General features: G+C 69.7%; 77 protein-coding genes and 7 pseudogenes (1 of these 84 running past the window's edge). 40 read left to right on the forward strand and 44 right to left on the reverse strand.

The window, feature by feature from the left end; translation table 11 throughout:
- Window positions 1-123 carry the start of a lamin tail domain-containing protein gene (locus STSP_RS41225; protein WP_408646320.1) on the reverse strand. The gene continues 513 nt to the left of window position 1, outside the view, so only the first 123 of its 636 coding nucleotides appear in the window; its start codon is at window positions 121-123; its stop codon lies beyond the left edge, outside the window.
- Between the two features lie 538 nt (window positions 124-661).
- On the opposite strand from STSP_RS41225, the pseudogene STSP_RS37200 reads away from it, so the two are divergent.
- Window positions 662-1205: pseudogene (locus STSP_RS37200) on the forward strand (TetR/AcrR family transcriptional regulator); the annotation flags it as partial.
- 102 nt (window positions 1206-1307) lie between these two features.
- On the opposite strand, the gene STSP_RS17970 reads toward STSP_RS37200, so the two are convergent.
- Window positions 1308-2297, reverse strand: a complete 990-nt coding sequence (locus tag STSP_RS17970) for an extracellular catalytic domain type 1 short-chain-length polyhydroxyalkanoate depolymerase (RefSeq protein WP_067278813.1) — start codon at window positions 2295-2297, stop codon at window positions 1308-1310.
- Window positions 2298-2496: 199 nt separating this feature from the next.
- On the opposite strand from STSP_RS17970, the gene STSP_RS17975 reads away from it, so the two are divergent.
- The 8 genes and pseudogenes from STSP_RS17975 to STSP_RS18010 all read left to right on the forward strand — a co-directional run bounded on the left by STSP_RS17975 (window position 2497) and on the right by STSP_RS18010 (window position 10448).
- Window positions 2497-3495, forward strand: a complete 999-nt coding sequence (locus STSP_RS17975; RefSeq protein WP_067278828.1) for a TauD/TfdA dioxygenase family protein — start codon at window positions 2497-2499, stop codon at window positions 3493-3495.
- 115 nt (window positions 3496-3610) lie between these two features.
- Complete coding sequence (locus STSP_RS17980; protein WP_067278831.1) at window positions 3611-4369, forward strand: 2-phosphosulfolactate phosphatase; 759 nt, start codon at window positions 3611-3613, stop codon at window positions 4367-4369.
- Window positions 4370-4616: 247 nt separating this feature from the next.
- A complete protein-coding gene (locus STSP_RS17985) occupies window positions 4617-5189 on the forward strand; it encodes a TetR/AcrR family transcriptional regulator (RefSeq protein ID WP_067278834.1) in 573 nt (190 codons plus the stop codon).
- A 198-nt stretch (window positions 5190-5387) separates the two neighbouring features.
- The gene (locus STSP_RS17990) at window positions 5388-6569 is read left to right on the forward strand and encodes an acyl-CoA dehydrogenase family protein (protein ID WP_067278836.1); all 1182 of its coding nucleotides are present in this window, start codon (window positions 5388-5390) and stop codon (window positions 6567-6569) included.
- 500 nt (window positions 6570-7069) lie between these two features.
- Window positions 7070-8068 (forward strand): BtrH N-terminal domain-containing protein, encoded by a 999-nt coding sequence (locus STSP_RS17995; protein WP_067278840.1) that lies wholly within the window; start codon window positions 7070-7072, stop codon window positions 8066-8068.
- A gap of 116 nt (window positions 8069-8184) precedes the next feature.
- Window positions 8185-8859 (forward strand): HAD family hydrolase, encoded by a 675-nt coding sequence (locus STSP_RS18000; RefSeq protein WP_232789692.1) that lies wholly within the window; start codon window positions 8185-8187, stop codon window positions 8857-8859.
- A gap of 155 nt (window positions 8860-9014) precedes the next feature.
- Window positions 9015-9872, forward strand: a pseudogene (locus STSP_RS18005) (DNA glycosylase AlkZ-like family protein); the annotation flags it as partial.
- A 372-nt stretch (window positions 9873-10244) separates the two neighbouring features.
- On the forward strand, window positions 10245-10448 hold the full coding sequence (locus tag STSP_RS18010; protein WP_067278842.1) for a cold-shock protein: 204 nt from the start codon (window positions 10245-10247) through the stop codon (window positions 10446-10448).
- Between the two features lie 23 nt (window positions 10449-10471).
- Here the strand turns inward: STSP_RS18010 and STSP_RS18015 are convergent, their stop codons facing one another.
- Together STSP_RS18015 and STSP_RS18020 are read right to left on the reverse strand one after the other, a co-directional pair.
- The gene (locus STSP_RS18015; RefSeq protein WP_067278844.1) at window positions 10472-11497 is read right to left on the reverse strand and encodes an alcohol dehydrogenase; all 1026 of its coding nucleotides are present in this window, start codon (window positions 11495-11497) and stop codon (window positions 10472-10474) included.
- Window positions 11498-11727: 230 nt separating this feature from the next.
- Complete coding sequence (locus STSP_RS18020) at window positions 11728-12333, reverse strand: GOLPH3/VPS74 family protein (protein ID WP_067278846.1); 606 nt, start codon at window positions 12331-12333, stop codon at window positions 11728-11730.
- Window positions 12334-12945: 612 nt separating this feature from the next.
- Here STSP_RS18020 and STSP_RS18025 point away from each other — a divergent pair.
- On the forward strand, window positions 12946-13890 hold the full coding sequence (locus tag STSP_RS18025; protein ID WP_067278849.1) for a ribose-phosphate diphosphokinase: 945 nt from the start codon (window positions 12946-12948) through the stop codon (window positions 13888-13890).
- Between the two features lie 209 nt (window positions 13891-14099).
- Window positions 14100-14528, forward strand: a complete 429-nt coding sequence (locus STSP_RS18030) for a VOC family protein (RefSeq protein WP_067278852.1) — start codon at window positions 14100-14102, stop codon at window positions 14526-14528.
- A gap of 55 nt (window positions 14529-14583) precedes the next feature.
- Here STSP_RS18030 and STSP_RS18035 read toward each other — a convergent pair whose 3' ends face one another.
- Entirely contained in the window at window positions 14584-15045 is a 462-nt protein-coding gene (locus STSP_RS18035; protein ID WP_067278855.1) for a MarR family winged helix-turn-helix transcriptional regulator, read from the reverse strand.
- Window positions 15046-15236: 191 nt separating this feature from the next.
- On the opposite strand from STSP_RS18035, the gene STSP_RS18040 reads away from it, so the two are divergent.
- Window positions 15237-17438 (forward strand): ATP-binding protein, encoded by a 2202-nt coding sequence (locus tag STSP_RS18040; RefSeq protein ID WP_107441328.1) that lies wholly within the window; start codon window positions 15237-15239, stop codon window positions 17436-17438.
- Window positions 17439-17549: 111 nt separating this feature from the next.
- On the opposite strand, the gene STSP_RS18045 is transcribed toward STSP_RS18040, so the two are convergent.
- The 6 genes from STSP_RS18045 to STSP_RS18070 all read right to left on the reverse strand — a co-directional run bounded on the left by STSP_RS18045 (window position 17550) and on the right by STSP_RS18070 (window position 22178).
- The gene (locus STSP_RS18045) at window positions 17550-18431 is read right to left on the reverse strand and encodes a metal ABC transporter permease (RefSeq protein WP_067278856.1); all 882 of its coding nucleotides are present in this window, start codon (window positions 18429-18431) and stop codon (window positions 17550-17552) included.
- Window positions 18428-19300 carry a metal ABC transporter ATP-binding protein gene (locus STSP_RS18050; RefSeq protein ID WP_067279030.1) on the reverse strand — a complete coding sequence of 291 codons (873 nt, stop codon included), beginning with the start codon at window positions 19298-19300 and terminating at the stop codon, window positions 18428-18430. The genes STSP_RS18045 and STSP_RS18050 overlap by 4 nt, the downstream gene beginning before the upstream one ends.
- A 47-nt stretch (window positions 19301-19347) precedes the next feature.
- Window positions 19348-20292, reverse strand: coding sequence for a metal ABC transporter solute-binding protein, Zn/Mn family (locus tag STSP_RS18055; protein ID WP_067278859.1), 945 nt, complete (start codon window positions 20290-20292; stop codon window positions 19348-19350).
- Between the two features lie 324 nt (window positions 20293-20616).
- Entirely contained in the window at window positions 20617-21009 is a 393-nt protein-coding gene (locus STSP_RS18060) for an SCO5389 family protein (RefSeq protein WP_067278860.1), read from the reverse strand.
- Window positions 21010-21087: 78 nt separating this feature from the next.
- Window positions 21088-21555, reverse strand: coding sequence for a Fur family transcriptional regulator (locus STSP_RS18065; RefSeq protein WP_078067283.1), 468 nt, complete (start codon window positions 21553-21555; stop codon window positions 21088-21090).
- A gap of 236 nt (window positions 21556-21791) precedes the next feature.
- Window positions 21792-22178, reverse strand: coding sequence for an ArsR/SmtB family transcription factor (locus STSP_RS18070; protein WP_067278863.1), 387 nt, complete (start codon window positions 22176-22178; stop codon window positions 21792-21794).
- 144 nt (window positions 22179-22322) lie between these two features.
- Here STSP_RS18070 and STSP_RS18075 point away from each other — a divergent pair, with 144 nt between their 5' ends.
- From STSP_RS18075 to STSP_RS18090, 4 genes are all read left to right on the forward strand, one after another.
- On the forward strand, window positions 22323-24329 hold the full coding sequence (locus STSP_RS18075; RefSeq protein WP_078067290.1) for a heavy metal translocating P-type ATPase: 2007 nt from the start codon (window positions 22323-22325) through the stop codon (window positions 24327-24329).
- 233 nt (window positions 24330-24562) lie between these two features.
- Window positions 24563-25339, forward strand: coding sequence for a DinB family protein (locus STSP_RS18080; protein WP_067278866.1), 777 nt, complete (start codon window positions 24563-24565; stop codon window positions 25337-25339).
- Between the two features lie 4 nt (window positions 25340-25343).
- Window positions 25344-25640: a DUF1905 domain-containing protein gene (locus STSP_RS18085; RefSeq protein WP_067278876.1), complete on the forward strand. Its 297-nt coding sequence runs from the start codon at window positions 25344-25346 to the stop codon at window positions 25638-25640.
- 526 nt (window positions 25641-26166) lie between these two features.
- Entirely contained in the window at window positions 26167-26397 is a 231-nt protein-coding gene (locus tag STSP_RS18090; RefSeq protein ID WP_067278879.1) for a hypothetical protein, read from the forward strand.
- Window positions 26398-26586: 189 nt separating this feature from the next.
- On the opposite strand, the gene STSP_RS18095 is transcribed toward STSP_RS18090, so the two are convergent.
- From STSP_RS18095 to STSP_RS18105, 3 genes are all read right to left on the reverse strand, one after another.
- Window positions 26587-27762 carry an alanine--tRNA ligase-related protein gene (locus STSP_RS18095; protein ID WP_067278885.1) on the reverse strand — a complete coding sequence of 392 codons (1176 nt, stop codon included), beginning with the start codon at window positions 27760-27762 and terminating at the stop codon, window positions 26587-26589.
- Window positions 27763-28051: 289 nt separating this feature from the next.
- Window positions 28052-28819 (reverse strand): type I methionyl aminopeptidase, encoded by a 768-nt coding sequence (gene map, locus STSP_RS18100; protein WP_067278887.1) that lies wholly within the window; start codon window positions 28817-28819, stop codon window positions 28052-28054.
- Window positions 28820-29045: 226 nt separating this feature from the next.
- The gene (locus STSP_RS18105; protein WP_232789693.1) at window positions 29046-29681 is read right to left on the reverse strand and encodes an HAD-IA family hydrolase; all 636 of its coding nucleotides are present in this window, start codon (window positions 29679-29681) and stop codon (window positions 29046-29048) included.
- 17 nt (window positions 29682-29698) lie between these two features.
- On the opposite strand from STSP_RS18105, the pseudogene STSP_RS40275 reads away from it, so the two are divergent.
- The 4 genes and pseudogenes from STSP_RS40275 to STSP_RS18120 form a co-directional block, all read left to right on the forward strand.
- Window positions 29699-29964, forward strand: a pseudogene (locus tag STSP_RS40275) (transposase); the annotation flags it as partial.
- An 82-nt stretch (window positions 29965-30046) separates the two neighbouring features.
- A complete protein-coding gene (locus STSP_RS18110; RefSeq protein WP_067278891.1) occupies window positions 30047-30757 on the forward strand; it encodes a hypothetical protein in 711 nt (236 codons plus the stop codon).
- 266 nt (window positions 30758-31023) lie between these two features.
- Complete coding sequence (locus STSP_RS18115; protein WP_067278893.1) at window positions 31024-31497, forward strand: carboxymuconolactone decarboxylase family protein; 474 nt, start codon at window positions 31024-31026, stop codon at window positions 31495-31497.
- A 300-nt stretch (window positions 31498-31797) separates the two neighbouring features.
- On the forward strand, window positions 31798-32028 hold the full coding sequence (locus tag STSP_RS18120; RefSeq protein ID WP_067278895.1) for a response regulator transcription factor: 231 nt from the start codon (window positions 31798-31800) through the stop codon (window positions 32026-32028).
- Window positions 32029-32504: 476 nt separating this feature from the next.
- Here STSP_RS18120 and STSP_RS18125 read toward each other — a convergent pair whose 3' ends face one another.
- Window positions 32505-33431: a UTP--glucose-1-phosphate uridylyltransferase gene (locus STSP_RS18125; protein ID WP_067278897.1), complete on the reverse strand. Its 927-nt coding sequence runs from the start codon at window positions 33429-33431 to the stop codon at window positions 32505-32507.
- A 360-nt stretch (window positions 33432-33791) separates the two neighbouring features.
- On the opposite strand from STSP_RS18125, the gene STSP_RS18130 reads away from it, so the two are divergent.
- Together STSP_RS18130 and STSP_RS18135 are read left to right on the forward strand one after the other, a co-directional pair.
- Window positions 33792-34211, forward strand: a complete 420-nt coding sequence (locus STSP_RS18130) for a helix-turn-helix domain-containing protein (protein WP_067278899.1) — start codon at window positions 33792-33794, stop codon at window positions 34209-34211.
- A 9-nt stretch (window positions 34212-34220) separates the two neighbouring features.
- Window positions 34221-34637 carry a VOC family protein gene (locus STSP_RS18135; RefSeq protein ID WP_067278902.1) on the forward strand — a complete coding sequence of 139 codons (417 nt, stop codon included), beginning with the start codon at window positions 34221-34223 and terminating at the stop codon, window positions 34635-34637.
- Between the two features lie 53 nt (window positions 34638-34690).
- Here the strand turns inward: STSP_RS18135 and STSP_RS39200 are convergent, their stop codons facing one another.
- On the reverse strand, window positions 34691-34906 hold the full coding sequence (locus STSP_RS39200) for a hypothetical protein (RefSeq protein WP_157902856.1): 216 nt from the start codon (window positions 34904-34906) through the stop codon (window positions 34691-34693).
- A gap of 292 nt (window positions 34907-35198) precedes the next feature.
- Between STSP_RS39200 and STSP_RS18140 the strand changes: the two genes are divergently transcribed.
- Window positions 35199-37592, forward strand: a complete 2394-nt coding sequence (locus STSP_RS18140) for an ATP-binding cassette domain-containing protein (protein WP_067278904.1) — start codon at window positions 35199-35201, stop codon at window positions 37590-37592.
- A 99-nt stretch (window positions 37593-37691) separates the two neighbouring features.
- On the opposite strand, the gene STSP_RS18145 is transcribed toward STSP_RS18140, so the two are convergent.
- Entirely contained in the window at window positions 37692-38183 is a 492-nt protein-coding gene (locus STSP_RS18145; RefSeq protein WP_198547375.1) for a nucleotidyltransferase domain-containing protein, read from the reverse strand.
- A 117-nt stretch (window positions 38184-38300) separates the two neighbouring features.
- Window positions 38301-38678, reverse strand: coding sequence for a hypothetical protein (locus STSP_RS18150; RefSeq protein WP_067278908.1), 378 nt, complete (start codon window positions 38676-38678; stop codon window positions 38301-38303).
- 118 nt (window positions 38679-38796) lie between these two features.
- Between STSP_RS18150 and STSP_RS18155 the strand changes: the two genes are divergently transcribed.
- From STSP_RS18155 to STSP_RS18170, 4 genes are all read left to right on the forward strand, one after another.
- A complete protein-coding gene (locus tag STSP_RS18155; protein ID WP_067278912.1) occupies window positions 38797-39282 on the forward strand; it encodes a MarR family winged helix-turn-helix transcriptional regulator in 486 nt (161 codons plus the stop codon).
- Window positions 39283-39784: 502 nt separating this feature from the next.
- The gene (gene efeU, locus STSP_RS18160) at window positions 39785-41857 is read left to right on the forward strand and encodes an iron uptake transporter permease EfeU (RefSeq protein ID WP_067278915.1); all 2073 of its coding nucleotides are present in this window, start codon (window positions 39785-39787) and stop codon (window positions 41855-41857) included.
- A 128-nt stretch (window positions 41858-41985) separates the two neighbouring features.
- Entirely contained in the window at window positions 41986-43257 is a 1272-nt protein-coding gene (gene efeB / locus STSP_RS18165) for an iron uptake transporter deferrochelatase/peroxidase subunit (RefSeq protein ID WP_067279036.1), read from the forward strand.
- A gap of 140 nt (window positions 43258-43397) precedes the next feature.
- Complete coding sequence (locus STSP_RS18170) at window positions 43398-44519, forward strand: amidinotransferase (RefSeq protein WP_067278918.1); 1122 nt, start codon at window positions 43398-43400, stop codon at window positions 44517-44519.
- 55 nt (window positions 44520-44574) lie between these two features.
- Here STSP_RS18170 and STSP_RS18175 read toward each other — a convergent pair whose 3' ends face one another.
- The 8 genes from STSP_RS18175 to STSP_RS18210 form a co-directional block, all read right to left on the reverse strand.
- Entirely contained in the window at window positions 44575-45687 is a 1113-nt protein-coding gene (locus STSP_RS18175; protein WP_067278921.1) for a lytic transglycosylase domain-containing protein, read from the reverse strand.
- Window positions 45648-47063 (reverse strand): ABC transporter substrate-binding protein, encoded by a 1416-nt coding sequence (locus STSP_RS18180; protein WP_157902857.1) that lies wholly within the window; start codon window positions 47061-47063, stop codon window positions 45648-45650. The genes STSP_RS18175 and STSP_RS18180 overlap by 40 nt, the downstream gene beginning before the upstream one ends.
- 77 nt (window positions 47064-47140) lie before the next feature.
- Window positions 47141-47836, reverse strand: a complete 696-nt coding sequence (locus STSP_RS18185; RefSeq protein ID WP_067278927.1) for an ABC transporter ATP-binding protein — start codon at window positions 47834-47836, stop codon at window positions 47141-47143.
- Window positions 47836-48669 (reverse strand): ABC transporter ATP-binding protein, encoded by an 834-nt coding sequence (locus STSP_RS18190; RefSeq protein ID WP_067278929.1) that lies wholly within the window; start codon window positions 48667-48669, stop codon window positions 47836-47838. Before STSP_RS18190 ends, STSP_RS18185 begins: the two co-directional genes overlap by 1 nt.
- A 133-nt stretch (window positions 48670-48802) precedes the next feature.
- Window positions 48803-50782 carry a branched-chain amino acid ABC transporter permease gene (locus STSP_RS18195; RefSeq protein ID WP_157902858.1) on the reverse strand — a complete coding sequence of 660 codons (1980 nt, stop codon included), beginning with the start codon at window positions 50780-50782 and terminating at the stop codon, window positions 48803-48805.
- On the reverse strand, window positions 50779-51240 hold the full coding sequence (locus tag STSP_RS18200; protein ID WP_067278933.1) for a hypothetical protein: 462 nt from the start codon (window positions 51238-51240) through the stop codon (window positions 50779-50781). The genes STSP_RS18195 and STSP_RS18200 overlap by 4 nt, the downstream gene beginning before the upstream one ends.
- Window positions 51237-51716, reverse strand: coding sequence for a hypothetical protein (locus STSP_RS39660; RefSeq protein ID WP_198547376.1), 480 nt, complete (start codon window positions 51714-51716; stop codon window positions 51237-51239). The genes STSP_RS18200 and STSP_RS39660 overlap by 4 nt, the downstream gene beginning before the upstream one ends.
- Complete coding sequence (locus tag STSP_RS18210) at window positions 51713-53038, reverse strand: hypothetical protein (protein ID WP_067278939.1); 1326 nt, start codon at window positions 53036-53038, stop codon at window positions 51713-51715. The genes STSP_RS39660 and STSP_RS18210 overlap by 4 nt, the downstream gene beginning before the upstream one ends.
- Before the next feature lie 437 nt (window positions 53039-53475).
- Here STSP_RS18210 and STSP_RS18215 point away from each other — a divergent pair, with 437 nt between their 5' ends.
- Entirely contained in the window at window positions 53476-54342 is an 867-nt protein-coding gene (locus STSP_RS18215) for an IclR family transcriptional regulator (protein ID WP_078067285.1), read from the forward strand.
- Between the two features lie 83 nt (window positions 54343-54425).
- On the opposite strand, the gene STSP_RS18220 is transcribed toward STSP_RS18215, so the two are convergent.
- The 3 genes from STSP_RS18220 to STSP_RS18230 form a co-directional block, all read right to left on the reverse strand.
- Entirely contained in the window at window positions 54426-55826 is a 1401-nt protein-coding gene (locus STSP_RS18220; RefSeq protein WP_067279041.1) for a hypothetical protein, read from the reverse strand.
- Between the two features lie 70 nt (window positions 55827-55896).
- Window positions 55897-58278, reverse strand: a complete 2382-nt coding sequence (locus STSP_RS18225) for a bifunctional glycosyltransferase/CDP-glycerol:glycerophosphate glycerophosphotransferase (protein WP_067278940.1) — start codon at window positions 58276-58278, stop codon at window positions 55897-55899.
- Between the two features lie 140 nt (window positions 58279-58418).
- Window positions 58419-58643, reverse strand: a complete 225-nt coding sequence (locus STSP_RS18230; protein ID WP_067278943.1) for a hypothetical protein — start codon at window positions 58641-58643, stop codon at window positions 58419-58421.
- A gap of 194 nt (window positions 58644-58837) precedes the next feature.
- On the opposite strand from STSP_RS18230, the gene STSP_RS18235 reads away from it, so the two are divergent.
- Window positions 58838-59671 carry a COG4705 family protein gene (locus STSP_RS18235; RefSeq protein ID WP_067278945.1) on the forward strand — a complete coding sequence of 278 codons (834 nt, stop codon included), beginning with the start codon at window positions 58838-58840 and terminating at the stop codon, window positions 59669-59671.
- 162 nt (window positions 59672-59833) lie between these two features.
- Here the strand turns inward: STSP_RS18235 and STSP_RS18240 are convergent, their stop codons facing one another.
- From STSP_RS18240 to STSP_RS18260, 5 genes are read right to left on the reverse strand one after another with little or no spacing between them, the layout of a single operon-like run.
- Window positions 59834-61195: a sensor histidine kinase gene (locus STSP_RS18240; RefSeq protein WP_067278946.1), complete on the reverse strand. Its 1362-nt coding sequence runs from the start codon at window positions 61193-61195 to the stop codon at window positions 59834-59836.
- Window positions 61192-61854 (reverse strand): response regulator transcription factor, encoded by a 663-nt coding sequence (locus STSP_RS18245; RefSeq protein WP_067278951.1) that lies wholly within the window; start codon window positions 61852-61854, stop codon window positions 61192-61194. Before STSP_RS18245 ends, STSP_RS18240 begins: the two co-directional genes overlap by 4 nt.
- A gap of 17 nt (window positions 61855-61871) precedes the next feature.
- Window positions 61872-62600 (reverse strand): phosphatase PAP2 family protein, encoded by a 729-nt coding sequence (locus STSP_RS18250; RefSeq protein ID WP_067278954.1) that lies wholly within the window; start codon window positions 62598-62600, stop codon window positions 61872-61874.
- The gene (locus STSP_RS18255; protein WP_067278955.1) at window positions 62597-63202 is read right to left on the reverse strand and encodes a phosphatase PAP2 family protein; all 606 of its coding nucleotides are present in this window, start codon (window positions 63200-63202) and stop codon (window positions 62597-62599) included. The genes STSP_RS18250 and STSP_RS18255 overlap by 4 nt, the downstream gene beginning before the upstream one ends.
- Entirely contained in the window at window positions 63199-63885 is a 687-nt protein-coding gene (locus STSP_RS18260; protein ID WP_067278959.1) for a DedA family protein, read from the reverse strand. Before STSP_RS18260 ends, STSP_RS18255 begins: the two co-directional genes overlap by 4 nt.
- Window positions 63886-64002: 117 nt before the next feature.
- On the opposite strand from STSP_RS18260, the gene STSP_RS18265 reads away from it, so the two are divergent.
- Window positions 64003-64374 (forward strand): BlaI/MecI/CopY family transcriptional regulator, encoded by a 372-nt coding sequence (locus STSP_RS18265; RefSeq protein ID WP_067278962.1) that lies wholly within the window; start codon window positions 64003-64005, stop codon window positions 64372-64374.
- Entirely contained in the window at window positions 64371-65300 is a 930-nt protein-coding gene (locus STSP_RS18270; RefSeq protein ID WP_067278964.1) for a M48 family metalloprotease, read from the forward strand. The genes STSP_RS18265 and STSP_RS18270 overlap by 4 nt, the downstream gene beginning before the upstream one ends.
- Before the next feature lie 178 nt (window positions 65301-65478).
- Here the strand turns inward: STSP_RS18270 and STSP_RS18275 are convergent, their stop codons facing one another.
- The 7 genes and pseudogenes from STSP_RS18275 to STSP_RS37215 all read right to left on the reverse strand — a co-directional run bounded on the left by STSP_RS18275 (window position 65479) and on the right by STSP_RS37215 (window position 74154).
- On the reverse strand, window positions 65479-68952 hold the full coding sequence (locus tag STSP_RS18275; RefSeq protein ID WP_067279043.1) for a S8/S53 family peptidase: 3474 nt from the start codon (window positions 68950-68952) through the stop codon (window positions 65479-65481).
- Entirely contained in the window at window positions 68952-71057 is a 2106-nt protein-coding gene (locus STSP_RS18280) for a M14 family metallopeptidase (protein ID WP_067278966.1), read from the reverse strand. Before STSP_RS18280 ends, STSP_RS18275 begins: the two co-directional genes overlap by 1 nt.
- 332 nt (window positions 71058-71389) lie before the next feature.
- Window positions 71390-71983, reverse strand: a pseudogene (locus tag STSP_RS18285) (aldehyde dehydrogenase family protein); the annotation flags it as partial.
- 87 nt (window positions 71984-72070) lie between these two features.
- A pseudogene (locus STSP_RS37210) lies at window positions 72071-72196 on the reverse strand (IS630 family transposase); the annotation flags it as partial.
- Window positions 72197-72232: 36 nt separating this feature from the next.
- Window positions 72233-72565, reverse strand: a complete 333-nt coding sequence (locus tag STSP_RS18290; RefSeq protein WP_067278967.1) for a glyoxalase superfamily protein — start codon at window positions 72563-72565, stop codon at window positions 72233-72235.
- A gap of 488 nt (window positions 72566-73053) precedes the next feature.
- Entirely contained in the window at window positions 73054-73497 is a 444-nt protein-coding gene (locus STSP_RS18295) for an ATP-binding protein (protein ID WP_067279046.1), read from the reverse strand.
- A 240-nt stretch (window positions 73498-73737) separates the two neighbouring features.
- Entirely contained in the window at window positions 73738-74154 is a 417-nt protein-coding gene (locus tag STSP_RS37215; RefSeq protein WP_157902859.1) for an FhaA domain-containing protein, read from the reverse strand.
- Window positions 74155-74520: 366 nt separating this feature from the next.
- Here STSP_RS37215 and STSP_RS18300 point away from each other — a divergent pair, with 366 nt between their 5' ends.
- The 6 genes and pseudogenes from STSP_RS18300 to STSP_RS37220 form a co-directional block, all read left to right on the forward strand.
- A complete protein-coding gene (locus tag STSP_RS18300) occupies window positions 74521-75534 on the forward strand; it encodes a SigB/SigF/SigG family RNA polymerase sigma factor (RefSeq protein WP_067278970.1) in 1014 nt (337 codons plus the stop codon).
- A gap of 16 nt (window positions 75535-75550) precedes the next feature.
- Complete coding sequence (locus STSP_RS18305; RefSeq protein WP_232789695.1) at window positions 75551-76012, forward strand: DUF2267 domain-containing protein; 462 nt, start codon at window positions 75551-75553, stop codon at window positions 76010-76012.
- A gap of 492 nt (window positions 76013-76504) precedes the next feature.
- Window positions 76505-76672, forward strand: a complete 168-nt coding sequence (locus STSP_RS39665; protein ID WP_198547377.1) for a hypothetical protein — start codon at window positions 76505-76507, stop codon at window positions 76670-76672.
- A gap of 54 nt (window positions 76673-76726) precedes the next feature.
- Window positions 76727-77487: pseudogene (locus STSP_RS18310) on the forward strand (transposase).
- Between the two features lie 73 nt (window positions 77488-77560).
- Window positions 77561-77902, forward strand: coding sequence for a hypothetical protein (locus STSP_RS18315; protein ID WP_067278976.1), 342 nt, complete (start codon window positions 77561-77563; stop codon window positions 77900-77902).
- Window positions 77902-78348, forward strand: a pseudogene (locus STSP_RS37220) (GH12 family glycosyl hydrolase domain-containing protein); the annotation flags it as partial. The gene STSP_RS18315 and the pseudogene STSP_RS37220, both read left to right, overlap by 1 nt.
- On the opposite strand, the gene STSP_RS39205 reads toward STSP_RS37220, so the two are convergent.
- Window positions 78331-78486 carry a hypothetical protein gene (locus STSP_RS39205; RefSeq protein WP_157902860.1) on the reverse strand — a complete coding sequence of 52 codons (156 nt, stop codon included), beginning with the start codon at window positions 78484-78486 and terminating at the stop codon, window positions 78331-78333. The pseudogene STSP_RS37220 and the gene STSP_RS39205 overlap by 18 nt on opposite strands.
- A 5-nt stretch (window positions 78487-78491) precedes the next feature.
- Window positions 78492-80048 carry an RICIN domain-containing protein gene (locus STSP_RS41415; protein ID WP_456300506.1) on the reverse strand — a complete coding sequence of 519 codons (1557 nt, stop codon included), beginning with the start codon at window positions 80046-80048 and terminating at the stop codon, window positions 78492-78494.
- Between the two features lie 360 nt (window positions 80049-80408).
- Here STSP_RS41415 and STSP_RS18325 point away from each other — a divergent pair, with 360 nt between their 5' ends.
- The 3 genes from STSP_RS18325 (at window position 80409) to STSP_RS18335 (ending at window position 84296) form a co-directional block, all read left to right on the forward strand.
- Window positions 80409-81275, forward strand: coding sequence for a GNAT family N-acetyltransferase (locus tag STSP_RS18325; protein ID WP_067278979.1), 867 nt, complete (start codon window positions 80409-80411; stop codon window positions 81273-81275).
- Between the two features lie 102 nt (window positions 81276-81377).
- Window positions 81378-82937, forward strand: coding sequence for an MFS transporter (locus STSP_RS18330; protein WP_067278982.1), 1560 nt, complete (start codon window positions 81378-81380; stop codon window positions 82935-82937).
- Window positions 82938-83528: 591 nt separating this feature from the next.
- Window positions 83529-84296: a dienelactone hydrolase family protein gene (locus tag STSP_RS18335; RefSeq protein ID WP_067278985.1), complete on the forward strand. Its 768-nt coding sequence runs from the start codon at window positions 83529-83531 to the stop codon at window positions 84294-84296.
- 70 nt (window positions 84297-84366) lie between these two features.
- On the opposite strand, the gene STSP_RS18340 is transcribed toward STSP_RS18335, so the two are convergent.
- Window positions 84367-85008, reverse strand: a complete 642-nt coding sequence (locus STSP_RS18340; RefSeq protein ID WP_067279052.1) for a class I SAM-dependent methyltransferase — start codon at window positions 85006-85008, stop codon at window positions 84367-84369.
- Window positions 85009-85083: the final 75 nt, after the last annotated feature.

An 85083-nucleotide genomic window follows, 5' to 3' on the forward strand; every position in this document is an offset into this window, starting at 1 on the left:
CTGTGCGCGGTGGTGACGGCCGGGGCCGTCGGCGGCGGCGGCGGAGACCGTGGCGGCGCCGACCAGGCAGCCGGCGGCGAGCGCGGCGGCCGTGAACCGGCGGGCGATGACAGAAGCAGACAACTGATGCTCCCTCAAGTCGTGCAGGCTGACCCGTTCTCGAGTCGGCCGTGCGGTTCGGCGTCTCGACCCCGGTGGGGCCGAGGACCATCACTGTGGAGCCGCGCGTCTGCTGAACACCGGAATGACGTTTCATGTTTCTAAAAGCGGACATTTCCGTAACCGTCTGTTTCATGGGGCACCTAGGTTCCCGCCACATGGCCCTGACAATCACTGACGGCTACACCGACCCGTGCGGCAGCGACGACAAGCCCTTGCCGGCTCCGCCATGCACACGTCCGGCCTTCCAGCGCACATCTCCCCTGCGCAAACCCGGACTTGTAACAGCAGCACCAGATCGGCATTCGCACGCACGCACAACAAGACGGCATGTGCTCGATTGGAGGGCCTGTCAGAGCGCCAGGCGGCGAAGGCCGGTGCCTGCGCGAGCTTACGGTCGTTCCGGCTTGCGAGCGAGGAGAGAAGCGACCGTCCGCTTCGCCCCTTCGCCGGGCTGTTGCACCAGTCGGGCAGTCACCATGAGTCCCGCCTGGCCCAACAATTCAGCGATGTGTCGGTGGCTCAGGTGGCCGAGGGGGCCGAGGTGTCCAAACGCACGCTCTTCGCGTACTTCCCGACAAAGGAAGACCTCCTGGTCCATCGCCTCGCCGACCACGAGACGGAGATCGCGCGCGTCGTACGGGCCCGCCCGCCCGGCACCGCGCCGCTGGCCGCGGTGCGGCGAGCACTTCCGCACAGGGCTGCGCGAACGGGACCCGATCACGGGGCTCAACGACCATCCCCAGGTGCGCAGGCTGCACCGCATGATCCTCGAGGCGCCCTCGCTGGTGGCCCGGATGGAACGGTTCAAGACCGGCGCCGAACGCGCACTCGCCCAGGCGCTGCAGGAAACGGCGGACACTCCGGAACTCACCGCGCGGCTTGCAGCCGTCCAGATCGTCGGGGCCCAGTGGGCGCTGGCACAGGACAACGCCGACCGCCTGGCGTACGGGGAGTCGGCCGACGAGCGCTATGCCGGTGCGGTGGCTGACGCGGAACACGCGTTCGCGCTGCTGGAGAACGGATTGCGGCAACTGGCCCCGCGCAGTGACTCTTGGCATCCGGCAGCAGCGAGGGGCCTGGTTCGCAACTGCGTCCGATCTTCGCCGCGTGCGCGCGGCGAAGATCGGACGCGCGCGTGGCCCGTCTCAGCCGAGGCCCCACCCGTGCCCCAGCCAGTAGGCCGCGCACATGTCGACGTCCAGGATGTACGCGCCTGCGGTGCCGCACTGCTGAGCACCGCTGCCCGGATCGACGGGCTGTCCGTGGCCCATGCCGGTGATGCTGTACGTCTCCACGACAGCCTTCCCGGCGGGGTCCCGGAAGACCTGGTGCGGGTAGCCCGCCACGGTGTCGCTGAGGTCAGCGGTCTGGTCCGCACCCTGCACGTTCGTCCACTGCTTCATCAGATCCGTCATGTTGACCGGCTTCACGGTGTAGTCGGCCGTCCCCTGAAAGACCGTCAGCGTGGGCCAAGGCCCGGTGTATCCGGGCCGGGCGGCCCGTACCCGGTCGCCCCACTGCTGGGCGGTCTGTGTGGCGCCGACGTACATGCACACGTACGGGGAGCCGGCGGCCTGCGCGCATCCGTACGGCAGTCCGGCGACGACGCCGCCGGCGGTGAACTTCTCCGGGTACGTCGCCATCATCACGGCCGTCATGCCTCCGCCCGCGGAGAGGCCGGTGACATAGACGCGGGAGGCGTCGCCTGAGACGTCGGAGAGCTGCCGGTCGACCATCTGCGCGATCGAGGCGGCCTCTCCCTGACCGCGCTGGATGTCGCCGGTCTGGAACCAGTTGAAGCAGGAGGACGCGTTGTTGGCGGTCTGCTGGTGCGGCAGGACGACGGAGAAGCCCCAGCGGTCGGCGAGCTCGGTCCAGCCGCTGCCGGTGCCGTATCCGGCGGCGTTCTGGGTACAGCCGTGCAGGGCCACGACGACGGGCCGGCCGGCGGGCAGGCCGTCGGGGACGTAGCGGAACATCTTCAGGGCACCCGGGTTGGTGCCGAAGCCGGTGACCTCCTCGACGGACGCGGCGGAGGCCTGCGGCGCGGGGAGGAAGAGGACGCAGAGGACGGCGGCCAGCACGGCCATCAGTCGCCCGCGGGGACGGGGTGTTGCGGCTCTTGTGGGGGTCATGCCGCGGGACTGTAGAAGCAGGACCGGGCCGCCGATATGGAGCCGGACCCCACAACCGGCTTGGCCGAGCTGTGGGTCACGCGACCCCTGCCGACGGGGGCGACACGCGGGACGCGGAGGCGAGACCCCGTCGCGGTGTCCGGCAAATGCTGACACGCTCTCTCAGAAGCAGGCGGCAGGCAAGGAGATCGGAGCGCGCATGACGACGGACCGGCGTACGGCGAGGGAGGCGTCACCGGCCGCCACGGGGGAGACGACGCGGGTGCCCGGAGTCGAGGTGAAGCCGGTCGCGGGTCATATCGGTGCGGAGATCACGGGAGTCGACCTGGCGGAGCACCTGGATGAGGCGGTGGTCTCGGTGATCCGGGAGGCGGTCCTGCGCTGGAAGGTCGTCTTCTTTCGCGGGCAGCGTCTGGACCACACCGGGCATGTGGCCTTCGCGCGCCGGTTCGGTGAACCCGTCGTCCTCAGGAAGCGCGGCAGCGCGTCGCCGCCGGACGTCCCGGAGATCGAGACGACGGCCGACCGGCTGGAGCTGGGCGGGCGTTACGGCATGGAGCACTCCGAGTGGCTGCAGCGGCGCCGCCACACCCCGCTACGGGGCTGGCACTGCGACCACGGAGCCCGTATCGACCCGCCGGCCGCCACGATCCTGCGTGCCGAGACCGTCCCGCCGTACGGCGGTGACACGACCTGGTCCAACCTGGCGTCCGCGTACGCAGGGCTGTCCAAGCCGGTACGCGACTTCGTGGACGGGTTGCGAGCCGAACACCGGCTGGGCGTCGGCTATCAGGCGCGGCCGGGTGACGACGCCTACGTGCGTCATCTGCTCGACCATCAGGTCGCGTCGGTGCATCCGCTGGTGCGGGTGCACCCCGAGACGGGTGAGCGGGTGCTGTTCGTCAACGGCTACTACCTCGAGCAGATCCAGGACGTCTCGCGTGCGGAGAGCCGGCTCCTGCTGGAGATGCTGCTTGAACAGGCGACCCGGCCCGAGTACACGGTCCGCTTCCGCTGGGAGCCGGGCAGCGTGGCCTTCTGGGACAACCGCTCCACCATCCATCTGGCCCCCGGCGACACCGCCCACCTCGACCATCCGCGGGTCATGCACCGGGTGATGCTGGCCGGTGACGTACCGGTCGGGGTGGACGGAAAGCCTTCGGAGGCGGTCGTCGGCAGTGAACCGGGGCGCTGGTGAGGCCGGTCTGCCGCCGCAGAACGGGTCCCGCACGAACCTGATCGCGGATGCAGCCGTGACGGCGGAGCCTTCGATGACCCTCCTCCGCCGACGGTGGCTGGGATGATCGTCGGCCATGGATGACAACTGTTTTCTGCAGGCAGGACATGGGGCGCGTTTCGACTGGGGTCCCGTGGGAGCGGAGCGTCTCGCACCAGATGTCGCGTGTCTGGTGGTCGTCGATGTGCTGTCGTTCACCACCGCGGTGACGGTCGCGGTCGAGTCCGGGATACGGGTCTTCCCGTACCGCTGGCGTGATGACAGCGCTGCGTCCTTCGCCGACCGGATGGACGCCGTCTTGGCCGTGGGCCGCCGGAAGACCACCACAACGGAGCCCTGGTCGCTCTCTCCGGCCGCTTTGCGACGCGCCCCCTTCACCCCTCGTCTGGTCCTCCCGTCGCCCAACGGATCAGCCATAGCAGCAGCGGCCGACGGGGCCGTCGTGGTGGCGGGTTCGCTGCGGAACGCAACTGCCGTCGGCCGGTGGCTCGCCACGCACGGTTATGGGACAGCCGAGCGCCCTGTCGGGGTGATCGCCGCGGGTGAGCGGTGGCCCGACGGCAGCCTCCGGCCGGCGCTCGAGGACCTGCTCGGTGCGGGAGCGGTGCTCGCCGCACTGCGGGAGCATGGAGGCGGCACCCCGTCGCCGGAGGCCGCCGTGGCGGCTGCGGCCTTCGCGGGGACTACGGATGTGAGTGCCGCGGTCGCAGCCAGCGCCTCCGGACGGGAACTCGCCGACGCGGGTTTCGCCGACGATGTCGCTGTCTCGACGGAGCTGGACGCCTGCACGGTGGTTCCGGTACTCACTGGCGGGGCCTTCGCAGCCGCTGAATGACGTCAGCCGGGGCGGCCAGACACCAGATGGGCTGGACCTGAGCCCCCATCAGCCGGACAGCCATGACGCGTGGGTGCCGCTCGTCGCAGCCCAACGGGGACTGCGCCGACCGTGCGGGGTTCGCCCCCTCCGGTGGCCGAGCGGCCGGCCATGCGCCGCGGCCGGACCTGGAGCGGCCCGCCGGGCTGCGGGCCGGGGCGCCGAGCTGCGGGCCAAGGGCGCAGAGCCGAGCCGATAAGCTGACGCCATGCCGTCCGCCCGCCGTACCGCCCGACAGACTGACCTACTGGAGCGCCTGGTGGCGCTGCTGGCGGCGGAGGGGTTCGCCTCATTCACTCTCGACGACCTGGCCGAGCGGTTGCACTGCTCGAAGACCACGCTGTACCAGCTCGCCGGGAGCAAGCAGGATCTGGTGAGGGAAGCGGTCAAGCACTACTTCCGTACCGCGGCCGAGGCCGTCGAGAAGAAGGTCGCGGACACCACCGCCCCGTCGGACCGCGTACTGGCCTATCTCAACGCGGTGGCCGAACAGCTCAGGCCGCTGTCCCGGCAGTTCCTCGACGACATGGCGGGCTTCCGGCCCGCCCGCGACGTGTACGAGGCGAACACGAGGCTCGCCGCCGACCGGGTACGGCAGCTGATCACCGAGGGCGTGACCGAAGGCGTCTTCCGGGATGTGCACGCGGCGTTCGTGGGCGAGGTCGCGGCCGCCACCATGCAGCAGATCCAGCGGGGCGAGGTGGCCGCACGGACGGGTCTCAGTGACTCCGAGGCATACGCGGAACTGGCGTCGCTGATCGTGCACGCCGTCTCGTCCTGACCTGCGCCAAGCCAGGGAATTCACCCACCGGCGGAGACCGACCTTCCTCGAACCGGCGCCCACGGCCGTACCTGTCGCGGTCGCGGGTTCTTCGGTCCCGGACGGTTTCGGGCTCCTTCGGGCTGCTTCAGACCCCCGCAGCGAGTACGCATAATGATACTCTCGTACTCACCACAGTATCATTTCGCGGAGGCCCCGATGCCCGCCACCCGCACACTGCCGACCCCTGAGGCCGCCGACCTCATCGACCTCACCCGCTCGCTGGCCGCGAAGGAACTCGCGCCCAGGGCGGCCGATGCGGAGGCCGACGAGAGGTTCCCGCGTGAGGTCTTCCGGACACTCGGCCGCGCGGGACTGCTCGGCCTGCCCTACCCCGAGGAGTACGGCGGCGGCGGTCAGCCGTACGAGGTCTACCTCCAGGTAGTCGAAGAGCTCGCGGCCGTCTGGTCGAGTGTCGCGGTCGGGGTCTCCGTGCACGCGCTCTCCTGCTTCGGCCTCGCGACGTACGGCACGACGGCGCAGAAGAAGGAGTGGCTGCCCGACATGCTCGGCGGCGAGCTGCTCGGCGCGTACTGCCTGTCGGAGCCGCACGCCGGCTCCGACCCCGCGGCCATGCGCACCCGCGCCGTCCGCGAAGGCGACCACTATGTGCTGCACGGCGCCAAAGCCTGGACCACACATGGCGGTCACGCGGACTTCTACACCGTCATGGCCCGTACCTCGAACGACCGCTCACACGGGATCTCGTGCTTCCTGATACCGGCGGACACTCCCGGCCTGACCGCCGACCCACCCGAGCACAAGATGGGCCTGACCGGATCGGCCACCGCCACCATGCACCTGGACGGCGTCCGCGTCCCCGTCCACCGCCGCATCGGCGAGGAGGGGGAGGGGCTGCGGATCGCCCTCGCCTCACTGGACTCCGGCAGGCTCGGCATCGCCGCCGTCGCCACGGGACTGGCCCAGGGCGCCTTCGACCACGCCGTCCGCTACGCCCAAGAGCGCGAGACCTTCGGCAAACCGATCATCGACCATCAAGGCCTGGGATTCGTCCTGGCCGACATGGCCGCCGCGATCGAGTCCGCCCGGGCCACCACGTTGTCCGCCGCGCGGCTGAAGGACCACGGCCTGCCCTTCACCCGTGAGGCCTCCATAGCCAAACTCCTCGCCACGGACAACGCGATGAAGGTCACCACCGATGCGGTGCAGGTGCTCGGCGGCTACGGCTACACCCGTGACTTCCCCGTGGAGCGCCATATGCGCGAGGCCAAGGTCATGCAGATCTTCGAAGGCACCAACCAGATCCAGCGCATGGTCATCAGCCGCGCCCTCAAGCAGCCCGCGAAAGGAACCATCACCGTGCTCGGCAAGGAGAACTGAGGCAGCTCGACAACACGGCGGCTCTCGCCAACTGCCGTGTGTCCTCATCGGCGGCAGCTCCTCGGCGTCGCGACCGTGGTTCTCCCCCTGGGGTGTCGTGTGCCCCCAGGGTCGGGCGGACCCGCGGCCGATTGGATACGCGAGCGGTGCCTCGCCTCTGGGCGCTCGCCGTCACCGACGCGGGCGAACAATAGTTAGCGCGGCGGTTACGGCCGGTGCCGGAGCGCTGCGGCAAGTGGGCGGACAGCACCTGGCCCAGCGCCAGCACGCTCAGGCCGAACATCAGGATGCCCAGGGGGACATGGAGCGACGGCATGTGCGCGATGCCTAGCACCACCTGCACCGAAGCGAGTCCGTGGGCCGAGAACGGACAGAGCTGACCCGGCGCCATACATCTGCCTTGCCCCGGTTGGCCCCGGCCCTCCCGCGCGCCGCCGAACAACCTACGGACAATTGATGACCCGGCTGATCATCCCGTCCCCGCGCAGGGAGAGCATGGCATGACCACAGTGAGAGACATCGATGCCCGCGGTATGCAGCACTGCGAGACGACAGCTCTGGGGGTGCTGCTGCGGCACCAAGGACTCGATCTGTCCGAGCCCATGCTCTTCGGGCTAGGCTCCGGTCTGTCCTTCATCTACTGGGACACCAAGAACATGGGCTTCCCCTTCCTCGGGGGACGGGTCAAGCCCTTCGACCTCACGAGAAACCTGGACACCAGACTCAAGCTGGAGCTCCTGGTCCAGGAGACCACCTCGCCCCGCAAGGCGTGGGAGAACGTGGTGGCCTCCATCAACGCCGGCCGCCCCGTCGGACTACAGCTCGACAGTTACTACCTGGACTACTTCGGGTCGAAGGTGCACTTCGGCGGTCATGTCGTCGCCATGTACGGCTATGACGACCACGACGCCTACCTGGTGGACACCGACCAGCAAGGCGGAGCGGTATCCACCAGCCTCACCAGCCTCGCCCAGGCCAGGGCCGCGCGCGGCCCGATGACCGCCAAACACCGGTCCTTCACGCTCACCGCTCCGAAGAACCTGCCCTCCCCACAGGGCCACATCATTCCCGCCATCACCGCCTGCGCCGACGCCTTCCTCAACCCGCCCATCGCCAACCTCGGCCACCGAGGCATCGAGAAGGCCGGCAAGCTGGTACGCACATGGCTCCAGCGGACCGACAACCCGCAGCGGGACCTGCCGCAGGCTGCCCTCTTGATGGAGAAGGCCGGCACGGGCGGCGCCCTGTTCCGTAACCTCTACCGCGACTTCCTCGCCGAATGCACCCAACTGCTCGACAACAGCCACCTGCGCACCGGACACAGGTTGTACGCCGAGGCAGCCACCCTGTGGACGGAAACCGCGGCACTGATCGCAGAAGCCGGTGAATCAGGCGATGCGCAGCGCCTCGTACAGGCAGGCACCGTCCTCAGCGATCTTTCACGCATAGAGCGCGAGGCCATGCAGGCGCTGAGCTGCCTGCGGAGCGAGGCCGTCTGACGCTGCTCACTGGGCACTCGATCGACCTCACCCAGGCCTAACGAGTACTGGAGGAGACACACGTAGTCGGGTTGGCCATCCTGTCGGGAAACCCAAGTGCCCGGAGGCTGTCGCTCGTGATCTACTCCCTCGGTGTGCCGTTGCTGATGCTGGATCTCGACAACACTCTGGTCGATCGCGATGCGGCCTTCCGCGCCGCCGTCCAGGCGTTCCTGGCGGACCACGGTCTGCCTGACAGCGACCTTGCGTGGGTGATGACGGTCGACGCGAGCGGCTATACCGCCCGCCATGATGTGGGCGCGGCCATGGCCGACCGGTACGGAGCTGCGGTGTCCACCACCGCGATCGATGCCCTTCTGGACACCGGTGCCGCCGACCGCGTCGTGCTTGCGGGGGCGACGCGTGAGGCCCTGGAGCGCGCACGGGCCGGCGGCTGGACCTGTGTGATCGTCACCAACGGCCGTATCGCGCAGCAGGAAGCGAAGATCCGCAACACCGGACTCGACCGGCTCGTCGACGGCTGGGTGGTCTCCGAGGCAGTCGGCCGTAAGAAGCCGGAACCGGAGATCTTCCATGCCGCCGCGCACGCCGTCGGAGTCGCCCTTCCCGGCGCCTGGGTCATCGGCGATTCACCGCACGCCGACATCGCGGGCGCGAACGCACTCGGTCTCCGAAGCGTCTGGGTCTCGGACGGCCGCTCCTGGACTCAGCCCCGCTATCGGCCCACCCTTGTCGCCGACGATGTCGGTTCCGCGATCGACTGCGTCGTCGATGCCCCGAGCCGTGGCTGAGGTTGTGAAACGGTGCCCGGGGTGGAGGACTGGCAGGCACTCCTCTGCAGGCCAGACCCGGTCGTAACGGCACTCAGGGCGCTGGCGGCCGTGGGCCGGTCCACGACACAATCCTGGGTCGTGGAGATCACCGCGCGCGAACTCCCACGCCGGCGGACTACCAGGTCTTCCGAGAGGCGATGCAGCCGACGCTGTATGCCTCACGGCTCGGCTACCGCTTCGCGGAGGCCGGGCTTACCCCTGCGGACGCCGGCGAACTGGTGCCGGAGCTGCTGAAGTTCGCCGACCAGCCGAGGACGGCCACGGAGATGGAGGCCTGGCTCGAACAGCGGCTCGGCGCCGGAAGGAAGGCCGGGCGTGGTGGGGACTGCGGTCGTACGCCACGCTGCTGCACGCCCCGGTCGGCGGACCGTGGTCCTTCGCCACCCTGCCGTCGTACGTCGCTGCGCAGACCGGGCCCGTGCCCACGGGCCGCGTGGCCAGGCCGGAGGCGCTGCAGGCCCTCGTCATGCGCTATCTGGAAGGGTTCCGGCCGCGTCGGTGGCAGACGTGGCGCAGTTCGCCATGGTCCAGCGGGCACCGGTCCGCGACGCGCTGCGTGCGCCGAGCGGCGTCGTCGAGGAGATGCGGGGACCCGACGGCACGACGCTGTTCGACGTTCCCGGCGCCCCGCGCCCGCCTGCGGACACACCGGCCCCATCTCGGCTCATGGCCATGTGGGACAGCGTCCTGCTGGCATACGCCGACCGAGGCCGCGTGATCCCCCGGACTACCGTGCGTTGGTGACCCGCAACAACGGCGACGTGCTGCCGACGCTGCTCGTCGATGGCTACGTCGCCGGCGTGTGGCGCCCGGTCGACGGCGGCATCGAGGCGACGGCCTTCCACGACCTTTCACCCGAGACCTGGGACGGACTCGCCGCGGAGGCAGAGTCCCTGACGATGCTGCTGACTGATCACGATCCCCGGGTCTACAGCCGCTACGACCACTGGTGGGCCAAGCTCTCCGGCGCTCAGGGCTGCTCAGGTGCGGATACTCCCGCGCACGCGCCAGAACTCCAGCACCGACACCGAACCACAACCGGAGTAAAAGGCGGCGCGGCCATCACACCTCAGGGAACTGATGGGGATTGGTCCAACCGGCCGCCGCCACCTGGCCGATCAGCGGGGGTGAACCCCATGGCACAGGAGACCTGCCCAACACCACCTCAGCCCATATGCCCGCGGCCACCAGCCTCTATCGGTCGTCGCCACACCGGGCGACTTGGCCGGTGCGTTCACCGATGGGACCCCGACTCAGATGGCAAAGTTCAGAAGCCGCAGCCGCAATGGGGCTGCGGGGTGCGGCGGCGAGGTCGCGCCGCGGTGTGAGACGAGGGTGGACTGATGGCAACAGGCACTGTGAAGTGGTTCAACGCCGACAAGGGCTTCGGCTTCATCCAACCGGACAACGGCGGCCCAGACGTGTTCGTGCACTTCTCCGCCATCCAGGCCACAGGCTTCAAGGAGCTGCAGGAGGGCGACAAGGTCGAATACGACGTCACCCAGGGGCCCAAGGGACCGCAGGCGGAGAACGTCTACCGCAGGTAGGTCCCCTCGGGAGTGTGGGCAGGTCAGCCGGTGGTGAGCACCATGCGGAAACGTGCGGCGCCGGAGAGCATCTTCCGGTACGCCTCATCGGTCTGCTCCAGCGGCATGATCTCCGTCATCGGGCGGATGCCGTGCAGGGTGCTGAATGCCATGGTGTCCTCCACGTCCAACGCCGTTCCGGACGGGTGGCCGCGCACGATCTTGCCGTGCAGGAGCAGCTGGACGGGGCTGACACCCAACGGCTCGGCATCCGCACCGATGACCACCAGTTCGCCGCGGTGGGACAGCCCGTCGACGGTCGCCGTGATGGCGTCGGAATTGGCGGCGGTGGCCAGGACCACTGTGGCGCCGCCCAGGGACCGCAGCGCGTCTGCGACGCTGGTGTCCGCCGTACTGTCGATGTAGTGATGCGCGCCGAGCTGCTTGGCGAAGTCGGCCTTGTCGGACCCGCGGGCGATGGCCACGGTCTCGAAGCCCATGGCGGCGGCATACCTCACTCCCAGGTGGCCGAGGCCACCGATGCCGAGGACGGCGACCAGATCGCCCGGCCGTGCGGAGCTGCGCCGAAGCCCGTTGTACGTGGTCACCCCCGCGCAGGCCAGGGGCGCCGCATCGGTCGCCGCAAGCGCGTCGGGGATCCGGGCCAGCGCGTCGACCGGTGCGATCACCACGTCGGCATAACCTCCGTCGTACGCCCATCCGGGAACCTTCAGGTTCTCGCACACGACGAAGTCGCCCTGTCTGCAGGCCGTGCAGTAGCCGCAGCTGCCGCCGAACCAGCCCACCGCCACCCGGTCACCCACCTGCCAGCCACGGCTCTCCGTCCCCTCGCCGAGCTCTTCGATGCGACCGGCGACCTCATGACCGGGGACCAGAGGAAAACGGACGCCCGGAAACACGGCGTCGACGAATCCAGCGTCGCTGTGGCAGATCCCGCACGCGTCCACGGCGATCCGAACATGGCCGGGGCCCGGCTTCGGTGTCTCACGCTCGACGATCTCGAAAGGCCCGCCGGCGGCGGCCACCTGAGCAGCTCGATACGTGCTCATCTGGACCTCTCCCGGGTCTGGCTGGGAACTGCCCTTGAAACCATCAGACCATGTCCGGTTCTGTCGCGCGCGTGGGCACGGTTCAGGTCGTGTTCTGCGGATCGTGTTCTGCGGATCAGCCGCGGTGGCCACCTGCTGCGACGGGATCAGCAGCAGCACCTCCGCGGCTTGCGGACCTGCTGCCGCGAGACGCGCCTCGGGAACGGCGCGCCATACCGCGCGTGCCTTCGTCAATCACCACGCCAAATGTTGTCGAAGGCCGCCTCGTCGAGGGTTCGCCGTTGCCGTACGCCCCCCAGTTCCCTCAACGCGTCATGGACGGCGGCCAGCACTGTCGCCACCGGGTCGTCGACCACAGTCGGGGAGTCCTCCGTCGGCTGGCCGCCGATGCCGATGGCGGCCGCAAGCGCGGCGAGGACGGGCTCACCCGATGTCCAGCGGTGCACCGCCAGGCGGCGAGCGGGCGAATCGACCAGCACCATCTGGGCGGTCCGGAAGGGCGTCCAACGGCGGCGCTGCCGCGTGAGCAGCCCCTCCCCTTCGAGGGCGCCCAGATAGGCCGAGGACAGTCCGCGGCCTCTGCGCCACAGCCAGTCGCCCACCGATTCGTACGGTTCCTGGCGGGCGAGCGACGACGCGGCCTCGTCCAGCAGACGATCAGCGATTGCCGACGGTTCGCCCGGCACGATGCGATCCCCGTCCAGTCTGATGGCCTGTGCTCTCAGCAGGTCGATCACCTCGGCTCCCGCGAGCGCCAGCGACAGGTCACCTTGCTCCAGAGGCCGCTCGGATGCCGCATCCATGGCAATGATCAACAGGTCTCGCGGTGTGGTCATGATTCGCTCCACGTCAGCAGGCATCAGTGGCGACGCGTCGCTGAGCAGATGGTCTTCCGGCAACCGGCGCGACACCGAGCCGCAAGATCACAGGTGGGAGAGCTGGGTCTGGTTTCGGTGGAGAAGTACGCAGTCTGGGCGAGGCTCCGCGTGGTCTCCGGCGCCCAGCCGTCAAGACCACTCCACACGAGCTTACGAAGGGAGCGCGGCAGCTGCATCCCGCGCCGGGCCTGCCTGCCGGGAGCGCGCATCCGGCCGCCATCGAGACCGGCGCCTGTCGCATCGTCCTGAGACGGCGACTGGGTAGTCAGCTTGCCCGTTGAGGCCGGGCGGACGTCAATTCGTGGATCAGCTTTGTGGCGTCACGGAGAAAGATGCGGTTCGCTTTCGTTCATGGCCGGGTCGGCTGCTCGCATGTCTCCGGCCTCTGCGGCGAAACGTCCGCGCTGCGGCCCGAGCCGAGTAACTCACCGGTCTGCATGTCCGGACGCTATCCACCCATCAGCGGGTTCAGCCGCTTCCCCCCTGCCGAGCCACTGCATCCCTGCCGCGCCGCAGGCCCAGGGGCCAGTAGCATGCGGATGCATCGCACTGGATCAAGTGAGGAGCGTCGTGCGGGAGATCGCCGTATTCAGTGGCAGTGCCCATCCCGAGCTGGCGGCCGAGATGTGCGCGCACCTGGGAGTTCCGCTGAGCCCGGTGAAGGTCGACCGGTTCGCGAACGACTGCCTCGAGGTGCAGCTGCAGGCCAACTGCCGTGAACGGGATGTCTTCCTGGTCCAGCCCTTGGTGGCTCCCGTTCAGGAGAACCTCGTCGAGCTGCTGCTGATGTGCGACGCCGCCCGCGGCGCCTCGGCCAGCCGGATCACCGTGGTGATGCCGCACTACGCCTATGCCCGCTCCGACAAGAAGGACGCGCCGAGGATCTCCATCGGAGGGCGCCTGGTGGCGGACCTGCTGGTCACGTCGGGAGCCAGTCGTGTTCTGGCGCTGACACTGCACTCGCCGCAGGTGCACGGATTCTTCTCCGTCCCGGTGGACCACCTGCATGCGCTGCAGGAGCTGGCGCAGTACTTCCGACGCTATGACCTGTCCAACACCACGGTCGTTTCTCCCGACTTGGGCAACGCCAAGGAGGCGGCGGCCTTCGCCCGGCTGCTGGGCACGAAGGTGGCCGCCGGAGCCAAGCAGCGCTTCGCCGACGACCGGGTGAGCATCAGTTCTGTCATCGGGGACATCGCCGACCGCGACGTCATCGTGCTGGACGACGAGATCGCCAAGGGCAGCACCGTCCTGGAGCTCTTGGAGCGTCTGCGCGAGCTGGGACCCCGCTCGATCCGCGTCGCCTGCACGCACGGACTGTTCTCCGCGGGAGCACTGGGGCGCCTGTCCGACCAGCCTGACGTGCTGGAGATCGTGTGCACCAACACCGTGCCCATCCCGATCGAGCACCGCACCGACAAGCTGCGGGTGCTGTCGATCGCCCCGGCCCTGGCCGAGGCTGTGCGGCGCATCCACAACGGCGAGTCCGTCAGCGCCCTGTTCGACGCCCACTGATCTGACGGCTTTGCCCATATGCCATGGCTGTTTCCACGTCGGTTGCGACCCGCGACTGCGCCACCGTCCTTGTCGAGGGCCCCGCATCGTCCCCGTGGTCATCAGCAGCGGAGGCCGGCCGTGAACGCGTCCCACCTGGTCGCTCTCCTCCGGGCCGGAGCCCGCTTCGGACGCGGGCACCTCCTCGAGCGCGCCAAGGCGGCGAACGCGTGAGCCGACCGGTGCATGGCGCGCTTCACCACGTCGAGTTGTGGGTGCCGGACCTCCACCGCGCGCTTGCCTCGTTCGGGTGGCTGCTGGAGGCCCTGGGCTACACCCTGTTCCAGAGCTGGGAGGGCGGCCGCAGTTGGCGGCTCGGGCCCACTTATCTGGTCATCGAGCAGTCCCCGGCCCTCACTGCCGGACAGCACGACCGCTGCCGCCCGGGACTGAACCACCTGGCCTTCCACGTCGAAGACGCTGCCACCGTCGAGAAGCTGGCCGCCAACGCCGCTCAGCACGGCTGGCACCTGATGTTCCCCGAGCGGCATCCCTATGCCGGCGGCGCACAGCATTACGCCGCTTACCTGGAGAACGGCGACGGCTTCGAGGTCGAACTCGTCGCGATCAAGCCACCCGAACGACCCGAACGACACTGAGATCAACCGATGCACAGCTCGTCCTGAGGAACCGCGCGGCGGCGGATCGTCGTGGTCAGGGCACGAAGTCGGTGTTGCCCCCGACATTGCCGATCATCCGGCGCAGCACCTTGATGGTGAGTACGAACTCCTCGTCGCTGACGCCTTCCCGTACCCGGGCCAGAGCCCCGGGAATGACGTCGTCCCGAATCTGCACCAAGGCAGTGGACCCTGCACCGGTGAGCGTCAGCCGACCGTCGAAGTCCGCTTCGAGCCAGCCTCGTTCGAGAAGGTCGTCGATGGCGGACCCCACGACCGAGGCGTCGACGTACGGCCGCACCTCGACGATCTTCTTCGCCACATCCTCGCGGGTGAGCCCGTGCTCGCTCTCGCTCACCCGGTACAGGGACCACCAGTGGCGTTGTGCGATGCCCAGTTGGTGCAGGGAGGCGTTGATGTGCCCGACGATGGCCTGGTTCGCCGCTCCGGTCCAGTAGCCCATCGGTTGCGTGAGCAGTTCCGCGTCGGTGAATTCCATCCTCAGAACCTCACTATGCGCAGATTCGGTTGACGAGGAGACGCTAAGACCTCGATCAAGGTTGAGGTCAACACCTCGCCCCCGCAGCGACCACCAAGTCTTCGCCGACATAACCTCGACGGAACGTCAGTGGTGTACGTACCGGCGGTAATTGTGCGTTTTGCCGCACACCCGAGTAGGGTGACTCTGCCATGCGACGCTCAGACGGCTCGAGTCACGGCCCGAGCAACCCCCCCTGCCGGCCGCCGAAGCCCGGCAACCTGGCCCTCGAACGCAACGCCTTCGTGGGCCGCTCGGCCGAACTCGCGGTTTTGACGGGTGTGCTGGAGGCGGGACGACTGGTCACGGTCACCGGGGTGGGCGGGGTCGGAAAGTCGCGGCTTGCAGCGCGGGCCGCGTCGCTGGCCGAACCACACGACGGCGTCTGGCTGGTGGAGCTCGCGTCGGTGAGCCGGCCGCACCTCGTCGAGTACGCGGTTGCCGAGGCGCTGGAGCTGACAGACCACACGTCCCGGCCGCCACGCCAGGTGCTGCTCGAGCATCTTGCGGAGCGCCGGCTCCTGCTCGTCCTGGACGGGTTCGAGCACCTCCTGGACGCCAGCCGGTCACTGGTGCGGGACCTGCTGAGACGGGCGCCGGGCCTGCGGGTGCTGGCTGTGGGACGCAGGCCGCTGGGCGTCGAAGGCGAACGGCTGTTCCCGCTCTGCCCGATGCCCGCGCAGGAGGCCGCCGAGCTGTTCGCAGACCGTGCCACCGCGGCACGGCCGGACTTCGCGCTGCACGACGGCAATCTCCCCGACGTACTGGAGGTCTGCCGGCGCCTGGACGGCATTCCGCTCGCGGTCGAGCTGGCCGCGGGCAGGTTGCGGGGGCTGTCTCCGGCGCAGCTGCTGTTGCGGCTGGACGACCGGTTCACGTTGCTGACGGGCGGCGTGAGTGGTGCTCTGCCGCGACACCAGACGCTGCGTACGGCCATCGGCTGGAGCCATGAGCTATGCACGCCCGATGAGCGGCTGCTGTGGGCGCGGCTCTCGGTGTTCTCGGGGCGCTTCGATCTCGAGGCCGCCGAATACATCTGCGGCGGGTTCGGGCTGGCCGACGATGCCGTGCTGGACGTGCTGGGCGAGCTGCTCGCGCAGTCGGTGGTGATCCGCGAGGAGACCCCGGCCGGCGTGCGCTACCGGATGCTGGACACCGTCAGGGCGTACGGCGCCGACTGGCTGGAGGCGATGGGCGACGGCCCCCGGCTGCGGCGCCGTCACCGCGACTGGTACGTGGGGCTCGCCACCTCCTGCGAGGTGGAGTGGTTCTCCGCCCGGCAGCCGGACGTCGCGGCGCGCGTCGATGCGGATCTGCCGAATCTGCGGATCGCCCTGGACCACTGTCTGTCAGAGCCGGGCGAGGTGCACCTCGGCCAGTATCTGACGGGCACTCTGTGGTTCTACTGGGTCGGCTGCGGGCGGCTTGCGGAGGGCCGGCACTGGCTGGAGCGGAGCCTGGAGCAGGCCTGCGACAACGAGGACGCGCGGCTGAAGGCGCTGCGGGCGCTCGGCTATGTGGCGATCCTGCAGGGCGACATGGTGCCCGCCCTGGCCGCACTGCAGGAGTGCCAGGCAGAGGCGAAACGTATCGGCAACATCACGGCGGCCACCGGCGCGGTGCACCTCATCGGGTTCCTCGAGCTGGTCACGGGCGACGTGCCACGTGGTGAGCAGCTGTTGCGGTCAGCCCTCGACCAGTACCACGAGATCGGCGAGCTCAACAGCAGTGTGCTGATCTGCCAGGTCGGCCTGGCGATGGCGATGGCCTTGCAGGGCGATCTGCCGGGCGCCGTCATGCTCTGCGAGGACGTGCGGACGGTATGCGACGACCACGGCGAGCGCTGGGCCCTGGCGTACGCGCTGTACGTCCTTGCCTTCGCCTCCTGGGCGGACCGCGATCTGGCGGCGGCACGGGAGCTGCTGGAGGAGTTCCTCGTCATCTGCCACGGATTTCACGATCTCCTCGGCACGGTGCTCGCGATCGAGACCTTGGCGCTGGTCACGGCGGAGGACGGAGACTTCGCGGAGGCCGCCCTGTTGCAGGGCGTGGCAGGCCGGATCTGGCCTTCGGTCGGGCTGCCCCGCTTCGGCTCCAGCCAGTTCAACGCGTCGCACGAGTTGTGCGAGGCGCTGGTGCGCGACCACCTGGGCGACGAGAAGTACGACGAGTGGCTGACCACCGGGGCGCAGCTCGGCACGGATGCGGCGGTGGCCCGGGTGCTGGACAGAAAGCACCGCGAGCAGGCGGGCCCGGTGCCGCCACAGTGTGGGCCCGGGCCGGATGCCTCCCAGGCCCCGAACCGGAGAGAGCCCGCCTCCTGTCCCACGGAGGGTGGGAAGGCGGCGGGCTGAAGCCCGGTGCTACCGAGGCACCCCGACAAGGTCGCCGATCGGTACGGCGTGGTCCGGGCGGCGATCCACCCGGACATTCACGACCGCCTCAGGGTGCTTGGCGCTCACCGGTCAGGCAGGCTGTGAGGCTGTCTTTCCGGCCCCCCACCGCCGGGTGCGGTACGTGCCCGCCAGGCGGCAGGCGGCGTACACGGTGAAGGAGATCGTTGTCACGTAGGGGCTGATGGGGATGCTGCTGCCCAGGGCGAGCAGGATGCCGCCCTCGATCGAGAGTACGGCGAAGACCACGCTGAGCACTGGCAGCAGCACTGGTGAGGCGGTGATGCGGGCGGCGGCCGCAGCGGGGGTGACGACGAGGCTGAGGACCAGCAGCGCGCCGACGATCTGCACCGACAGGGCGACCGCGAGTCCGAGCACGATCATGAAGGCGAAGGACAGTGCGCGCACCGGCACGCCGCGGGCCTCGGCGACGTCGGGGTCGGCGCTGGCGAAGGCCAGGGGGCGCCACATGGCCGCCAGGGCGATCAGTACCAGGGCGGAGGTGCCGAGCAGCCAGGTCGTCTGCGGGGTGTCGACGGCGACGATCTGCCCGGTGAGGAGGCCGAACTTGTTCGCGGCCCGGCCCTTGTAGAGGGCGAGGAACAGCACGCCGAGTCCGAGGCCGAACGGCATGATGATGCCGATGACCGAGTTGCGGTCGCGGGCGCGCGCGCCCAGGATCCCGATCGCACCGGCCGCGAGGAGTGAGCCGGCGATAGAGCCCGCGACGATGTTCGTCTCCAGCAGCAGTGCCGCCGACGCGCCCGCGAACGACAGTTCACTGATGCCGTGCACCGCGAAGGGCAGGTCGCGCATGACGACGAAGACTCCGGCCAGGCCGCCGACGAGGCCTAGCGCGGCGCCGACGATGAGGGAGTTGCGGACCAGTGCCAGGAGTTCGCCGTAGTTGTCGAAGCTGAAGATCTGTTGCCAGACCCCGTCGGCGAGCGTCATGGGCGCACTCCGTCCGTCTCGTGGAGTGCGTGGGCTCTGTCGGCGTCGTGGGGGTGGTGCGGCGGCGCGGCCGTGCCGTCGGGGGCTCCGACGACCACGACGCGGCCGTGGACGCGGACGACGTCGACCTGCGTGCCGTACAGCTGCGACAGCGCATGGGAGGTCAGGACCTCTTCCGGGGTCCCGACCCGGTGACCGCCCCGCGCCAGATACAGCACCCGGTCCACCAGGCCGAGCACCGGGTTGATCTCGTGCGTCACAAAGACCACGGCCGTGCCGTGGGAGCGGCGCCGGGCGTCCACCAGTTCGGTGACGGCCTGCTGGTGGTGCAGGTCGAGGGACAGCAGCGGCTCGTCGCACAGCAGGATGCGCGGGTCGGTCGCCAGGGCTTGTCCGATGCGTACGCGCTGCCGTTCGCCTCCCGACAGCAGCCCGAGGGGGACATCGGCGTACGCCGAGGCCCCGACCGATGCGAGGATCTCGTCCACCCGGCGGCGGACGGCGCCTGTGCGCACCCGTGGTCCAAAGCGGTGCCCGTCGATCCCGAAGCGCACGAGATCGCGGGCGCGCACCATCGCCTGTGCGGACAGTTCCGCCTGCTGGGGGACATAGCCGAGGTGCCGGGCGGCGTCGCGCGGAGGCCTGCCGAGGACGGTCAGCTCTCCGGCGGACAGCGGCTGCCGGCCCAGCAGCGCCCGTACGAAGCTGGTCTTGCCCGCTCCGTTCGGTCCGAGCACGGCCAGGAACTCCCCGGGCCGTACGTCGAGGTCGAGATCGCGCCACACCACGCGCTCGCCGTAGGACAGGGCGGCCCCGCGCAGACTGATCACCGCCGCGGTGTCGCTGCCGCCCGTACCTGCTCCGGACATGGTCCCGCCGTGGCGGGCCCGTGGCACAAAGGCCATGCCGGGCCGCCTCACTTGCCCAGCGCGCTCGCGAGCGCGTCGACGTTGGCGGTCATCCAGCCGAGGTAGTCCTCGCCCTTCGGCAGAGTCTCGGTCACGGGTACGACGGGAATGCCGGCCGCCTTGGCCGCGGCCTCGGCCTTCTCCGTCTGCGGGCCGGAGGTCTGCTCGTTGTAGACCAGTGCCTTGACCTGCTTGCCGGTGAACAGGCCCAGCGTGGCCTGCAGGGTCTTGGGGGAGACGTCGTCGCCTTCCTCGATGGCCTCGCTGAACGCCTCGGGCGTCTTGTTGACCAGACCGCACGCGTCGAGCATGTACAGCGGCACGGGTTCGGTGATGGCCACCGCCTCGCCTTCGTGGTCCTTCTTGATCTGGGCCTCCTTCGTCTCCAGCGGCTCCAGCTTCGCCTTGAAGGATTCCGCGTTCCCGGTGAAGGCGGCGGCGTCGTCGGGGTCGGCTTTGCCCAGGGCAGCGGCTATGCGGTCGGCGAGCTTGGCGACGGTGGGGACGTCGTACCAGACGTGCTCGTTGAGTTCGCCGCCCTTCGGGGCGGTCCTGCCGGACACCTTGACGGCGTTGATCACCTCGGCGGAAGAGCGGCTGCTCTTCAGCATCCGGTCGACGAAGTCGTCGTACCCGCCGCCGTTCTCGATGACGACCTTGGCCTTGGACAGCGCCAGCTGGTTCTGGGTGCTGGCCTCGTAGGAGTGGGGGTCCTGGGCGGGATCGCTGATGATCGAGGTGACGTCGACCTTCCCGGCGCCTATCTGCTTCGCGATGTCGCCGTAGACGTTCGTCGAGGCGACCACCGTGACTGCGGACGAGGAGGCCGGGCTCTGTGAGGTGCTCCCGTCGCTCCCGCCACTGCCGGAGTTCGATGAGCTGCCACAGCCGGTCAGGAGGACCAGGGCGGCTCCGGTGATGAGCGCCAGGCGCCGGGACGGGAACGTGGGCATGGGTCCTCCACGACAGGTGGGAACAGGGGCGTTGACGAGAGCTCGGTGAGCCGGTGCGAGCCGAGCCCGCATCACGCTAGATGGAAACGGATGTCAAAAACATGACCGAATCCGATCGATGTGACAATCATTGCCAAGGCTTGACGCTATGTGCCGCGGTCGATGACGGCGGTGCGGCTTTTCAGTACCGGCAGGTCCAGGGCGTGCGCGGTGCGGTCGGGCCTGCGCGCGTCACGCCCTCTCGGCGAGCCGGCGGGGGCGCGGCCAAACCGCGGCTCCGCCGCTCCACCCGGCGAAGTGAGGACGTGACGCGCTCCCGCGGGGTCAGCAGTCGCGGAGCTCGGGGGACTGGTTGAGGATCTGGGCGCGCAGGGAGGTGAAGCGGCTGTGGGTCTCGCCGCCGCGGCCCTCGGGGTGGAATACGGCCACGCGGTGGCAGTTCTGGAAGGCGAGAGCGACGCCGAAGTGCCGTTCCAGGCTGCCGCGGATCGCGTCGCTGGACAGTGCCCGCAACAGCTGACCGCGTTCCTTCTCGGAGGGCGGCGGGGTCTGGTTGTCGGCGAACTCGGCGTCGCCGTCCCCTAGTTGGGCGACCAGGCGGGCGATGAGGTCGTAGGCGTACGGCAGGGACGTGCGGACCGCTTCCATGAAGTCCTCCTCCCGCACCTCGCCGTTCTCGGCTTCGGCGAGCAACTGCGGGGAGACGTCGAGCGACATGAACTTGCCCTTTCCGGTGGTTCTGTGTGGTTTGGTATTGGGGGCGACCCACGCGGGTGGAACGGCGGCGTGCCGCCTTCAGTTCGCGCAGCTACGAGGCTCGCCCCGGTTGTCCTGGTGTGCCGGCTCCCAACGGCACGGCGGCTCTCCTTCTCCCGTGGTGGTGTGGCAGCCGGCGCACAGGCCGGTGAGTTCGACGGTGTGCTGCACCGCGGCGAACCCGGTCTCGGCGGCGATCCGGTCCGCCCACTGCTCGACGACCTCGGAGTCCACCGGGCGGCTGCTGCCGCAGCAGCGGCAGATCAGGTAGTGGCGGTGCCCCTCGGCGGGACGCTGACGATAAAGCCGTCCGCCGGCATCATCGCGTACGACGTCCACGCCGCCGGCCGCCTCCAGCTCGCGCAGCGCGCGGTAGACGGTGGTCAGGCCGATCGACTGGGCGTCTGCGACGAGCCGGGCGTACAACTCCTGGGCCGACACGAAGTCCTGACAGCTCGCGAGCACACGCATGACCGCCTTCCGCTGCCGGGTCGTGCGGCCGCCCACGGCAGATCACCCCCGTCAGCGCTCGCCGGTTCGATACATGGAACACCGTAGATGGAAATGAAATCCATGTCCATGTATGCGCGCGGGGCGGCGGGGATCATGTGTTGTGGGATTCGGATCCCAGTATTCGGCGTGCGGGCGTGCGGGCCTGCGGGCGAGCGGCGTGCGCAAGCCTGGGCCTGGCGTGGTGCCAGGCCCAGGGGAGATGTCTGTGTGCGGCGGCGTGATCCCGCTGGTCAGTCGACGGCTGTCGCCGTGACGGCGGTGGCCGGCATGTCGCGCAGGCCCAGGCGCAGGTGTTCCACGTGGTAGAGGGCCTGCTCCAGAAGTTCCGCGACGTGGTTGTCGTACAGCGCGTAGATGACCGAGCGGCCCCGGCGCTCACCGGTGACCAGGCCGAGGTTGCGCAGCAGGCGCAGCTGGTGGGAGCAGGCGGACTGCTCCATGCCGACGGCATCGGCGAGTTCGGTCGCCGCGCACGGGCCCTCCTGGAGGCGGGCCAGGATGCGCAGTCGGGATGGGGTCGCCAGGGCCTGGAGTGTGGCGGCCACGTCGGCGGCGCCCACGGTCTCGAGGCGCTCGCGTGCCGTCGCGGCGGTTCTGGTGTCAGCTCCGTGGCCCATGCCCCTCATTCTACGGAGCTGGAGCGGCCCGGCATGAAGAGATGAATCAGTCTTCATGTGTTCCTGTATGGTGGGGGTCGCAGCCGCCGGTGCGGCCGCTTGCCCGTATGCCCTGACGTGTCCCTCGTGAAGGACCCGACGCTGATGACCTCCACCCTTACTCCGCCCTCGGCCGGTGTGTCCGCGCATGCGCGTGACGCGGGCGTGCCCCGGCGGCGCACCCGGATCTTCGCGCTGCCCGAGGTGCGCTGGGCCACCGCGGCCACCGTCTTCTTCCTGCTCGCGCTGCCGTTGCAGCTCACCGACACCCCGGTCTCGCTGTGGGGGCCGCTGTACGCACTGGCGTACGTCACCGGCGGGTGGGAGCCGGGCTGGGAGGGGCTCAAGGCGCTGAAGGACAAGACGCTGGATGTCGACCTGCTGATGGTCGTCGCGGCGCTGGGTGCGGCCGCGATCGGGCAGGTGATGGACGGTGCCCTCCTGATCGTCATCTTCGCGACCTCTGGTGCGCTGGAGGCGCTGGCCACGGCCCGGACCGCCGACTCCGTGCGCGGACTGCTCGATCTGGCGCCGGCCACGGCCACCCGGCTGGGCAGGGATGGCACCGAACAGACCGTCCCTGTCGAGGAGCTGGCTGTCGGCGACCTGATCCTCGTACGGCCGGGGGAGCGCGTCGGCGCCGACGGCCGGGTGCTGGACGGGGCCAGCGAGGTGGACCAGGCGACCATCACCGGCGAACCGCTCCCGGTGGCGAAGGAACCCGGCGACGAGGTGTTCGCGGGCACCCTCAACGGCACGGGCGCGCTGCGCGTCCAGGTCGAACGTGACGCCTCCGACTCGGTGATCGCCCGGATCGTACGGATGGTCGAGGAGGCATCGGAGACCAAGGCGCCCACCCAGCTGTTCATCGAGAAGGTCGAACAGCGCTACTCACTGGGCATGGTGGCGGCGACGCTCGCCGTGTTCGCTGTGCCGCTCGCGTTCGGCGAGGAGCTGACCGAGGCACTGCTGCGGGCCATGACCTTCATGATCGTGGCATCCCCGTGCGCCGTGGTACTGGCCACGATGCCGCCGCTGCTGTCGGCCATCGCCAACGCAGGACGGCACGGTGTTCTGGTGAAGTCGGCGGTGGTGATGGAGCGTCTGGGGCAGGTTGACGCGGTCGCGCTGGACAAGACCGGCACGCTGACCGAGGGCGTGCCGCGGGTGGCAGACGTGCGGCCGCTGCCCTCGTCATGCCTGGGGGAGCGGGAGTTGCTTCGGCTTGCGGCCTCGGCTGAGCACCCCAGCGAGCATCCGCTGGCGCGGGCCATCGTGGACGCGGCGCGGGAGCGCGGTCTGTCGCTGTCCCCCGCGGAGGACTTCGAATCCACGCCCGGTGTGGGAGTGACCGCCATCGTCGACGGGCGACCCGTCGCTGTGGGGGCGCCGGGCCGGCTGCTCGACGGAGCGACCGACGCGACGGCCGCACACGCGACAGCCGCACATGCGGCCGCCATCGCCGCCGAGCTGGAGGAGGGCGGGCGTACCGCCGTCCTGGTCGAAGTCGACGGTATCCCGGTCGGCGTCCTCGGGCTGGCCGACCGGCTGCGTCCGGACGCCGCCGCCACCGTCGCGTCTCTCACCGCCCTCACCGGCGCCGCGCCCGCGCTGCTGACCGGCGACAACCCGCGCGCTGCCGCACGGCTGGCCTCTGAGGTCGGCATCGGGGACGTACGGGCCGGACTGCTGCCGCAGGACAAGGTGAGCGCGGTCAAGGAGTTCGAGGGCGCGGGCCGCAAGGTCCTGGTCGTAGGCGACGGCGTCAACGACGCCCCGGCGCTGGCCGCCGCCCACACCGGCGTCGCCATGGGCCGGGCCGGCTCCGACCTCGCCCTGGAGACCGCCGACGCGGTGATCGTCCGCGACGAACTCGCCACGGTGCCCGCCGTGATCGCCCTCTCCCGCCGCGCCCGGCGGCTGGTCGTGCAGAACCTCGTGATCGCAGGGACGTTCATCGCCGCGCTCGTCGTCTGGGACCTTGCAGGCACATTGCCCCTGCCGCTCGGCGTCGCAGGCCACGAAGGCTCCACCGTCATCGTCGGCCTCAACGGACTGCGGCTGTTGAGGGAAGCGGCCTGGCAGCGGGCCGCCTCGGAGAGCGGGCGGTGAGGCTTCAGCGGCCCTTCCCGCGGCAGGCGGCCGCGTTCCTCGGGCAACGCTGAACCGCCGCCCCAAGAGTCAGGCTCGCTTGCCGCACTGATTCTGACGGCGGGCCCGATTCTGACGGTAAGCCCGATTCTGACGGCGGGGCGGGCTGATTGCGGGTGGGCTGATTGCGGCGCTTGGGACGGTGCGCTCGATCTGCCGACGTCGGGCAGCGCTCCAGCCCTAGTCTGGCCGCCATGAGCGACAGTGACGTCACCGACCTCCGGGGCAGGGAGTTCGAGCGCGCAGACATGACGGGGGCGCGGTTCACCACGGTCAGCCTGAAAGGGGCGACGTTCCGGGCATGTGAGCTCCACCAGGTCGTGATGCGTGGCGTCGAGATGGTCGACGCCACCATCGACGGCGATATCCATGGCCTCGTCATCAACGGGGTTGACGTCGCGCCCTTGGTGGAGGCCGAGCTGGACCGTCGGCACCCCGACCGACCCAAGTTCCGGACGACCAGCCCCGAGGGGTTCCGGGAGGCCTGGGGCCTCAACGAGCGGCTGTGGGAGTCGACCGTCGCGCGGGCGCGCCGGCTGCCTCCGGAGATGCTGCACGCGTCGGTCGACGGCGAGTGGTCCTTCATCCAGACCCTGCGCCACCTCGCGTTCGCGACGGAGTCGTGGGTCGGCCGCTGCATCCTGGGAGATCCCAGCCCGTGGCATCCGCTGTCCCTGCCGTGGGACCAAATGGGCCCGCGGCCGGGAGTGCCGCACGACCGTGACGCGCGCCCGTCGCTCGACGAGGCGCTCGCCGTACGGCTCGAGGCGATGGCCATGATGCGGCGGGTGGTCGACGGCCTGACCGACGAGCAGCTCGACCGCCGGACCGAGCCGCTCGTGGGTCCCGGCTGGCCGGACGAGGGCGAGACCTTCCCCGTCCGCGAGTGCCTGCTGGTCGTCCTCAACGCGGAGTGGTGGCACCGCATGTACGCCGAACGCGATCTGGCGGTCCTCGAGGAAGGGGACTGAGCTCGTGGAGCCGGAGCTCGTCTTCGCCGGCCAGGTGATCGAATGGCGCGGGCTGTCGCCGTACTACTTCGTCCCCGTGCCGGACGAGGAGTCCGCCGACCTCCGGGAGGTGGCCGCGATGGCCACGTACGGCTGGGGCATGATCCCGGTCCTCGCCCGGATCGGCGAGGTCGCCTTCGAGACGTCGCTCTTTCCCAAGGACGGTGGCTACCTGCTGCCGGTCAAGGACGCGGTGCGCAGGCCGCAGGGCCTCTCGGCAGGAGACGACGTGACCGTCGCGATGACCGTGCGCCTCTCGTGATCTGAGTCGGCGATTCGTCGCCGGTGGTCGCTGGTGCCACTGGCGCGCGGATGCGGCGTCACTGGCACGCGGATGCGGCGGGCACTGGCACGCGGCGCGGCGGCCGGGTCGGCCTGCCATCGCGCCTGCCGCCTGCGGCCCGGGCTGCGACTGTGTCTGCCGCCTGCGGCCCGGCACCGGTCGGCATCGGCGGGCGGAGAGGTCGGCTCGGGGGGATCGAAGGCTCCAGCCGTTCGGCGCGCCCTCGGTCGACTGCGATCCGGTCGATCCGGGCCCGCCGCCGTCCTGCACGACTTCGACGGCCCACACCCAGCGGCGTAGGTACCACTGCCGGCTGCGTACGGACCACTGCCGCCCGGCCGCGGCCGCGAGGGCCGTCAGGAGCTGGCGGGTCGCGGGGCTGGACCGGACAGTACTCCGGACAGCCCCGAGAGCTGTAGGCCAGGAGGGCCCTGGTCGGCGGACATATCGACGCTGGACGCTGTTGGTCTTTGCTTCTGCGGCGGCGCCGCGCGAGGCTGGACGTATGCCCGAAGAGGCGCCTGTGATTGTTTCCCCGCCGCAGCAAGACGGCGGACGCCGAGTGGTGATCCGTGGCGAGCAAGCAGGGACGGCCTACACGCTGTTCGATCTGCTGGAGTTCCTGCGCGGCGCCGATCTGCCTGAGACCGATACGGCGGTCGACGACCCCGAACTGATCGATTGGCGTGGAGGCGGGCCTGACGTGTGGAACGCCGAGCCGCCCGCTCACGGATGACGGCAGACGGCCCACAGAACGCCCGCGGCCGCGAAGACGATCAGCAGCCCACGCGGCAGCCCGCCCGCTCGCGATGTGGTGCGGATGCCAGCGGCTGGGCGAGGGCGCCGAGACGCCCGCCACACCGAGCGGGTGTCGGCGCCGCCGAGGTGCGCTGGCCGGCGGCACCGACGCTGATGCGCGAGGACCTCATCGGGTGTTGAGGAGATGGACGACGAGTTCGCGGGGCAGACCGTGGGTGTCGTGCAGGTAGCCGTAGTCCCCTTCGCTCAGCGGCCCTTCGAACTCCGGCCGGGAGAGCACGCGGCGCCCGCGTTCGAGGAGTGTGTTGAACCGCCGCTCCTCATCCAGGAGCACGTCGCGGACGGGGTCGGCGCCGCCGGTCTGGCGGAAGTGGTCCAGAGTGTGCTGGAGGAGCTCCACGGGCAGGTCGGACAGGGTGCGCGAGGGGTCGTCGCGCCACAGCGTGGTCAGCAGGCGGCGGGTCAGCCGGCGCAGTACGTAGCCGCGGCCGGTGGGCGACGGCCGCACTCCGTCGCCGATGACGACGATGCTTGAGCGCAGGTGATCGCAGACGAGGCGGATCGACGGCTCGTCCAGGTCCCACAGCGGCGGTAGAAGCCTCATCCACGGCTCGAACAGGTCGGTGTCGTACACCGAGCGGTGGCCCTGCAGGACGGCCACGAGCCGTTCCAGTCCCATGCCGGTGTCGATGCCGGGTTGCTGGAGGGGGGTGAGGCTGCCGTCGTCGTAACGGCGGTAGCGCAGGTGCACGTGGTTCCATACCTCGACCCAGCGCGGGTCGGTGGTGGGGCTGCCCTGGGGCGGGGTGCCGGCATCGCCGGTCCACACGAAGATCTCCGAATCGGGGCCGCACGGTCCGACGGGTCCGTTGGACCACCAGTTCTCCTCACCGGTGAGCTCCACGGGCAGGCCGAGCTCCTGCCAGGTGCGGAGCGATTCGGTGTCGGGGCCGACCTGCTCGTATCCACCGAAAACGGTGGCGTGCATCCGCTGTTGGGGGATGCCGAATCCGTCGCGCAGCAGCTCGTATCCCCAACGAAGGCTCTGTGAGTGGCCGTAGTCGCCGAGCGACCACGAGCCGAGCATCTCGAACACCGTCAGGTGGGTGGGGTCGCCGATCTCGTCGAGGTCGGTGGTGCGCAGACAGCGCTGGAGGTTGACCAGGCGCCGTCCTTGTGGGTGGGGACGGCCCTGCAGGAAGGGCGTGAGCGGGTGCATGCCGGAGGTGGTGAACAGCACCGGGTCTGAGGGCGGCGGCAGGAGCGAGCTTCCGGTGATGAGCCGGTGTCCGCGCTCGCGGAAGAAGTCGGTGAACGTGCGCACGGCCTGATCTGTGTTCATGGCGGTATTCCTTCGGGTCAGGGGGACCGGAAAGAACCGCGGAGCAGACTGCGACAGGCGTGGGAACGATGCACCGGCGATCCGTTTCCGGCCGCCGGGGAAAGAGGGTGAGGTCAGGCGTCGGCAGCCGGCGAGCTGGTCGCTCGCGCGTCTGCGGTGGTGGGGCGAATGATGACCTCCATGGAAGCGAACGCTAACAGCGGGCGGCCCCGGCGTCACTGGGATTTCTCGCTGCTGGTCTTTTGCCCGCGGGACGTCCGGACTTCGTGACGGGGCGCTTTGGTTCAGATCAGGGCAGGGTCAGGATGCGTGGGCCCTCTTCGGTGACCGCGACGGTGTGCTCGATGTGGGCCGCTCGGCTGCCGTCGGTGGTGCGGAGGGTCCAGCCGTCGAGTGCGGTGTAGTAGTCGTCGTGGCCGCCGGCCATGAGCATGGGTTCGATGGCGAGGGCCAGGCCGTGGCGGAGGGGGAAGCCGCGGCCGGGGCGTCCTCGGTTGGGGACGTGGGGATCCTCGTGCATGCGGCGGCCGATGCCGTGGCCGCCGAAGTCGGCGGGCATGCCGCAGCGGGCCGCTCCGGCGATGGTACCGATGGCGTGGGAGATGTCGCCGATGCGGTTGCCGGGAACGGCGGCGGCGATGCCGGCGTCGAGGGCCTGCTGCGTGGCGTTGATCAGGTCCAGGTCGCCGGAGCGAGGGGTGCCGACGGTGAAGGTGATGGCGGCGTCGCCGGTCCAGCCGTCGAGTTCGGCGCCGCAGTCGATGCTGACCAGGTCGCCGTCGCGCAGGCGGTAGCCGGTGGGGATGCCGTGGACGATGGCGTCGTTGACGGAGGTGCAGATCACTGCCGGGAAGGGGGTGGGGGCGAAGGAGGGCCGGTAGCCGAGGAAGGGCGAGCGGGCCCCGGCCTCGGTCAGGACCGTGCGGGCCGCTTCGTCCAGTTCTTGCAGGGATACCCCGACGCCTCCCGCTTCCCGGGCGGCGGCGAGGGCCTGGGCCACGATGCGCCCGGCCTCCCGCATCGCGTCCAGTGCCGCGTTGGTTTTGATCTCCACCATGTCCTGCGACTCCTCGCCTCATGTCTCACGCTTCGTGCTCCAATTTTTATACCGGTATTAGTATCACGGTCGCGCCGAGGACTCCTGCGACTTCGTGGGAACGGCAGGCTGCGGATGGCTTCCAACCGCCTTTTGGGGGCGTCACCTCGCCGAACAGTTCGGCGGCCCTGCGATGGACGCACGTACGGTCTCCAGCTCGGCGATGCGCCTGCGGACGTCGAGGCGCTCAGCGGTCGACGAACAGCCCTGACTTTGCGAGGTAATCGGCCGTCTCGGCGAGCGAGGTGAAGACCAGGTCAGCAGGCTGCAGATCGGCCGCGGCATGGGTCGTGGTCAACCCGGCTACCTGGCAACCGGCTGCCTTCCCCGCTGCCACTCCGGCCGGCGAATCCTCGACGACCAGGCACATTGACGGTTCGACACCCAGCGCGGCCGCTGCGAGCACGTAGCACTCCGGTGCCGGCTTGGCTTCGGTCACATCACTGCCGAAGATCTGCACCGTCGGCAGCGGCAAGCCCACCACCGCGAACCGGGCATGTACGGAGGTCCTGTCCCCCGAGGTGACGATGGCCCAGGCATTCCGAGGCAGCCCGGCAAGAAGCCACGCCGCATTCTCCACCGCAGGGAAGGCATCGAGTTCCTGATGCAGGAGCTGGTCCAGCACCAGCCGCTCCGCGGCCGGGTCCAGATGCGGCGCCGCAAGGCCAACGGTGTCCTCCGGCCGACGGCCGTGGGTCAGCGACCAGACCTTCTCTGCATCCAGCCCCCGCGACTGCGACCAGGCGTTCCAGATCCGCCGGTGCGCGGCGGTGGAGTCCAGCAGAACGCCGTCGACGTCGAACAGTACTGCGCTCACGGTCATGATCCGCATGGTCGCAGCAAGCCGGGGACGACAGCACCCGATTCGCCGATGCCCGAGGCCTGAAGGCTTACGTCGGCTCCTCCCCGGTCACCCGAACCTCCAGCAAGTAGTCGGCCATCTCACGGCGGTGGGTGAAGGACGACCGGCTCAACCACGCTGGATATCTCTGGGCCTTCGCCTCACTCCGCGCGTTCGCCAAGCCAACTCCCCCTACCGGCGCCGACGCGAGCGCGGCGACTGGCACGCAGCCGCTCAGAGAAACCTCTTCAACCGCATGATCGGAGCCTCCGTGAGGCGTCCGCCCTGCAGAAGGGCGGCGTATAAACGCTCGACTGGACGGGTTGGGGCGGCCATGATCCGCACTTGTGACGACGCCGAAGCAGTTCCTGGTCCAGGCCGCCGCCCGTAACAACGCCGTATGGTGCGCGACGATGAGCCGATCGCACGGCGTGGTGGGCGAGTTCGGGGTGCAGGCGTGGGCTGCGCCGACCCGTACGCCGCCGTTGTACCCCGATGCGGTGACGCTGGTGCCGGGCGCCGACCTGTCCGCGCTGGTGGCCAGGATCGACACCGCGGCGTCCGGCGCCTCCGTCAAGGACAGCTTCGCCGACCTCGACCTGACCGAGGCCGGCTTCCAGGTGCTGTTCGAGGCGCAGTGGATCCACCGCCCGGCGAGTGCGCCCGCCGTCGCGCCGGATCTCGCCTGGGATGTCGCAGCCGACCCGGAGATGCTGCGCTCATGGGCCCTGGCCTGGGACGACGGGGACGGCAACATCGATCTCTTCCGGCCTGAACTGCTCGACGACCCGGCCGTCTGCGTGCTCGCCGGACGGTCCGCCGACGGTCGGATAGGCGCCGGAGCGGTGGCGTGCCGCAGCGACCAGGTGGTCGGAGTCTCCAACGTTTTCGCACGGGACGGCGGCGCTGACGTGGCCTGGCCGGGCGTACTCGATGCGGTGCACCGGCTGTTCCCCACCCTGCCGGTGGTCGGCTACGAGTACGGCGATGCACTGGCCGCTGCCGTGCGCCATGGGTTCGAGCCAGTCGGTCCGCTGCGGATCTGGGTGCACGGCTGAGAGGTTCATCGATCACCGTCGCGGGAGCGGCGGTGAAGACGTGCGGAAGACGGGTGCCCGGCGCCGTCCCGGTGCCTGGCGGCATCGTCGTGCTCCTGCCATGAGCCGTGCACCAGTGAATCGCGCCTTCCGTGTGCCTGACGACCACCCTGCCGTCGCCGCGTTGCGAGAAGGGAGACGTACGTCACATTCGTAGGTGTCACATCTTTCCCGAGCTGATCCGTCAAGGATGTGTATCCACCAACAACGGCGCATGGGAGTTCACGATGGACGCTCGTTTGAACCTCTTCGGCAACCCGGTCGGAGGCAAGGTCCTGAGGTACATCAACTCGGCAGGGAAGGAGGTCTCGGGCTCGACGCTGCCGGCCGCGACGCAGGAACTGGTGAAGATCCGCGCCAGCCAGATCAACGGCTGCGGATTCTGCACCGACATGCACACCAAGGACGCCGCGCACGCGGGAGAGACCTCGACGCGCCTCAACCTGATCGCGGCCTGGCGCGAGGCCACGGTGTTCACCGATGCCGAGCGCGCTGCCCTGGAGCTGACGGAGCAGGGGACCCGCATCGCCGACGCAGCCGGTGGTGTCACCGACGAGGCCTGGGCGAATGCCGCCAAGCACTACGACGAGGACCAGCTCACCGCCCTGGTGTCCCTCATCGCCCTGATCAACGCCTACAACCGGCTGAACGTCATCGTCCAGCAGCCCGCAGGCGACTATCAGCCCGGTCAGTTCGGATAACGAGGAGCACCTGGCCGGGACCGCCGGTGCCGCCTCGCACCAGCAGCACACGCCCCGGGCCTCTCTCGCGGGGGCCCGGGGCGTTGTTCTGGTACGCCCGGCGGGCCGGCTGAGTGGCAGAGGTGCCGACCTCCAGTCGTGCTCTGTGACGCGCCTGTGACAGTCGGCGGACACCGTCGTGAAGTCGGGCGGGCAGGATTTTTGAAACGGGACAAACAGCCACATTCAGGCATATGTCTCCCGCTTCCGAGGGTGTGAGCAGGGATGACCGAGCCGATCCGATCTGTCGCAGGAGATCCCATGAGCCTCGCCCTCGCCACGCCGCACGCCGAAGCCGCCGCGCCTGCGCTGGCTCCGCGTGAGCAGGAGACGCTGCGGCACATCGCCGCAGGTCGCACCTACCTGCAAGCGGCCCGTCATATGGGGCTCTCCAAGCACACGGTCGACGCCTATCTCCGCCGTATCCGGGCCAAGCTCAACATCAACAGCACGGCGGAGCTCACCCGGCTGGCCATCTCTCTGGGGCTGTGACGCCCGGCCGCCCGCGGACTCCGTCTCTAAGATCCCGTGCGAGGTGGGCACGGAAGCGGAAACAAACGGTCATTAAATCGGGCGTATCAGGTGCATTCGGGAGTGAACCGGGCTAATGTGGGCATGCAGCGGTGCGTGGTCTGCGCTGTCGCCACGACTTTGACCCGAGGAGAGCTTCATGGGACATGGGGTAGCTGCCGCCCCCGACTCGACCCCCCGTGCCAATGCTGTTCTGGCCGCTGGTTGTGACGTATGCAGCGGCTGGGGCAGCGTGATCACCCCCCGTGGGCTTCATGAGCTGTGCCCCGACTGCCAACCCCATAGCGATCAGAGCCACTCCGGCAGCGGCATCGCCTCGCGGGAGGTGTGAGGCCGGACAGGGCGGCCCCACACTCGAGGCGGGCGGGCACATCGGGCGGGCGCGTCATGAGGTTCTGCCGCGCATCGACGCGGAAGATCCGCCCGGAGGCAGCAGATCAGACGGAGGGGTCCGCGACGGGTGTGGGGCGGGCGGCGTCGAGCTCGCTGACCAGGTCGCGCAGGATGGGGCCGTACTCGGGGTGGGCGAGGGCGTGAGCCATCTGGGCGACGAGGTAGTCGGCCGGGTTGCCCGTGTCGTACCAGCGGCCCTGGATGACCTGTCCGTACACCGCCCGGTCCCGGGCGTAGGCGTTGATGGCGTCCGTCAGGTAGATCTCGCCCTCGCGGTGCTCGTACCAGCGGCGAGTCTGCTCCCGCAGTTCGTCGACGATGCCGGGGGTGATGACGTAGCCGCCGATCGCCGCGTACGGGGACGGCGCGTCAGCCGGCTTCGGCTTCTCGACGAGGCCGGTGATGCGCAGCTGGCCGTCGCCGAGGTCTTCCTTGACGATGGGGACGCCATAGCGCTGGGAGTCGGTGGGATTCATCGGCATCAGGGCCAGCACCGGGCAGCCGGTCTGCTCGTAGGCGCGGATCAGTTGCTGGGCGCGCGGTATCTCGGCCACGAACACGTCGTCCGGCCACAGCACGAGAACCGGTTCGTCGCCGAATGAGCGGGCGGCGTTCAGTACCGGCGTGCCGTTGCCGTACGGGCCGTGCTGGTCGAGATAGGTGATGTGGCCCCGGCGGGCCAGCTCGGCCACCTCCTCCACCGCGTCCGCGTACGCCGTCTTGCCGTCTTCGCGCAGCTGGGCGACGAGGCCCGGGTTGGGGCGGAAATGGTCCTGAATCAGGCTCTTGCCGCCGGAGACGACGATGGTGATGTCGGTGATGCCCGAGTCCACCAGCTCGCGCACGGTGTGCTCGATCACCGGCTTGTCGCCGACCGGGAGCATCTCCTTCGGGGTCGCCTTGGTCAGGGGCAGCAGACGGGAGCCCAGTCCGGCGGCGGGGATCACTGCCCTGCGGATCGTCGGGGACATCAGGTCTCTCTCGGTCGAGCGGCACACCGTACCGGCCGGCACGGCACACGCCGACGCTACCAAGGCACACCCCCCGCCCTCGGCGATGCACGGCCTTGCCGGTCCTGCGGGCGCTCATCGGCATGGCGCAGGAAACGGCACGTGTATTCCAGTCACCGTGAAGAGGAACGGCAACGGGAGATTCGACCGTGGGCCGGCCACTGCGCGCGCCTCCGCCCCCGTCGAGGCGCTGCCCGTCGCAGTGCACCTGACTGCGGAGGCGCTACCGCGCCGCGTCCAGTGATCCGCGCCGGGTGGCTTCACCGGTGCCACACAGAGAACCGGCGCCGCACGGCGCGCACGCCATGCCATGCTGGGCAGGTGACGCTCTCCGACCTGGTTCGGCTTCGCCGCGCCCGTGACCTGATGGACCGCGCCTACGCCGAGCCGCTCGACGTCCCGGCGCTGGCGCGGGCCGCCCACATGTCGCCCGGCCACTTCTCGCGCAGCTTCCGTGCCGCCTTCGGCGAGACGCCGTACAGCTACCTGATGACCCGCCGGATCGAGCGGGCCAAGGCGCTGCTGCGGCGCGGCGACCTGTCGGTGACGGAGGTCTGCTTCGCGGTCGGGTGTACGTCGCTGGGGTCGTTCAGCTCGCGGTTCACCGAGCTGGTGGGCGAGAGCCCGAGCGCCTACCGAGCACGCGATCACGACCAGGGCGCGGCCGTTCCGCCGTGCGTCTCCAAGATCATCACCCGACCGGTCAGGAACGGAGAAGCGAAGCACGATGCCCGGCCGTAGCGTGACGGCATGGACATCAAGCTGCAACAGTGCTTCATCTCCGTCGACGACCACGACAAGGCGCTCGCCTTCTACCGCGACGCGCTCGGGCTCCAGGTCCGCAACGACGTCGGGTACGAGGGCATGCGCTGGGTGACCGTCGGCTCGCCGTCGCAGCCCGACACGGAGATCGTCCTCGAGCCGCCGCTCGCGGACCCGAACGCCTCGCCGGCGGACAAGCAGGCCATGGTGGAACTGCTGGCCAAGGGCATGCTGCGCGGGGTGAACTTCTCGACCGACGACGTCGACGCCACCTTCGAGCGGATCCGCGCCGCGGGCGGCGAGGTCCTGCAGGAGCCGATCGACCAGCCGTACGGGGTCCGCGACTGCGCCTTCCGTGACCCCGCGGGCAACATGGTGCGCTTCCTGCAACGCATGAGCGGGTGAGCCCGCCGGTCGAGCCCGCCGGCCGCCGCATCAGCCGGCGGGCTCGACCGGCGTCAGAGGCCGGTGCCGTAGCCCGCCGCCCCCTCCGCGCCTACGGCCTCGGGGCAGCCCGGAGGGGCGTCGACGAGGTTGTGGGTGGCCCGGTCGGCGGCGCGCGATGGGGTGGCGGCCGGGGCGGCCCGGCGCACACCGACGACGTCCGCGTACTCGATCCGCCCGGGACGGGCAGGCCGAGGGCGGCGAGCGCGGCACGCAGCCGGACCTCGCACGGTGCTGGATCGTCGTACCCGGGGCGCCGTTGACGAGCAGCCGACCAAGCGACGAGTAACGGCCACGGGAAGTGCCGGGCGCCCGCGCCAGGAGCGCCCGCCGGACCGGCGTCCCGCCACCGCGGCCGCCACCCACCGCGGCCGCCACCACCGCCGATCACGCAGACAGCGACCGTTGCCGCGATCGCGCCAACGACGGAAAACCAGCCGCTACGCTCGGAGCCGGTCAGATCGACCCTGGCGACGCCGACGGAGACCGCGCAGGCGGTCCCGCCCGACAGATGGAGACACGATGAGCATGGCCACGACGACGGACACGCAGTCGCCTGCGCTGCACGTTGCCGACAGCCACGATCTGATCCGCGTGCACGGCGCGCGTGAGAACAACCTCAAGGACGTCAGCGTCGAGATCCCGAAGCGCCGCCTGACGGTGTTCACCGGCGTCTCCGGCTCGGGCAAGAGCTCGCTGGTGTTCGACACGATCGCCGCGGAGTCGCAGCGGCTGATCAACGAGACCTACAGCGCCTTCGTGCAGGGCTTCATGCCGACGCTGGCCCGACCCGAGGTCGACGTACTCGACGGGCTGACCACCGCGATCACCGTCGACCAGCAGCGGATGGGCTCCGACCCCCGCTCCACCGTCGGCACCGCCACCGACGCCAACGCCATGCTGCGCATCCTCTTCAGCCGCCTCGGCAAGCCGCACATCGGCCCGCCCGGCGCGTACTCCTTCAACGTCGCCTCGGTCTCGGCGAGCGGTGGGATCACGGTCGACCGCGGTACCGACAAGACCAAGACCGAGAAGGTGACCTTCAGCCGCACCGGCGGCATGTGCACGCACTGCGAAGGCCGGGGCACGGTCTCCGACATCGACCTCACCCAGCTCTACGACGACTCCAAGTCACTCTCCGAGGACCCGTTCACCATCCCCACCTACACCGGGGGCGGCTGGGTGGTGCGGGTCATCACCGAGTCGGGCTTCTTCGACCCCGACAAGCCGATCCGCGAGTACACCAAGAAGGAGCGGCACGACTTCCTCTACCGCGAGCCGACCAAAGTCAAGATCAACGGCGTCAACCTCACCTACGAGGGCCTGATCCCGAAGATCCAGAAGACGTTCCTTTCCAAGGACCGCGAGTCGATGCAGCCGCACATCCGGGCGTTCGTGGACCGGGCGGTCACCTTCACCGAGTGTCCCGAGTGCGACGGCACCCGGCTCAGCGAGCTGGCACGGTCGTCGCGGATCGGCAAGGTCAACATCGCCGACGCCTGCGTGATGGAGATCCGCGACCTGGCCGAGTGGATCCGCGGACTCGAGGAGCCGTCGGTAGCGCCACTGCTCACCGCGCTGCAGCACACCCTCGACTCGTTCGTGGAGATCGGCCTCGGCTACCTCTCGCTCGACCGGCCCTCGGGCACGCTCTCCGGCGGCGAGGCGCAGCGCGTCAAGATGATCCGCCACCTCGGCTCCTCGCTCACCGACGTCACCTACGTCTTCGACGAGCCCACCATCGGCCTGCACCCGCACGACATCCAGCGGATGAACGACCTGCTGCTGCGGCTGCGGGACAAGGGCAACACAGTGCTCGTCGTCGAGCACAAGCCGGAGACCATCGCGATCGCCGACCATGTCGTCGACCTCGGCCCCGGGGCCGGCACGGCGGGCGGCACCGTCTGCTTCGAGGGCACCCTCGAGGGGCTGCGGGCCAGCGACACCGTCACCGGCCGCCACCTCGACGACCGGGCCTCGGTGAAGGAGACGGTGCGCAAGCCCACCGGCACGCTGGAGATCCGCGGCGCGACGGCGAACAACCTGCAGAACGTCGACGTCGACATCCCCCTCGGAGTGCTCACCGTCGTCACCGGCGTCGCCGGCTCCGGCAAGAGCTCGCTCATCCACGGGTCCATCCCGGCCCGCGAGGGCGTGGTGTCGGTCGACCAGACCGCGATCCGCGGCTCGCGCCGGAGCAACCCGGCGACGTACACGGGACTTCTCGAGCCGATCCGCAAGGCGTTCGCCAAGGCCAACGGCGTCAAACCCGCGCTGTTCAGCGCCAACTCCGAGGGCGCCTGCCCCACCTGCAACGGCGCAGGCGTCGTCTACACCGACCTGGGGATGATGGCCGGCGTCTCCACCACCTGCGAGGAGTGCGAGGGCAAGCGGTTCGAGGCATCGGTCCTCGAGCACCACCTCGGCGGCCGTGACATCAGCGAGGTGCTCGCGATGTCGGTGACCGAGGCCGAGGAGTTCTTCGGTGCCGGTGAGGCGCGCACACCGGCCGCGCACAAGATCCTCGGGCACCTCGCCGACGTCGGGCTCGGCTACCTCACCCTCGGCCAGCCGCTCACCACACTCTCCGGCGGCGAGCGGCAGCGGCTCAAGCTGGCCACGCACATGGGCGACAAGGGCGGCATCTACGTCCTCGACGAGCCGACCACCGGCCTCCACCTCGCCGACGTCGAGCAGCTTCTCGGCCTGCTCGACCGGCTCGTCGACACCGGCAAGTCGGTCATCGTCATCGAGCACCACCAGGCGGTCATGGCCCACGCCGACTGGATCATCGACCTCGGCCCAGGCGCCGGTCACGACGGCGGCCGGATCGTCTTCGAGGGCACGCCGGCCGACCTCGTGGCGGCCCGCTCCACGCTCACCGGCGAGCACCTGGCGACCTACGTCGGCGCCTGACCGAGGCATTCCTGATCGAGGCACTCCTGATCGAGGCACTCAAGGCGCTGCCGGAACGGCACGGGTTCGACGACGGGATGGTGCCCGTCGTCGAACCCGTCAGAAGTGGGTGGCGATTCCGAATACTCGTCGGAGCTGGGCCATGTCGTGACGGTCGTGATCGGCCGGATCGTAGCCCCGGTGGAAGTACACCTGCTGCTCGGGCGACAGGCACGGGACGGTGGTGCCCAGAATCGTGCCGGTGACGAAACACGAGGGGGGATAGACGAACGGCTGCTGCGGGTCGGGCGAGGACTGCACGGCGGATCCGTCCGCGGCGAAGGCCAGAGGGTGCAGATCGATCTCTCGACCGGCCGGGTCGGTGACGACGAACCGCACAGGGCGCCAGTCGAGGGTCTCGACGAACCCAGCGTCCGCCAGAGCCGCCACGACGGATGGTTCCTGGTCTTGCCGATGCAACAAGTCCAAGTCACGGTGCCGGCGCGTTTGCTCACCGACCAGAGCGTCGATGCCCCAGCCGCCGCCGATCCAGATGTCGACGTCCGCGTCCCGCAGCACGGTGAGGATGGACAACACGTCGTCAGCCGTCATCACCCCTGGCACGTTAGCGGTGATGGTCTGGGCGGGCGAGTGGATTTGTTGCCCCGTGGGAGACCGACTGGGCCGGCGTACGACGGCGCATCACCGGGGCCCCCGAGGCGGCATCCGTCAGGGCGACAGGTCGGCTGGAGAAGCCGTACGAGAAGCGACGACGGCAGGCTCAGGCGCGGGTGCGGCGCCCGTGTGCAGGGGAACGCCGCGGCGTCCGGCCAGCCGGCATCCGAGGCAGCCCGCGTGCCCCTCGCGCGCGGAGCGGTCCCGGACCCGCATGGCCCACTGGTCGGCGGGCCGCGGACCAGGCGGTTTGCCCCAGCCCGCGAGGTGCAGGCCCCAGGTGACCAGCACTGCCGACGCCATGACCCCGAGCCCCAACCAGATCCCCGGCTGCCAGCCGCATAACCCGATGCCGGTGACCGCGGCCCCTGCCGTGGCAAAGGCGCAACCGGCCCATCCGGCGACGGTGTGGCCCTCGTCGTGCTGGCTCATGTGGCTGTCTCCTCGCCCGCCGGGGCGTACCGCGGCGTTGCCGCGGCCAGGCCACCGACGTCGGACCTATGATGCCTTAGTAAGTGAGGAATTTAACTTAGGCACTAAGGGAATTTCAATGGAGGGTACGCCCCGCGCCGGTACCGCCTCGGACGCGCTCAACGCGATGGACGACCTCATCGCGACGAATGTCGTGGCCCAGCAGGAGTTCGCCCGGAATCTGGGTCTGAGCGTCACGGACCTCATCTGCTTCGCGTACGTCCTTCAGAGTCCCGACTCCCCGGTTACCGCGGGCGACTTGGCCGCGCGCGCACACGTCACGACGGGGGCCGTGACCGGCGTCCTCAACCGCCTGGAACGCGGCGGGTTCGTGACCCGGCGGCAGGACCCCGCCGACCGGCGCCGGGTACGCGTCAGCGCCGTCCCGGAGGCCGCGGAGCGAGTGCGGGCCGTCTACGAGCCGTACTACGCGCGGCTCGCGGAGCTCCTCGCCACCTACACGCCGGACGAAGTCGCCGTGCTCGCCGACTGGTTCACGCGCGCCGGTGCGCTGGCGCGCTCGTACCTGGAGGACTCGTGCGAGAGCGGATCTTCCAGCCGCTGAGGATGAAGGCAGCGGCGCTGGGCCTCGCCCGTATCAGGGAACGAAAGAGGGCCGACCGCCCGTACGTCAGGAAGGGTGGTACGGGCGGTCCGTGGGGTGCCGGCCGCGATCGGGCTCACGCATCGCGCCGCTTGAGCAGGGCTGCCGCGCCGGCCAGGAGCACGACGAGGTACCCGGCGAACACCGCGAGCCCGGACCCGGGTGACAGCGAGTCGGCGGCTGTCTGTCTGCACCGGTCATGAACGCGTTCGCCGCGTTCGACGGTGGTGGTGGGGGCGCAGGCGGTGCGGTGGCGCCCTGCCCTCCCGAGAGCGTCGTCCAGAGCGAATGCGGCTGACGGCCGCTCAACTTTGTCGTACCCGGACGCACCTTTGCCGCGGCATTGCCTCCGTATGACCGGACACCGACAGGCATGTGGTCATCATGGTCGAGGCAAGTAAGGCATGGCTTCACTTACCCGGGCCATGCTGGGCCGGGCCGGAGGCGGGAAGGGGCGCGGCACATGTGGGACGACGCGTTTCCGAGCTTTCTCATCGGACTGAGGGAGGGGCTCGAGGCCGGGCTCATCGTCTCGCTTCTCGTCGCCACACTGGTGCGGGCCGGCGCCAGGAACCGGCTGCCGATGGTCTGGACGGGCGTCCTGGCCGCGATCGCGCTGGCCATGAGTTTCGGCGCTGTGCTCACCTTCACCGTGGCCTCCCTCTCCACGGCCGCGCAGGAGGCGTTCGGCGGCACACTCAGCATCGTCGCCGTCGCGTTCGTCACCGTGATGGTGTTCTGGATGCGCCGTTCGGCGCGCAGTCTCTCCGGCCAGATCAGGGAGAAGGTCACCGGAGCCCTCTCCATGGGCGCGGGCATGCTGGTGGTCACGTCTTTCCTGGCCGTGGGCCGCGAGGGCCTGGAGACCGCGCTGTTCCTGTGGACCACGGCCCGCGCGGCCGGCGAGTCCACGGGTCCGCTGACCGGCGCAGGCATCGGCCTCGTCCTGGCGGCGGGGTTGTGCTGGGGCCTGTACCGCCGCGTCCTGAAGATCAACCTGACGCGCTTCTTCACCGCCACCGGCGCCGTCCTCGTCGTCATCGCCGCCGGTGTCCTCGGCTACGGCCTGCGCGACCTCCAGGAGGGCGGGGTGCTGCCCGGCGGGACGGCGTACGCCGTCGACCTCTCCCGCAGCGTGGACGCCGGCTCCTGGTACAGCGCCCTGGCGCAGGGCGTGTTCAACCTGACCCCGACCATGACGTGGCTGCAGGTGGTGGGGTACACGGGCTACTTCGCCGTCGTCATGACCCTGTTCATACGTGGCGTCCACGATGTGCGGCGGCCTGCCGTCACCGGGGCCGGGACCGCCGCTGCACCGCGCGAGCCGCAGGGGAAGCGCGACCCGCTGGGGAAGGCGGTGCCGCCCGTACGGCGTCGCCCCGCCTGGGTCATCCCGGTTGCGGTGGTCGCCGTACCCGCACTCCTGGCGGGCCTCGCCGTCGCGTTCGGCCGCCCCGAACCCGCCGGGGCCCAGACCGTGGCCGTCTCCGAGACCGACTGCGGCAAGGGGTTCACCGCGCCGGAACCGGGTCGCCAGACCTTTCGGATGCGCAACACCGGTGACCAGACCTCCGAGGTGTACCTCATCGACCCGGCCACCGACGCCGTCTACGGCGAGATCGAGGGACTGGCGCCCGGCACCACCCGCGACCTGGCCGCTACGGTCACGGCCGGCACGTACGCCTGGCGCTGCGTCCCCTCCAGCGGCAGGACCGTCACCTCCCGGGCGGTCCGCGTCAGCGGCGGCGGAGGGGCGGGAGCGAAGGCCGTCGTACCGGTCACGGAACACGACCTCGCCGCGCCTCTCACCGCGTACAAGGCCTACGTCCGCCGGGGCCTGGCCAGCTTCGTCACCCAGACGCGCAGGCTCAGCGACGACATCGCCCACGGCCGCCTCGCCCGGGCCCGCACCGACTGGCTGACCGCGCACCTCACCTACGCCTCGCTCGGCGCCGCCTACGGCACCTTCCAGGACTACGACCAGAAGATCAACGGCAGGCCGGACGGGCTGCCGGGCGGAGTACACGACAAGAACTTCACCGGGTTCCACCGCATCGAATACGGGCTGTGGCACGGCCAGTCGGCCCGTGATCTGAAGGGCCCGGCCCGACACCTCGCCGACGATGCCGTCAGCCTCCAAAAGGCCTTCCCCACCCAGGACTTCGACCCCGGCGACCTGCCGCTGCGTACCCACGAGATCCTGGAGAACACCCTCCAGTTCGAGCTCACCGGCGACGCCGACCAGGGCAGCGGCACCGAGCTGGCCACCGCCGACGCCAACCTCGCCGGCACCCGCGAACTGCTCACCGTACTCAAGCCGTTGCTGACCACCCGCGCACCGCACCTGCTCACGACAGCCGACGCCGAGATCGCGCGACTGCGGCACCTGCTCGACGCCGCGCACCACGGCAGGACCTGGACTCCGGTCGACCGGCTCGACGCGACCGCGCGGGCCCGGCTGAACGGGGTCACCGGGCAGCTGCTGGAGGACCTCGCGCCGGTGCCGGACCTGCTGGAGATCAGGAAGTCCGCGTGATGACCGCACAGCACGACTCGACCGCCCGAAACGAACAGCTCACGACGTCCGTACGCAGTGATCCGTTTGCCACGGCTGCACGCAGCGATCAGCTCGCCACGACCATACGCAGTGAAGGGATTCACGCCATGGCATCCGCCGAAACGACGGGCTGCCCCGCCGGTGCCGACCGGCGCTCCTTCGTGAAGACGGCCCTGGGCGCGGGTGCCGCGGGCGCCGTGCTGGCCGGAGGCGGATTCGCGCTGAGCCAGAGCGGCGGCACGGCCGAGGCACAGGCCGCGGAGACGACGAGCACCGCCAAGGTGCCCTTCCACGGCACCCACCAGGCCGGCATCGTCACCCCGGCACCGGCCGCGGCGGCCTTCGTCTCCTTCGACGTCATCGCCGACGACCGCGACGGACTGGCCGACCTGCTGCGCACGATCACCGAGCGGGCCCGCTTCCTCACCTCCGGCGGCACCCCCGCCGACCTGGGTGTCGGCGCGCCACCTGCGGACAACGGCATCCTTGGCCCGGTCGTCCCCACCGACGCGCTCACCGTCACGGTAGGCGTCGGCGCCTCGCTCTTCGACGACCGCTACGGACTGGCCAAGGCCAAGCCTCGACGGCTGACGGCGATGCGCACCTTCCCCAACGACAACCTGCGCCCGGCCGAGTGCCACGGAGACCTCTCCCTGCAGATATGCGCGGCCCGTCAGGATGTGGTGCTGCACGCGCTGCGCGACATCGCCAAGCACACCCGGGGCGGTATGCAGATCAAGTGGCGCATCGACGGGTTCCAGAACGTGCCGCGCCCGAGCGGCACCCAGCGCAACCTGCTCGGATTCAAGGACGGCATCGCCAACCCGGACGTGACATCGGCCCGCGAGATGAACCACCTTGTGTGGGTGGGCGAAGGCCTAGGCGAGCCGACCTGGGCCGTGGGCGGCAGCTACCAGGTCATCCGCGTCATCCGGATGCTGGTGGAGTTCTGGGACCGGGTCTCGCTGACCGAGCAGGAGAAGATGTTCGGCCGCCGCAAGGACACCGGCGCCCCGCTGGACGGAGCCAAGGAGACCGACAACCCCGACTACGCCAAGGACCCGCGCGGCACCGCCATCCCGCTCGACGCCCACATCCGGCTCGCCAACCCGCGCACCACCGCCACCGACGACTCCCGTGTCCTGCGCCGGGGCTACAACTACGACCGGGGTATCGACGACGTCGGCAACCTCGACATGGGGCTGGTCTTCTGCTGCTACCAGCAGGACGTCCGCCGCCAGTTCGAGGCCACGCAGACCCGCCTGATCGACGAGCCCCTCGTCGACTACATCTCCCCGACCGGCGGCGGCTACTTCTTCGCTCTGCCCGGCGTCAGGAACGCCTCGGACTGGCTCGGCCGCGGCCTGCTCGCCACCTGAATCTCCCGGCCGTCCTCGACGGCAGGCCAGTCGTGCGAGTTTGCTGGTCCCTCCCGTGGTAACCAGAAGCCAGGTAAACGTTCTGCGGCGAATTGGGTACGGTGAATGACTGGCTTCTGCGATCGAATGGACAGTGCGTGATGTCGGCGCCCTCGGCCCCGACCGGCCCCGCTGCGGAACCTCTCGTTTCGCCGGTGAATTCACACAACGAGTGGGACCCGCTGGAGGAGATCATCGTCGGGCGTCTCGATGGCGCGACGATCCCCTCCAAGCATCCGGTTGTGGCCTGCAACATGCCCCCGTGGGCGGCGCGGCTGCAGGGGCTGGCCGCCGGCTTCCGGTATCCGCGGGTGCTGATCGAGCGGGCGCAGCAGGAGCTCGAGGAGTTCGTTGCTCTCCTCCAGTCGCTCGGCATCACGGTCAGGCGCCCGGACGCGGTCGACCACGCGCGACGCTTCGGCACCCCCGACTGGTCGTCGCGCGGCTTCTGCAACACCTGTCCGCGTGACAGCATGCTCGTGATCGGTGACGAGATCATCGAGACCCCGATGGCCTGGCCGTGCCGCTACTTCGAGACCCACTCCTACCGTGCGGTCCTCAAGGACTACTTCCGGCGCGGCGCGCGCTGGACGGCGGCTCCGAAGCCGCAGCTCACTGACGACCTGTTCGAGGCGGACTTCCGTACCCCCGGACCCGGCGAGCCCATGCGGTACATCCTCACCGAGTTCGAGCCGGTGTTCGATGCGGCGGACTTCGTGCGCGCCGGACGCGACCTGTTCGTCACGCGGAGCAACGTCACCAACCGCATGGGCATCGAGTGGTTGCGCCGCCATCTCGGACCCGGCTACCGCATCCACGAGATCGAGAGCCGCTGCCGCACGCCCATGCACATCGACACGACGTTCGTCCTGCTCGCGCCCGGCAAGGTGATGGTCAATCCCGAGTACATCGACGTCGACCGCCTGCCCGACGTCCTGAGCTCGTGGGACATTCTGATCGCCCCCGAGCCCACCCCGATCCACGAGCGCATGCTCAAGATCACCTCGATGTGCGGCAAATGGCTCAGCATGAACGTACTCATGATCGACGAGAAACGCGTGATCGCGGAGCGACACCACACCGGCATGCTGCGCGCGCTGGAGCAGTGGGGTTTTGAGCCGATCCCGTGCGACCTCATGCACTACGCGCCGTTCGGCGGTTCCTTCCACTGCGCGACGCTCGATGTGCGGCGCCGCAGCACGCTCGAGTCGTACTGTCCCTGAGCGGCCCACCGAGCGGCCCACCGATCGTCAGGACCAGGGTCGCTGTCCTACCGGCTTACCGGCCTACGGGCAGGGACCGGTTCAGGGAGTCCGGCAGGTCGGCGAGTGGTGACGGGCTCGGCGGGGTGCCGGGCCGCGTAGGTGTGGGCTGGTCGTCGTCCCACGGCGGGAGGTGGGACGAACCGTCCTTCGGCGGTGAGCTCGGCTGCCCGGACGGACTGGACGGTCCTGGCTCCCGGGGCCCGCTCGATCGCTCCGGCTCCGGCTCCGGGCGAGGCGAGGGCGCGGTGCTCTGGGAACTGGTGTTCGGGACGGCGGCGCCGGGGACGATGTTCGCCGTGTATACGCGCATCCAGCTCAGCACGAGCCGCAGGTACGCCTCGGAGTGGTTGTAGGCGAGCACCGCCCGCCGTACTCCCTCGGCCTGCCGCAGATCGCCGCCTGCCGCGCAGAGGTAGCGCCCCGCGGCCAGCCACGCGTCGTCGACCTGGTGCGGATCGGTCGCCCCGTCACTGTTGCCGTCGGATCCCCAGCGGCGCCACGTGGAGGGGATGAACTGCGCGGGGCCGACAGCCCGGTCCCAGACGGTGTCGCCGTCATAGGCGCCGCCGTCGGTGTCCCGGATGGCCATGACGCCGGGGCTGCCGTCGAGCCGCGGACCGAGAATCGGACTGCGGGTCCGGCCGCCGGCGTCCAGGTCCCCGCCGCGGGCGTGGCCGGACTCCACGCGGCCGATCGCCGCCAGCAGGGGGAGTTCCAGACCGCACTCCGGCTGCGACCCGGCCAGCATCGACACCGCGTTGCGGTAGGCGGCCAGGACCCGGCCGGGAATCCCGTGCATGGCGGGCAGGGGCGTGCCGGCCGCCTTCGGGCTGTCACCGTCCCCGTCGTCCGTCTTCCACGGCACCGGGCGCGTCTCGGGCACCTCCACCGGAGGCTCGGGGTACAGCGGCGGGCTGCCGCCTCCCCGGTCCCATGCCGCCGACGGCTCCGAAGCGGCCAGCGCGGGGGTCTGCCCGGCCAGTTGCCAGACGCAGGCCGTTGCCATCCCGCCCGTCGCGCCGACCGCCACCACTCCGGCGATCACCTGGTTCCACAGCAGCGACCTGCGCTGCGTACCCGGGCGGCTCACCAGCACACCGGCTTTCCGCTCGACGGCGCCGTCCACTTTCCTCCTGACCCGCGCATGAAGAAGGTGCACTTGGAGTCGGTGGTTCCCTTACCGGCGACGTAGCCCAACGGGACGGTCAGGCCGCCGAAGCGTTCTCCGCGGAACGTGTAGAGCTCCTTGACCAGTCCGGCCCGGCTGATGTCGTCCGCGCCGCGGGCCGCCTTCTCGAACACCTTCGCCGACGCCCATCCCTGTGCGGCCGCCGGCCCGGCTGCCCTGCCGCCTCCGTATTTCTTCCACGCGGCGTCGAACTCGCTGATGGCCGACGACGAGGCACCCGCGAAGGGGAACACGGGCATCGACGCCAGCGCATCGGACAGACCGGGCTTGGCCGCGGTGTCGGCCGCCACCGTGGCACCCGGCTGCAGGAACTGGGGGGTGAAGTTCTGCCGGCGGCACGACGAGGCGACCCTGGCCACCGTATTCGGGTCGCCCGTGACCATCAGCAACTCCACGCCCGCGTTGCGCGCCTGGATGCACTCGGCGGTGTAGTCGGGCTGCGTGAGCGAGATCTTCGCCTGATAGACCGGATCGAGGCCGAAACGCTCCGCCGCCCTCCCGTCGCCGAACACGTGGTTCCCGGCATGCGAGCACGCATCGCTCTCGGTACAGATCAGGCCGCCGATCTTCTTGCCCTTTCCGTACTTCGCGCCGATGTTCACCAGGCCGTCCATCGCGGTCGCCGAGGCGGGGCACTGACTGAACATCATCGGGCTGTTGCTCCACAAGGTCGTCGAGCAGTCGCCGCCCACGACGGGCACCTTCTTCTTCTCGACGTAGCTCTTCCATGCGGCGAGCGTGTGGGTGGTGGTGAAGGAGGCGACGATGGCGACCGCCTTGCGCTCCTCGACCAACTCCTGCACCTGGCTGCGGCCCTTGGCGGCGTCGGCGCCGTCGTCCATGACGATCACCTGCACCCTGCGGCCGTCGATGCCGCCCTTGGCGTTGACGGCCGCCGCCCAGGCCTGCAACGCACGTGGCCCCTGCGCGAAGGCAACCCCTCCGGGGCCGGAGTAGGTTCCGACGCTGCCGATGACGATGGTGGAACCGCCCTTGGTCTTACCGCCGTTGGATTCGCCGCCTGACGTGCCGGAACCCCCTGACCGCCCGCCGTTCTCGTCCGACTCGCCGCCTCGCCCTCCGGTCGACCCGGATCCGCCGGAGTCGCCTGCCGCGGCCTCACCGGACGATCCGTCGGCCGCACCGTCCGCACCCGGCAGGGTCTCGCCGGTGCCCTCTCCGGTCCCGGCCTGCCCGTTGCCGGCGGCGGCGCGGACGATGGTGTCGTGGTCCAGGCGCGTACCGCAGGCGGTGAGCACCAGGCTCAACACCGCCACGGCCGCGAGCGTGCTGTGGGTTCGGAGTGGGGTCATGGTCTCCTCCACGTGCGGTTGTCGGTGGTACGGGTGCAGGTGCGGCTGCAGGTGCGGATCAGACGCCACTGTGGGCGTCACGCCCGTGCGCCCAGGTACTGCTCCATGAGCCGGGCGCCGTCGAGCTCGCCGGGCTCTCCCGCGAAGTCGATGCGTCCCCTGTTCATGAGATAGACGTAGTCCGCCAGCTCCAGTGCCCGGGTGACGTACTGCTCGACGAGCAGCAGGGCGCACCCCGAGGTGGCCAGCCTGCCGAGGAACTCGAAGATCTCGTCCACGACCACCGGGGCCAGGCCCATGGAGACCTCGTCGAGCAGGACGTAGGCGGGGTCGGTGACGTAAGCGCGCGCCACCGCGAGCATCTGCTGCTGACCGCCGCTCAGCGAACCGGCGGGCTGGCGGAGTTTCCGGCCCAGGATCGGGAAGGCGGAGACGGCCTTCTCGATCGCCTCGTCGACAGGGGTGCCGGCCGCCTGGATCAGGATGTTGTCCCGTACCGTCAGGTTGGGAAACACCCCGCGCCCCTCGGGCACATGGCAGACACCGGCCCGGGCCAGGACGTGCGGGGGCTTGCCCGTAAGGTCGTGGCCGTCCAGGCGGAGCTCCCCGGTGGTGGGCGTGAGCAGCCCGGAGGCGACGCGCAGCAGTGTGGTCTTGCCTGCGCCGTTGGTGCCCAGCAGTGCCACCACCGACCGCGGCGGCACCCACAGCGCCACCTCGCGCAGGACGGGCGTGTCGCCGTAGCCGGCGCTGATGTCCAGCAGTTCGAGCATCACGCGGCCTCCGATCCCAGGTATGCGGCGCGTACGGTCTCGCTGGCGCGTACGTCCGCCGGGGTGCCCTCGAAGATCATCTGGCCGAAGTCCAGGACGTAGAGGAAGTCGCAGACGGACATGACCAGCGCCATGTCGTGCTCCACCAGCAGCACTCCGCAACCCCGTTCGGCCACCACCTGGGTCACGATCGCGCCGAACCGTTCAGTCTCCGCGGTGTCCAGACCGGACGACGGCTCGTCGAGCAGCAGCATCGAGAACCCGCCGGCCAGCACCCGGCCGAGGTCGACCAGGCGCCGCTGGCCGGTCGACAACGAGCCCGCCACGGCGCGGCGCAGGTCCCCGAGGCCGCACACCTCGAGCACCTCCTCGGTGGCCTGCCGCACCGCCTTCCGTTCGGCCGGGGGGCAGAGAAGCTGCCTGAGGGGGTTGCTGCGCGCCAGGCGCGCTTCGAGTCCGAGAGCGAGGTTCTGTTCCACGGTCAGTGAGTCGAACAGGTCCATCTGCTGGAAGGTCCGGCCGAGACCCGCCTGCGCGCGTGCCGAGGGCGGGCGGCCCGTTATGTCCTCCCCGAAGAGGTGGATCTCGCCCTCAGAGGGCCGCAGCAAGCCGGAGCAGGCATTGAACGTGGTCGTCTTTCCCGCCCCGTTGGGGCCGATCAGGCCGGTGATCCGCCCGAGCGGCGCCTCGAAGGCCACCGAGTCCACAGCGGTGTTGCCGCCGAACCGGATCGTCAGGCCCTGGACCCGCAGACCGGGGGCTCCGCCGTGGCTCTTCGTGGTGCTTGCCTCACCGTGGTTGGCCGTGGTGCTTGTCTCGCCATGGCTCTTCACGGCACCTTCCTCGCCACGGCCTTCTGCGAAGCTCCCCTCGCCGCGGCCCTCTACGACGCTCCCCTCACCATCGCTCACCGCGAAGCTCCCCTCACCACCGCTCATCGCGAAGTCACCTCACCCTGCATATCGCTCATCGCGAAGCCCCCCTCGTCAGGCCCGCGCCCAGCCGGACCCGCGCCGGCCCTGGCTCGGCGCGGCGCGCGCCTGTGGCGGCGGCGACCCTGAGCCGCTGGGCGGCCGGACCTTCCGAGCCGAGGCGCTCGCCGGCCCGGGACGCCGCCGGGGTCGCGGTGCCCGCTTCTCCGCCGCGCCGCCCCGCCGCCTGCGCTTCGCGGATGGCCACGGCGAGCGCACCGAGCCCGAACAGCACCGGCTGCCACGCCACGACCGTCGCGTTGGTGATGTACGCCGGTACGACCACCAGCCCCACCGCTGCGGCCACCGGGGCCGCCGAGCGCAGGCCGGAGCAGAGCACCAGGATCGCCAGCCAGGTCAGCGAGGCGTACGACGTGAACGGCACGCTGGTCGCGGACTGCCCCTGGGAGGCGTGGAGGGCTCCGGCGATCCCGGCGATGAACGCCGAGATGGCGAAGACGGTGACCCTGGTGACGTTCACGCCGAGCCCGAGCGTGGACAGCGTGGTCGGCGAGTCGGCCATGGCGCGCAGCAGCCGCCCCAGCCGACTGCGGCCGATGGTCGCGGCCAGCAGTGATCCGGCGACGGCGGCGGCGAGCAGCACGTAGTAGAAGGCGGTGTCGCCGGCGAGCAGGGCGGGCCGAGTCGCGGGTAGCGTGCCGGTCGCCCCGAACATCCACGTCGAGCCGTAGACGACCTTCTCGAGCAGCAACCCGAGACCGAAGGTGGCCAGGGCCAGATACAGCCCGGAGAGCCGGATCGCGGGTACGGCCACCAGCACACCGACCGGCACCGCGACCGCGCCCGCCAGCACCACCGCGACCGCCCACGGCAGCCCAGCCCCGACCGCAAGGTGCGAGAAGGCCGAGGCGCCCACCGCGACCAGGGCGGCATGGGCCAGCGACACCTGGCCCGAGGTGCGTACCAGCAGGTGCAGCGAGGAGAAGACCAGCACGAACACCAACGCCGTCGAATACACCGGCAGTTTGGTGCCGGCCAGGAACGGGACCGCCACCGCCACCGCAACGGCGGCGACCGCCACCACACGCGCGGCGGTACGGGACATCAGCGGCGGCGACGGCGGCGCGGAGCGGTGTTCACCGACCTCCAGGAGCCTGCCGCGGCCCGCAAGCAGCAGCACGGCGAACAGGACCAGGAACGGCAGCGCCGGCGGCAGCCCGGACAGCACCTCCGACTGCGACACCACCTTGGTGGCGAGGGCGGCCAGCACCCCGATGAGCAGTCCGCCCGCGTACGTGAGCGGGAGGCTGGAGAAGAAACCCACCGCCGCGGCGCCGTAGGCCTGCACGACCAGCAGCGTCAACAGCAGGGCGTCAAGACCGATTTGAGGGGCCAGCAACACGCCGGAGACCGCGGCGAACCAGCATCCGATCAGCCAGGCCCAGGCCCGTACCGTGAACGCACTGGTGCCGCACAGCGCCAGCAGCGCCGGATCGTCCACGACGGCCCGCATCTTCACGCCCATGGGCGAGATCCGGAAGAACAGGAAGAACCCGAGCGCTCCCGCGGCGGCGACGGACGCGGAGATCAGCTGGTCGACACCCACGTTGATGCCGGCCAGCTCGACGGTGTCGGTGGGCAGGAAGGCGGGGAAGTCCAGGCCGGAGCCGCCGTAGTGGGCGACCAGGGCCATGGTGAGGGCGAGTTGCAGACCGACCGTCGCCACGATCTTCGTGGTCGGCGTGGAGCCCGCCAGGCCCCGGGTGACGCGTTCCATGACCAGCGCGATCACCGGCGGCACCACGACCACGGCGACGGCCAGCGCGACGGGCCGGGGCAGCCCGCGCACGACGTGCAGCTCGTAGTACGCGAACGCGGCCACCGCGGCGATCGCACCGTGCGCGAAATTGAAGATGCCGGAGGTCTTGTACGTCAGCACCAGGCCCATCGCAGCCAGCCCGTACACCGAGCCGGTGGTGATACCGATGACGACGAAGGACAGCACATCGTTCACGCCGCACACACCCCGCACGGCTCACCGTCGTCGAGACCGGCCGGCGTCACGTCCTTGCCGGCCACCAGCGGGCAGTCCGGATGGTGCACCCGCGTCATCCCGGCTGCCCGCACCAGCGGCAACGGGACGGTCGTGTCCGTCGGTCTGGTACACCGCGGTGGTCTCGCCGTACGCATCGGCTCCTGCGCATCCTCCTGCGGCGCGAGGGAGATCAGCGCGACACGGCGCTCGCCCACCGCACGACGCAGCCTCAGCAGCCACAGGCACAGGCCGCCCGCCTCGATGGCGAACCCGGCGGCCCCGGCGTTCAGCCAGGCCGCCTGCCGGGTCGCCGACACCGTTCCACTGACGCCGAACCAGGCACCCGCGATCACGGCGAGCCCGATCAGGGTGGTGGCGCAGACCGTCAGGGCGTCGCCGTCGCGCCACGGTTCGGTGCGGCGGTCCGTGGCGTTCACCGCGTGTCCTCGGCTGAGGGAGCGGGCTTGGGTGCGGTCGCGGGCACGGCACCGGCAGGGGCAGCGGTCGCGATGGCGGTGCGGCCGTGCTCGGCGGGTGCGGGTGCGGGTGCTGCGTAGGCTGCGGGAACAGGGGTACCAGCGGGAGCCCCGGTGGGCCCGAAAGCCCCGGGAGCTCCAGAGGCCCCGACGACCCGCCCGGCCTCGAACGTACCGAGCCCGTCCGCAGCGCGGAGCGCCTGCTCGATGCGGTCGAGTTTGCGCCACTCGTCACGCAGGTCGGCCGACAGCCACAGGGCGGTCGAGACGCCGAGCAGGAACAGCCCGCCGAAGCCGGCGCTGGCCAGATAGGGCAGTTGCTCGGCCGGGTACGGCGTGCCGCTCACCCCGTGCCAGCCGACGATCAGCGCTACGGCACCGCCCACACCGGTCGCCGCCGCGGTCAGCCGATCCCACTGGCTGCGTACTCGGGTCATGAGGTCCATCGAGTCTTCACTCCCAACAGGCGCAGCAGGTTTCCGAAGGCGAACGTGGCCGCGGCGCCGAACGCGAGCACGAGGAAGACGCCGGTCACCCCCATGTCGGCCGGGTTTCCGGCCAGACGCCATGCCGTCCGCGCATCGGGTGCGGGGGAGGCCTCGTCGGCGGCTTGGTCCGGCGGTGCGTCGGATCCCGTCGCCGGCTCTTCCTCCGGCGCGGGCGCCGAGTCGGCGGGCGCGTCATCGCCGCTCGTGGGCGGAGGTACCGCTGCGGGCGGCAGCGGCATCTCCACGTCGCCCGGCGGTGATTCGACCCGGTCGGCGGCGGCGAACGCCCGGCCGAAGACGTAGTGCAGCGTGTAGACAGCCCCCGACTGAGGGTCCTTCTGCCGGGCGAGGACCTCGAGGCCGGCCGAGATCACGCCGTGTTCCGTGCGTTCCTCGCTGAGGTAGCGCACCCGTACTCCGGCAGCCGCGAGAGCCTCGGCCGGATCGGCCGGATCGGCCGGATCGCCGGGATCGGCCGGATTGCCCGCGTCAGGCAGGGGCACCGCCTGACCCGCCGCCCGTATCCCCTTCCGGGTGATCTCCACGACCTGCCCTGCGACTTCCGTGCGGCCGATGGTCAGCCGCGCATCGCGCACCAGCTTGCCGTCCGCGTCGACCGTGGCCGTAGCGGCGCTGAGGACCCGGCCGAGCCGCAGCACGCCGTTGACGGTGATCGGCTGGGTGTCCGCGGTGGCCGAGGCCTTGCCCACCCGCTTGGCCGGATCGACGTCGGCCTGAGCGAGCGCGGTGGTGGACGCCGAAGCGGCGTCCTGCCCCAGGCGTGTCTGCGCCTTCGCCCGCGTGGAGTTCTTCGTGCTGTGCGAGGTGAGAGTGAGGCCCTGCTGCCCGGCGTCGGACTTCTCCTCGGACGGGTACCGGGAGGACGCGTACGCCGGGTATCCGGGGAACTTCTGACCGGTCTGGCTGCCGAGCAGTGCGGGCGCGGAGACGATCGTCTCGCCGGGATACGGGTTGCCGGCGAACCCGGACGACTCCCCGACACCGGAGTTGACGCAGGCCTGTGCGGCTGGGATCGCCGCGCCCGACGGGGCCTGCAGCGCCGTGTTGTCGCTGGCGCTCACCATCACCTGCAGGCCCTGCGCGCTCGCCACCACCGGGCAGTCCGACTCGCCTGACTCGGCCGGCTCCGCCGCCGTGGCCGCTCCGGGCAGGCACGTCAGCAGGGCGGCCGTGCCCATCCCGGCGAACGCGGAGGCACGCGAGGAGAAGGAACGGGCCGGCTTCTTGACCGGCTTCTTGGACAGGGACATGGACATGCTCCACCCCGGGATCGACGACGTCATCGAGGACGTCGTTCAGACGGTGACGCGACCTTGGGGGGAGGCATGTCCCACCCTCGTCTGACGCATCGTCAGACGGAAGCCCGGATCCCGGTGAATCCCGGTGAGCGGTCTCCCCGTTCCCACTCACCGGGACACGCTCTGGACGCCGAACCGACCAGGGCCGGCGCAGAGCGGCTTCGGGTCGCGACGCAAGGTCGCCGGACGCAAGGTCGCCGGGGCGCGGTTATGCGCGGTTACCTCTGGTATTGCTACGAATCGTGAGGCCTCTGACGCGTGACAGCGTCTGCCACTTCAGCCCGGGAGGGCCGCCGGGCTGTCCTGGCTCTTCCCCTCTCGGCCGAAGCCTGACATACCGGCAGACAGGCGCAGGGTTCTCGGCGTCAGTGACCAGGCGGAGGTGGAACATGACGTCCCCGTTGATCGTCGATGACCACGTGGGGACCTCTCTCCCCGGGCAGGACGGCCGCGCGTCGGCGGCGGCCGACACCGCGCAGGCCCGGCACCGTTCCTCGCCGCCGAACTCCATGATCGAGCGGATGACGCTCATACTCGACGCGTTCGATCCGGGCACGCCCACGCTGTCCCTGCTGGAGCTGGCGGAGCGCACCGGCCTGCCGCGCTCCACCGTCCACCGCATACTCGACCAGATGATCCGGCTGCGCTGGCTCGCGCACTCCGCCGGTGGCTACCGTCTCGGCATGCGCCCGCTGGAACTCGGCGGGCTCGCGGCGGATCACAGCGAGGTCCGGGACGTCGTCAACCCACTGCTGTACGAGCTGTGCCAGAGAACGGGCTTCGTCAGCCACCTCGCCGTGCTGGACGGACGCGATGTCGTCTACCTGGACAAGGTGGGCGGGCGGTTCGCCGCCAACCTGCCCACCCGGCTCGGAGGCCGCCTGCCCGCGCACACCACTGCGGTGGGCAAGGCCATCCTCGCGTCGCTGGACCCGGCCCACGTCGATGCCACCTACCGCTCGTACCGGGGGCGGCTTCCGGTCAGAACCACGCACACGATCCGCACCATCGCGGACCTGCTGCGCGAGCTGGAACAGGTCCGGCTGCGGCACGGAGTCGCCCTGGACAACGAGGAGTCCATGACCGGCATCTCCTGCGTCGCGGCCCCGCTGCGCGGCCGCGGCCCGGCCACCGCGGCGCTCTCCCTCTGCGGCGACACACGGGCGATGGACCCACGACGGCTGGCGCCGATGGTGCTGGAGGTCGCCCGGGAGGCGGGCCACCTTCTGTTCCCTTGCCGGCGCCGATGGCAGTAACTGCCTGACGATGCCGCGACGGCTCGGGAGCCTACGGCGAGGCGGTTCCCCCGGGCCATGGTCCACACGGGCGGAGTCCCGGATCAGCGGCGTGGCAGGAAGACCGACCAGGTGGTGCCGGCAAGGCGATGGGGCGTCCAGCTGTGGGCGTAGTGCGGGCGAGGGCTGCTGCGGCGGGTGAGGAGGCCGGCGGGGATCCGGGTGCGTGTCTGCGGTGAGCTGCAGCCGGCGTCGTATGCAGGGGCCAGTGCGAAGGTGCCCGCGACCACGCAGGGCGGGCGTATACCGAGACCACTCAGGTCGTGACCCACCGTCTGGTAGAGGGTGGCGGTCTTCGCGGTCTGCGTGGTGGCGCGCTGTAGGACGAGGCCCTGGCCGGTGAGGTGCAGGGCGACGGCGGTGGCGAGGAGGCCGCCGGCCAGGGCAGGGGTGCGGGACGTGCGCACTGCCTGGCATGCGAGCTCGGCCAGGGGCAGCGACAGCAGGGCGTAGGCGGGGAGGAGGAAGCGGGGTGCGGAGTAGGTGATGAGGAAGAGGTAGGGGAAGGCGGTGGCTGCCGCGCAGGCGATGGGCACGGCGGCGGGTTCGATGCGCCCGCGACGTGCGGCGGCGGCCAGCGCGGTGGCGGCGAGCAACGGCAATGCGAGCCACCAGAGGGTGAGTTCAGGGTGGACCAGGTGGGCGTGGCAGGGGCGGCACAGCTGCGGGCCGTCCAGGCTGCGCCACGCGTTGGCAAGGTTGAGGTGCAGGCCGAGGCCGCCCTCGTTGACGGACGACTGCTGCAGCCGTGCGCTGACGCCGCCGAAGCGTACGTAGGCCTCGACGATCCACTCCGCGGCGCCCGCCGCCAGGCCGCCGACGATCCACGGCAGCATCGGCCGCCGACGGCGTACCAGCGCGGCGGTGGCCAGCAGTGGCAGGGCCAGCCAGAGGCCATCGGAGAAGCGGAAGAGCGTAGCGGCAGCAAGGCAGCCGGCCAGCCATCCGCGGGCCCGGCGCTCGACGGGGGCGCGCAGGAACCATCCAGCGGCGGCGACCGCACTCAGTGCCACCCAGAGGTTGGGCATGGCCTGCGTGCCGTTCGCCAGGGTCACCCACAGCCCGGCGAACAGCAGCGCGGCGAGCGCCGTGGCGCGCCGTCCTGGCAGCGGCTCCCAGATGCGGAAAGCCGCCCAGAGCCCGGTCGAGGAGAACAGGGCCAGCGCCACCCGCAGCGCGGTGACGGAGCCGGTGAACGCGACGACCGGGGCGACCAGGAGGCTGGTGCCGCGGGAGCGGGGGGCACTGAAGTAGGCGGCGGGGTGGCGGGGATCAACCTGCGAGACGTAGACGGTCTCGTCCCAGCCGAGGGCGTGTCCCAGGCGCGGGATGACGAACAGCAGCTGCACGGCGAAATAGCCGGCCGCGACCAGGATCAGCCAGGGAACACGGTGAGCGGTCCGGCCCCGCGTCGGTTGGAACGCGGGGACAGCGAGGGCGGTCATGGTGTCGTAGTCCTGCACGTGAGGCGCTTGCGGATATCACGGACGCGAAAGGATGCTCGGCGGCGGCCGGTCAGGGCTGGGGCACCATCCGCCTGTCGGCATCCTCGCCGTGCGGGCTCGTTTCCCCACGGTGCAGCCCGGCGGCTGCGGGCCGCGGGGAGGTGTGCTCGCGATGCGGGCCGGCTGCGCCGGTCACGGCCGGACGTGCGGCCGTGACCGGCTGGGGTGCGGGCATCGGAAGGCGGGCACCGCCTGCGGGCGGTGTGATCTCCTGCCCGAGCAGCACGCGGCGTACCACCCGCTCGGAGGCGTGCCCGTCGTCGTAGGCGCAAAAGCGCCGGCGGAACGCGGCGCGCAGCGCGGTGGTCTGCTCGGTGTCCCAGTCGCCGTCACGCAACAGCGCGACCAGTTCCTCCTCGGTGGTGACGACGGCGCCCGGCGTATCACCCTCCTTGCCGGAGAGCAGGTCGAACGTGACGCCGCGGGACCTGACGTAGGTCTCCCAGTCGGCGGCGTAGATGATGATGGGCCGGTCCAGGCAGGCGAAGTCGAACTGGATCGAGGAGTAGTCGGTGATCAGGGCGTCTGCGGCGAGGCAGAGTTCCTCCACGCTTGGGTGGCGGGAGACGTCCAGCAGCAGTCCCTGCTGCTGGAGCTCGGCCAGCCGGGGGTCCTGCGCGTAGGAGTAGTGCGTGCGGACCATCAGCAGGAAGTCTGGGCCCAGGGCGCGGGCGACGTTCGCCAGGTCCATGGCGGGCGCATAGCCGGCCTGGTAGTCGCGCAGGGTGGGGGCATAGAGCAGCGCCGTCCGGCCGGGGGCGATACCGAGCCGCTCTCGAGCCCTGGCGACATCGTGCGCGGTGGAGGTGTAGTACACGTCGTTGCGCGGATAGCCGTAGTCGAGGGATGTGAAGCCGCACGGATAGACGCGTTCCCAGTGCTCGGTGGAGAGTTGGTTGGACGACAGGCTGTAGTCCCAGCGGTCGGCGCGCTGCAGAAGCCGGCGAAAGCTCATCCCCTTGGCGGCCGCCGGGAAACGCTGCTGGTCCACACCCATGCGCTTCAGCGGCGTGCCGTGATGCGTCATCAGGTGTATCTGTCCTGGCCGCTTCGCGACGGAATCGGGGAAGTTGACGTTGTTGACGCAGAACTTGGCCCGGGCCATCACCCGCCAGTAGCGGCGGCTGCCCAGAACGACATGATCCATGCCCTCAGGCACATCCCCCACCGCATCCGGCCTGACCACCCACACACCGTGCACCTCGGGCGCAAGTTCCTGCGCCGCACGGTAGACAGCCAGCGGATTACAGGCCGGTCCGCGGCTCCAGTAGGCCGAATAGACGGCCAGCTGCTCGTCGATCGGGAGCTGCCGCTGTATCCAGTAGTGAGCCGCCTGCAGGCGCCTGGCCACGGCACGTCTGTTCTTCCTGATCGCCTTCCTGGCCGATACCCGGGTGAAGTTGACCGTCTTGGCACACCGGAAAGCGGTGTATGACCCCAGATGCAGCGCCCTGAACTTCGCGCCGAGCAGGCCCGACGGCACCCGGAAGCCGGCCGGTACATGCGCCTTGTACATCGCTGAAGCCCGGCTGAAGAACTCCCTGCGGTCCGCGGGCACGACCCGGGAGGTACGGGCCAGAGTGAACAGGAAGTGACTGGCCATCCGCTGGAAAAGGACCGGCCGCAATGCGTCCAGTTCACGATGGGCGTCCAGGAAGTCGAACAGCCGCTGATACTGCTGGAAGATGGTGAAATGCTCACGGCCTGGCGTCTTCATCGAGTTGCCCTGCCTGCGCTGCCGGTACTCCACACACACTCGGTCCAGACAGGCCCCGGTATCGGCCGTGAGCATCGCCAGATACACCACCAGCGCATCCTCATACAGCCCGTCGGTGAACGTCAGATCGCTGCTGATGAAGAACTCTCGCCGAAACAGCCGGTTCCACACCACCGCGAACAAGTGGAACAGGTCGGGGCGCTCGGCGGGACGGAAAATCTCATCCCCGGTTTGCTCCAGCAGATGCGAGGTCGCACTCGGCTGGGCCATGTCCCACCAATACGTACGCACATGGTCGAAGAACAGCAGGTCGGGGTCGCGTGACTCCACCAGGCGCTGCTGCATGGAATGCAACGCATGCGCGGTCAGGGTGTCATCGCTGTCCAGGAACAGGAGATAGTCGCCCCTGGCCAGCTTGACGCCCACATTACGGGCGTTGCCGATACCGCCGTTACGTTCCAGATGTACGGGCATCACCCGAGAATCACGGGCCGCATACTCGTCCAGGATCGCACCGCAGGCATCCGGTGAGCAGTCGTTGACAGCGATGACCTCGAAGTCCGTGAAGCCTTGCCCCAGTACCGAATCGAGGCACTCGCGCAAATAACCCTGCACCTTGTAGACAGGTATCACAATGCTGAACCGCGGCTTGCTCGAGGCGCTGTTCCAGACCATGCGTCGTCTTCTCCAAATGTGATGAGGTAACTCTCGCCGTCAGCGGTCCAATAGCCGACAGGGCAGGTGGTGCAGGTGGTGCCCTAGCGTGGGCAGGTCATCCGGGCGCTGGGACGGGGCGTCCTGGTGCCGGGAGCGGTTCACTCGAAATAGCCGCGCAGCATCTCGCGAAGCGAGGTCACGTCGCTGTCTTCGGCGAAGTCCAGGACACAGCAACCCGCGTCCTCGCCTCCACCCACGTCCATGTCGTCGCCCTCGTTCTCGGGCAGCGTGTCGGTGAGATCACTCAAAGCGTCGTCGGAGCCTTCCCGGACTCCGTACGTCCCGCTGCCGGATGCCCTGGACAGCCAACGGAGCGCGCTCATATCAGCTCTCTCTCGCCCCCGCCCTTGCCGCAGCCCCGCCAGCCGGGGTGCGCCACACACGATGGCCCAACCGGGTAAAGCACCGCGATGACAGAGGTAAGAGCCGAGTGTGACTCCACGCGGTGCGGTCGGCCACAGCCACCGAGCCCTGTGGTCAGGATCTGTTCAGGCAACGGCTGGCACCGTCGGGTCTCATGACATCTGAGACTTCTGAGACGTCCGCGGCCTACAGCCGCGTCGGTGCCGCACCAGGCCACCGCCTTCGGTGGAACAAGGTTCCCGAAGTCACCGTGTACTTCTGGGTGATCAAGGTGCTGTGCACGACGGTCGGCGAGACCGCGGCCGATCTCCTGAACGAGAAGCTGGGACTGGGCCTGACGGGCGTGTCGCTGCTGATGAGCGTGCTGCTGGTCGCGGTGCTCATTGCCCAGTTCCGGACGACCGCCTACCGCGCCGGCGTCTACTGGCTCGCCGTCGCCCTGATCAGCGTCGTCGGCACCCTGATCAGCGACAATCTCACCGACAACCTGGGCGTACCACTGGAGACGAGTACGACGGTGTTCGCGGTCGTCCTCGCGGTGGTGTTCGTCGTCTGGTATAGCCGTGAGCGGACCCTGTCCATCCACAGCATCGACACCCTGCCCCGCGAGACCTTCTACTGGCTCGCGGTCCTGTTCACCTTCGCGCTGGGCACCGCAGCCGGTGACCTGGTCGCCGAGCGCATGGCACTCGGATACTGGGTGTCCGCAGTCCTCTTCGCTCTCGCGATCGCCGCGGTCGCGGTGGGGCACTTCGCGCTCGGCCTGGACGCGGTGTGGAGCTTCTGGATCGCGTACGTCCTCACCCGGCCGCTCGGCGCGTCGGTGGGCGACTACCTGTCCCAGCCGACCGCGGACGGCGGCCTCGGCCTGGGCACCGTGGTCACCAGCGTGCTGTTCCTGGTGGTCATTCTTGGGCTGGTCGTGTTCCTGACGGTGACGCGAAAGGACGTCGGCGAGCCCGGGCGGGTCACGCGGGAGGCAGCGTGACCACGAACCGTGCACCAGCGGTGCGCCGTTGGCCGTAGCGCACGTCATGGCCGAAGGAGTGGGAGCGAGCCGCGGCCTCGCCTGGACGAGGCCGCGGCCCGCTCCGCGGTACGCGGCCCGGCCTTCTGCGACAGCTCCGGACTCGGTACACGCCTGCGGCGTTCACCCCGCAGGCAGGCTCACCGCGAACCCCGCCCCGGGCGTGTGCTGGGGGTCGTAGTTGACCTCCCCGCCGGCGGATCGGGCCAGGCGTCGCGCGAGCGGTAGCCCCAGGCCCGCTCCGCCGTGCCCGTCCCCGGGAGCGGTACGCCGGCCCGGGTGGAAGAGCTGGCCGGCGAACGAGGGCGGTACGCCGGGGCCGTCGTCGGTGACGTCGATGCGTACGCCGTCCGGCTGTCGGCCTGCCAGGACGGTGACGCGTGAGCGCGCGTACCGCACGGCGTTCTCGAGGAGAGGGCTGATGATGCGTTCGAGGAGCGCGGGTGGTACTCCGGCCTCCAGATGCGGTTCCGTCCCGCTGATGAGTACCTTCACGTGGCCCGGGAGATCGAGGTGTTCGGTGAGCCGGCGCAGCGTGGGCAGAACCTCGGCCGTGCCGGGCACGGCGGACGCACTGTCGCGGGCGTCGTCCAGCAGGGTGTCGCAGATCGTGCGCATGCACTGGGCGGCGTCCGCTATCGCCGCGTGGGTTGTCTGGGTGTCGGCTTCGGAGCGCGGGCGAGCTCGCCACCAGTCGAGCTCGGCGATGATCCGGCTGAGCGGGGTGCGCAGTTCGTGCGACAGCTCCCTGGTGAGCTGCTGCTCGTGGCGCAGCACCGCGCGTATGCGGTCCAGGAGCGCGTCCAACGACGCACCCAGCCGAGCGAGTTCCGTGGGCCGTTCCCCGCGGCCGAAACGCTCGGTGGAGGCGACGGCGCTCCACTGGGTGGCCTGGTCGGTCATGGTGCGTACGGGACGCAACGCACGGCCCACCGCGAGACGCGTGAGCGCGTAGGTGCAGGCGAGCATGACGGCGTCGAGTGTGAGGGACGCCAGGAGCATGGTGTCGGCGGAGCTGCGATAGGGGGACAGGTCCAGGGCGGCGACGACCGTCGCGTCGCTCGTTCCGCCGCTCACGGGCTGTGAGCACAGCCGGACGGGGGCGCGGCTGTCGAGGGTGGCGCAGTGCGGCCCGCCGCGTGCGGCGAGCCTGCCGGCGGCGCGCGTGACGGGGCTGCTGGCGGGGGCGGACGGCGGCCGTTCGAGCAGGCGCGTACCTGCGTAGATCCACACGTTGGTGTCGAGGAGAGCGTCGTTCGACGTCTCCAGGACCCGCACTCCGTGGGGGCCGGTGTCGACGGTGGTGGCGACGGCGGCGGCCCGGGTGCGCAGTTCGTCGTCCGCCTGGTGCTGAAGATGCTGACGGACCACGGCGTTGAACACGACGGTGAGGATGACCATCAGGAACGCGGCGGTGGTGAGTGCCACCAGGGAGAGCCGGCCGCGCAGCGTGCGGGGCGTGAGACGGGATACGAACACGATCATGACAGGCGGTGGCCGATTCCACGCGCAGTGGTGACGGTCAGCTCACTGCCGCTGTCGCGGAGCTTACGGCGCAGCCGGGTCAGATACTGGTCGAGGGTGTTGTCGCTGACCTGGGCGCCCTCGGGCCAGGCCGCTCTGATCAGCTCGCGGCGGCGCACGATGTTCCCGGACGCGGCCATGAGCGCGGCCAGGAGGCGGAACTCCGTCGGGGTGAGGGCGACCTCGGCGCCACGGACGGTGAAGCTGTGGCGGACGGCGTCCAGCACCAGGTCTCCGGTCGCGGTGGCCGGATGAGGGCCGGAGCGTTTGAGTGCGGCCCGCAGCCGGGCGGCGAGTTCGGCCAGGTGGAAGGGCTTTGGCAGGTAGTCGTCTCCGCCGGCGGAGAACCCGCTGAGTCGGTCCGTGAGCCGGTGGTGAGCCGTCAGGAAGATGACGGGGGAGGGGAAGCCGTTTGCTCGCATCGCCTGGCAGACGTCCCGTCCGTCCGCATCGGGCAGCCCGACATCGAGTACGACGGCGACGACGTCGTCACAGGCCAGGCGCAGGGCGGTCGCACCGTCCCGCGCGGGCACGGTCTCGAAGCCTTCGTCGCGCAGGCCGCGCAGCAGTACGTCACGCAGGGCGTGATCGTCCTCGACGACCAGGATCTTGTGGCGCATGCGTCCTCCGCGTGTTCTTATGTCCGGTCTTTGGCAGCGGCTTGCTCGCGTGTCCCCTTCGCCGCAACGGCTGGCTCCCGGGTCATTCCGGCGGTGCCGACGACGAAGTGCTCCGGCAGCCACCTGGCCGCGGCGCCGAGGCACAGCCCCAGCCAGCCGACGGCGAACAGCCAGCCGCCCATGACGTCGGTGAACCAGTGCACCCCGAGATAGACGCGGGTGAGTCCGACCAGCGCGCCCCAGCAGCCGATGACGAAGGTGAGCACCGTTCTGCCGCGAGGAGCGCGCACGACCACCGCGATGACGAGCATTCCGGCGGTGACGACCGCGGTGGTGGCGTGGCCGGAGGGGAACGACCAGCCCGATGCGTGCGACGCCCAGTCCGCCTGAGGCGGGCGGGGCCGGGTGATCAGATGCATCACGGTGTACCGGGCGGCCTGCCCGGCCCCGAGGCACGCGACGCAGAGGGCCACCGCGAGCAGACGGTGCCGCACGGTGCGCCCGAGAAGAATTCCCGCCAGCACGGCCAGCGTATAGGGGACGACACCAGTGCCGGTGGCGGTGAGACCACGGGCCAGGGCCACCACGACGTCCGGGCGGTGCGCGAGGGACCATGAGTGGAGGTCATCGTCCGTGAACAGTGTGTCTCCGTTGGCGCCGACCACGACGATGGCCAGTACGCCGAACGCGGCCAGCGCGCCGAGGCCCGTGCAGACGGCCGTGTCGGCGACGTCCCTGCGGATCATGGCGCCACCAGCAGCGGCCTCAGCCGCGTCGCGGTGAGCCGTCGCGCCAGGGCGTCGGGACGGCTGCGCACTCCCGCCGTCAGGAGCAGCGCGACCAGGGCACCGACCGCGGCACCGGCCACGACGTCGTGGGGGTAGTGCGCGCCGACCCACACCCGGGCGGCGGCCATCGCGCAGGCGGCCACCACCGCGACCGCACCGAGGCGGCGGGAGACGAAGAGGAGTGCGACGGCGGCCGCGGCGGCGATGGCCGCATGGTTGCTGGGAAACGACCAGTCGCCCGGTGCCGGACACGCCTCCAGCGTCGTCACACGCAGGCTCTGACAGGGACGGTCCTCTCGCACCACCAGCTTGAGCGCGTCGTTCACCGCGTACGCCACGACGACCGTCACCGGCGCGGCCATCGCGACCACCGCCGCCGAGGCGCTCACGCGCCGCGCCCGCCACCAGCCCACGACCATGAGCACGGCGAACAGAGCCAGCCCGTACGTGGACCAGGCAGACACGAGGCTGTCCAGCCAGGCGGGGGAGCGGCGGGCGAGGTCCACCACCCCTGTGTAGGCGGAGCCGTCGATCGCGGACCCGTCGAAGGCGAGCATCATCCCGCGCTTCCCTTCTCCTCGGCTGTCTCATGGCGGGAGCGGTACAACTCGGCGGCGAGGGGAACCAACGACAGGGTGACGATCACCGCGACCATCGGGAGCAGATAGCGGTCCACGTTCGGGACGGACGAACCGAGGAAGTATCCGGCGAGGGTGAGGCCCAGGCTCCAGGCCAGTCCGCCGATCACCTGCCACACGGTGAACGTGCCTACGGGCACCCGCAGTGCGCCTGCCATGGGGTTCAGCACCGTGCGCACCACCGGCACGAACCGGGCCAGCACGACCGCCTTTGCGTATCCGTACCGCTCCAGCAACTCCTCGGCGCGCCGAGCTCCCGCATGCAGGCGGGCCGAGCGACTGCGGGCGATCAGCGTTCCTCCCGCCTTCCGCCCGATCAGATAGCCGCACTGCGAGCCGGCCAGCGCCCCCGCGGCAGCGACGAGCAAGAGGGGCATCAGCGACGGCCGCAGGCCGCCGTGAGCCGACCCGCTGCTCAGCAGGCCCGCCGTGAAAAGCAGAGAATCACCGGGCAGGAAGAAGCCGATCAACAGCCCCGTCTCGGCGAACAGCACCGCGCCGACACCCAGCACGCCGAAAGCGGACAGCAGGGACGGTGCGCTGAGGACATTCACCGCCAGTTGTGACAGTGCCGGTTGTGATGCTGTGAACAAGGGTGCGGCCATCGTCGCGAGCCCTCTCATACTTGACGGGCGGGAGCACGTGGACACGGCACCCGATCGACTACAATCCTGTAGACGGTCTACTGCACTGTAGACGATGACGTGGTGAGGATCGTTCCCATGACCGACGCGAAGGACGAACGCCGACCGGCGGGCGAGCTCGAAGCCACCGTCATGGCCGCCCTGTGGGCCGCCGGCAGACCGCGCACACCCGCGCAGGTACAGGCCGACCTCGCCTCGGACCTCGCCCGCACCACCGTTACGACCATCCTGTCCCGCCTGTACGAGAAGGGCATCGTCGACCGTCACCGGCAGGGGCGCGGCTATGCGTACTTCCCCGTCCAGGACGCCCCCGGCCTCACCGCCCGCCGCATGCACAGCGAGCTCGACCGGGACGCCGACCGCGAGACGGTCCTGGCCCGCTTCGTCGCGCAGCTCAGCTCCGACGACGAGCGGCTCCTGCGGGAGCTCCTGGAATCGGGTGAGCAATGACCGCTCTGCTGCTGGTGCCCTTGCTCCTGCCCTTCGCGGTGCAGCCGCTGGCCGGGCGCGCGCTCGACCGCCTCGGTCCCGTCGCCGCGCTGTGGGCACTGACCCTCACCGCGATCGTGCTGGCCGGAGCCTCCGTGTCCGCGCTCGGGGCGCTGGTCCTGACGGGCTTGCTGAAGCTGCCCCTCTTTGCCGCGCTCGGCGAGCTCGTCCGGCCCCTGCCTACGCCGTCGGACCTCCTCGTCCTGCCCGCGGCCGCGGCGGCCACCGGCGTACTCACCGTCAGCGTCCTGACGATTCTGCGATCGGCCCTGCGTCAGCTCCGTGCCTTCCGCTCGGCCCGCGTGCAGGCCGAGCGCAGTCCCACCGCAGGAGACCTGTGCGTCATCGACTCGCCCCATCCGGATGCGTACGCCCTGCCGGGCCGGCCGAACCGCATCGTCGTCACCACAGCGATGCTCCGGACGCTCGGCCCGGCTGAGAGAGAGGCGCTGTTCGCCCATGAACGCGCCCACAACGCCGGCAGCCACCACCGCTTCCTCGTCGCCGCAGAACTGGCGGCACACTGCCACCCCGGCCTGCGTCGTGTCCGCGGCGCCATCCAGCTCGCCGCGGAAAGAGCCGCTGACGAGGCCGCTGCCGCCGCCGTCGGCGATCGGCGCCTGACCGCGCGTGCCATCGCCCGCGCCGCTCTCGCGGCCCAGGCCTCGCGCTCCACCCGGCCCGACTTCGCCTCCGCGGCGACCACCGGCCCGGTCCCTCAGCGGGTCGCGGCCCTCCTCGCGTCGCCGGAGGCCCGTCCGCGCACCGCCTCCTGGATCGCCCTGCTCCTCGCCGCCTGCACGGCCGTCTCGGCCTGCGCCGCGGTGACCGGCGTGATCACCTTCCACCACGAAGTCGAGGTCGCCCAGGGCGAGGCACCACGCTGACCGCCCCGAGCGCCAAGCGAAAGGGCGGCCCAAAGCGGCCCCAGCCGCGTCGGTGAGGCGGCTCTTCAAGCAGCGCCTGAAACGGAGGTGCGACGGGACGTCTGGCTGTCCCGTCGCCCCTCCGATCACCGCCTCCGCCTCCGACTGCCGTGCTCAACAGCGGTTGAGGACCGGCCGATCAGCGGAACCGGGCCCGCACCGTGTCCCGTGCCGTCTCGGTGCCGCCTTCCACGAGCCGTACCACGATCGTCCGGTGGCCGTTGCCGTACGAGGACGTGGTCAGCGGGAACGACCATGCGCCCAGGCCGGCGGCGCGACGCCAGGCCTCCCCATCCACGGGAGCGTTGCGGCTGACGACCTGCCATTCGACGTGGGCGTCCGGCGTGACGCGGAACGTCGTCTTGGCGACGTCCGAGGGCGTCCCGTCCCGGACCGCGCGTGCGTACAGCACGTGCTCGCCCACGTCGAGCCGGCCCGCCTCGGCCCGCCAGGTGCCGGTGGCCTCGTCGAGCCTCGCGGAGACGGGTGAGGCGAAGGTCTCGTCGTCCACCGACAGTTGCACCCGCCGGGTCTCCGGCCGGCCGCCGACGCCTTCCGGGTCGGTGCCGAGGTCGGGGAAGGCGTACCGGCCGCCCGCGATGACGGTCTCGCCCTCGGCGACCTGGGCGCCGTCCGACGGAGCAGCGATCGTGACGCCGAACTCAAGGCCGCTCGGGGGCAGTGGCGCCGGGTCGATCGACAGCTGCGTGGCGTGGCCGTCCTCGTAGCCCACGATGGCCAACGCGGTGGTGTCGGAGAGCAGTTGTACGGTCAGCTGCTCTCCGGTGAAGGCGTGCCGGTCGGTGTCGAACTCGATGGTGAACCTGGTCCAGGCGCCCGTGACCGGCTGTGCCGCGGCCTTGGCGCGACCGATCTCCCGGTCGGTGGCGAGGAGGACGACGGTGGGGCCCACCAGTGCCGCCGGGGCGCGGGTACGCACGTACAGTTCGGCCCGTACCTGCGATCCCGCGGCGAGTGGCGCGTCCAGGGTGTCGGTCGCGGGGTGGGCGGCGGTGGGCAGATACGGCGCCGCGGACGACAGGGTGTCGCCGACGGCGCAGCCGTCCGCGTCGTCGTCGCGGTCGGTGCGGTCCATCGTCCGTTCACCCGCACAGTCCGGGCCCTGGTGCAGGTAGTAGCGATACGCCTGTGCGGAGTGCGGGCCTTGGGCCTGCCCGCCCTCGTCCTTCTGTGCGCCGTTCTGCGCCTCCAGCGTTCTGCGCAGCACGGCGAGCGAGCCGTCGAGTGTCGCCACGTCGTCCAGACCGGCCGACAGCCCGGTGGGCAGCGATGCCTGGTCCTCCGTGCCGTCGCCGTCCCGGTCGTAGCCGCCCCAGATCGTGTCCCTGATGGCACGGTCGGCGGCGAAGAAGTCGTCCTCGACGGGCCGTTCGGGCAGCAGCGCCCGGCCGAGCAGCACGTCCACGGCCCGTCGTGCCGTCTCCGGTGTCGCGGCTCCGTAGCCCTCGAAGAGGACGTTGCCGGCCGAGTACGGCGAGGCGAGCGGCCAACTGGCGGAGGGCAGGTCGTCCTCGCCGAGCGGGAAGGCGTTCTTCAGGACCGCCTCACGCAGTTCGCCCCGCGTGAGCCTGCCGTCGTCCAGGTACACGCTCTCGGGCAGCGCCGTGCCTTCGGCGACCACCTGGCCGCTCTTCTGACCTGCCCTAGCGTCACCGATCGTGTCGCGGACCCGTTGCAGCGTCGTGCCGAAGACACCTGCCGTGTACGGGGTGGCGGCGGAGGTGCCGCTGAACTGGTCCTGGCACAGTACGCCGGTGTGGCAGGGGGACGGCAGGCTGCCGATGCCCCACGACGACAGATGCACGGGGATTCCGTCGCCGACGACGGCGCGCTGGTCGTCGCGGCGCAGCGCTCCGACGGTGATGTTCCAGTCGGGTCCCGTCTGGTCGGAGTGCCAGGTGCTGACCGGTACGTCGAAGGCGTTGCCGACGCCGTTGCCGGCGGCGAACAGCACGGTCTGGCCGCGTTCGGCGGCGTCCTTGGTCACCTCCTCGCCGCTGAGCACAGGGCCCACCGGGGCGCCTCCGATGTAGCCGAAGGAGTGCGACGTGATGTCGACCCAGGGGTACTTGGTGGCGACCGTCTCGTCGAGTCCTTCGACCATGACGAGCAGGCAACTCGGGCAGTAGCCGTAGCGGTTCCCGGCCGCGACGGAGGCGGAGCCGGTGCCGTGCCCGTTGTCGTCGAGGACCGGATGATCACCGTCCATGCTCGACGAGTACGCGCCGATGATCTTGGTGCCGGGGATCCAGTGCAGCGTGCCGCCGGGCACCCGCCCGCTCCTCCACAAGTCCTTGTCCTCCTCCGGCAGATAGCCCTTGCCGAGGGTCACCGGGAGGGCGGGCGCGGAGGCGGGATAGCCGGGGATGTACTCCGACGGGTGGCGGGTGAAGTTCCTCGTCAGCGCCAGGACGTCCGGATCCGGATAGGTGCGGGCCGAGAACTCCAGGTGGTACGGGTTGATGCCGGTGTCGGCGATGCCGATGACCGTGACCGGCGGCCCGGCAGCGAGCCGGTCCGCGCTGCCCACCAGCACGGAGGTGGTCTCGCGGCGTTCCAGACCGTTCGCGTCGGTCGCCTTGAGGGTGACCAGGTGCCTGCCCTCGGGCAGCTCGGGTGTGGCCGTCGTGCCCGTACCGTCGTCGAACCGCCCATCGGCGTCGAGGTCCCAGGCCGCTTCGACGGGCCCGGTGCCTCCGGAGACCGTGCCGCTGAGCCGCTGCTCGGCGCCGGTCTCGAACTCGTACGGTCCTCCTGCGTCCACCACCGGCCGCGGGTCGGCGGGGCGCTGGCTGGCGACGACCCGGGCCGTCACCTCGTCGGTCACTGTGGCCCACTTGACGGCGACGACCTTCCAGGTGCCCGCGCGCGGGGAGGAGACCGAGGTCCGCTCCGGGTGGTCGGCCGACTCGGACCGCGCCACGATCTCGCCCGATGGATCGGTGACCCGCAGATCGTAGTCCTGGGCGGTCGTCGTCCACGACAACGTGACGTCGAGGGAAGCGACGCCGGACGGGACGTCGAAGGGGAACTCCACGGCCTGGCCGGTGGGGAAGACGCCCGGCGTCGGGTCCGCCTTGGTCTCGTTGAGCAGTTCGTCGGTGGTCTCCTGGACCACGACGACCTTGACGGTGTCGCTCGCCGTGCCGCCCGCGGCGTCGGTGACGGTGAGCCGCACCTCGTACGTGCCTGCGTCGAGCCCGGTGGTGTCGAAGGAGGTGCTCGCCGAGTCCGCGCCGGTGATGGTGCCGCGCTCTGCGGTCCAGGCCCAGGTGTACGGCGCGGTGCCGCCGTAGGCGCTGCCGAGCAGCACGGCCTTCTGACCCACGGCCACGAAGGAGCTGTCGCCCGCGTCGGCGTGCAACGGGGCGGGGGCGGGCGCTGCGCCCGGGGATCCTGTGCGTGCTGTGCCTGTCACGTCGACCGGGCCGCTGACCGGCTGCGGCACCGCGCCGTCGACGACCTCCTGGCCGTCGACCGTGGTGACGGCGACATCGGATCCGTCCGCCGCGGCGGCCGCGGCAGGAAGCAGTGACGCGGCCAGCACCAGCGAGGCGGTGGCGGCGAGGCGTCTCAACCATGCGCGCGCCATCAGCTCGTGCCCCACTTCTTCGCGCAGGTCTTCAGATCCGCCTTGACCCGCTGTCCGCGGTCGACGACGACCGGCACCTGCTCGAGGACCTTTCCGTCCTTCTCGCAGGACAGCGTCCAGTTCTCGATGACGCCGCCCACCTCGTCCGCGGTCGCGTCGTAGAGCGATGCCGTGAGGGTCCAGGAGGGCGCGACGGAGGCCCAGTTCTCCACCCGCAGCACGTACGTGCCCTGCTCCGGGTCGTCGCGGAGGACCCGTTCCTTCTCCCCGACGGAGCCGGTGGAACTGCCGACCTGGCTGAGGCTGCCGTCGGCGTTCTTGCGGAACACGTAGAGGTCGAGGTCGTCCGGGGTAGCCCAGTCGAGTTTCACTTCGAGGACGTCGGCTGCCCGGTCGACGGTGAACTCCTGATCCGAGGGCTGCGTCGGAGTGGTCGTGCCCGTGTACGTCTGCCGCTTCAGGGGCTCGGAGGAGATGACCTCGATCTGGCGGGCCTTGACGACCGGCCGGGTCGAGGGGTTCACGTGCCACGTGTAGCTGCCGCCCTCGCCGACAGTCATGGTGGTGTCGAGGGTGTCCTTGATCGTGCCCGACCAGGTGGGCGTGGCGAAGGTCTTCTTCAGCCGCAGCGTGGCCCCTTCGGGAGCCTTGCCGCTGATCACGGAGTGGGACTCGGGATCGACTGCGCTTTCCAGCGCGAGCAGGAACGCCTCGCGGTTGCCCTTCCCGGCGTACTGGCCGGAGCCGAGGTACTCGTCGACGACCTCCGGGAACGGCGGATGGAACTCGTCGGGCCCGATCTCGAAGGTGTAGCCGAAGCCGCCCGTCGCGTTGTACGACCAGTCCTCGGTGGTGCCGGTGGTGTCGTACAGCTCCCAACTGTGCTGGCTCGTATAGCCGTTCTGCTGAGCCATGCGATCGCCGAGCTCCTTCAGCGCGGCCTCGTCCGGCGGGTTGCCGACGGGCAGTCCGTCGGGGCCGACCGTGTCGGGCGCGACGCCGTTCGGGCGCAGCACCAGGTTGGAGAAGGTGTGGTTGGTGATCAGGCCGGTGACCTGGCGGGTGCTGATCAGCTCGCGGATGTTCTGCGTCTCGGGCTCGGAGAACGGTGCGGGGCCGCGGTAGGTGGCGTCGGCGGGCTCAGCGGCGGCGCCCGGACCGCCCCAGAAGCCGCCGTAGTTGCGGTTGAGGTCGATGCCGGCGCCGAAGCCGCCGGGGCTGCTCGCGAGGGCGCATTCGTTCGCCAGCGGAGTGAGGCCGTCGACGATCCGGCAGTTCTTGCGCTTGTACGCGTTGCCGGGCGTGGCCAGGATCGAGCCGGTGCCACCGCCGTCGATCGCGCGCAGGTCGATCAACTGGCCGTCGTTGACGGACTTCTCGAAGCCGTCGACGTTGACCACGGGCACAACCAGAACGCGGGCCTTCTTCAGCAGGGCGGTGATGCGCTCATCGGTGCCGTAGTTCTCGACCAGGTCGTAGGCGAACTCGATGGCGTGCTCGCCGGAGGGCCACTCGCGCGCGTGGTGCAGGCCCATCATGAGGAAGACGGGACGGCCGTCCTCGGCGGCCGTCACGTCGTGCGCTATCTCCACCCCGTACACCGGCTTGCCCTCGAGGCTCCTGTGGTTGAGGGCGAACTTCTTCACCAGACCAGGACGCAGCGACGCCAGTCGGTCCAGGTCGTCGTTGTAGTCGGAGAGCCGGCGGTAGCTGTCGCGTCCTGACGGGAGCGGTGAGGTCGCGGTGGCGGCGGCATAGGCGCGGTTCGCGGCGTTGACCTCGGACTCCCGCTCGACGAGGTCGGGTATGCGGACCTCCCAGCTGAGACCCGCCATCTGCAGCGCGATGGCGTCGGCCGGGCGGTGCAGGACGACTTCGGTGAAGTCGTGTCCGGCGTGCTCGGTGAGGTCCAGGCCGAGGGCTGCGAGCTTTTCCTTGGCGGCGCGGCTGGGGGTGTCGACCGTCACGAGCTGGGGCCGGAAATCGTCCGCCGCCTTGGCGGACGGCGCCGTGGCGATCGGCAGCAGCAGTCCGCTCGCCGCGGCGGTGACCACGGCGCAGGCGATGGCCATGCGTCTGCCAGGTCGTCGAAGTGAAATCACCACATGAACTCCTGTCGAAAGGAGCTCCGCCCGGTGAAGGGGGCATGCCCGTGGCAACCACTTCAACCGGGCGTTGCCCGAGTGCCCATGGGGGGAGGCGGTCGGGAAGGTACCCAGGAGAAGTGGCATGTACACGAGGCGCGGCTCGGGGCATGGCTGACGTACGGTCCGGCGGCATGGACTGGACCGCCGAGACCCCGGCCTGCCTGCTTACCGGACTATCCGGTACGGGACCGCACCTGGCGCAGGCCGTGGAGTTGTGTCCGCTGGCCCTTGCCCGGCCGAGGGGCGGGCAAGGGCCAGCGCAATTCATGCACGTGATGCCCAGCGCGAGGTCAGAGGAAGCTGACGTTCTGAGCGAGCGCGAGCCGGCTTGAGTAGTTGATGGTGTTGGTGGCCGGGCGCATGTAGGCCTTCCACGAGTCCGAGCCGGACTCGCGGCCGCCGCCGGTCTCCTTCTCGCCACCGAAGGCACCGCCGATCTCCGCACCGGAGGTGCCGATGTTGACGTTGGCGATGCCGCAGTCGGAACCCTCGGAGGAGAGGAAGATCTCGGCCTCCTGCTGGTCGCGGGTGAAGATGCTGGAGGACAGGCCCTGGGGTACGTCGTTGTGCAGGGCGATCGCCTCGTCGAGGGTGTCGTACGTCAGGACGTACAGGATCGGGGCGAACGTCTCTTCCCGTACGACGTCGAGCTGTTCGTCGACGCGGACGATGACCGGCTCGACGTATGCGGCCCGGGGAGCGTTGGCGGACAGGCGCCGGTTGCCGCCCGCCAGGATCTTGCTGCCTTGGGCCTGGGCGCGGGTGAGGGCGTTCTGCATGCCGTCGAGGGCCTGGGTGGAGATGAGCGGGCCGACGAGGGTGTTCTCGTGGAAGGGGTCGCCGATGGGCAGCTTCTGGTAGGCGCTGGTCAGGCGCGCGATGAGGTGGAGCAGCAGCGGGCGGGCGTGTGGGGGCGGGACCGGGGCCGCGGTCGCTCAGGTCCCGTTCCGCTCCCCGCCGGTCCATGAGTGCGCGGACAGCAGCACCATCTGGGCGCGCCGCCAGGTCACCACTGACCCCGTGCCTCTGCGGATGATCCGCAGCAGGCGCTTCACTTCGTCGTCATCGATCTCGCGGACGCGTACTCGCTCAGCCACCAGCACAGCTGCCCTGCCGCGGGCTGCCGACGGGTGTCATTCCGTCGGCGTGCCGATCCGCAGCCGGTTGCCGTCAGGGTCGCGCAGCTCAATCTCACGCGCCCACGGAGCGTCCTTCGCCTGCACACCGAACTCGGAGGCGATGGCCTCCACATCGCGAATGCGGAGGTAGACCAACGTGTCGGGCCGGGCATCGCCCTTGTGCTCCGACAAGAACAACCGCATCCCACCCCGGGCGACCTCGACGAACGCGGGAAGTCCCGGTTCGAAGCGGTGTTCCCACTGCTTGGCGAAGCCAAGTCGCTGGTACCAAGCGACCGCGGCCGCAGCGTCCTCGACGCGAAGAATGGGAATTACTTCCTCGTCCATGGAGTCATGGTCGCAGACCGCCCAGGGCGAACGCGCTGGATGTGTCGATCACGGCGTCCAGGGGCCGCGCTGAGCCAAGTTCAGTAGGTCGGCCCTGCGCACCCGGTCCGCCGCCTGGCGGGTGCCGCCGGCTCCCAGCACGGTCGGACGGCCCGAGGACGATTCGTCGCTCCTCGTCTACGTCTCCCCCTCCACGAGGAGCGCCCACTGGTGTTCGGCGAGTGGGCCGTGCACTTCTACGGCACATACGTGCGGGCATGCCGGAAGGGCGCCGAGGCATGCTCGTACGTACCGGACCGCCCAGTCCATGTGGACCGTCCTGTGGATGTCCAGCGTTCAGGATGGCTGCGCATTCTCGCCGAGAGCGGGTTCACCTTCGACTTACGGCGCCCACGGCGTTCTTCCGGTACGAGCACGCATTGGTCCGTGCCGTGCGCGAGGTGTGTGCGCGTTGCGGTACGGATGCCCGGCCGCGTCCTCAGGTCCTGTCACCACGGGAGGATGGCGTGCACGGACTTGCCGCCGGGTTCCGGTAGGACGTAGGTGTGCTCCGCCAGAGTGCTGATGACCTGCCAGCCCAGCCCGCCCTGTCCCGACATGTCCGGGTGGCGGGGCCGGGGGGAGGCGGTGTTGGTGTCCGTGATGGAGACGTGGATCGCCTCGCCGGTGTCACGCAGCATGAGGGTGAAGGGCCCTGGAGCGAAGCGGATGGTGTTGGTTGTCAGTTCGTTGGCGACGAGCAGGACGTCCTCAGCTGCTTCCGTGGACTCGGGTGGGCGGGTCCTGGCGAGGTCGGCAAGGAAGGCCGCGGTCGCATCGCGTGCTCCGGTGACGCAGTCGAGGCCACCGGTGAAGTACTGGACGAGCAACTCGCCCTTCAGCTCGGCAAGCCGGACAGGGCCGTCGTCCCCTCGTCTTGGTGCAGGGACCATGCTGACCACTCTTCCCATGGTCGGGAGTTCCGTTCCTAGCGCGCTTGCCCCCTCTGGGCACCATGCATACCTGACCCGACGCCGAGTGCTTCTCGGATTGGGGTAGCGAAGACGGTTTGTCGGCCACCCACCCTGATTGCGGGTGACAGGCTTCACAAGCGTGCCCTTAACGCAATCGAGGTCAACAGCTCGGGTGGTAAACGGATCACGGCTACGCCAGTGACCGCCATGTTCTCTGCGTCAAGCATGGCCGACCACGTATCCGGTTGAGTGAACCCTGATTGGTGCAACGTGGCTGGTGATTTGATATTTGGCCGCATTCGTCTTGGAGGACGGCCGTAGTTCGACCGTTACCCGGCCGACGAAGCTGTAGTGCTGTTCGGCGGCGTGCCGACGCACCCGATTGGCCAGGTACTTCTCCAATTGACCGGAGTGGCCGCAGAGATCGCTGTAGCTAGGCTCGGGCAGCAGCAGGATGAATGAGTTGGGCACAAGGATGCGACCGCGTCCCAGAATTGCAACGTGGTCGTCGCACTCCTTGAGGAGCATGGAAACTGCTTCTACCTGTTCGCGGTCTGAGTCTCCGCGGATCACTGTTGCCCAAATGCCAGTTCCCCATCGCTCCAAAGTTTGTTCGATGGCGTCTACGATTCCCATGGCGCGCGCATACCCCCGCGTCCTCGGTGCATGTTGGTTCATAGGAGTGGCGTGCGGAGGCAACTGCTCAGCGTTTCCAGGTGCCACTTCGACTCGTGGCCGGCTGATGATGATCTTCACTCGACTCGGGATTCGCGCCCCGAGCCCTCATTGCGGGCGTGCGGGCGAGATCCTGTTGCCGCCAATACCTGTGGGAGGCGGTCTTATTCGATGCGTCACCCGCCGTAGTGAAGCGGCATGCATCCCACCAGCTGGTTCATGGCAGATGGAAGCCGCATTGATTGCATTTCAGAACCGGGGGTAACTGCATGATCACGATGAGCGTCTCCTCGCAAAGGGGAGACGCCGAGCCGAAAGGACGACACGATGACCGGTTCCGTGACACTCAACCGGAACGCGACCCATCCGTCCGTTCACCGACATACTTCGGGGCTGGACACCGCCCCCGATCCGGACCCATGGCCGGGGATCCCGGCCCAGCCTGACCAGCTTCCCGTCGACGATGCGCGTGAACTGTCCGATGTGCTCTTTGCGCGCCTGAAGGAATTGAAAGAGGGCACCTCCGAGTACTCGTACGTCCGCAACACGCTGGTCGAACTCAACCTCGCGCTTGTCCGCTTCGCAGCCCGCCGGTTTCGTGCCCGCAGCGAGTCGCAGGATGACGTCGTCCAGGTCGGTGCGATCGGCCTCATCAAGGCGATCAACCGCTTTGATCCCGCCCGCGGCGTCGTCTTCAGCACCTTCGCGCTGCCGACCATCCTTGGCGAGATCAAGCGCCACTTCCGGGACAATTCCTGGGACGTTCATGTCCCGCGCAGGCTGCAGGAGCTGCGCACCGAGCTGTCGAGGGCTGCCGACGAGCTCGAACAGGACCTGGGCAGGCCGCCGACCCTCGACGAGCTCGCGGCTCGCCTGGGCCGGCCGGCCGAGGAAGTGCGGGATGGGCTCGTGGCCGCCAATGGATACACGGCTGCGTCTTTGGACTTCCACACCGCGGACGACGAGGCCGACAGTTCCTTCGCGGAGCGCATCGGTTTCGAGGATGACGGTCTGCGCAAGGTCGAGGAGTGCCAGGCGCTGCGCCCTCTGCTCGCAGAGCTCCCCGAACGCGACCGGAAGATCATCTCGATGCGGTTCGGCGCAGAGATGACCCAGTCCGAAATCGGTGCGGAACTCGGGCTCTCGCAGATGCATGTATCGCGGTTGCTGGCGCGGATTCTCGTCCGGCTGCGAACCGGGCTTGCCCGCAACCCGCTCACCGGTCAGGCCACCGCCACGGGCGGCGCGCTGCCGGGCAAGCAGCAGGCCGAACGCTCCCGCGGCGCCGCCCGTGCCGCGAGCCCCAGCCTTCGCGTCGAAGCATCACCGCACCGCCCTTGAACTCCCGCGATACACCATGGCGCGCCAGGCACACACAGCGCCCGTTTGGTCGCGCCGCAAACTGGAGGTGACTGCCATGCAGTTGGAGGAGTTCCTCGATGACATTCGGGTTCGTGGGGGATACGACAGCCCGCTCAGCGCGGCACAGGCAGCCGAGGCTGCCCTTGAGATCCTCGGCGCCCATCTGGTGGGGGACGATCTGATCGACCTGGCCCGCTTGCTGCCGCACCAGTGCACCCCGGTCCTCGCCTGCACTGCGCCAGCGAGCGAACCTCTGACCCCGTCCGCGTTCATTGCCGCGGTGGCCGACCGTACCGACGGTGACCTGCTCGCCGGCAGACGTCACGCCACCGCGGTCCTGAGCGCCATCACCGCCGCCGCCGATGAAGCGGTCCTGACACGGCTGATCACACAACTTCCCCCTGGCTACGACGAGTTGTTCGGCCACGCCGAACCAGTTGTGGCGACATCGGCGTAAGGCAGCGGACGTGATACCCGAACGGCCCCGTATGACGGGGCCGTTGGGGAGGTCGCGCCGACCATGAAGGGCCGGTACGTCTGGTCAGAGCCGACGCACCCCGCGGGCTGCCGCATGACCGATCACGAGAAACACACCGCGGCAATGCCGTAGTTGAGCAGCACCCGCCACGACACGGACATCGGCTTCACGCCACTGGCGACCTTGCCAGGTGCCCCGAGGAGGCCCAATTCGCCCTGGGCGAGGGCCATACCGTGGCCGCAGCCGTTGAAGGTGGCCGATCCCGGTCCACGACATCAGCGACCAGGTGCGGGTCATCTGCGGTGGTTCTTGTAGTCGTCCCGAAAACTGATCAGCCGCTCCGGGACGCTCGTCGTCGCGTGCGGGAACTGAGTGTCCGAGATGGGACATGTCCGCGTCCGTCGGGGGCAGGCGCACTGTACGAGAGTTGCCGGTTCGGGTCGATGAACGGCGCTGGAGGGGTCTGCCGCTATGGGCGCAAAGGTGTTGAAGCGGTTCGGTGCGGGAGCTCCGCGCGGATCATGGCCGGCGGAGGAGTACGCGGCGGCGCGCCGCGCCGAGGGGAAGCCCGCGAAGGTCATCATGGACCTGAAGTCGGACGCGTTCTTGGTGGTGGTCGTGGCAGGCGACGACGACTAGGCCGTGTTTTAGAAGTGGTTCCGGTGTCTCGCCTCGTGCCGTGATGATCTCGGTGTGGGGCGAGGGGATCTTTCTGATGACCAGTGGGCAGTGTTGTGCCCGTTGCTGCCGGTCGCGGTGTTGGGCAGGCCGTCGGTGTGCCGGCGGAAGCTGATCGATGGGATCCGTTAGCGGGTTCGGACCGGGGCCCCGTGGCGGGATCTGCCGGCGGAGTACGGTCCGTGGCAGACGGTCTACGGGCTCTTCCGCCGCTGGCAACGCGATGGGGTCTGGTCGTCGGTACTGACCAGACTGCAAGCGCGGGCGGACGCAGTCGGGCTGATCACCTGGGAGGTGAACGTCGACTCCACGATCTGCCGGGCTGGACCACGAAGATTCACCTGGCCTGTGAGCAAGGGCAGCGGCCGTTGTCGCTGCTGGTCACAGCCGGGCAGCGGGGTGACAGCCCGCAGTTCACGGCCGTGCTGGAAGCCATCCGGGTTCCTCGTCTCGGACTGGGGCGGCCCCGGGTTCGTCCGCTGCGGGTGCGGGGCGACAAAGCGTATTCATCGCGCGCGAACCGTGCCTATCTGCGGCGGCGCGGGATCCGCTGCACGATCCCGGAACCTGCCGATCAGGCAGGCCACCGCGAACGCCGGGGAGCGGCCGGTGGGCGTCCTCCGGCCTTCGACCGCGAGGACTACAAGGCCCGGCACGCGGTCGAGTGCGGCGCCAACCGGCTGAAGCGGAACCGGGCCGTGGCCACGCGGTTTGACAAGCTCGCGGTCCGCTTCGAAACGACCGTCCTCATCGCCGCGATCAACGAGTGGCTGTGACCTGTCGGACGTGTCGGTCCCGCATGTCATTCTGGCCGCGATCAGGTCAGCGGATCGAGGGGAGACAGAGGCGATGGGCGCTGCGTACTACCGGGCCGAGAGCGAGAGCGGCGACCATATCGACGACCCGTCCGAGGACGCGTTGTTCATGCTGATCGATGACCTCAACGACTCGGACGACACCTTCGTCGTCATCCAGCCCGACGAAGACGACCCGGCCTGGTTCACCTCCGTCGCGGTCCTGGACGAAGGCGGCTACGAAGTCGTCCGACGCGACACCGCCCACCGCGAACACGACGTCATCAGCGAGACAAGCATCGACCGGATCGCCCGCGATCTGACGATCTGGATGGCCGCCCGCGACTTCCCCGGACAGCCCACCCAGCACACCATCAACTTCTCAAACACGGCCTAGCCGCCCCTGCCTCGGCCGCGGTCTGGAACACCTGCGACCAGTGGGGCACCACCAACCTGAACGGCTACACGCTCTACAACAACATCTGGGGCGTCGGCGCGGGCAGCCAGTACACCTGGGCCAACTCCGGTACGGGCGGGGGCGTCTGGGCCGACCATCCGGAGACCAGCGGCATCAAGTCCTACCCCAACTCGACGCAGTCGATCAACAAGTCGATCGACTCCCTCGCCTGGCTGACCAGCGACTACGACGTCAGCGTCCCGTCGTCCGGCGCGTACAACACCTCGTACGACATCTGGGACACCGACCACGACTACGAGATCATGCTCTGGGTCAACCACAACGGAGCCGTCGGACTGCTCGGCTCCTACCAAGGCAATGCCACGGTCGGCGGCCACAACTGGAACGTCTACAAGGGCACCAACGGGTCAAACGAGGTGTTCTCGCAGCGGACCCCGGTAGCCGTCGCCCGTGCTGCTGCCCTCGCCCCAGGCGATCGAGTCGCCCAGCGGCAGGACACGCAGGGGAGTGCCGGAGGCGACGGCGGGGGGCAGCAGTCCCTGGCCCGGTTCACGGGTGGTCATGTCCCTCACCATCCCGTCGGCAGGCTGCTGAGGAACGGGGCAAGCCGGTCGGCGATCACCCGGTCGTCGTGAGCCGAGGTGTGCCGGTCACATCCCAGGAAGTCCAGGCCTGACTGATCGAGGAACCAGTAGTGGACCCCGCTGTCGCCGGCGTCGTTGCGCGCCTCGACCACCTGCCGCACATGCTCGGCGTTTCCGTCGAAGCCGACGGCCACGAGGGTGGTGCCGGCACCGTAGCGCGTCCGCAGTTTCCGGAGGAACTCGCCGTAGGCGGTGCGGTAGGCGGCCGCGAGGCTGTCGGGCGTCCACGGTTCACCGGGGGTGAGGTCGGAGAAGTCGTTGGAGCCGAGGTTGACCACCACGATCTGGGGGCGCCACGTCCCCGGGTTCTGCCAGACGTCGCCGTCCACGTTCAGCAGGGCGCGGTCGTAGTAGGTCCGGTACGTGACGTCCGGGGAGATGCCGGCGACATTGCGTACCATGCCGAGACCGGAGAAGCCGTTGATCTGGTAATCGGCGTCCAGCTGCCGGGCGGTGAGGGCGCCGTAGCTCACGTCGGTGTTGGTGTTCCGCTTGAGCTGCTCAGGATTGCAGTCGCGGGTGCCCGAGACATTGCCGTAGCCCACCGTGAGGGAGTCCCCGATGAACTCGATCTGGCGGTCCCGGGCCGCCGGCTTGCTCAGTACGGCGCCCCCGGGCGCGGCGACGAAGCCTCCGAACGTGCTGGTGTCCCCCGGGGTGTCGTTGCGTTTGACGACCCGGACCGTGTGCTCGCCGTCCCGTAGGCCGTTGATCCAGTGCGTGGTGTCGCCGGGTGTGACCAGGGTGGCGACGGTGGCCCCGTCGACCTGGACGTCGTAGTCGGCGGCCGCGCAGTCGAGTACCACCCCGAGGCCGGTCCCGCGGAAGCGGCCCTCGAAGTACACCCCGGGCCAGCTGAACTGCACCGTCTTCCCCAGGTTCTTGACCCGCCCTGCGGTGTGCACCTGCTCCAAGACGCCCTTCACGGGGACCAGTTGCCACTGCTGGTTGGCGCCGTCCCAGTCGGTGAACTGCACAACCTTGGCACCGTCCGTGGTGGCAGCGTTCCGGACCTCGACGGCCTTGCCGCTGTTGCGATTGATCAGACGGACGTAACCGTCCGCCGAGTCCTCCAGCCGGAACTGCTGGTTCAAGCCGTTGGTGTCGCCCCACTGCACGATGTCCGCGTGGTCGGCGCCGGACCAGCCGTGGACGTCGAGCACCTTGCCCGAGTGCTGGGCCTTCAGTCGGTAGTAGCCGTCGCCCGAGTCGACGAACTGGAACCGCTGATGGGCACCGCCGTTGCGGGTCCACTGCTGAACGGCGGTTCCCTCAGCAGTACTTGCGCCGGATATGTCCAGCGCCTTGCCGCTCCCCCGGTTGATCAGCTCGTACCACGAGCCCGCGTCCACCGTGGCCGCTTGCGCGGTCCCGGTCGCGCCCAGCCCTGCCGGCGGAGCCGCCGGCAGGGTCGTCACCGAGGCAAGCGCTGCCGGGCGCCTCCCGCGCCCCGGCTTCGGGTTCCTGTCTCTGAAAGTCATCTGCGTGCCATCTCTCCGGCTCTGTGGCGCATCGGTGGGTCACGGCTGAACGTCCGACATTCCACCTCTGGATGTCAACCAATTTGAAGGATGAAATAGATCAACAGGAACCCGATTTGCGTGACTTGATGAACTATCCACTTATCTACACACGTCAAACAACGTATGTCTCACGCAGTTTGAAGCCTGGAAACGCGTTCTCCAGGCAGGCCGTATGGGCCTACCACCAGGTCTTTGCCAGCAATACCGAACGCGCCGACGCACTCGCACCCTGGCTGCACTTCTACAACACTGGCCGCCGACACACTGCGGTCGGAAATCGGGTGCCGACTGTCGGTCCCGTGATGTGTGATCGGGGGTATGGCGATTACGTTGGGCAAGCCGGGAGTCGACGGGCTGAGCGAGGTTGTGGGCGTGCTGCGGGAGTGGCAGTACGACGGGGCGCCGATGCAGCTGCATCCGGGGGATCTGGGCTGGTTCTGGCGGTCAGGTGCGGAGGCGACGGCCGCGGCGGTCAGGACGTGGAGCGGGGACGGACAGATTCTCGCCGTCGGGCTGCTGGACGGTCCCGGGCTGTTGCGGCTGACGATCGCGCCAGACGCTCAGCGGGACGAGGAGCTGGCGCAGCAGCTGGTTGACGACGTGACCGACCCGGAGCGCGGCGTGCTGCCCGAAGGGAAGGTGAACATCGAGGCGCCGATGGATGCACTGGTCCAAGATCTGCTGTTCGAGGACGGCTGGAACACCGACGAGCCGTGGACACCGCTACACCGCGACCTCTCGGAACCGGTGAAGGACCCAGGCGTGCGGATCGAGCTGGTCGGGCCGGAGCGGGCGCACGTGTTTGCCGCCGTACATCGGGCAGCGTTCGACGGGTCGAGGTTCACGGACGAGCGCTGGCACGCGATGGCGGCCGGATTGCCGTACGCCGACGCCCGGTGTCTGGTCGCATACGACGACCAGGGCAGCGCGGTGGCGGCGGTGACGGTCTGGTCGGCTGGCCCGGGTAGGCCCGGGTTGCTCGAACCGATGGGCGTACACCGGGAACATCGCGGTCACGGCCATGGCAAGGCGATCACCGTCGCCGCGGCGGCCGCACTCCAGGAGCTGGGCTCGTCGAGCGCGATCGTCTGCACCCCGAGCTCCAACGTCGGTGCCGTCGCCACCTACAAGTCAGCCGGCTTCCAGCAGCGCCCCGAGGTCCGGGATCGATACCGGGACGCCTAGAGCACGTCCGGACGATCATGTCGGGCAGTATCGGCGAGCGGGAAGCCGCTGCCCCGTAAGCCGCTTGACCTCAAGTCCGCTTGAGGTTCTAGCGTGGCGCCCATGGTGACCGACATGACAACGTCTCGGCAGGTCAGAGCCGGAAAGCGGGAGTGGTTAGGGTTGGCGGTCCTGGCGCTGCCGACCATCCTGATCGCCCTTGACATGTCCGTACTGCACCTGGCGGTACCGCATTTGAGTGCGGATCTCGACCCGTCGAGCACGCAATTGCTGTGGATCGTCGACATCTACGGCTTCCTCATCGCGGGCCTCCTCATCACCATGGGCACCCTGGGCGACCGTATCGGCCGACGGCGGCTGTTGCTGATCGGCGCCGTGGGATTCGGTGCCGCCTCGGTGCTCGCGGCGTATTCGACGAGTCCGATGATGCTCATCGTCGCGCGCGGGCTCCTGGGCGTCGCGGGCGCGACGCTGATGCCGTCCACGATGTCGCTGCTCCGCAACATGTTCCACGACGCGAAGCAGCGCAACATCGCGATCAGTGTGTGGATGGCGGGCTTCGTGCTGGGCGGGGCGCTGGGCCCGGCGGTCGGCGGCGTGATGCTGGAGTACTTCTGGTGGGGTTCCGTCTTCCTGCTGGGTGCGCCGGTGATGGCGCTGCTGGTGATCACCGGGCCCCTGCTGCTCCCGGAGTTCCGGTCCGAGCGGCCGGGCCGGCTGGACCCCCTCAGCGTGGTGCTGCTGCTGATCGGTGTGCTGCCGGTGGTGTACGGCATCAAGGAGTACGCCTCGCACGGCATCGAGGCCACCTCCTCGCTGATCCTCGCCCTGGGCCTGGCTGTCTGCGCGGCCTTCGTGCTGCGCCAGCGGAACCTCGCCTCGCCCCTGCTGGACCTCCGCCTGTTCGGCGGCCGTACGTTCGCGGCCGCGCTGGCGGTGCTGGCCCTGTCGATGTTCGTCATGGCCGGCGCGCAGTTCTTCCTGGCGCAGTTCCTGCAGATGGTGTCCGGGTACACCCCGATGGAGGCCGGACTGCTGCTCCTGCCCATCTCCGTGATGATGGTCATCGGCATCATGGCGTCCCCCGCGCTCGCCCAGAAGATCCGGCCCGCGTACCTGATGGCCGGAGGGCTGGCGGTCGCCGCCGTGGGCATGTTCGTCCTCAGCCGCCTGACCGAGGACTCCGGTATCGGCATGGTCATCGTCGGCGGCGCCGTCATGAGCCTGGGCCTGGGCCCGACCCCCGCGCTGGGCACGGGCATGGTGCTCGCGTCCGCGCCCCCGGAGAAGGCGGGCGAGGCCTCGGCCATTCAGGAGACCGCTGCCGAGCTGGGGACCGCCCTGGGCATCGCCCTGTTGGGAGCGGTCGGCACCGCGGTCTACCGCGCCCAGGTGCAGGACGGCATCGCCGCAGGCACCCCCGAAGCGGCCTCGACAGCGGCCGAGGACAGCATCGGCTCCGCCGTCGCGGCGGCGGAGTCCCTCGCCGGTGACACCAAGGAGTCCCTCCTGGGCACCGTCACCAGGGCGTTCACGGACGGCATCCAGATCTCCTACACCGTCGGCGTGGTCATCACGCTCGCCATCGCCCTGCTGGCGGCCACTCTGCTGCGTGGGGTCACCCCCACGCTCGAGGAGCAGGGCGAGGCCCAACAGCACTAGGACTTGTCCGGCCGGTCATGTGACTGCCGCTTGTCCTTGTCGTCGATGTGGACATGGCGCGGGGCGATCTGACAGACGCCGAGTGGGGAAGGGCTGCGTCCGTTCCTGCCGGTGAGTCACGGGCGTTGTGGCGGTGGCGGGATCACCGGCAGGTGATCAACGGGATTCTGGAGGTGAGGACCCTGGGCCGTTCGCGGGGCGGGTTCACCAGCAAGCTCCACCTGAGCGCGGACGGCATTCAATCGGCATGGGCCAGGACGTACAACTGCCGGTCGAAGTCCCGACCGACGCCGATGCACTGACGGTGGACTCTCCGCCGGCGGGGTCCACGGCGACAACGATGCGCGCCATGCCAAGACCCCACCGCGGCGTGCTGAACCGCGGCGGCTGACCCGCCGACCCGGGAAAAGCGGTGGGGCGGGATGACGCCCGGCTGATAGCGTGCGGCCCACCGTGACACCGCGCGAGGAGGTGAGACCCATGAACGCTGTATCTGTGTGGGTGCTCCCCCTCGCCGTCACGGTCGGGCGATTGACATAGGTGTCGCCGGGAGCGCCTCGATCACAAGGCACTCCCGAAAGGCAACAACCAATGCATTCTGTGCAATTCACCGCCGAGACATCGTCAGACGGTGTCGTCGCACGCGAGTTCACCGTGGGCGAGGTCACCGGCGTGCTCTGGTCGTCGGCATCCGGCTCCGACCGTGCCCCTCTGGTGCTGCTCGGGCACGGTGGCGGCCGCGACAGCAAGTCACCGGCAATGGCCGGCCGCGCACACCGCCTCGTGAACGGCTGCGGATTCACCGTCGCGGCCATCGATGCGCCCGGTCACGGTGGCCGGCCGCGTACGGAGGTGGACGAGCGGGAGATCGCCGCGCTACGACAGGCGATGGCAGCGGGCGAGCCGGTCGCCCCGATCGTGGTCCGTTACAACCTCCTCCTTGCGGAGCGTGCCGTGCCGGAGTGGCAGGCGACCCTGGACGCCCTCCAGGAGCTACCGGAGATTGGTGCCGAAGGGCCGGTCGGTTACTACGGCCTGAACATGGGCACCGCGATCGGCGTGCCGTTGACGGCGGCCGAACCCAGGATCAGCGCCGCGGTGTTCGGTCTTTTCTGGCACGACGAGTCCCTGGCCGAGGCGGCGAGGCGGATCACCGTTCCGGTCGAGTTCGTCCTCCAGTGGGACGACGAGCACATCCCGCGCCCATCCGGTCTCGCGTTGTTCGACGCCTTCGCCTCGAAGGAGAAGACGTTGCACGCCAACGCCGGCGCGCACATGGAGGTGCCCAGGTTCGAGGTGGACAGCGCGGTCCAGTTCTTCGCCCGGCATCTCGGCCGGACCGTCATGTCACCGGCCTGACCTGACAGGTATCGGCGCCCGGTCACCGGCCGGGCGCCTATACCGCGGCCCCGCGGGTGGGGGCTACGCATCATCCAGACTTGCGCATCACCAGATGGCCCCGGCGAAACCGTTCCTCCTCGCGCGGCTCACGCAACATCCGGCCGACTTCGATGAATCCAGCTTCCCCGGCCAGCCCCGCCAAGTCGTCGATCGGCCACCGGTAGGCAGTCGCCACCTTGTGGTCGAACGCCGTAACCGGCTCACCCTCCGACTCGAAGAAGGCGAGCAAGAGGTGGCCGTCAGGCGCGAGTACCCGACGGAACTCGGCAAAGTACGAGGGCACGTCCTGCGGTGGCGTGTGAATGACGGAATACCAGGACACGATGCCTTGCAGACTGCCGTCGGCCAGGTCCAGGGCGTCCATGGAACCGACCTCGAACCGCAGGTCCGGGTATGCCTCGCGGGCGAGATCGATCATCACCGGCGACAAGTCGACACCGAAGACGTCCAGCCCCAGGTCCCGCAGATGCGCGGTCACAGGTCCAGGGCCGCATCCCAGCTCGGCGACGAGTCCGGGATCAGTGGTCCGCGCGAGCTCGGCGAACGCGGCGAGCACCGCACGATCCAGCGGAAGAGCATCAAGCGCATCGCGGGAGAGTTCGGCATAGAGGACGGCGACGGCATCGTAGGCATCCGCTGTCGCACGGTGGTGTGAAGAAAGTTCAGTCACAGGCGAGGACACTAGAGGCTCCCGTGTCGCGCTGACGACTGACCTGCTGGACGGTGCAGAAGGCCGGCTCGACGC

The sequence above is a fragment of the Streptomyces jeddahensis genome, from assembly GCF_001642995.1.
GTDB lineage: Bacteria > Actinomycetota > Actinomycetes > Streptomycetales > Streptomycetaceae > Streptomyces > Streptomyces jeddahensis.

Bases quoted from the DNA above. Each gene is read 5' to 3' on its own strand.
- STSP_RS18020 (WP_067278846.1), bottom strand. From the start codon at position 12,333: ATGACCACACCGCGAGACCTGTTGATCATTGCCATGGATGCGGCATCC.
- STSP_RS18015 (WP_067278844.1), bottom strand. From the start codon at position 11,497: ATGAGCACGTATCGAGCTGCTCAGGTGGCCGCCGCCGGCGGGCCTTTC.
- STSP_RS39205 (WP_157902860.1), bottom strand. From the start codon at position 78,486: ATGACCACCCGTGAACCGGGCCAGGGACTGCTGCCCCCCGCCGTCGCC.
- STSP_RS18035 (WP_067278855.1), bottom strand. From the start codon at position 15,045: ATGGAATTCACCGACGCGGAACTGCTCACGCAACCGATGGGCTACTGG.
- STSP_RS18275 (WP_067279043.1), bottom strand. From the start codon at position 68,952: ATGGCGCGCGCATGGTTGAGACGCCTCGCCGCCACCGCCTCGCTGGTG.
- STSP_RS18335 (WP_067278985.1), top strand. From the start codon at position 83,529: ATGCATTCTGTGCAATTCACCGCCGAGACATCGTCAGACGGTGTCGTC.
- STSP_RS18210 (WP_067278939.1), bottom strand. From the start codon at position 53,038: ATGTCCCTGTCCAAGAAGCCGGTCAAGAAGCCGGCCCGTTCCTTCTCC.
- STSP_RS18250 (WP_067278954.1), bottom strand. From the start codon at position 62,600: ATGATCCGCAGGGACGTCGCCGACACGGCCGTCTGCACGGGCCTCGGC.
- STSP_RS17975 (WP_067278828.1), top strand. From the start codon at position 2,497: ATGACGACGGACCGGCGTACGGCGAGGGAGGCGTCACCGGCCGCCACG.
- STSP_RS18265 (WP_067278962.1), top strand. From the start codon at position 64,003: ATGACCGACGCGAAGGACGAACGCCGACCGGCGGGCGAGCTCGAAGCC.
- STSP_RS39660 (WP_198547376.1), bottom strand. From the start codon at position 51,716: ATGACCCGAGTACGCAGCCAGTGGGATCGGCTGACCGCGGCGGCGACC.
- STSP_RS18185 (WP_067278927.1), bottom strand. From the start codon at position 47,836: ATGCTCGAACTGCTGGACATCAGCGCCGGCTACGGCGACACGCCCGTC.
- STSP_RS17985 (WP_067278834.1), top strand. From the start codon at position 4,617: ATGCCGTCCGCCCGCCGTACCGCCCGACAGACTGACCTACTGGAGCGC.
- STSP_RS18120 (WP_067278895.1), top strand. From the start codon at position 31,798: ATGAGCCTCGCCCTCGCCACGCCGCACGCCGAAGCCGCCGCGCCTGCG.
- STSP_RS18050 (WP_067279030.1), bottom strand. From the start codon at position 19,300: ATGTCCGGAGCAGGTACGGGCGGCAGCGACACCGCGGCGGTGATCAGT.
- STSP_RS18225 (WP_067278940.1), bottom strand. From the start codon at position 58,278: ATGGTCTGGAACAGCGCCTCGAGCAAGCCGCGGTTCAGCATTGTGATA.
- STSP_RS17970 (WP_067278813.1), bottom strand. From the start codon at position 2,297: ATGACCCCCACAAGAGCCGCAACACCCCGTCCCCGCGGGCGACTGATG.
- STSP_RS18095 (WP_067278885.1), bottom strand. From the start codon at position 27,762: ATGAACACAGATCAGGCCGTGCGCACGTTCACCGACTTCTTCCGCGAG.
- STSP_RS39665 (WP_198547377.1), top strand. From the start codon at position 76,505: ATGGGCGCAAAGGTGTTGAAGCGGTTCGGTGCGGGAGCTCCGCGCGGA.
- STSP_RS18295 (WP_067279046.1), bottom strand. From the start codon at position 73,497: ATGGTCCCTGCACCAAGACGAGGGGACGACGGCCCTGTCCGGCTTGCC.
- STSP_RS37215 (WP_157902859.1), bottom strand. From the start codon at position 74,154: ATGGGAATCGTAGACGCCATCGAACAAACTTTGGAGCGATGGGGAACT.
- STSP_RS18125 (WP_067278897.1), bottom strand. From the start codon at position 33,431: ATGTCCCCGACGATCCGCAGGGCAGTGATCCCCGCCGCCGGACTGGGC.
- STSP_RS18145 (WP_198547375.1), bottom strand. From the start codon at position 38,183: ATGACGGCTGACGACGTGTTGTCCATCCTCACCGTGCTGCGGGACGCG.
- STSP_RS18255 (WP_067278955.1), bottom strand. From the start codon at position 63,202: ATGATGCTCGCCTTCGACGGGTCCGCGATCGACGGCTCCGCCTACACA.
- STSP_RS18235 (WP_067278945.1), top strand. From the start codon at position 58,838: ATGACATCTGAGACTTCTGAGACGTCCGCGGCCTACAGCCGCGTCGGT.
- STSP_RS18115 (WP_067278893.1), top strand. From the start codon at position 31,024: ATGGACGCTCGTTTGAACCTCTTCGGCAACCCGGTCGGAGGCAAGGTC.
- STSP_RS18315 (WP_067278976.1), top strand. From the start codon at position 77,561: ATGGGCGCTGCGTACTACCGGGCCGAGAGCGAGAGCGGCGACCATATC.
- STSP_RS18230 (WP_067278943.1), bottom strand. From the start codon at position 58,643: ATGAGCGCGCTCCGTTGGCTGTCCAGGGCATCCGGCAGCGGGACGTAC.
- STSP_RS18040 (WP_107441328.1), top strand. From the start codon at position 15,237: ATGCGACGCTCAGACGGCTCGAGTCACGGCCCGAGCAACCCCCCCTGC.
- STSP_RS18055 (WP_067278859.1), bottom strand. From the start codon at position 20,292: ATGCCCACGTTCCCGTCCCGGCGCCTGGCGCTCATCACCGGAGCCGCC.
- STSP_RS18260 (WP_067278959.1), bottom strand. From the start codon at position 63,885: ATGGCCGCACCCTTGTTCACAGCATCACAACCGGCACTGTCACAACTG.
- STSP_RS18105 (WP_232789693.1), bottom strand. From the start codon at position 29,681: ATGACCGTGAGCGCAGTACTGTTCGACGTCGACGGCGTTCTGCTGGAC.
- STSP_RS18245 (WP_067278951.1), bottom strand. From the start codon at position 61,854: ATGCGCCACAAGATCCTGGTCGTCGAGGACGATCACGCCCTGCGTGAC.
- STSP_RS18270 (WP_067278964.1), top strand. From the start codon at position 64,371: ATGACCGCTCTGCTGCTGGTGCCCTTGCTCCTGCCCTTCGCGGTGCAG.
- STSP_RS17995 (WP_067278840.1), top strand. From the start codon at position 7,070: ATGACCACAGTGAGAGACATCGATGCCCGCGGTATGCAGCACTGCGAG.
- STSP_RS18060 (WP_067278860.1), bottom strand. From the start codon at position 21,009: ATGTCGCTCGACGTCTCCCCGCAGTTGCTCGCCGAAGCCGAGAACGGC.
- STSP_RS18330 (WP_067278982.1), top strand. From the start codon at position 81,378: ATGGTGACCGACATGACAACGTCTCGGCAGGTCAGAGCCGGAAAGCGG.
- efeU (WP_067278915.1), top strand. From the start codon at position 39,785: ATGTGGGACGACGCGTTTCCGAGCTTTCTCATCGGACTGAGGGAGGGG.
- STSP_RS17990 (WP_067278836.1), top strand. From the start codon at position 5,388: ATGCCCGCCACCCGCACACTGCCGACCCCTGAGGCCGCCGACCTCATC.
- STSP_RS17980 (WP_067278831.1), top strand. From the start codon at position 3,611: ATGGATGACAACTGTTTTCTGCAGGCAGGACATGGGGCGCGTTTCGAC.
- STSP_RS18150 (WP_067278908.1), bottom strand. From the start codon at position 38,678: ATGAGCCAGCACGACGAGGGCCACACCGTCGCCGGATGGGCCGGTTGC.
- STSP_RS18290 (WP_067278967.1), bottom strand. From the start codon at position 72,565: ATGGACGAGGAAGTAATTCCCATTCTTCGCGTCGAGGACGCTGCGGCC.
- STSP_RS18045 (WP_067278856.1), bottom strand. From the start codon at position 18,431: ATGACGCTCGCCGACGGGGTCTGGCAACAGATCTTCAGCTTCGACAAC.
- STSP_RS18155 (WP_067278912.1), top strand. From the start codon at position 38,797: ATGGAGGGTACGCCCCGCGCCGGTACCGCCTCGGACGCGCTCAACGCG.
- STSP_RS18135 (WP_067278902.1), top strand. From the start codon at position 34,221: ATGGACATCAAGCTGCAACAGTGCTTCATCTCCGTCGACGACCACGAC.
- efeB (WP_067279036.1), top strand. From the start codon at position 41,986: ATGGCATCCGCCGAAACGACGGGCTGCCCCGCCGGTGCCGACCGGCGC.
- STSP_RS41415 (WP_456300506.1), bottom strand. From the start codon at position 80,048: ATGACTTTCAGAGACAGGAACCCGAAGCCGGGGCGCGGGAGGCGCCCG.
- STSP_RS18010 (WP_067278842.1), top strand. From the start codon at position 10,245: ATGGCAACAGGCACTGTGAAGTGGTTCAACGCCGACAAGGGCTTCGGC.
- STSP_RS18215 (WP_078067285.1), top strand. From the start codon at position 53,476: ATGACGTCCCCGTTGATCGTCGATGACCACGTGGGGACCTCTCTCCCC.
- STSP_RS18325 (WP_067278979.1), top strand. From the start codon at position 80,409: ATGGCGATTACGTTGGGCAAGCCGGGAGTCGACGGGCTGAGCGAGGTT.
- STSP_RS18300 (WP_067278970.1), top strand. From the start codon at position 74,521: ATGACCGGTTCCGTGACACTCAACCGGAACGCGACCCATCCGTCCGTT.
- STSP_RS18180 (WP_157902857.1), bottom strand. From the start codon at position 47,063: ATGACCCCACTCCGAACCCACAGCACGCTCGCGGCCGTGGCGGTGTTG.
- STSP_RS18080 (WP_067278866.1), top strand. From the start codon at position 24,563: ATGAGCGACAGTGACGTCACCGACCTCCGGGGCAGGGAGTTCGAGCGC.
- STSP_RS18075 (WP_078067290.1), top strand. From the start codon at position 22,323: ATGACCTCCACCCTTACTCCGCCCTCGGCCGGTGTGTCCGCGCATGCG.
- map (WP_067278887.1), bottom strand. From the start codon at position 28,819: ATGGTGGAGATCAAAACCAACGCGGCACTGGACGCGATGCGGGAGGCC.
- STSP_RS18140 (WP_067278904.1), top strand. From the start codon at position 35,199: ATGAGCATGGCCACGACGACGGACACGCAGTCGCCTGCGCTGCACGTT.
- STSP_RS18090 (WP_067278879.1), top strand. From the start codon at position 26,167: ATGCCCGAAGAGGCGCCTGTGATTGTTTCCCCGCCGCAGCAAGACGGC.
- STSP_RS18305 (WP_232789695.1), top strand. From the start codon at position 75,551: ATGGCGCGCCAGGCACACACAGCGCCCGTTTGGTCGCGCCGCAAACTG.
- STSP_RS18240 (WP_067278946.1), bottom strand. From the start codon at position 61,195: ATGATCGTGTTCGTATCCCGTCTCACGCCCCGCACGCTGCGCGGCCGG.
- STSP_RS18170 (WP_067278918.1), top strand. From the start codon at position 43,398: ATGTCGGCGCCCTCGGCCCCGACCGGCCCCGCTGCGGAACCTCTCGTT.
- STSP_RS18220 (WP_067279041.1), bottom strand. From the start codon at position 55,826: ATGACCGCCCTCGCTGTCCCCGCGTTCCAACCGACGCGGGGCCGGACC.
- STSP_RS18070 (WP_067278863.1), bottom strand. From the start codon at position 22,178: ATGGGCCACGGAGCTGACACCAGAACCGCCGCGACGGCACGCGAGCGC.